The sequence below is a fragment of the Pustulibacterium marinum genome (assembly GCF_900116665.1).
GTDB classification, from domain to species: Bacteria; Bacteroidota; Bacteroidia; order Flavobacteriales; family Flavobacteriaceae; genus Pustulibacterium; species Pustulibacterium marinum.
Genome location: NZ_FPBK01000003.1, coordinates 1 through 88,280 on the forward strand (window position 1 = coordinate 1; position 88,280 = coordinate 88,280).

The 88,280-nt window shown below is 36.8% G+C and carries 76 protein-coding genes; 43 read left to right on the plus strand and 33 right to left on the minus strand.

Annotation, left to right across the window (positions count from 1 at the left end; genetic code table 11):
• The 7 genes from BM383_RS06035 to avs4 form a co-directional block, all read right to left on the minus strand.
• The coding region (locus tag BM383_RS06035) for a multicopper oxidase domain-containing protein (RefSeq protein WP_093024075.1) at nt 1–1,727 on the minus strand (1,727 nt) is incomplete at its 3' end.
• Between the two features lie 87 nt (nt 1,728–1,814).
• The gene (locus BM383_RS06040; RefSeq protein ID WP_093024077.1) at nt 1,815–2,249 is read right to left on the minus strand and encodes an HYC_CC_PP family protein; all 435 of its coding nucleotides are present in this window, start codon (nt 2,247–2,249) and stop codon (nt 1,815–1,817) included.
• 526 nt (nt 2,250–2,775) lie between these two features.
• Complete coding sequence (locus BM383_RS06050; protein ID WP_093024081.1) at nt 2,776–3,168, minus strand: hypothetical protein; 393 nt, start codon at nt 3,166–3,168, stop codon at nt 2,776–2,778.
• An 88-nt stretch (nt 3,169–3,256) separates the two neighbouring features.
• A complete protein-coding gene (locus BM383_RS06055) occupies nt 3,257–3,685 on the minus strand; it encodes a hypothetical protein (protein ID WP_093024083.1) in 429 nt (142 codons plus the stop codon).
• A 219-nt stretch (nt 3,686–3,904) separates the two neighbouring features.
• A complete protein-coding gene (locus tag BM383_RS06060; RefSeq protein WP_093024085.1) occupies nt 3,905–4,303 on the minus strand; it encodes a hypothetical protein in 399 nt (132 codons plus the stop codon).
• Entirely contained in the window at nt 4,258–4,479 is a 222-nt protein-coding gene (locus BM383_RS06065) for a hypothetical protein (RefSeq protein ID WP_093024087.1), read from the minus strand. Before BM383_RS06065 ends, BM383_RS06060 begins: the two co-directional genes overlap by 46 nt.
• Nucleotides 4,480–4,774: 295 nt before the next feature.
• Nucleotides 4,775–9,487 (minus strand): AVAST type 4 anti-phage nuclease Avs4, encoded by a 4,713-nt coding sequence (gene avs4 / locus BM383_RS06070; RefSeq protein ID WP_093024089.1) that lies wholly within the window; start codon nt 9,485–9,487, stop codon nt 4,775–4,777.
• Nucleotides 9,488–10,327: 840 nt separating this feature from the next.
• Between avs4 and BM383_RS06075 the strand changes: the two genes are divergently transcribed.
• Entirely contained in the window at nt 10,328–10,969 is a 642-nt protein-coding gene (locus BM383_RS06075) for a DUF6266 family protein (protein ID WP_093024091.1), read from the plus strand.
• 77 nt (nt 10,970–11,046) lie between these two features.
• On the opposite strand, the gene BM383_RS06080 is transcribed toward BM383_RS06075, so the two are convergent.
• A complete protein-coding gene (locus BM383_RS06080) occupies nt 11,047–11,322 on the minus strand; it encodes a helix-turn-helix domain-containing protein (RefSeq protein ID WP_093024093.1) in 276 nt (91 codons plus the stop codon).
• 349 nt (nt 11,323–11,671) lie between these two features.
• Here BM383_RS06080 and BM383_RS06085 point away from each other — a divergent pair, with 349 nt between their 5' ends.
• The 8 genes from BM383_RS06085 (at nt 11,672) to BM383_RS06120 (ending at nt 19,969) form a co-directional block, all read left to right on the plus strand.
• A complete protein-coding gene (locus BM383_RS06085; protein WP_093024095.1) occupies nt 11,672–12,103 on the plus strand; it encodes a lipocalin family protein in 432 nt (143 codons plus the stop codon).
• 79 nt (nt 12,104–12,182) lie between these two features.
• Nucleotides 12,183–13,439, plus strand: a complete 1,257-nt coding sequence (locus tag BM383_RS06090; protein ID WP_177229072.1) for a T9SS type A sorting domain-containing protein — start codon at nt 12,183–12,185, stop codon at nt 13,437–13,439.
• A 221-nt stretch (nt 13,440–13,660) separates the two neighbouring features.
• Nucleotides 13,661–15,097, plus strand: a complete 1,437-nt coding sequence (locus BM383_RS06095; protein WP_093024099.1) for an amidohydrolase family protein — start codon at nt 13,661–13,663, stop codon at nt 15,095–15,097.
• Nucleotides 15,098–15,423: 326 nt separating this feature from the next.
• On the plus strand, nt 15,424–16,941 hold the full coding sequence (locus BM383_RS06100) for a glycosyltransferase family 39 protein (RefSeq protein WP_093024101.1): 1,518 nt from the start codon (nt 15,424–15,426) through the stop codon (nt 16,939–16,941).
• 219 nt (nt 16,942–17,160) lie between these two features.
• Nucleotides 17,161–18,333, plus strand: a complete 1,173-nt coding sequence (locus BM383_RS06105) for a hypothetical protein (protein ID WP_093024103.1) — start codon at nt 17,161–17,163, stop codon at nt 18,331–18,333.
• Nucleotides 18,334–18,530: 197 nt separating this feature from the next.
• Entirely contained in the window at nt 18,531–18,911 is a 381-nt protein-coding gene (locus tag BM383_RS06110; protein WP_093024105.1) for a hypothetical protein, read from the plus strand.
• Nucleotides 18,912–18,920: 9 nt separating this feature from the next.
• Entirely contained in the window at nt 18,921–19,580 is a 660-nt protein-coding gene (locus tag BM383_RS06115; protein WP_143106348.1) for a hypothetical protein, read from the plus strand.
• Between the two features lie 176 nt (nt 19,581–19,756).
• A complete protein-coding gene (locus BM383_RS06120; RefSeq protein WP_093024109.1) occupies nt 19,757–19,969 on the plus strand; it encodes a hypothetical protein in 213 nt (70 codons plus the stop codon).
• On the opposite strand, the gene BM383_RS06125 is transcribed toward BM383_RS06120, so the two are convergent.
• Nucleotides 19,966–22,869, minus strand: a complete 2,904-nt coding sequence (locus tag BM383_RS06125; RefSeq protein WP_177229073.1) for a triple tyrosine motif-containing protein — start codon at nt 22,867–22,869, stop codon at nt 19,966–19,968. The two genes, BM383_RS06120 and BM383_RS06125, sit on opposite strands and share 4 nt — an antisense overlap.
• Before the next feature lie 358 nt (nt 22,870–23,227).
• Between BM383_RS06125 and BM383_RS06130 the strand changes: the two genes are divergently transcribed.
• The 13 genes from BM383_RS06130 to BM383_RS06190 all read left to right on the plus strand — a co-directional run bounded on the left by BM383_RS06130 (nt 23,228) and on the right by BM383_RS06190 (nt 38,855).
• Nucleotides 23,228–26,161, plus strand: coding sequence for a SusC/RagA family TonB-linked outer membrane protein (locus BM383_RS06130; protein ID WP_093024113.1), 2,934 nt, complete (start codon nt 23,228–23,230; stop codon nt 26,159–26,161).
• Between the two features lie 9 nt (nt 26,162–26,170).
• The gene (locus BM383_RS06135; RefSeq protein ID WP_093024115.1) at nt 26,171–27,661 is read left to right on the plus strand and encodes a RagB/SusD family nutrient uptake outer membrane protein; all 1,491 of its coding nucleotides are present in this window, start codon (nt 26,171–26,173) and stop codon (nt 27,659–27,661) included.
• An 18-nt stretch (nt 27,662–27,679) separates the two neighbouring features.
• A complete protein-coding gene (locus BM383_RS06140) occupies nt 27,680–29,143 on the plus strand; it encodes a glycoside hydrolase family 30 protein (RefSeq protein ID WP_093024117.1) in 1,464 nt (487 codons plus the stop codon).
• Between the two features lie 12 nt (nt 29,144–29,155).
• Nucleotides 29,156–30,880, plus strand: a complete 1,725-nt coding sequence (locus tag BM383_RS06145) for a SusE domain-containing protein (protein ID WP_093024119.1) — start codon at nt 29,156–29,158, stop codon at nt 30,878–30,880.
• Nucleotides 30,881–30,937: 57 nt separating this feature from the next.
• Nucleotides 30,938–32,362, plus strand: coding sequence for a glycoside hydrolase family 30 protein (locus tag BM383_RS06150; RefSeq protein ID WP_093024462.1), 1,425 nt, complete (start codon nt 30,938–30,940; stop codon nt 32,360–32,362).
• A 186-nt stretch (nt 32,363–32,548) separates the two neighbouring features.
• On the plus strand, nt 32,549–33,436 hold the full coding sequence (locus BM383_RS06155; RefSeq protein ID WP_177229074.1) for an RDD family protein: 888 nt from the start codon (nt 32,549–32,551) through the stop codon (nt 33,434–33,436).
• Nucleotides 33,437–34,057: 621 nt separating this feature from the next.
• A complete protein-coding gene (locus tag BM383_RS06160; protein WP_093024123.1) occupies nt 34,058–34,273 on the plus strand; it encodes a hypothetical protein in 216 nt (71 codons plus the stop codon).
• 146 nt (nt 34,274–34,419) lie between these two features.
• Nucleotides 34,420–35,046 carry a hypothetical protein gene (locus tag BM383_RS06165; protein ID WP_093024125.1) on the plus strand — a complete coding sequence of 209 codons (627 nt, stop codon included), beginning with the start codon at nt 34,420–34,422 and terminating at the stop codon, nt 35,044–35,046.
• Between the two features lie 115 nt (nt 35,047–35,161).
• Complete coding sequence (locus BM383_RS06170) at nt 35,162–35,440, plus strand: hypothetical protein (protein ID WP_093024127.1); 279 nt, start codon at nt 35,162–35,164, stop codon at nt 35,438–35,440.
• Nucleotides 35,441–35,584: 144 nt separating this feature from the next.
• Nucleotides 35,585–36,286 carry a DCL family protein gene (locus BM383_RS06175; RefSeq protein WP_093024129.1) on the plus strand — a complete coding sequence of 234 codons (702 nt, stop codon included), beginning with the start codon at nt 35,585–35,587 and terminating at the stop codon, nt 36,284–36,286.
• Between the two features lie 130 nt (nt 36,287–36,416).
• Entirely contained in the window at nt 36,417–37,361 is a 945-nt protein-coding gene (locus BM383_RS06180; RefSeq protein WP_093024131.1) for a hypothetical protein, read from the plus strand.
• 144 nt (nt 37,362–37,505) lie between these two features.
• Nucleotides 37,506–38,009 carry a hypothetical protein gene (locus BM383_RS06185; protein WP_093024133.1) on the plus strand — a complete coding sequence of 168 codons (504 nt, stop codon included), beginning with the start codon at nt 37,506–37,508 and terminating at the stop codon, nt 38,007–38,009.
• Nucleotides 38,010–38,174: 165 nt separating this feature from the next.
• Nucleotides 38,175–38,855 (plus strand): SIMPL domain-containing protein, encoded by a 681-nt coding sequence (locus BM383_RS06190; protein ID WP_177229075.1) that lies wholly within the window; start codon nt 38,175–38,177, stop codon nt 38,853–38,855.
• A gap of 216 nt (nt 38,856–39,071) precedes the next feature.
• Here the strand turns inward: BM383_RS06190 and BM383_RS06195 are convergent, their stop codons facing one another.
• Nucleotides 39,072–39,284, minus strand: coding sequence for a hypervirulence associated TUDOR domain-containing protein (locus BM383_RS06195; protein WP_093024137.1), 213 nt, complete (start codon nt 39,282–39,284; stop codon nt 39,072–39,074).
• Nucleotides 39,285–39,287: 3 nt separating this feature from the next.
• Nucleotides 39,288–40,100, minus strand: coding sequence for an SDR family NAD(P)-dependent oxidoreductase (locus BM383_RS06200; protein WP_093024139.1), 813 nt, complete (start codon nt 40,098–40,100; stop codon nt 39,288–39,290).
• Nucleotides 40,101–40,325: 225 nt separating this feature from the next.
• On the opposite strand from BM383_RS06200, the gene BM383_RS06205 reads away from it, so the two are divergent.
• From BM383_RS06205 to BM383_RS06260, 13 genes are all read left to right on the plus strand, one after another.
• Nucleotides 40,326–42,107 carry a metallophosphoesterase family protein gene (locus BM383_RS06205; RefSeq protein ID WP_093024141.1) on the plus strand — a complete coding sequence of 594 codons (1,782 nt, stop codon included), beginning with the start codon at nt 40,326–40,328 and terminating at the stop codon, nt 42,105–42,107.
• Between the two features lie 81 nt (nt 42,108–42,188).
• Complete coding sequence (locus BM383_RS06210; protein ID WP_218157914.1) at nt 42,189–44,153, plus strand: glycoside hydrolase family 97 protein; 1,965 nt, start codon at nt 42,189–42,191, stop codon at nt 44,151–44,153.
• Nucleotides 44,154–44,858: 705 nt separating this feature from the next.
• A complete protein-coding gene (locus tag BM383_RS06215; protein ID WP_093024143.1) occupies nt 44,859–46,772 on the plus strand; it encodes a hypothetical protein in 1,914 nt (637 codons plus the stop codon).
• Nucleotides 46,773–46,915: 143 nt separating this feature from the next.
• On the plus strand, nt 46,916–47,398 hold the full coding sequence (locus BM383_RS06220; protein ID WP_093024145.1) for a hypothetical protein: 483 nt from the start codon (nt 46,916–46,918) through the stop codon (nt 47,396–47,398).
• 3 nt (nt 47,399–47,401) lie between these two features.
• Entirely contained in the window at nt 47,402–48,016 is a 615-nt protein-coding gene (locus tag BM383_RS06225) for a hypothetical protein (RefSeq protein ID WP_093024147.1), read from the plus strand.
• 19 nt (nt 48,017–48,035) lie between these two features.
• On the plus strand, nt 48,036–48,974 hold the full coding sequence (locus BM383_RS06230) for a hypothetical protein (RefSeq protein ID WP_093024149.1): 939 nt from the start codon (nt 48,036–48,038) through the stop codon (nt 48,972–48,974).
• 166 nt (nt 48,975–49,140) lie between these two features.
• Entirely contained in the window at nt 49,141–49,566 is a 426-nt protein-coding gene (locus BM383_RS06235; RefSeq protein WP_093024151.1) for a DUF3276 family protein, read from the plus strand.
• Between the two features lie 117 nt (nt 49,567–49,683).
• Entirely contained in the window at nt 49,684–50,067 is a 384-nt protein-coding gene (locus tag BM383_RS06240; RefSeq protein WP_093024153.1) for a hypothetical protein, read from the plus strand.
• 76 nt (nt 50,068–50,143) lie between these two features.
• Nucleotides 50,144–50,665, plus strand: coding sequence for a hypothetical protein (locus BM383_RS06245; RefSeq protein ID WP_143106349.1), 522 nt, complete (start codon nt 50,144–50,146; stop codon nt 50,663–50,665).
• A 213-nt stretch (nt 50,666–50,878) separates the two neighbouring features.
• Nucleotides 50,879–51,442 carry a Crp/Fnr family transcriptional regulator gene (locus BM383_RS06250; RefSeq protein WP_093024157.1) on the plus strand — a complete coding sequence of 188 codons (564 nt, stop codon included), beginning with the start codon at nt 50,879–50,881 and terminating at the stop codon, nt 51,440–51,442.
• A 73-nt stretch (nt 51,443–51,515) separates the two neighbouring features.
• On the plus strand, nt 51,516–52,259 hold the full coding sequence (locus BM383_RS06255; RefSeq protein WP_093024159.1) for an SDR family oxidoreductase: 744 nt from the start codon (nt 51,516–51,518) through the stop codon (nt 52,257–52,259).
• A 4-nt stretch (nt 52,260–52,263) separates the two neighbouring features.
• On the plus strand, nt 52,264–52,389 hold the full coding sequence (locus tag BM383_RS19050) for a hypothetical protein (RefSeq protein WP_262501695.1): 126 nt from the start codon (nt 52,264–52,266) through the stop codon (nt 52,387–52,389).
• 105 nt (nt 52,390–52,494) lie between these two features.
• A complete protein-coding gene (locus BM383_RS06260; RefSeq protein WP_143106350.1) occupies nt 52,495–53,172 on the plus strand; it encodes a hypothetical protein in 678 nt (225 codons plus the stop codon).
• 90 nt (nt 53,173–53,262) lie between these two features.
• Here the strand turns inward: BM383_RS06260 and BM383_RS06265 are convergent, their stop codons facing one another.
• A complete protein-coding gene (locus BM383_RS06265) occupies nt 53,263–54,366 on the minus strand; it encodes a phosphatidylinositol-specific phospholipase C1-like protein (protein WP_093024464.1) in 1,104 nt (367 codons plus the stop codon).
• A gap of 453 nt (nt 54,367–54,819) precedes the next feature.
• Between BM383_RS06265 and BM383_RS06270 the strand changes: the two genes are divergently transcribed.
• Nucleotides 54,820–57,861, plus strand: coding sequence for a SusC/RagA family TonB-linked outer membrane protein (locus tag BM383_RS06270; RefSeq protein WP_093024162.1), 3,042 nt, complete (start codon nt 54,820–54,822; stop codon nt 57,859–57,861).
• Between the two features lie 7 nt (nt 57,862–57,868).
• Nucleotides 57,869–59,629 carry a RagB/SusD family nutrient uptake outer membrane protein gene (locus BM383_RS06275; protein WP_093024164.1) on the plus strand — a complete coding sequence of 587 codons (1,761 nt, stop codon included), beginning with the start codon at nt 57,869–57,871 and terminating at the stop codon, nt 59,627–59,629.
• A 57-nt stretch (nt 59,630–59,686) separates the two neighbouring features.
• On the opposite strand, the gene BM383_RS06280 is transcribed toward BM383_RS06275, so the two are convergent.
• The 17 genes from BM383_RS06280 to BM383_RS06365 all read right to left on the minus strand — a co-directional run bounded on the left by BM383_RS06280 (nt 59,687) and on the right by BM383_RS06365 (nt 76,234).
• Nucleotides 59,687–60,220 carry a YcxB family protein gene (locus tag BM383_RS06280; protein WP_093024166.1) on the minus strand — a complete coding sequence of 178 codons (534 nt, stop codon included), beginning with the start codon at nt 60,218–60,220 and terminating at the stop codon, nt 59,687–59,689.
• A 97-nt stretch (nt 60,221–60,317) separates the two neighbouring features.
• Nucleotides 60,318–61,142 carry an SH3 domain-containing protein gene (locus BM383_RS06285; protein WP_093024168.1) on the minus strand — a complete coding sequence of 275 codons (825 nt, stop codon included), beginning with the start codon at nt 61,140–61,142 and terminating at the stop codon, nt 60,318–60,320.
• Between the two features lie 3 nt (nt 61,143–61,145).
• Nucleotides 61,146–61,631 carry a hypothetical protein gene (locus tag BM383_RS06290; protein ID WP_093024170.1) on the minus strand — a complete coding sequence of 162 codons (486 nt, stop codon included), beginning with the start codon at nt 61,629–61,631 and terminating at the stop codon, nt 61,146–61,148.
• Between the two features lie 24 nt (nt 61,632–61,655).
• Complete coding sequence (locus BM383_RS06295; protein ID WP_143106351.1) at nt 61,656–62,333, minus strand: hypothetical protein; 678 nt, start codon at nt 62,331–62,333, stop codon at nt 61,656–61,658.
• A gap of 3 nt (nt 62,334–62,336) precedes the next feature.
• A complete protein-coding gene (locus tag BM383_RS06300) occupies nt 62,337–62,849 on the minus strand; it encodes a hypothetical protein (RefSeq protein WP_093024174.1) in 513 nt (170 codons plus the stop codon).
• A 75-nt stretch (nt 62,850–62,924) separates the two neighbouring features.
• Entirely contained in the window at nt 62,925–63,731 is an 807-nt protein-coding gene (locus BM383_RS06305) for a CPBP family intramembrane glutamic endopeptidase (RefSeq protein ID WP_093024176.1), read from the minus strand.
• Nucleotides 63,732–63,902: 171 nt separating this feature from the next.
• Entirely contained in the window at nt 63,903–64,295 is a 393-nt protein-coding gene (locus BM383_RS06310) for a hypothetical protein (protein ID WP_093024178.1), read from the minus strand.
• Nucleotides 64,296–64,331: 36 nt separating this feature from the next.
• Nucleotides 64,332–64,556, minus strand: a complete 225-nt coding sequence (locus BM383_RS06315) for a tautomerase family protein (RefSeq protein WP_093024180.1) — start codon at nt 64,554–64,556, stop codon at nt 64,332–64,334.
• Complete coding sequence (locus tag BM383_RS06320; protein WP_143106352.1) at nt 64,537–64,932, minus strand: hypothetical protein; 396 nt, start codon at nt 64,930–64,932, stop codon at nt 64,537–64,539. Before BM383_RS06320 ends, BM383_RS06315 begins: the two co-directional genes overlap by 20 nt.
• An 18-nt stretch (nt 64,933–64,950) precedes the next feature.
• Nucleotides 64,951–65,556, minus strand: coding sequence for a zinc ribbon domain-containing protein (locus BM383_RS06325; RefSeq protein ID WP_093024184.1), 606 nt, complete (start codon nt 65,554–65,556; stop codon nt 64,951–64,953).
• 377 nt (nt 65,557–65,933) lie between these two features.
• Nucleotides 65,934–66,221, minus strand: coding sequence for a hypothetical protein (locus BM383_RS06335; RefSeq protein WP_093024188.1), 288 nt, complete (start codon nt 66,219–66,221; stop codon nt 65,934–65,936).
• Nucleotides 66,222–66,434: 213 nt separating this feature from the next.
• A complete protein-coding gene (locus tag BM383_RS06340; protein ID WP_093024190.1) occupies nt 66,435–68,738 on the minus strand; it encodes a CAP domain-containing protein in 2,304 nt (767 codons plus the stop codon).
• A gap of 229 nt (nt 68,739–68,967) precedes the next feature.
• Nucleotides 68,968–69,657 (minus strand): hypothetical protein, encoded by a 690-nt coding sequence (locus BM383_RS06345; protein ID WP_093024192.1) that lies wholly within the window; start codon nt 69,655–69,657, stop codon nt 68,968–68,970.
• Nucleotides 69,658–69,839: 182 nt separating this feature from the next.
• On the minus strand, nt 69,840–70,706 hold the full coding sequence (locus BM383_RS06350; RefSeq protein WP_143106353.1) for a ComEC/Rec2 family competence protein: 867 nt from the start codon (nt 70,704–70,706) through the stop codon (nt 69,840–69,842).
• Between the two features lie 89 nt (nt 70,707–70,795).
• On the minus strand, nt 70,796–71,284 hold the full coding sequence (locus tag BM383_RS06355) for a hypothetical protein (RefSeq protein WP_093024196.1): 489 nt from the start codon (nt 71,282–71,284) through the stop codon (nt 70,796–70,798).
• 140 nt (nt 71,285–71,424) lie between these two features.
• Nucleotides 71,425–72,285, minus strand: coding sequence for a restriction endonuclease (locus BM383_RS06360; RefSeq protein WP_093024198.1), 861 nt, complete (start codon nt 72,283–72,285; stop codon nt 71,425–71,427).
• Nucleotides 72,286–74,725: 2,440 nt separating this feature from the next.
• Nucleotides 74,726–76,234: an NAD(P)H-hydrate dehydratase gene (locus tag BM383_RS06365; protein ID WP_093024200.1), complete on the minus strand. Its 1,509-nt coding sequence runs from the start codon at nt 76,232–76,234 to the stop codon at nt 74,726–74,728.
• Between the two features lie 334 nt (nt 76,235–76,568).
• On the opposite strand from BM383_RS06365, the gene thrA reads away from it, so the two are divergent.
• The 3 genes from thrA to thrC are packed head-to-tail and all read left to right on the plus strand — an operon-like array spanning nt 76,569 to nt 81,244.
• Nucleotides 76,569–79,019 (plus strand): bifunctional aspartate kinase/homoserine dehydrogenase I, encoded by a 2,451-nt coding sequence (gene thrA / locus BM383_RS06370; protein ID WP_093024202.1) that lies wholly within the window; start codon nt 76,569–76,571, stop codon nt 79,017–79,019.
• 3 nt (nt 79,020–79,022) lie between these two features.
• Nucleotides 79,023–79,943 carry a homoserine kinase gene (locus BM383_RS06375; RefSeq protein ID WP_093024205.1) on the plus strand — a complete coding sequence of 307 codons (921 nt, stop codon included), beginning with the start codon at nt 79,023–79,025 and terminating at the stop codon, nt 79,941–79,943.
• Nucleotides 79,944–79,945: 2 nt separating this feature from the next.
• Nucleotides 79,946–81,244 carry a threonine synthase gene (gene thrC, locus BM383_RS06380; RefSeq protein ID WP_093024207.1) on the plus strand — a complete coding sequence of 433 codons (1,299 nt, stop codon included), beginning with the start codon at nt 79,946–79,948 and terminating at the stop codon, nt 81,242–81,244.
• 34 nt (nt 81,245–81,278) lie between these two features.
• Here the strand turns inward: thrC and BM383_RS06385 are convergent, their stop codons facing one another.
• Nucleotides 81,279–81,659, minus strand: coding sequence for a hypothetical protein (locus tag BM383_RS06385; RefSeq protein ID WP_093024209.1), 381 nt, complete (start codon nt 81,657–81,659; stop codon nt 81,279–81,281).
• A 103-nt stretch (nt 81,660–81,762) separates the two neighbouring features.
• Between BM383_RS06385 and BM383_RS06390 the strand changes: the two genes are divergently transcribed.
• Genes BM383_RS06390 through BM383_RS06400 form a run of 3 tightly spaced genes read left to right on the plus strand, consistent with a single transcriptional unit; the run spans nt 81,763 to nt 83,416 of the window.
• Complete coding sequence (locus tag BM383_RS06390) at nt 81,763–82,329, plus strand: hypothetical protein (protein ID WP_093024211.1); 567 nt, start codon at nt 81,763–81,765, stop codon at nt 82,327–82,329.
• Nucleotides 82,326–82,724, plus strand: a complete 399-nt coding sequence (locus tag BM383_RS06395; RefSeq protein WP_093024213.1) for a hypothetical protein — start codon at nt 82,326–82,328, stop codon at nt 82,722–82,724. The genes BM383_RS06390 and BM383_RS06395 overlap by 4 nt, the downstream gene beginning before the upstream one ends.
• A gap of 35 nt (nt 82,725–82,759) precedes the next feature.
• Nucleotides 82,760–83,416: a peroxiredoxin-like family protein gene (locus BM383_RS06400; protein ID WP_093024215.1), complete on the plus strand. Its 657-nt coding sequence runs from the start codon at nt 82,760–82,762 to the stop codon at nt 83,414–83,416.
• Nucleotides 83,417–83,455: 39 nt separating this feature from the next.
• Here BM383_RS06400 and BM383_RS06405 read toward each other — a convergent pair whose 3' ends face one another.
• The 3 genes from BM383_RS06405 to BM383_RS06415 all read right to left on the minus strand — a co-directional run.
• Nucleotides 83,456–85,324 carry an OmpA family protein gene (locus tag BM383_RS06405; RefSeq protein WP_093024217.1) on the minus strand — a complete coding sequence of 623 codons (1,869 nt, stop codon included), beginning with the start codon at nt 85,322–85,324 and terminating at the stop codon, nt 83,456–83,458.
• Between the two features lie 12 nt (nt 85,325–85,336).
• Nucleotides 85,337–86,272, minus strand: a complete 936-nt coding sequence (locus BM383_RS06410; protein ID WP_093024219.1) for a PorP/SprF family type IX secretion system membrane protein — start codon at nt 86,270–86,272, stop codon at nt 85,337–85,339.
• A 12-nt stretch (nt 86,273–86,284) separates the two neighbouring features.
• Nucleotides 86,285–88,280 (minus strand): T9SS type B sorting domain-containing protein (locus BM383_RS06415; RefSeq protein ID WP_177229076.1); only part of this gene is annotated, 1,996 nt, incomplete at its 5' end.

An 88,280-nucleotide genomic window follows, 5' to 3' on the forward strand; every position in this document is an offset into this window, starting at 1 on the left:
AGAATATGGCAGTGGAAAAACCAATCACCCACTTCATTAGCATCAAACTCAATAACCACTTTTTGCATGGGAGCCACGTCTACGGTATGCTTTAAAGGAGAATATGCTCCATTCTTATTCAGTACTCTAAAAAAGTGACCATGCAAGTGCATAGGGTGATGCATCATGGTAAGGTTGTTTAAAGTTATGCGAACTACCTCCCCTTTTTCTATTTTTATTTTATCGGTTTCCGATAAGGGTACGCCATTGATACTCCACACATACCGATTCATATTTCCGGTAAGATTGAACAAGAGTTCTTTCACAGGCTTAGTACTGTCAAATTCAGTTTTCTTTGGAGCTTTTAAAAAGTTATAGTTAAACTGTGGATTACCAGCAGTTTTCATATGGCTACCCACTACTTTTTCAGCTGGTATCTTGTAGCCCATTTCCATACTGTGCTGGCTGTTCATACTATTGTTCTTCATAGAATCACTGGCCATCTGCATGGGTTTTTCATCAGAGAATTTCTTGTCTTTTTTCATAGCCATTTGCCCATCCATGTTCTTTTGCATATTGTCCATAGTCATGTTACCCATTTTCATTTGGTACTTCTTCATCACTTTAATGGAATCCTGATGATGTGGTCTGAATTTTGAAGCTGGCGCTCCCATTTTCATATCCATTTGCATCATCTTTTTCATCTTGGCAATCAAATCGGGTTTGGGTACTACAGGAGCTTCTTGCAATGGTCCTTCTCCCAGTGTTGCAGTAGCAAAACCAGAGCCATCTTGTGCCATGGCACGTACTTGCAGTTTTCCATTAGCTGGAATGGTCACTACAAAGTCATAGGTTTCTGCCACCCCAATAAGCGTTTTATTGTGGGCTACGGGTACCACGTTCTGCCCATCAGACGCAATGAGCATAGGGTCATTAGCGCCTCCAAAAGTTAGCCAGTAATACGATGCTGCTGAGGCATTAACAAATCGAACGCGTACTTTTTCTCCAGGTTGAAAACTTGGGTATTCCTGTTGATTTTTACCGTTGATCAAAAAGGTATCATAAAAATTATCACTAATAGCAAAGTCGGGCATGCGCTGCCACATCATTTTTAATTTGGCACCCACGGCTCCTTTTTTGATGATCTTATCCCAACTTTGCACTTGTTTCTTTTTGATCAAATACCATTCATTACCTCTTTTTAAATTCTTAAGTTGAGAGGCAGGGTTTTCATCCATCCAATCCGATAGTACCAATACCAGATCCTTATCGTAGGCTACCGGTTTCTCTTTGGGGTTTATCTGTATAGATCCGTACACACCGCGTTGCTCTTGCAGTCCTGTATGGGAATGATACCAGTAGGTTCCGGCTTGTTTCAATTCAAATTTATAGGTAAACGTTTCACCGGGCGCTATGGGCGGTGTGGTTAAATAAGGTACGCCATCATAGAAATTGGGCAATATCAGTCCGTGCCAGTGTACCGAAGTTTCATGATCTAAATTATTGGTTACGTGAATCACGGCAAACTCCCCTTCTATAAATTCTAGATTTGGACCGGGAATACCTCCATTAATGGTAATGGCATCAATATCCTTCCCTGTAAAGTTTACAGTTGTATGGTCTATGGTTAAATGGTATTCGTGCTCTGGAAGGTTATGAATATTTTCTTCGGAAAGATTGGCCGTTTGCGCCCATAAGGATGGCGATACACACAACAGACCAACAAAATAATATAGCTTTTTTAACATGTAACAATCTTTTTAAAATAGTAAATGATGAGCTAACTAATAAGAGGTATATACTTGCAGAAGTTTACACCCATGATTACATCATTCCTAGATTAAAAAAGATGCTAATAAAATATAAAGCGGTTCTTGACTTTTGGGTGGTCCTTTAGCAGGAATGCTAACTTCTTGCTCAAGAGTAGTGCATACCTGTAACTCGTCCCATCCTTCATTGATTTCGGGAATACTGCATACAATTGTAGCAACTGCTTCGGGAGCATCTTGCTGCACATCATGCTGACCTTTGACATAGATTTGTTGGTCGTGACAACAATGAGCCTGTTGATGTAATTGATGATCTTTATGAGTGCTTAGAACGGCCTCACAGCAATTGGTATGCGCTGACGGACGCAGGGATGTAGTCACCAACGTATCCGCGCAATAATGTTTATGTACCGTAAAAGACAGTGTAGACATCAGTGTAAGGCATGCTACAAGCATACAGCTTAACTGCTGAACATACAATCTTATCTTTTTTCCGGCCATGAATAATATTTTTAATATAACATCCCTAAAAATACTTAGTTCTCAGTGCATTTCATATTAAAAGGAATGTAAAGGAATCCTAAAGATTTGTAAAGAAGATGTTTTTGTATGGCAAAGAAATACCTGTATTCTAGATGATATCGCTAGTGCTTTGGCAGTCGTTTGTACCTCTTCACATACACCAACCCTAGCATAATACATATAGGCACTACAACACAGATCCATACAGAGGCTTGCACATAAGTGAGCCCCCAACGTTCAAACCAATTCAGAAAAGCTACAGCGCTATCAAACAGGCGGTCTGAAAATAGTTCAAAATCTGGTATCAACCATAATACCACGGCGAGCAATACGCAAAAACACGGAAATAGGTATTTCTTTTTTACAATGTTCCCAATCAAAAAGACAAAGCACATCGGTATGATGATGAAATACACAATGATGTTCACCTCACGATAGGTAAACCCCGTATGCAGTGCTATCCACTTGAGGAGATGATAAGTACCGTCAAAAACTTCTTTCATACCTATGCAGCCACCTTAGCAGGATTGTTTCTAAAAAGATACAAAAAAAGCATCGCAAAAATGCCGTATACTGCGGTAAGCACTATGATGAACGTGGAAGGCGCTTCACTTCGTATCGTCATTTTAAAAAGGACTACTGCCCCTACTCCAAAGTGCATCAAATTTCCCATGACAATAGGGCGGTTATAAATACCGCCGATAATACTTCCTTTGGCCATCCAATTCACTAGCCCAAATCCCATATACAAGGTGCTTAGCAATTGCAAACATAGTACAGTAACGCTAGTCACTTCCGTTTCTAGATAAGACGCTAGTTCATTGGGTAAAAAAGATAGTGAGATTCCTATGGCAGCCAAAAACAAGGCACTACTGGTCATAATGATCTTGGTATTCATGGGGTTGTTAGGTGGTTTTAGTATGTTAGTCGCTACTATTCCTAGTACGTTACGCTACAACCGTGAGCTTAACTTATACAATCATTTTTTAATATTCGTATAAAATGTTTTGTTCAGAATTTGTTATGTTCAGTAGCACTTCGTTTCCGTCTATTTGCAAGTTTGAAATATCAAATGTCAATTCTTTTGTGATATACGCTTCACATAATTCCTCATTCTTTAATGATAATCTCAAATTTCTTTGAGGCGGATCTGATTCCAGAATATCTTCCGAATCTATCAGTTTTAATTCCCAAGTATTTCCGTCACAACCACCCGAACTAAAATTAATTTTCAAACAGTCGCCATTTATTTCTAAACTGTTTATTTCTAATTGATCAAAAGTCCCATTTTGATATTGTTCGGCGCTAATTAATGTCTCAAAATCACAATTTGCTGAGCTTCCATTATTGTTATCATCATCTGTACAGGCTAAAATTGAAAGTCCGATAACTAAAGTAAATAATATTCTTTTCATTTGAGTTTCTTTTTTATCAGATTCGATTTTTTCAATTAGTTGCGTCTAAATTGTATTTAACCCATTGATACCCCCACCAAAATACAACTTTTACACACCAAACCCCAAACAATAAAAACAATTGGTGGCTGAGTGCTTTGTGGAATGCAATGGAGCAAAGTGTATCGAAGCCCTCTAAACTAAATGTTTTTTAACTCAGATCTTTGTTGTAACCAGTTTTTATTCAATTTCTGCTCTTAAATTTTCGATTTCGGTATCCCAAAAACTTGATTCAAGATAATAATTCGGATTCAACGTTTTAAATTTATTTTCTAATTCAGTCAGATGTTTTTCGGTAAACATTGATTCGAAAAATCCATCTTCTCCAAACTCGTTGTTTATTTTTTCAATGAAATCTCTGAAAAGAAGAAGGGAAGAAGCCAATTCCGAAATAATTTTGTTCATATTTTCCATAAACTCAAATCCTTGTTCGTGGTCAAGTAGAACTAATTTGTCATTGTCAGATGAATCAATGCAAATTGGATTTCCACTATTGTCAGAGCCGAAAATCCAATAATCTTTAGCTTTTTCATCTAAATCATCATATTCATAATAGCTTTGGATGTATTGAATTCCCAATCATAACTTCTTAATCCAAATCCTAAAAAGGGTGCTGCATCTTCGGGAAATCCGATTTTTAAAAATTCTTTTGTTTTTTCGTTTAGATTTGATTTTTCTACTTGGTCAATCGGAAATTCAACCCATCTTTCAGAGTCATTACTCATCCATATTGTTTTAAATTCAGTTGGATTCATTTCGTTTGGTCAAATTGGTTATAACGGCTCGAATATGCGTAGTGCGGGATTTCAAAGCGATTTCCTATCAAACCGTTGCGATGTTTATTAAATGTACTGCCCTTAAAATTAGCACTTTCCGCCGAATGTTTTATATACCGTGTTGTGTTTTCATGCTTTATCCTCCATAGTCTGCCTGTGTGTCGGGGCAGCCATACTCTTTGCCAAGTTTTGGTTTGTGCGTCGGCTTTTTTAAGCGACTTGGCGATGTGTATGGTTGCGAAGGGTTGGCTTTTATTTCTACGACTCAATTTATTTATAAGATTTCTTCTCTTAGCAAGTAAGCATTTACAGAACTTTTTTCTATTAAGAAATTAAGAATAACTAAAACTCGTTCCTTAAGGTTTTTGTTTCTCCTAACTTCTGTTCGATTAATAAATAAATATTTACGTATCAGTATTTCTAAATAATATACAGTATTTACACCTAGTTTATCAGTCCATAAATTCTTGTTGCTATTAAGCATATCACTTATCCAAAAAATTCCATCATTTATGAAGTTACTTCCAATTTGATTTAAAACTTGTGAAACTGAATCAAGAACAAAAACATTTTCGCCTAAATCAGCTACAATTCTTTTATAGAATCTCTTATCTCTGGATTTAAGAGAATGCCATTCTTTTGCATCTTTTCTCCACCAGGGCCATGCAAGTAAATAACTATGCACTAACTCTTTTGTATGATAACCTCCTTCTTTTGCAATTCTAACTATATGAGAGTAAAATGCTTCCCAAACAAGCCAGAATTGTTCATATCTATTAATTCTATCCTGTGTCGAAATAAATTCTTCGAGTAAATATTTGGTTTCTTCACTTGATGAAAGATGATTAACAATAGGAGAAATAAATGAACTTATTTCTTGAGAGTCTTTATTTAAGATGAATGGACAAATTTTTCTAAAAAAGCGGAACCTTAATTTAATTAGATTGGTTTCTCTTTTATACTTCAATAGATTCTCGAAAAGAATTGGTAATATTTTTAGAATAAAACTATTCAATAATTTATTTTGAGATTTAATCGGAACTAATTGAATTACAGTTTCTAAATCCTTTAACTCAAAGTCGTTTAAATTTAAATCATCAAAATTTATGTCACTAACATCAACTTGGAAAACATCTTCTATTTCATCTTCATTACTTTCTATAAATTCCCGAACTAATACAGCTTGTGGTTTTCTTGGACTGAACGGGTGTTTACTTTCCCCGTCAGCCACGTTCTTGAAATTGGAATATAATGGTTTAATTTTCAAGAAAGCGTAAATAATTATTAATGCATCTTCACTAGATATTTCCCATAATGAATTGACAATAGATTCTATTGAATAATCGCAAACACGTTTATATTCTCCAATAGAGTGTTCATCAAATAAGATTAGCAGTAAAAGATTATTGTAATCTTTCTTATTGTCAGGAAACAGCCTATACAAAAGAGGAATAGCATTTATTGCCACTTCAACACCATCAGATATTTGGTAGCCATAACCATCTCTTAGTGGTGCAATAGCAAAATCATGAATTATATCTCTACATAATTCAAGTTCTTCTTCGCTTAAACTCTCGGAGTATTCTTTAAGAAGTGCAAAACTAGCAAAAGCAGGAGTTGAAAAGTCGAAATGATTTGACTTTGCTATGTCTGGATTTATAAGCTCATTAATTTCCTTTATAACAAGATTTGGATTATTTTCATATTGAGCATATTGAGATGTATCTTGCTTTTGGTCAAACTTATTTCTACTCCATAAACTTAAAGCAGTATATTTCATAAAACTTGAGTACTCTTTTTCACCTTCCTCACTATATCTTTTCAATTCTGGTTCAATCTCTGGATTTAAGTCAACCAATATGCCATTATCTTTTTGCTCAATCTTAGGCTTCATTTTACGCCTATCAATTCTAGCAATGAGAAGTTTTTGAGTTTTAGTTAATTTTTTCTTTTTGTGCTCATCAATTATTGACCATATAGAATTCTGTCTTCTTTCAACTTCTTCATCTTTTGTTTCTTCCGACTTGAAAAACTGATAATTCAAGGCAATATGCTCAATAGTGACTTTTCTATGCTTGTCTTTTAGAGTTTTTATTCTTTCATCTTCGTGAACTTTATTCCTTTGATTCATTCCAGCCCCAATGCGGTATATTGTGGCCGCTGTATGTTCGGACGTGTATAAAGTAATATCATAAAGAAATAACTCAATAGACTTAAATAAAATCTCTGCAATCTCAAAGTATTTTTCAGGGTGAGCTTTTACGACACTTGCAACTACGGATGTAATAGATGCCGATTTTGATTTAGCAAGCAAATATTTTAACCATTGAGAAAGAATGTTAGTCTTATCAATTTTTGCCGTTTCCAATAAATATTTTTCAAGTGCCATGTGCATACACTGTAAAACATGTGGTGTAACTGGCGACCCCGTTCCTCTATGCATAGACCATAATGCATTACTTATATATTGCTTCTGAGTAATACCATCATCTATATGTATATCAACACATTCAACATCTTCCCCATACTTTGATTTGGAATAATATTCTACAGTTCGGTTTGTAAAATCTACAATAAAATCAAATGTTTCCTTAGGTGAAAATCGAAGTAGCCAATATATTGGGGTTTGTAAAGCACTTGATGGGAAATAATCAAAACCATTCTTATTTAGCGAATAGTATTGTTCCATATCAATTCCTCCATAACCAAACATATCATTATCCTCAGATTCTTGTTTAAACCAAAACAGGTCAGCAATTTTAATAATCTCAGATGGTAAGGCTTGAATAATCGGTATGTTTTCATGCGTTTTTGTTAGCACATATTTACACAACTTATTGTAAGGAGAATTGTGATTAGTCCATTTATTATCGATGACGTTTTTAAATATTTCTTGAAGCTCAGCAACTAATTCCCTCGCACCTTGTATTATTATTTTGACTAATCCTTTTAATATATCAGAGTACCTATAGGTTTCTTTTTGCGATATGATACACTCATAGAATTTAAGGGCAATTTTACTAGATTCTCTAGTAATAGTTCCAGTTTTGAATTCATCGTTCCATTCTTTTAAAAGAGGTATTAAAAATGAAGCATCTTCTATACTAAAGGATTCGAATTCATTAGATATAACATTTATGATTGCACCCCAACCAGAGCCCTTAGGTATTGTGAAAATATACTCAGGACTAATATCTTCATCATTAACTTTTAACATCTTCATTAAAGGCTCATTAACTTCCTTACATGCAGTTCTTAACAAGAAAATGATTCTTCTTAAGAGTTTGAACTCTTCTTTAAATAACAAATCTTTTCTTTCACAAAAGAAATTATTAGATATATCAGAAAGTAAAATAGATATTAGAATTTCATCTTGCCATGAAGTATCAATTGTTTCAGAGTAAATTACTTCCTCAATAATTTCTTCTATTTCATCAGGATTAAGAAAAATCTTATTAGAAATCCATAATCTAAATGCTCTTCTAATCGAAAGAGAAGTACCTAGTTCGGCAAAAAATGAATCTAAATCCCTTTTGTGCTCCTGAAAAGTTCTTTCAATTAATAAATCAAGAGCCCATTCTTCATAAATATCATGAGTAATGAAATATCCATTATTAGATGAGCTATATTCAATAATTTCTTCATTTTGCAGCAACGATAACGGCTCTTTTGAATACCCTTCAGCTTTAGAATAAAAGTTTCCACTTTTACTTCTATCTTTTGCCAAGGATAAAAAGCATTCCTCCCTTTCAATATGAATATTGTTCTTTGTATAGGTTGAGTTTTGAATTTTAGTTTTCCATAAGTTGGTTTTAAAATCGGAATAACTAGCCTTCTGACTATCCTCTGAATAGAATGTCAAATACTGGTTTAAATAGAAAGGATTTCTAATGAGATGTTGTAAACGTATTTCAGGTGGAATAATAAAACCATAGCTTTGAGCGAATTTATTTAACTCATCTTCGGTTATATTTTCTAAACTTATATTATTTGGAGATAATCTGTATACATGAATTAATTGAAAGCGTAAATCATCAAGATATATATTTCTTGTTGTAAAAATAATGCACCAATTATTTTCGATTAATGATGCAACAAACTCTTTAAAAGGCTCATTATTTTCAATTTCTGATAATCTTTCAGCAGAATCGATAATGATTACCTTGGATTTCTCGTTTTCATGACACTTTAAAAAATCACTAAAGGATATAGAGTAGGGGAAAAACAAATCATTGATATGCTTTATTAAGAATTCGTTGGCTTTAAAAACATAAAATGGCTTTGATTTATTTCTGTCATACAATTCTTTAACTAAAGCTGTTTTGCCAGTACCACCATTACCACTAATGATGATAGATTTGAATGTATTAGTTTGAGATTCAATTTCTAAGATTATGTCATTTCTATCTATTTTAATTTGATTCTCTTTATACTGAATATCACAATGAATTGGAGTTAGAATACTTTTTGTGTGTAAGTCAATTTCATTTAACGAGTCAACTTTCGATTTTTCATTACTAAAAAAGTATTCACCTAAATATGAGATATGAGGCTTTGCAAGTTGAATTTCGAAATTGCTTTGAACCTTCCATATTATCTCAATATTTATATTTTCAGCTTCTTTCTCTATTTCAACCTTATACTTGGGGTCTTTCTTATCTTTACTTGAACTTTCTGAAAATTCTTTATTTAGGTAAAATAGAATCTTATCTAAGTCTTTGTTTTTGGATTTGGCTTTTTTTATAGAATCAATAATATCTTCCTTGTTATCTGAAACTTTTGAATCATAATACTTCGCCTGAAAACCAATCAATTGGTTGTCCTTTTCAATAGGTTCTGTTTCTATTCCTGTTTGATTTTTAAACCTAAAAATTCCAGTGGGAACATTATATTCATCGCAAAATAGATGATAAGCTAGCAACTCGAACATCGAAGTCTCTTCTCCATCAAATTTTGCTCTAAAAATATTCCAATTAAGTTTTATCATATTTCTTTAACTCTATTCTTCTGCAGCTGCTCAAAGTGCGTCGGCAAAAATTTGGCTCTTTTGCAAGCTGAAGCATCAGCATGTGGGTTTGGGCTTGCAAATGTGCCAAATGTGCGTTGGCTTTGGTTGCATGGTCTGTCTTTGCATGAGACACAACTCGTTTATATCATGAACAAGATACAACTTTTTATGCGATTTTAAATTTTTATTCCAAAAAAATCTTACAAAAAGCCTTCTAAAGACCATAGGCATACACCTCCAAAAAGAGGAGTTTTGTATAAAAAGTATGAGTATGGTTTCATCGCTTAGCTAAGATCCAAAAGACTGTCGGGTTAGTTACCGATAGGCAGCACACATGCTAGGTGCTTATGGAAGCAAGTACATCGCTCTTAGAGCGAGGCTTCTTTGTTACTAATACAATAAAAACCAATAAAACAACTAAAATATAAAAAATGCAGCACTTGAAGATACTTTATAGTCGTTGCAATAGCCGTACGCTCACCTCCCAAGGGGTTTCCTCCCAGTTTTGTTGCAGTCTTCCTTGGTAAAATGGCGTTTTCGTAAAGGAAACTAGCCGTTTACTGCAACAACACTGCAACCAACACCCCGGGTTGTTTTACGAAAATGTAACATTTGGTCACTTTTGGTAACATTCGCCACAACCTGGTATCAATAGTACTCAAAACGTATGGTATGGTATACATATGCACAAATTTGCACAATGGTGCACAACATGGCACAAGTTGTCACAACGCCCTTGCAGGTGTTAATTTTCGGTGGTAGGTTTACCACAGTTAGCTAACGATCAGTCAATTATTAATTTTTTAAACACTCAAAAATATGGCAACATATTACAAAGGAATCCTGGGAGGATTCTCGGGCAAAGTAGGCCCAGTGGTTGGCGCAAGATGGCGCGGAAAAGATGTAATGCGTAGTGCACCTACGCCAACTGATAAACCGGCAACGGAGTCGCAAATAGAGCAGCGCGCTAAGTTTAAGTGTGTGGCACAGTTTTTAATGCCGTTGCGAGCGGTGATCAGTCTGTATTTTGGAGAACCGTATCAAGATAAAAGCCGCTACAACCTGGCGACTTCCTATCACATTACCGAGGCGGTAAACGTGGTAGACAACGAGGGCGTGATGAACTATACCAAGGTATTGATCTCCAAAGGAGACATCCCGGGCATGCAGGGGCCTACCCTTACGGCGGCGGCCAACCAGGAGCTGCAGCTTACCTGGATAGACAACAGCAACCAGCCTATGGCAGCGGGTACCGATGACCTGCTGGTGGTGTGCTACGCGCCGGCTCAAAACTGGTACGAGATTTTTACCCCTACCGATAACCGCGAAGATGCCGGGGCTACGCTTACGCTGCCCACCTACTTTCAAGGGATTGAGGTAGAAGTTTGGGGTACGTTTGTCAACGCTGCGGTATCCACGGCTGCCACCAGTACCTATTTGGGTACGGCTACCGTATTGTAACCCATGTATATACCCTATGAAAAAAACCTATACCGCAATGGTATAGGTTTTTATGGTTTGAAAGGAAAAAGTAGTACTTACTTCAAATAATTACGAATAATGGTATGAATGCATTCCAAATCTACCAGCGCAAGATCGGGGTAATAGATAGTACCGCCAATACGCTCAAAGGGTATTTTGTGTTGCTTTCGCCAGTTATACAAGGTGTTGCGAGATACGCCATACTTATGCATAGCTTGTGCCTCTGTACAGTAGGCTTTTTCGCTAAGTAGCTTGTATAAAACAGCTACCAATTCGGCATATACCGAAGCTTCCGGTTGCTCATTGATATGAGCCAATTTTTTCTTTTTCATGGCTTAAATATTTAACAATTAGATTCTTAAGATATAAAAAAGATGCATTCGGTGTAATTTACAACGTTGTATTTCTTACAAAAAAGCACTATTTTTCGTTATCATGTACGATATATCCGTTAAACGGTAGTTAAATTTTAATATTAATTATTGATTTATAGCGGGTTACAGTGATGAAATCACATACCTATAGGGTATAATACCTATCAAAAAAGCAAGCATCAAAGCCGACTACACGATAGCCTAACTAATCTGAAATGGTATGTACGAAATTTTATAATTTTAAGAGGTAGGCTTGTAATTTTTATACATGATTTATGTATCTTACCACTATTAAAAAACTCAACAGATGAAAAAAACCTTTGTAAGCTTGCTCACAGCAGGCCTGATTGCTATGACCATTTCGTGTAATTCCGATGATGATGCTACAACCAACGAACCTACTGCGGGCACGGTTACGGCTGAATTGATGGAAGGCAAATGGTATTTTGTAGATACCCAGATCAACGGCATCAGTATTCCGTATAACGATCATGAAGACTGTGGAAAAGACTATTTAGAATTCAAAGCAGATGGTACGCTATGGCAAATAGATGTTTGGGATTGTGAACTGGATTACGAACAAATAGGTACCTATGCCATTACCGATGGTGATTTGTACATGAATGGTGACTATGTAGACGTAACCACGCTTACCGCCAATGCCTTGTCCATTACCATTATGGAAGATGTGGATGAAGACGGAACACCGGAAGAGGTGATCTCTAATTTTGACCGATAAGCTACATATCTATTAGAGAAGTAGCTAAAAGCAAACCAACACCCATACACCTTAACAACTACGAAACACCCATATGTATATGAAAAAACTACTACTATCGCTTTGCGGGTTGGCTTGTGCCCCACTGATGCATGCACAAATAGCCAATCAGGGCTATGACTTGATGGCTTGTGACACCGCTCCAAATGATGGAATGGCTGTTTTTGATTTGAGTGAAAACTCGTTAACCATCTTAGGTACGCAAGCTCAGGAAGACTACGCTGTTACCTACTATACCACGCAAACCGAAGCAGATGCCGGGGTAAACAGTATTGTCAACCCTATGATGTATACCAATATGGTGAATCCACAGACCATCTATGCACGGGTTACCTCCTATGCCAATGGGGCGTATGCGACCAGTAGTTTTGATATTACGGTGTATGAGGTGCCTATCATCAACACACCTACGCCTTTGGAGGCGTGTGATGATGATTTGGATGGATTCGCTATGTTTAATCTGGAAGCTAAGATCCCGGAGATCGTTGTGATGCCTCCGGATGCTCAGGTACTCTTCTACTATTCAGAAGCAGATGCCATGGCCGAGATAAATACTTTAGTTCCTGCTACGGCCTTTTTGAACATGACACCCTATACACAAACGGTGTATGTGAATGTAAAAAATCCTATAAGTGGCTGTTACAGCATTACTACGCTAGACCTCATAGCCCTGGATTGTACCGATACCGATGCAGATGGTGTGCTAGATAGTGCCGAAGACCTCAATGGCAACGGCAATCTGGAAGATGATGATACCGATCTGGATAACATTCCTAATTATATGGATGCTGATGATGATGGCGATTGGGTACCTACGCTTGTGGAAGTAACCCTTACCACCGGGTTGGTACAAGACCTGCACCATACGGTGATAGATACGGATGGCGACCTCATTGAAAATTACCTGGATAATGATGATGACAACGATACCATACTAACCATCTATGAAGATTATAACGGAAACGGAGATCCTACCGATGATGACACCGATGAAAATGGCGTACCGGACTATTTGCAGTATGAAGTAGCTACCATGAACGTAGTGGCTGTTTCCAAAACATCGGTACGTATATATCCCAATCCGGCAACGGAAGTGCTTTATATAGAAAACCTAAGTGCACAGGCTACGATAACCGTGGTAGACTTGCAAGGAAGAACCATACATCTAAACGTTATGGGAGATGCCACCACAGGATATAGGCTGCCCATTGCAGTGCTAAACACAGGTGTTTATACGCTCTACATTCAGGATGAAGACCATACCAGCAGCATTCAGTTTGTAAAAACAAGTCATTAACATTGGCTACAAACCTGCGTTGCTAGCATACACACGATGCATCAAAATAAGGTCAGTTTTAACAATTCACACAGGGTATCGTACAGTTGGGTATACTTTTTTGGGTTCACAGCGCACAGCGCTGCACCTTTGTACCATAAAAATGAACTATCGGTTTCGTATAGGTTATTTTTATAGGTATCTTTAAGGAACAAAAAAACAACCATCTGATACAACCTGCTATGCTAAAAATTGTAAAAATACTAGGGAAGTTGATCGCAAGCCTGCTGCTCTTGTTGATTATTACAGTACTGGTAATCATAGGGATAGACAGCTACCGCACCGGGTATTTGAAAACCGATGCCATAGACCAGGCAGCGCACAACAGCTATGTGATCACCCACGTGAATGTGATTCCCATGCACAAAGATACCGTGTACCAAAATACGAGTGTGTATATCAAGAACGGCATCATTGCACACATTGCAGATACCATATCAGCACCCAATGTACCCACCATCAACGCCAACGGTAAATACCTGTGCCCGGGTTTGATAGACATGCATGTACATGTTTGGGATACGTACGAACTGGGGCTATACCTTGCCAACGGAGTCACCGCCGTGCGCAACGTGTGGGGTATGCCCATGCATCTGCGTATGAAAGAAGCCCTGCGCACGAACGAACTTATAGGTCCGGAGTTCTTTACCAGTGGTCCTAAAATCACGGGACCGGAATTTATTGGAGATGATAACTTACAGATCTTTTCACCGGAGGAGGCTACCGAAAAAGTAATTGATTTTAAAGCGAAGGGGTACGACTTTATCAAGGCTTATTATGGATTACCCAAAGATACGTACGATGCCGTGATAACACAGGCGGCCAAGGAAACTATGGACATCATAGCCCACCCGTCTCAAAAAGTACCCTACAGTTATCATTTTAATCCGCAGATACGCTCTATAGAACATGCGGAAGACATTGTACAACAACCGTTGGCATATACGCTGGATACCGTGGCACTGGCCAGGGTGGTGGACACCTTTGCACAGTCGACCCATACTGCCTTTTGCCCTACGCTGACGGTATACAACAATATTTATCAAATTTTACAGAACGATACCATACTCCAAATGCCAAAGCTGGGCTATATGAATCCACTCATCAAAAAAGTAGACAGCCAGGCATCCTTTGACCGATGGTACCAAACCAAACAAAAAGACACGGGCGTAGTAGTACGCATCAAAGCACAGCATGATTTTCATCTCAAAATAGTGAAAGAATTGCACGATGCAGGAGTGCCCATCATTTGTGGTACCGATGCCGGTATTGGAATTACCCTACCCGGGTTTTCGCTACACCGGGAATTGGCTTTTTATAAAGCCGCCGGACTCTCTAATTACGAGGTATTGAAAACAGCTACCATCAATGCTTCACAAACCCACAGCATCATGAATCATATGGGCAGTATTGAAGAAGGCAAAACAGCCAACATGCTGTTGCTGGAATCCAACCCGTTAACCGATATAACCACCTTGCAAAACCCCGCCATGGTTTTTAGCAAAGGACGACGTATCAACCGGGAAACCTTGGAAACATTTGAGACCAAAGCATACGATAGAAACAACCTTTGGGTATCGGCGCTTCGCTACGCAGAAAACCTGATCATAGAAAAATAAAACCATCCACATGAACAAACAATTCTTATATCTGGCAGCCATGGCTTTGTGTATCGCAGGCTGTACCATAGCCGGCCTTAGTCTGGGAATCTTATATTCGGAAGTATGGGTAGGCATTTTGCTGGGCTTGGGTATAGGCCTGCTGATAGCAGCCCTACTCCTACTGCGCAAAACAAAAGAGACCGCTATGTAAAGTGCTACGGCTAAGTACAGCATTTAGATACCAAACAGCATGAGTGCTTCATAAGCAACGGCAATGGCCGTATGCAACAAACAGCACCCTAGCTCTCTAAAAATACTGTATCTTCGTTGACCAACCGAATACCATGAACACCAAAGACACTAGTATACTCATTGCCTTTGTACTGCTAAAGTTTTGCCTGCAATACCTGTTATTAGATGCCGGCTATGACTTGCAACGAGATGAATATTTGCATTTAGATCAGGCAAATCATTTGGCTTGGGGCTATGCTTCGGTGCCTCCGGTGACTTCCTGGATCTCGTGGGTAATTAAGTTGCTGGGCAATGGAGTGTTTTGGGTAAAACTGTTTCCCGCCCTGTTTGGAGCATTGACCTTAGTGGTTGTTTGGAAAACCTGTGCGCTCCTGGGCGGTTCCCGCTATGCAAAAGTGCTAGGAGCTACCTGTGTACTCTTCTCATCACTGCTACGCCTAAATACCTTGTACCAACCCAACTCACTAGACGTGCTGTGCTGGACTGCAACGCTCTACCTGTTGATGCGATACCTAAAAACGGAACGCCCGAAGGTACTATACTACACTGCGGTGGTAGTAGCCATAGGTATTTTGAACAAATACAACATCGCGTTTTTACTATTGGCTATCATACCTGCTTTGCTGTTCACCCCGCAACGCAAAATCTTTAGGAAAAAAGAACTATACATCGCAGTGGCGATAGGGCTACTGCTCATTTCGCCAAACCTATGGTGGCAAGTGACCAACCATTTTCCTGTGCTACGCCACATGGAAGAATTGGCACGTACACAGTTGGTCAACGTAGCCAGGGCAGATTTCCTGAAAAATCAACTGTTCTTTTTTACGGGAGCGTTGTTCGTTATCCTTGCGGCATTGTATGGGTTGTTCTTTGCGACTGCACTACGCCCCTACCGTTTCCTTTTTTGGACATTCTTTGGAGTGTTGGCGCTCTTTACCTATTTCAAAGCGAAAGATTACTATGCTATAGGGCTGTACCCTATTTACATTGCCATAGGAGCAGTTTATAGTTCCAACATTGTACAACACAAAGTAGCCCTGGTGATAAAGCCACTGTTGTTGGCGCTGCCCGTATTGGTATTTGCACTCACCTATGAAGTAGCCTACCCCAACCAAACCCCGGAATACATCATAACACATCAGGAAAAATACCGGGCATTGGGGCTCTTGCATTGGGAAGACGGCAAAGACCATGACATTCCACAAGACTATGCAGATATGCTGGGATGGCGCGAACTGGCTGAAAAGGTAGATGCCGCATACCGAACTATAGAAGTACCGGAGCAAACCCTGATATTATGTGACAATTATGGACAAGCAGGTGCCATTAATTACTATACAAAAGAACCGCTAAAAGCAGTATCCTTCAACGCAGATTATATCCATTGGTTTGAACTCAGCAATCCGTATACCAACCTGATTAGAGTAAAGAATCGGGATGAACGCCACGAAGAATTTGAAAAAACACGTCCGTTTTTTGAATCAGGAAAGGTATACGATTCTATTACCAACGTATATGCACGTGAATACGGCACCGTTATTTTTGTATTTGAAAATGCTAAGATTGATGTAAATGCGCGTATTCAGGAAGAGTTACAATCGTATGAATAAAAGAAAAGTTCAAGATCATATCGTATTCATAAAATACAGCATCAAATTTTCTGCTCATCGGAATGCATGGTAAAAATCAGCCACACCATAGTCTACCGAATTACTGAACTTAGCAGTTGTTACCCTAAGCCACTACAGAAACGTTCGCAGTAGTTTTGACACTTTTACACTTTAAACGTATATTGTAGCTTTCAAACGAACAGCTAACATACTTCCGTAATGATGAAAAAGAGTATAGGACTTTGGCTATTGCTTTGCTTACCATTCTTATCCATTGCACAAGAAACCAATGTGCCTACCCTGGCGGCAGAACTATGCAATGATTTTAAAGATGTGGACACTACACAATCCATAGCAACTTTGAGCAATATACTACAGCAAAAAGCGGTAGCTTTTTACAACAGACACGAGACCGATCTTGCCGCGATGGAAAAGCAAACCAAGCAGGTATATGTAGAAAAATCGGATCTGGAGGTATATGAGATGGTTCGTAATTTCATTACAGCAGAGGCCATTACCAGCTGTCCTGTTTTTATGAAGGTATACCAAAAAGTTGCCAAACGCGGGTATGCTACAGACAAGCTATCCATTCAACACGTTTCCCAAAAGGTATGTGATCTAATGGCTGCCAACGCTTCCAAGGGCTATGTAGCCTTAAATGAATTGGTGAACAACAGCATCTATGATTTTGAGATGGAAGAAAAAAGGCTGATAGAAAAAGAATACGGCCAGTTTGGTAGCAGAGAGTACTTTGGAGATTTGCAGGCGTATATGATGTACAACTGTGATGAGTTCTTTAAAATGGCTATTTACATAGAAATGTATGGAACCGAAGCACCGCCGAAGATTGAAAAAGAAGAGTTTACTGCAGCGCAAAAGGAAATTGGATATACTCAAGATGAATTTAACGACATACTTGGAAAAGTAAAAACACTGGTTTCAGATATCATCTACGCAGATTATGACGCATTAACAAAGAAACTAAACATACCTACCAGCACACTCAAAACCAAGTTAGACACGTACTTGAACGGGAGTACCATTGATTTAAAAGACAGCTCGGACAGGACGTTTATTTCAGAATCTTTTACCAAAGGAAAAGCTAAAAAACAACTGGAGCTCACCATCATTGCCATGACTTTTTTAGACAAAAGAGCTCATGAAGAATTTACAAGAGGTGATTATCATTTTGTGATCCAAGCACAAGTTGGTTTATCCTCCGAAGAAGAACTGATCCTCACCGATGTGGTGATCATCACAGAAGATAAAGCTCTTGACGACTGGTGGCTGGGCCAATACAAAGACTACGTGTCCAAAACCATTGCTCTTGCCAACATCTATGAATTGGTTCCGGTACCACCTCCGTATCCACCAACAGATCATCTTAAATAAACGTACATAAAACAGGCTAGCAGTTTTTAGTCAAGATCAGACTGTTATAAAATAGCATGGCATCGGTACGAATAGTCCTCATAAAAAGGTCGCATTTCATCCTGAAATATCTTAACTAGAACGAGAAGCGAAATATATCATTTCGGTATTCATATGATTTTGTGTATCTTATAGAAGGAAACAAAAATTACAGACCTATGCCTATCATCAAAACGCAAACAGACTGTAGCCTTTCCCCCAAAGCGCTGTTTATTAAAGACTTTAATATAGCCATTGCTACGGATAATATCGACTTTTTAACCAACCACGTGACCGATTCCCTGGAATGGCATATTATTGGAGATAAAGTAATTCGCGGAAAAAAAGCATTTCAGAAGGAATTACAACATATGATATCTCATGAAATAGATGAATTAATCATTCAGCAAATCATCATCAACGAAAAAGAAGCTGCGGCAAACGGCACTATGACCATGAATAGCGGAACTACGTACGCGTTTTCAGATTTCTATACATTTCATTCCACTTCAGAAAAAGCGATTAGTGGTATTACATCGTACATCATTAAACTAGACTAAAACCTATTCATGAGATATTTGATTTCCATAATGGCTTTCGTGATGCTCATAACGACTTTGAGTTGTTCAGAAAATCAAATGAATCCACGAGAGCTTGAAGATTGGAATTTCGTAAAAAAATCAAATAATTATCTTGATTGTATCACCTTTATTCGGAAGTACCCTAACACCACTAAATTTGATTCTGTTTTACAACAGTACGAGCGTCAAAAAGAACTTTCAATGCCCACAATAGCTGATTGTTTCCAAAACTGTGCTTCCTTTACCATTGATAGTTCCGGGACTATTTTTTATGAAGATAAAGTCACCTCGCTAGATACTATTTTTCCTGTTCTGATGCATTTCATAATCAATAAAGAAAATGAACTCCATTTGCCTGACAAATTCACTACAATTGACTTGGAAAATGTAAAACGATCCTATTCCAAAGCAGCCTTCATCGTCTATTATCATAATAATCAAGGGAAGCAGTTGCAAAGAGTTACCCGAAGCATTTCTGGAGCGTTTAATTTTTACAGAAATTATCTAAGTAATTCCTGGTATGGAGAAGATTATGTAAATCTAGATAGTGAACATCGTTACTTTATGGATAAACTATTGCAGTATCGCATTCGTTTGGAGCGGCAAAATAAAATACCAGTACCTCCACCTCCACCACCTGAATTCTGAAAAAAATCCACAACACTGAACTAAAAAGTAGCAATTGGTAAAGTTCAATTTTAGATGCTCCGATGAAAACTTAAGTTTTTTCAGATTTCAAAAAAATAGGAAATCAATCCGGTAACATACTTTGTATAAGTATCGTCTATTAAATACCTTTGTGCCATCATTTCAATTTCTGACTCATGAAAAGAGACGTTAAAATTGCTATAGGGTCTGTTGTCTTTGGAGGACTTTCCTTTGCTGTAGTATTTGCATTGCTAAACCTCCTTACCAAAAGCACTCCATTTGATTGGAAAGAATTTCTTTTCAATTTCATTGGTTTCAGTATCGTTATGACCATTCTTAGTATTTTAAGAATTCGAAAAGAAAGAAGAAAAGAAAAAGAAAATCTTTAATCCTCCGGAGCCAATTCCTCTAGAAACTTAGACAAACTTTCCTCGGTAGGAAGCTCCAATTTTTTGCGTAATCGGTAGCGGGCAGTTTCTACCCCTCTAGTGGAAATATTTAATAACGGAGCTATTTCTTTATTGGTTAATCCCATTTTTATAAATGCACTCAAGCGTTTTTCCCTTTTTGTAAGCTCGGTACTTTGTTGTTTTAGAGCAGTAAAGAAATTTTCATGAATGTTTTCAAAATTATCTTCAAACACCTTCATGTATTCTTCATCTATCTTATGTTGATGCAGTTTATGGAAAATCTCGGTAAGCTTTTTATTGGACGTTTTTGTCTTTACAATGTTGCGAAGTTCTTTGAGTTCTTCTTGTAATTCATTGAAAAAATTCTTCTTACTTACTAGGAGCATCGTATAGTTTGCCAACTCTTTACTCTTTTTTAGTACATCTTCTTCCAAATGTCGCTTCGCCATTTCTATTCGTTCTTTATCACGCTCCAACTTAAGTTGTTTCACTTCCAATTGTAAAAGTCTGTTTGTTTCCTGCTCCCTTTCTTGTGCTTGTAAGTGTTGTTTTTCTATTTTTCGTTCTACTAATTTTACAGCAATAAATAAGGATAACAAACCAAATACCACGTAACATACCAGTGCGAAATTGGTTTGATACCATTTTGGCGCTATGCTAAATTTATAGGTGACAGGCGTGGTTTCTATGCCCAACGTATTTCTTGCTTTTACGTGAAATGTATACAATCCTGCCGGTAATAGGTTGTATTCTTTAAACGGCATTTTCTGCCAAGTACTCCAGGTTTTGTCTACATCTTCTAGCTTATAACTATATGTATTTAAAGCATTATTAGGAATTTTTGGAGCTGCAAAATTGAACCGGACAGAAGTAGCACTATTGGGTAACGTGATTAAACTATCTTGCACCAATGGCAATGAAAAAGCTTCCTCGTCTGCTGTATATTTTACTGAAACCAATTTGGTAGGAATGTTTTGTGCTCTATTCTGTGTATTGGTATGATACAGATATAAACCGGTATGGGTACCTACCAAAACATTTGCATCATTTATAGGAACGATGGTTTCCATGCCTCGGTTGAAAGTTCCTTTAGTTTCCAGAAAAATATCTTTTACAAATTCCGGATGCTCACTTTCATGATCAAAATACCCCAAAGCATCATCTACCACTGCCCATGTTTTACTGGAATCACTCACCAATTTTCGGGTATTCTTGTCTTTGTCCAAAATGGAATTCAATTCTTGGTAGGGTTCAAATTTATTCTCCTTTTTGTGATACTGATAAATCCCGTTATTGGTAGTAAATACAATATTCCCTTTCCAACGAAACACATTGATATTGTAAGGAGATTTTAATCCATTCTGATCTGTAAAATGATCAATGGCTACGACTCTATCGAGTGATTCATTTAATGTTAATTTATACACTCCTTTATATCCGTGACAAACCCAGTATGTATAGGGTTCGTCACCTGCTAAGATATCTCGACTCGATTCGTTAAAGCCCTTGATTTTCTCCTTCACTTCCCAGTTTCCATGATTTTCTGAAACCACAAATAACCCCGTATAGCTACATCCCAAAAACAAATTGGCTTTTCCCGGAATGGGTATCACTTTCCAAAAACTATTTTGATATCCTACTTTCGTTGCTTCCTTCTGTTCTATCTTAAAAATACCTTTATCATGCCCTGCCAGAATGGTGTTGTTTACCTTTTGAATGCTCCACGCTTGTCCTTGAGTATTGTTGATTAACTGAAAACTTTCAGGTCCTACACGGTTTTGGCTACTCAAATCGGCTACGTAAACACCTTGATTCGTTGCCACATATAAATGTGCTTTTTCTACCAAAACATCATAAACGGAAGCTTGATTGAAAATGGTAGTTTTCGGATTATTATAATCTATGTTGTCAATTCCATTATCCAATAATGCCCAGACATTTCCTTCCTTACTTTGCAACAATCCAAGTACTGTTTCATCTTGTAAATGAGCTGTTTTTTCTATCGTATACCCTTTGGAGTTCCATCTAAATGTGAGTAACCCCGAACGTAAAGTTCCTAATAAATAGGTATCAGGTTTCAATTGCAAAAAAGAAATGATACGATATTCTTTTTCTTTTGAACTAATATTGACTTGCTGTGAACTAATACCGGAATCTCTCTGTACTCTAAATACATGTCCATTATTCGCCAGTAATCCAAAATCTCCATTGCTAAAATTGGTGATTCCTATAATAAATTCATTATCATAAACCTCAGCATCAAATACCTTTTTTAGATAATGCTGATCCAAGTCTAGTTGAAAAATCCCTTCATTGGCGTCTTCCACATAGAATTCTTCATTGATCACATAGCTCTTTAAAAAACTGGTGGTCGCAGGAATCTGCGTTAGCCGTTTATTTTTATAAATGAAAAGTCGTTCAAATGTTCGAAAAACCATGTAATCTTTCACCTTACTAATCTGCCATACATTTTCAAAATTGACATTCTCCAATCCGGATTCTTTCACTAGTGAATGGTAGTGGTAGGCTCCAAACTCATCTACTGTCACCGTACCAAATTCATTATAACCACCTGCATAGATGGTCCCATCATCACCTATCATCAAACTACGAACAGAGGAATAGTTGGGAAGATTAATCATACTCCAGGTAGTTCCATTGTAAATCAAAATACCATCATTATTTCCAAAGAAAGTGGTTCCGTCCGAGTCTTCACAAGCTATCCAAAACTGTGAATCCGAATTAAAATCATCTCTTGTAAAATGTTTTACATTGGGTTGCTGTGATAACTTTTCAAGTACAGGTATATTTTCAGGATTTTCCTGACCAAAAGCCACACAGCTAAGTAATACGAAAAGGATTTCGAAGCACCTTTTCACATTATTGATATTAAAATATTGGGTGGTTTTATTTATCATAAATACAACAGAAGCTTTTCAGGTTGTGAATATATAAATATTTTAGTAGCCAATTTCAATATATTACTACTTCATACAGTTCAATTTAGATTATTTTATAAATCAATAAAACATTTATTTTCAATTATATAAATAAATAAACGTATTAAAAACGTATACTTTTTTTTAACTGACGTAATTGAAACGTATGACTTTATCATTCCGTTGAATACTTAAATAATAATTTCACCATCAGAAAATCAGTACTACTCTATAACGTTTTCGACGAACTTATGGAGACTTTAAAACAAACAAATTATTTAACCAATTTTTTCAATTTATGAGATTGCATAAAATTATTTTATGCTGTTTACTGCTAACAAGCCTTTTCTCCTTTGCACAGGAAAAAGAGATAACAGGAACAGTCACAGAAAGTGCTTCCGGCATGCCAATTCCCGGAGCTAATGTCACTGTAAAATACACCGCTAATGGTGTGGCTACAGATTTTGACGGAAAGTATTCCATCACTGCTTCACCAACCGATACTTTGGTGATATCTTATATTGGTTTTACTACTCAAGAATTTTTGGTTGGTAACAAAACAACCTTTAATGTAGCCTTGGCAGAAAATGCACAAGCATTATCAGAAGTCATCGTAGTGGGTTACGGTACCCAAAAAAGAGAAGACATTACCGGAGCCGTTGGTTTGGTAAAATCAGAAGCTTTTGACGAACGTCCTAATACAGATCTTGGTTCCTTGGTTCAAGGACAAGCTGCTGGTGTAAAGGTGATCAAAAGTTCTGGAAAACCATCTGCAGGATTTAATATTCGCGTGCGTGGTACCAGTTCTATTACAGGAAGTAGTGATCCATTGTATGTTATAGACGGGGTTCCTACTACAGATACTCGTTCTTTAAACCCTTCAGACATAGAGAGTATTTCTATTTTGAAAGATGCCTCTTCTGCAGCTATATATGGTGCAGGTGGTGCAAACGGGGTAGTTTTAATTACTACAAAGAAAGGATCGTCTGAAAAGCCGGTGTTTCAGTTTAGTAGCTATGTTGGAGTTTCTTCTGTATGGAAAACATTGGATGTATTAAATGCAGAACAATACCGTGATTTAATGACGGAAATGGGTAAAACTACCGATTGGAGTCAGTATACCAATAACACAGATTGGCAGAATGAGATTTTTCAAGATGCCATTTCTCAAAACTACCAATTATCGGTTTCCGGAAAACAAAACGGAACACAGTATTACATTTCCGGTGGTTATGTAAATCAAGAAGGTGCTGTACGCAGTGCAGAAATGGAGAAATACAATTTCAAAACGAACTTATCTAAAGAAGTAACCGATTGGTTAAAGATTGGAACCAACATCAACTATACTGTTTATGGTGATGTGGATGTGACCGATAATGCTGCCGTGAATCAAGGTGGTGTGTTACTGGGTGTTTTGGCTACGCCTCCAAACATTGGTATTTATAACGAAAATGGAACCTTTACAAGTAATCCTTTCCAAGATTGGGAAAATCCATATTCAAGTACAGATGGTTCCGACAGAGGTTACAAAAACCAACGTTTATTAGGGAATGTCTATACAGAATTTAGATTCGTAAAAGATTTGAAATTCAAGTCGAACTTTGGTATTGATTATAATGCAGATCGTTATGACTATTTCCTAGACCCATTCCGTACTAGTTATGGTAGAGCTACAAACGGTATTGGTAGATACAACACCAACATCAACAACTACTTTATTTGGGATAATACCTTAAGTTATAAAAAGCAATTTGGAGATCATAAAATAGAAGCACTTGCCGGAACGGTATATCAAAAATACCGTTGGGAATACAGTAGTATTGAACGCAGAAACTTTGCGAGCGCAGAAATCACCACTCCGGGTGCAGGTTCTGAAATCATTACAGCAAACGCTGGAAAAAGTGAAGCGGCTAACGCTTCTATCTTGGCACGTTTGGTTTATGATTACAAAAATAAATACTTACTTACAGCCAACTTCCGTAGAGATGGTTCTTCTAAATTCGGGCCTAATAAAAAGTGGGGTAACTTCCCTTCGGTTTCTGTGGGTTGGAGAATTTCTAATGAGTCATTCTTAGAAAATGTAGAAGAACTTACGGAATTAAAACTTAGAGCTGGTTATGGTGCGGTAGGGAACGATAATATTGCAACCTACGCATACCTTGCAAGAGTTGGTAGTGGCGGAAACTATCCTATCGGCGGTACTGCACAACCGGGAACATATCCTGCTACGATAGCTAATTACGATTTACAATGGGAAAGCTCAAATCAATTAAACGTGGGGTTAGATCTTCGTTTGTTTGATAGTAAGATCAGTTTTTCTGTGGACGGATATGTAAAAACAAATGACAATCTATTGTTAGATGCACCGCTACCAACCGGAACAGGATTCAGTAGTGCCATTCAAAACGTGGGACGCGTACAAAACAAAGGTTTAGAATTTCAATTAAACACTACTACGCTACAAAAAGGTGACTTTACCTGGGAAACATCAGCCAATATTTCGTTCAACAGAAATGAGGTTCAGGATTTAGTGGGTCAGGAATTGTATGATGGTAATGTTGCCGGTCGTGGAGAAGTCAGTTTAATCCGTGAAGGAGAAGCATTGGGAACTTTTTACGGTTATGTGTGGGGCGGTGTAGATCCGCAAACCGGAGATGTATACTACATTGATCAAAATGGGGAAAGCACTTTTAACCCAACGGCAGATGATCGCACCATTATAGGAAATGCAAATCCAGACTTTACCTATAGTCTTGGCAATACCCTAAGCTATAAGAACTTTGGTTTGAACATCTTTTTACAAGGTTCACAAGGAAATGATATTTTCAATGCTACCCGCGTGAACATGGAAGGAATGATCGATTCTAAAAACCAGTTCACATCTGTTTTGGATAGATGGCAAAATCCTGGTGATGTTACAGACATTCCAAGAGTGTTGGAAGGCGATATTAGAAACTCATTAGCTTCTGATCGTTATGTAGAAGATGGTTCATATTTACGTTTCAAAGCGGTGACTTTGAGTTACAATCTTCCTAAAACATTTTTAGAGAAAGTAAAGCTTACTACGTTCAAGCTTTATGTTACTGGTGAAAACTTGATCACCATCACAGATTACTCTGGTTTTGATCCGGAAGTAAATGCCTTTGGCGGTAGTAATACGGTACAAGGAGTAGACTTTGGAACTTATCCACAGACGAGAAATATCATTTTTGGTATGAACTTAACTTTTTAAAAACGCATTATGAAAAGATATCATTCTATAAAAACATATATGGCAGCGGCCTTGTTGCTAGCTGCTTCCGTAAGCTGTGAAGACGAGCTAGACCTGTACCCTATTTCGCAAGAAGTGGCAGACAATGCTTACAGTACCGGAACTCAAATTGAAGCTGCTTTAACCGGTGTATATGAGTCGTTTCAATCCTCTCAATACTACGCCTGGGATTTTGTCATGGCAGAAGATATTCGTAGTGATAATTACTATGCTGGTGGTGACAACCCAGAAATTTTTGCGTATGATCGTGTAGATCTTTCGCCTACCAACTCAAGAGTAAATGCTTTATGGGCTAGTGTATACAATGCTATTTCCAAAGCAAACTTGGTATTGGAAAAAACACCGGAAGTTACCGAGAACATTACCGAAGAGCGCAAGGATCAGATTTTGGGGGAAGCCTATTTTTTAAGAGCCTATCATTACTTTGTATTGGTTAAAAACTTTGGAGATGTTCCACTGTACATTAATTTTGTAAGCTCTGCAGACCCTGCTGACACACGTTTACCAAGAAGTTCAAAAGAAGAAGTATATGCACAAATTGTAAGTGATCTTAACAATGCTCTTACTCGTCTACCAGATACTTATGGTAGCGATGCCAGCGTAAACAAAGCCAGAGCTACCAAAGGAGCTGCCAATGCCTTGCTGGCAAAAGTATACGCGCAAATGCCTACACCAGATTATACGGCTGTTTTAGCACATGCCAATGCTGTGATCAATAGTCCTGCAGGCTATTCTTTACTTAGCAATTACGATGAACTGTTTGATGGAAACCATTATAACAATGCAGAGTCTATCATCGAAATTCAGTATTTGGGAGGAAACGAAGGAAACTGGGGACCACAAATGCACTTGCCTCCTTCTGTAAGTGGAGATAACTGGAGAAAATTTACCACACCATCTCATGATTTGGTAGATGCTTTTGACAGTGAAGGAGACAACATTCGTAAAAATGCAACCATCCTTTTTGAAAATGTTAGTTGGGTAGATGAATACTGGGGTAATGCCACAAACAGCAGTGTACCTTTTGCTTACAAGTGGAGAAATGCAGGTTCATGGGCAAGTTCAGATGATATTTATTTGTTGCGTTTAGCAGATATTATTTTGATGAAAGCTGAAGCTCAAAACGAACTTGGACAAACAGCAGATGCTGCCACCACTGTAAACTTGGTACGTAACCGCGCAGGTTTAGCAAATCTTAATAGTGATGCTACCGCTTCTCAAAGTGCTATGCGTATGGCTATTTTAAAAGAGCGCCGTTTAGAACTGGCACAAGAAGGACACCGTTGGAGTGATCTGGTACGTTTTGGTATGGCTCAAGAGGTTATGAATAGTGTAGATGATATTGACCTAAGTACAGGCCAATCCGTTAACTATGCTGTTGATGAACATGATCTTTTAATGCCGATTCCTCAAGCAGAAATCAACCGTAATCCTAATCTGGAGCAAAACCCGGGTTATTAATTTTGAAACGAAACATAGATGAAAAAACAATATATCACCATCAGTCTTTTGGCAATTGCCACACTTTTTACTGCATGTTCAGAAGATGAAAAACCCTACTACCCACCGCCAAGTACTGGTGGTGAAGGAACCGAGGTTGCTACTGCCCAAATGTGGGTGACCAGTGGAGACCAGAGTAGGTTACTAGCAGCGCAGGACAACCTTAGCATTGTAGATAATACTGAAACTACCTATCCTGCCATCACCATCAACAGTGGAGAACAATTACAAGAAATAGAGGGGTTTGGAGCTGCATTAACAGGTTCTTCAGCTTATTTGATCAAAAATAAGCTGAGTGCCGCGCAGCGCAATGCTTTACTGGCAGATCTTTTCAATGCAGAAAACGGTATTGGATTAAGCTACCTTCGTTTAACCGTAGGGGCTTCTGATTTTTCGTTGGAAGATTTCACCTATGACGATATGCCTTCCGGTATTACGGATGAGAATCTGGATAATTTCAGTATTGCGCATGACGAAACCAATGTCATTCCGGTATTGTCGGATATTCTGGCCATCAATCCAAACATTCAATTGATGGGAAGTCCGTGGAGTGCTCCAGCTTGGATGAAAACCAATCAAAGTTTGTATGGTGGTACATTGAGTACTTCATATTACAACACCTATGCAAACTATTTGGTGAAATATATTGAAGCATACGCTACTCATGGCATTACCATCAATGCAATTACGCCACAAAACGAACCATTACATACCTCTGGGTATCCTACCATGAAAATGGAAGCTACGGAACAAGCGGCATTCATCAAAAATGCATTGGGACCTGTTTTTGCAGCGAATGATATCGATACAAAGATCATTGCCTATGATCATAACTTTGATGAAACCAGTTATCCTTTAACTGTATTGGCTGACGAAGATGCTGCACAATATGTTTCCGGTAGTGCTTTTCACGCCTACGCAGGGGAAGTGAGTGCTATGGACAATGTACATGCTGCCTACCCGGATAAAGACTTGTACTTTACCGAGATCTCTGGTGGCGAATGGAGTACCGACTTTGGTTCGAACCTTAAATGGTACACGCGTAATATTTTGATAGGAACTACACGCAATTGGTCTAAAACTGCTTTGTTCTGGAACCTAGCATTGGATACCAATCACGGACCTACCAACAATGGCTGTAGTGATTGCCGTGGCGTAGTAACCATAGATGATGCTGGTGACGTGAGTGAAAATGTGGAGTACTATGCACTTGCACACTTTTCAAAATTTGTGCGTCCCGGTGCGCACCGCATCAGCAGTACTACGTTTGATGCCAGCACAGGCTTGTACAATGTAGCTTTTGAAAACACAGATGGTAGCATGGTATTGATCGTTCTAAATGAGAGTCCGTCTACCAAAAACTTTTCAGTGGTTTTAGGAGACCATCGCTTTGACGGATCCATACCACAATCAAGTGTTGCAACCATTACTTGGAATTATTAAAAACGAAACATCATGAAACATTTATATACCTACCTTATCGCTGCCTTTGCATTACTAGCAGCGGTGTCTTGTGAAAAAGACAATGTAGCGCCAGTGGGCAACTGGTCTTTAAGTGAACCAACACTTACGGCGCCAGACGATGGAAGCGCTTATATTTTGGACGAATCCGATCCTAACGAGCATTTTTATTTTGAATGGGAAGCTGCTGAGTCTACAGCCGGCTTTCAGGTACGTTACCAATTGGTACTAGATACTTTGGGAAGCGAAAATTATGATACACCCCTACTTTCGGTTGCTTCGGACAACAACGGAAAAGCCACTACCGGAAACCTAACCGCCGGTGATATTGACCTTGCGTTATCTTATGCAGGATTTCCTGCCGGGGAAGCTGCCGAAGTAGAATGGGCTGTGGTTGCTATTTGTCAGGATACCAAAACGGTGGCTGCGCGTAGTATTCACTTTACTCGTTTTGAAACCGAATATGTTCCGGTACAGTTATTTGTTTCCGGTGCCGCTACCGAAGCAGGTACAGATCTTTCCAATGCAGTGGCCATGCGTCACTTGTTAGATGGAGATCAAAACAACACCTTTGTTTTTGAAACCTATACTTCTCTGGAAGCAGGGATGCCATTCCAATTCTATAGCAAAAGAGAATTGCCGGCACACATCTATGGTGGTGGTGAAAATACCCTTATAAAAGGTGGTGATGCCCTTACGGTAGAAGAATCCGGAGTATATCGTATTACAGTAGATCTTATGAACAATACCTACAGCTTGTTGATGATCAACAATTGGAGTATTGTGGGAGAACCTATTCCAAATGGTTGGGGTGGTGATGCACCATTAACCTACATAGGTGGTGGTGTTTGGGAGTCTACCATGGTATTAACCAGTGGTGGGTTTGTTTTCCGTGCTAATGAAGACTGGGGTTATTTATTAAAACTAGTTTCAGGGACTACAGACGAAGTGTACATGGAAGCACAAGCAGGAGCTGCCGGAATTTCTATAGAAGACCTTAGTGTGGCCAACGCAGGAGAATATACCGTGACTTTAGACCTTTCTTCCGCTCCGTATACGTATCATATGGAATCTAATTTGAATCCACCATCAGAAACTCCGGATGCTTTGTATCTATTAGCCGATGGTGTTTCCGTAGCTACATTTGCTATGGATGGTGATGTTTTCAGTACCAATTATTTACCATTACAAGCAGGGGTTACCTACCAATGGAACAGTATGGAAGATGGTAGTGGAACAGCTTATTTTACTTCAGCAAGTATCGGAGCTTCAGACAATCCTGATGGAGATGCTGTAACGGGTGCTTTTGGTTTTGTAGAAGGCGAAGGTACTTTTAGCGTAGACCATGATCAGGCGTACAAATTGAGTCTAGACTTTGCTACCGGAAACGGAACGTGGAAGTACTACAACCTCAAAGTATTCCACTGGGATAATATCAATAATGGATGGGATGATCGCCAGGAAATACCTATGACCTATCAACATCCAAACACTTTTATATTAAGCACTAGCCTTACGGCCAATTACGATATCAAATTTATCTCTCCTTGGGATGTAGACTTGGGTACTGATACTCCAACAGCTATGAGCGGTAACTTGTACAATGGCGATGGTGGCGGTGTCAACTTAAATCCGATCACTACTACAGGAACCTACACTATGGAGGCTACCATAAACGATACCTATACAGGCGGAACCTACAGTATTACAGCAGAATAATTTCCCTAAACACATACCGGCAAATGCATGGCGTTTGCCGGTTTATATACCATCATTATGAAGTTATCTACCAAAAAACTAACCACCATGAGTCTTGGACTTTCCTTGCTCTGTGGTGTTGTGGCCTGTGATGAGCAGCCTGCAAAAGAAACCAACCTACCCAAAGGCAAGGTATATGTAACCAGTATGGATGAAACCCTGCTGCTTGCACCACAAGACCTGCCTACACATACCGAAGAAGAAATACATACAACCATCCAACTTGATACCGCCACTACCTACCAAACTATGGACGGTTTTGGCTATACCCTTACCGGCGGGAGCGCCATGCATTTACACAACATGAGTGCCCCTGCCCGCAAGGAACTTTTAGAAGAGTTGTTTGGTGACCACGAAACAAGTGTGCGTGTTAATTATCTGAGAATTAGTATAGGAGCTTCAGACCTAGACGAAGCTCCTTTCTCTTATGATGACCTACCGGAAGGTACTACCGATGTTCCTCTGGAGCATTTTACACTGGCACACGATACCTTGGATGTGGTACCGATGTTAAAAGAAATATTAGCTATCAATCCAAAAATTCAATTATTAGGTTCACCCTGGTCTCCACCGGTGTGGATGAAAGACAATCATGATACCCGTGGCGGTAGTCTATTACCGGAGTATTATGAAACCTATGCCCGCTACTTTGTAAAGTATATTCGTGCTATGGAAGCTGAAGGAATTACCATCAATGCGATGACCATTCAGAACGAACCCTTACACCCCGGTAACAATCCAAGCTTGTTAATGCTACCGGAACAGCAAAGTACTTTTATCAAGGAACATTTAGGACCACTTTTTAAGGAGGAAGGCATCAACACAAAGATCATTTTGTATGATCACAATGCAGACAGACCCGATTACCCTATCAGCATTCTTGATGATCCTGAAACAGCACAGTATGTAGACGGTGCAGCCTTTCACTTGTATGGTGGTGAAATAGATGCCGTAAGCAAAGTACACGAAGCACACCCCAACAAACATCTGTATTTTACAGAGCAATGGGTAGGTGCTCCCGGTGATTTTGCCAAAGAGATGAATTGGCATACCGAAAACCTCATCATTGGCGCACCGCGTAACTGGTGTAAAACAGTATTGGAATGGAACTTGGCGGCTGATGCCAACCAACAACCGCATACAGACCGTGGTGGGTGCGACCGTTGTTTGGGCGCTGTAACCATAACAGGTGATAACGTTACTCGTAACCCGGCATACTACATCATTGCACAAGCTGCTAAGTTTGTACGTGCAGGAGCAGTACGCATTGCCTCTACGATGGAAAAAGAACTACCAAACGTTGCCTACCAAAACCCTGATGGAAGTTTGGTAGTGATTGTTCAAAATAAATCAACTGAAAAACGAACATTTTATATAGATGCCAACGGTACGCGCCATTTGGCTGTGCTAGATGGTGAAACCGTAGGTACTTTTACCTTTTAATTTTCCTCTTGAAAATTTCCCCCTGGTACGTTGGGTACCACGTTTATAGCAATACTATAAACAAGTATGTATGTTCAGTATGCAGCTGCGTTTACCTCATGGTTTTCGCAGCTGTTTTTATTTTTACGTAAAGTTTGTTGTATCTTCGAACCATATTTATATGTTGATACCACTAGAAAACTAACCATGACTTCCACACAAAAACCAAAAATAATAACGCGTATAGGTGCAATGCTATTAGACCATGTTGCTATGACTTTTGTAGCGATCATCTTTATGATTCCTTTTATGATAGGGGTCTTTTCCAATGCGCTGCAAGTTTCTCACGAACCTTCCTCCTTTGCTTTTTCAAAAGTGTTGCTTTATATAGCACTACTAGGGTTTTCACTATATTTTTGTAAAGACAGTTTCCAAGGGCGTAGCTTGGGAAAAAGAGTTACTAAACTACAGGTACACAACTATAAAACAGGACAGATAGCCCATCCGATGCGCTGTTTCATTCGAAACATTTTTATCATCATTTGGCCATTGGAAGTCATCATGACACTCATTAATCCTAGTAGAAGACTTGGAGATTATGTTGCCGGAACTTGCGTAGTTACCTATGACGCAGCAACAGACCAACCCAAAACAAACTATGCACAAGTGGGGATGGCTATTGTAATAAGTTATGTGATATTACTACTCATAAGCCTACCCTATATTGGATCTTTCAACGGGCCTACAAGCAACAGTGTACACTATGTAGAAAGTTCACTCAACACTCCTGCAGCAGCCGAAACCACACAAATGTTTGCAGACAGTTTAGGAGAAGTTTTAACGGCCGATGTACGCGTTTACGATCATATTAAAGAAGATGAAAACCTCTCATATGTTTCCGTGATTGTACGACTAAATGAGAATTATTTAGCCAATGATGATGATTACGAATCGCTCAAATCTGCTATCTTACCATTACTTTACAGCAAATTCCCTCAGGGAACTTTTGTAGGGCGCATAAAATATGTATACCAACAAGGGGGAACAATAAAAATGCGATCTATGACCCTAGATTGGAGAGATGAAGAGAAATAGTATCTAAAAGTTTTAAAACAAAATACAAACTTTAACGGCAACGCTCCAAAAAAAGAAAATTCCATCGCGGGATTACTGAAATTATAAGTAGGTCTACAACGGCTTTTTTCATACCTCAAGATGTATAGTCATAGCATATCAAACACCGTTATACATACACCACTCTTTTACAGATAGATACATCATTATATATATTACATTCTTTACAATTTTTGTAGTACTAGCTATAGAACTAGCGCTTTTTACCACACTATAACGTTTTAATTTGAAGTACTATTTGCTTACATCAGTATTAAAAACCCTTATAAACACTAGCCTCACCCCTGTTTTTACATTTTTTTTAGCGTGTTGTATTTTGTATGAAATTTTTTTATATATTGAAAAAAGTAAATCATTAGATATCAAACATTTACTCCCATTCCCAAATTAAACCTACCCATAGCTATTGTTCCCCTAGCTATACTTTGGATGTCTCCCCTACGCAGTACGGCATCCCATGATACCTTTATTACAATTTCTTTGCTAAGAAATTGGTCTATATATAGTAGCGGCATACCCTAAAAAAGGTGTATGCAATGATCATGTGTATTTTATGATGTGCATTGTATTTGTAAGGGCTTCATGCATACTTGCGAAACGGCTTTGCATACTTGCGAAACGGCTTTGCATACTTGCGAAACGGCTTTACATACTTGCGAAATGGCTTTGCATACTTGCGAAACGGCTTTACATACTTGCGAAACGGCTTTGCATACTTGCGAAACGGCTTTGCATACTTGCGAAACGGCTTTGCATACTTGTTTGAGCAGTCCGTTTACCGCTGCAATGCATCTATGATAAGGCATGCATGCGATACACTTCCATACGCTACAAAGAGCAGCCACCAAACCTTGTTTGATCGTGGCAAAGGAGTGATTTGCCTACAGGCAAGAGGCACTCCAAAAAAATTAAAATTATTTATATAACCATTAAATTTTAAAATTATGAGAGTTTATAAAGTTCATACCAATTATTCAAAATTAGTTGATGCCGAATTAGGTCCGTTTTCCACACATGTGCATGAATGCCTCACAGGAAATACAAATTTTACACTAGCGGAAGGAGACCTTACCACCTTGAGCACCAACATTACTAACTATACCGAATTGTTCGACAAGTTGAACGCTAATGGTATGCGTACCAATACCATAGCTAAAAACGATGCGCGCCAAGTATTGATAGAAAATCTGCGGGTGTTGGCTACTACGGTAAACCTTCAAGCTTATAACCAAAATGAAAAACTGCAAAGCAGCGGGTTTACCCTTAACAAACAGCCGGAAACTATACAAGAGTACCCCGCACCTATAGGTATTAAGGTATGGCAAGGCAACAACAGCGGCACTATACATGCACAAGTACCCCCCAATTCGGCTTGCGAATTATATGTGTTTTACTATACCGATGATGCTACCATTACCGACCCCACGCAAATGAAACAGATAATTTCTAAAAAATCAAAGGTAGAGATCACCGGTTTAACCACTGGTACCACCTATACGATTACGGCCGCGTACCGTGGTAGTAGTCCCAAAGTGAATTATGCCAATTTTGTAACCATTATAGCGCCATAACCGGCACCCCACCCCTACCGCTGTTTACATTAGGTATGCAGCGGTTTTTTTTGTAATCGTATTAGTACACTTTTGGAATGAAAATTGTAATGCTTTTTTGTATAAACAAAAACGTATGAAAAAAATAACTATTCTTTTGGTTACCGCAGTGCTATGTACTTCGTGCATATTAACCAAAGCACCTATGGCCCAGGTTGGGATGACAGAAGAGGAATTTACTGAAAGTACCCATCGTGAAGAGCTTGTAGAACTAGAAGAAAACTGGGCAGTATACCGAGTTTTCTATGGTTACGAAAGTAGGTATGTAAAATACTATTATTTTAAAAACCATAAACTAGTGCGTATGGACACTAGCGAACGAAATATCCATTACCATGTGCGTAGAAGCCATTAGTAGGTATTTTTAGCACAGAAAGTGATCTGTAGTTTAAGTAGCTACGCTTTGGGGTAAAAGATGATATTTTTTATTTCAGTTCACCGTAAAAAAGGTGTATATTGGAGGGGGATGTGGAATATAATTTTAATCAATTAAAAGAAGTTGAGAACTCCGATAGAAATAGGTAAAAATAAATTTCATTCAAAAAAAGAAGCTCTAGAGTTTTATAAAAAAATTTTAGCTTCTTATGAAGTTGGTGAAATTTTAAATTCGACAGATTTTGACAATGTTTTTTGTTTGTTAGAAGTTCATCCTAATAAGAAAAAAAAAATTGGTTGTGGAATTTTACAATTCCGTATTGGGATTGCAAAATTTAATACCAAAAGTTTTGAATTAGTACGAAAGGACGGTACTAATGAATTTTTATCCTATACAAAAAGGATAAATAAACCTAAAAACGATTTCTCAAAGTTTGCAATGGCATGTCGACAGGCAATCCAAAAGGATTTAATTAATTTGAAGCAAAACTATTTCAAAGAAAATGCGAAAAACGGAAAGGTAAAATGTCAAGAAACAGGTGATTTTTTAACATACGAAGCATTGAATATTGATCACAGACAGCCAAATACTTTTTCAGTAATTGTTGATAGATTTTTAGAAATTAAAAATCTTAATCTTTCAAAGATTGAATATTTGCAAATAAATGGTGGTCCCAATGAGTTAGCGGACAAAATTTTAAAAACTGAATTTAGAAATTACCATAAAGAGAAGGCAATTTTACGATTAGTAAAAAAGGAATTGAATTTGAGTCGAGCGTATCAAGCTAAAATAGGAAAAACAAAAAAGGATTTAACAATAAAATAAAACACTCTATTTTACAAGATCTTAGTTAAAAAACAAAAAAACACAATTATCCACTAGCCTAGCTCTAGTACAATACTCTTGTTAACTGCAAAAAATAAACAAATTGGCAATCATTTAAAAACACCACACTATGAAGAACAAATATTTAAAATTAGAAACTCCTTGTCAAGAAAAGTGGGAACAGATGACACCCAATGAAAAAGGGAGTTATTGTGATTTGTGTTCAAAAAATGTTATCGATTTTACACAATTAAATGAAGTTGAGATTTCGGAGATCATGAAAAAGTCGGGAAATAAAATCTGTGCAAGAATAACACATTCTCAATTGAATTCGCCATTATTAAATTTAGAGACTCATTTTGATGTAAAGTTTCCAAAATCTAAAGTAGCAGCCGGGGTAATCCTTGCCACTTCGTTAACCATAGCACCAACCGTACATGCTGAACATGCCATGGTAAAAACAGAATTTGTTCAAAATTCAGACTCTCAATTGGATACAAAAGAAGCACCATCTACTACAAAACCAAATGATCCCAAAATAGACGATACCATTGTATTTCATGGGCAAATAACTTCTGAGGATTTAAATAAACCTGTTGAACATGCAAAAATAACCTTTGTGACTTCACAAAAAATATTCAAGGTGTATACGTCAAAAGACGGAACATTTTCCTTAGAAATACCTGCAAGCCTAATTGATAATGATAACGTAATAAGAGTGTCATATTATGAAATCAAGGAGGAAAGAAAAAACAAAGATTTTTTTGGATATAAAACAAGAGATTACATATTGACAAAAAAAGAATTACAAACTAACTATTCAATAAAAGCCGAACCTGAAGTATTAATACTTGGAGGAATTAGATCCTACTCTGAGACAGCAAAACCAATTGTTCTAAGTAATGGAGTGGAAATTAAATATAAGGAATTTGCTAAGGCATTAGCAGGGGAAAAAAGTAGCTGTAGTATTGAAAATAAAGAGTTTTTGTTTTTTGATTCAAAATTTGCAGTAGCCATTTATGGAAAAAGAGCAAAAGATGGCCTTTATATATTAACCAATAAAACAGAAAAGTAAAAACATTGAGAAAAACACTTTTAATACCATTCTTTACTTGTCTGCTTTTATGTGCTTGCAAGAAAAAAACAATCATTGACAAAGAACAATCATTGAAAAAGAACAAGAGGCCTAAAATTTATATCTTAGAATATTAAAATTGATATGCAACTAGGAAGAAAAATAGGATTTCTATTATGGCTGCTCATAGCTTTTATGACTGTGTTGCCTTGGTGTAGTTCGTTAGAATTTAATCAAGTTAGTATACAAATTCTCTTCTACTCTATAACCTCTTCAGGATTACCTCTTGTATTGTTTTTGACCACAAAGAATACTATAAGAAAACGCAAGCTACTCCTCTGGACATTCTTATTAATTGTTGGTACGGCTATTAGTTTAATAATAGTTGATCTTATTACGTTTGGTACATTACATTCAGAATACGCCACACAAGTTGTCAAGTATGTTCATAAAGAAGACGAACAAAAGCGCATTGAATTTCAAATGGAAGATATTGGCGCTTTCGGTTATAATCGAAGAACGGTTGAAGTAGTACCTTGCTGCTTTTTATTCAGTTGGGTAAAGGTTATAAATGAAAATGACATTGATCAATCTGAATGGCTCTATATTAATGAATATAAAAACGAACTTAAGTTAAAAGGTGGCTGAGTGGAAAGCAACACACAAAAGGGATGGCGCTCATCTACCCTATTTGCTATTATGATAGCACTCCCTAACCCAACAAACACTTTTACGCACCAAAACACCAGCTTGCCTCACTACGTATTCCATAGTATAAAAGAAAGCCTTAGCTTTATAGAAAAATTAGAAAGTATGAAAAATTTATGTTACCTACTGTTGTTGATCAGCAGCGTTACCTTTGCACAAGAGATAGACTTTAACAAGCGTCCGCATTTAGAAACAAAAGCTACTTACACCATGGAAGTAGCGCCCGATAAGATTACGCTGGGCATTACCTTGTCTGAAACCGACAGCAAAGGCAAAGTATCGTTAGAAACCTTGGAAAACAAACTGCAAAACGTATTGCGTAAGAATGATATTGACATCAAAACACAATTGGTGCTCGACGATGTTTCCAGCGATTACCAAAAATACCTTTTAAAGAAAACCGATGTTGAAAAAGAGAAAACCTATCAGCTTATTTTACACGATGCGGTAACTACCGGAGCTGTTTTAAAAGATCTGGAAGCAGAAGGCATAGCCAACATCCGTTTGTTAAAAACCGAATACGAAAAAGAAGAAGAACTAAAAATCACCCTTCGTGGTAAAGCTGTAGCAAAAGCCAAAAAACAAGCCGAAGCCATGGTAGGCGCTTTAGACCAAAAACTAGGAAAGGCGATTTATATTTCGGATACGTCCGTTAATATTGGCTATTATAGAACTAATTATGCTACCAATAGCGTACAATTAAATGAGAATACAAATGCCCCGGATGTAAATTTTGAAAGCATTGAAGTGCAAGCATCGGTAACGGTGTATTTTGAATTGGAGTAGTGTTTAGGAAGAAGTTGCTAAAAGAGTATAAGTTTTCATTCATAAAAGATACTCGACTGTCCTCGAATTGACTATAAGTGTCACCTTGAGCATTACCGAGAGGAAAATATTTTTTAACGAAGATTCTTTACGTAGTAAACAAAGTACTATTCTATACTATTTCACGCCATAAAACCAAAAAACCTCCCTGCTTTTGTAAAACAGGGAGGTTTTTAGTTATGATTGTAACTCACTTTCTAATTTTAGTACGGAAGCGCCGTCGTCTTGTTTTATATAATACGCCGGATTGTCTTTACTACCGTTTTTGGTAATCTCACTACCGTTGATCTTTCGGGTGGTCTTTTTTTCAAAGACAGATTGTACCTTTCCGGAAGCCTTGCCATTGCCCCACTTCCAGTGTACTTTTTCATCTTCGTTAAACTTCGCCATTTTTTATCCGAAAGCAGATTCTACAGCTCCACTATCTACGCGGTAGTTACTACCGTTAATGTAGCTGGCTTGTTCAGAACATAAGAAACTGATCACAGCTGCTACTTCTTCCGGTTTTCCTCTGCGTTTCGCTGTTAAGAAAGGTCTTTCATTGTCTAAGAAATATTCCACAGCTTCTTTCACAGATGTGTCTCTTTCTTCAGCTAAGTCTTCCATCATGGCATCGGTCATGGGGGTTTCAATAAAGGCTGGTGACACGGTGTTCACGGCAATACCTTCTTCTCCATAACGCCTGCTTAAACATTTTGATAAATTGATGATGGCTGCTTTACAAGCATTGTACGGACTTTCATCTACATACGGTTGGAATGCATTTTCCGAAGCAATCAAAATAATACGACCGGATTTCTGCGCTAACATTTGAGGGATGAAGGCTCTACACACTCGTACGGCTCCCATCAAATCAATATCAATGGTGTTTTGCCAATCTTCGTCTGTTAAGTCCAGAAATTCTCCGGCCGCTCCTCTTGCTCCGGCACTATTCACCAGAATATCAATGCCGCCTAATTCTTTTTTTGTCCATTCTGCAAATTGCACAACTGCTACATTATCGCTCAAGTCACACTCCCGTGCATACACCTTGGCGTCACTATTGTACGCTAGTAATTTTTCCTTGGCTTCTTCTACGTCCTTTTGTTTCAAATCTGATAAGATGATAGTGGCTCCTTCATCTATCAAAATTTTTGCTGTTTCATATCCTATTCCAGAATCTCCTCCGGTGATCAATACTTTTTTGTTGTGAACTCCTAAATTCATAATCTAATTTTTTATTTTCAATGTACTCAGGAAATACCCATCATAACAATGGATTAAGATTCTTTAACTCGCTGTGTTGAAGTAATGTTAAGCAATAGTCTTGAGAGTGAGTCTTTTTAAGATTTTATTGGCTTGCGTGTAGCTATGTATAATGATGGCATCCTTAATTTTAAAGTAACGTACAGGTTTTGTTGTTATCGTAGTTTTGAAATCTTAAATTTCAGTATGAAAAAAATAATAGTTCTTTTGACTCTCTATAGTTGCTTTTTAAGCAATACCCGTGCGCAGGAAACGCAAATTGCCTTTTTGGCCGATGTGCATTTGCAAGACTTGTATGGCGATTTATCCGATTCAGATTATCAAGGAGTGTTGAACCCAGCAACGGGAAAGTATACGTATTTGCGTACCATGGCGTCCCAATTGCATTCTACCCGTATTTTTAACGAAAACTACTTTGCTTTTTTAGCCGCCCTAGATGCTATTGCAGCTCGCAACATCAAACTCGTTGCCTTACCGGGAGATTATACCGATGATGGGCAGCCCCTGCATGTTCGTGGCTTGGCGCGCATTTTACATCAGTATGAAAAAGAATATGGCATGCAGTTTTTTATCACTACCGGAAATCACGATCCTGTAGGACCGTTTTTACAAGACTCCGGAAAGCGTGATTTTCTAGGTTCAGAAGGCAAGGCACAACCTATTTTTAGCAAAGCAGGCATGTATACTGCTTCGGAAGACGAACATGCTGTGGTACTTTCAAAAGACCTTGCTAAAATGGGCTATGACGGCATTCTCAACGAATTGAAGGACTTTGGATTTTTCCCAAAACGAAGCGATTTGTACTGGGCTACGCCTTTTAATACGTTTTCTTATGAATCCTACTCCTATAAAAAAGGAATGAAAGCCGCGCAACTGGCAAACCGCACTTATGAGGTGACCGAAGGTTTTACCGTACCCGACGTGAGTTATGTAGTAGAACCTGTGGAAGGACTTTGGCTCATGGCGATTGATGGCGATGTGTATTTGCCTAAAGACGCTAGCGGCAACCCTACAGATCCTACCAACTATCATGGGGCAAGTTTGGGCTATAACAATGTATTGAGGAACAAACAACATTTGATCACCTGGGCCAAACAGATTGCAGACGAAGCCAAGCAACGCCACAAAACATTGATTGCGTTTAGTCATTTCCCGATGGTTGATTTTAACGACGATGCCACGCCTATTCTGAAAGAATTATTAGGCACCAACAAATGGCAATTGCAACGCGTACCGGACGAAGCTGTAGCCAAAGCTTTTGCCGAAGCAGGTATTCAAATTCATGTAGCGGGACATATGCACATTAACGATACCGGAGTGCGCACTACCGAAAGCGGCGAAACCTTGGTGAATATTCAAACGCCTTCGTTGGCGGCCTATCGTCCGGGATTTAAAATTTTGACCATTAACAATTCCAATCAAGTACAAATAGAAACGGTGACCATAGATTCCGTTCCGCACTTCAAAGAGTTGTTTCCGCTATACGAAACCGAATACCAACATTTGCAAGCTACGAACCATCCGCATATTTGGAACAAAGAAGTATTGCAAGCCCAAACCTATCACGACTTTATGTTGTGGCATTTAAAAGAGTTGGTACGTTTGCGTTTTTTAAACGATTGGCCGGAACCTATCAAAAGCTTTTTACTAGAAAACTCACTACAACAACTAGCAGTACAAGCTGATGTACAGTTAAGTGACAACGCTGCAAACCATACCGGTTATGACGTGTTACTCGATTTCTACAAACTCCGTAATGCCGATGTATTGGCGTTGGATGATATAGATCCGCAAGCATTACAGTATTACAAACAGCTCATACAAGCTTACAAAATCCTAGCACCACAAACCGAACTGCAAACCCAATTACAACAGTTTTTTATAAGTCTGGATGCTTTTTTACAAGGCGCGCCCGCTAAGAATTTTACAGTGGACTTGGAAACAGGAAAAATATCAGGTAATGAGTAAATTTTATTGACAAAGTCTACTATTCAAAACAAAAGAGAATTGTAACTTTATACCTCAATTATAAACATTCACCTTTTTACCATGAAATTTTTCAATATCAAGAAACTGATGGGAATATATAGTATTTCCCTTCTGTTTTCGTTTGCAACAAACGCACAAGAATTCACTGTGAAAAGTCCGGACACAGCAACTTCGGTAACAATTTTTACAGAAAAAGGTAAGGCCTTCTATACGGTATCTTATCGCCAAACGCTCATGCTTGAAAAATCACCTCTTGGTTTTATAACCGATGTAAGTGATTTTAGTACCGATCTAACATTAGAAAAAACACAACAAGCCCATATTACTGATCAGTATACACTGGCTACCGTTAAAAAATCTACTATAGACTATGAAGCCAATGAAATGACCCTAACCTTTTCAAATGCTGATCGCTATCAATTTGAAGTAATCTTTAGGGTTTCTAATAATAATCTAGGTTTTAGATACCAATTGATGCCTCATGAAGAGCTTTCTAGATGTGTTATAGAAAAAGAAATCACCGGATTCAATTTACCCGAAAATACTACAACGTTTTTGTCACCTCAAGCAACGCCTGGTATTGGCTGGAAAGCTACCAAGCCTAGCTATGAAGAAGAATATGTACCCGATGAAAAACTAGCAACACCTTCTAAATATGGGCTGGGTTATACATTTCCTTCCCTATTCCACATCGGTGAAGAAAATTGGTTATTGGTTTCAGAAACTGGTGTAAACGGAGCATATTGCGCCTCTCATTTAAGCGATGCCACCCCAGAAGGTATCTATACCATTGCATTTCCGCATGAAAAAGAAAACAATGGTTTTGGCAGTTCTACAGCCGCTATAGCTCTTCCCGGCGTTACACCATGGAGAACCATTACCGTGGGAAACCAATTAAAACCCATAGTAGAAACAACCATTCCATTTGATCTTGTAAAGCCTTTGTACAAACCCACACAGACTTACACTTATGGACGTGGTACCTGGAGTTGGATTATGTGGCAAGATAGTAGTATGAACTATGAAGACCAAATAACTTATATAGACCTTGCTGCCACTTTAGGGTATGAATATATACTCATGGATGCTTTGTGGGATACCCAGGTAGGATACGATAAAATGCCCGATCTTATTGCCTATGCACAAGCTAAAGGAGTAGATGTTTTCTTATGGTATAATTCTAACGGAATATGGAACAATGCCCCACAGGGACCAAAACATAAAATGGACAATCCCATAGCTAGAAAAAAAGAAATGAAATGGCTACAATCTTTGGGCGTTAAAGGGTTAAAAGTAGATTTCTTTGGCGGTGATAAGCAAGAAACTATGCGTTTGTATGAGTCTATACTGTCCGATGCCAATGAGCATGGTTTAATGATTATTTTTCATGGTTGCACCCTTCCAAGAGGTTGGGAACGAATGTATCCTAACTATGTAGGTAGTGAAGCCGTACTTGCTTCTGAAAATTTAATATTTTCAGAACACGCCAACAAAATGGAAGCCTACAATGCCTGTTTACACCCTTTCATTCGTAATACAGTAGGAAGCATGGAATTTGGTCCCGTATTGCTTAACAAGTATCACAACCGTACAAATGATGGAGGTACCACTAGAATAACCTCCGATATTTTTCAGCTAGCAACCGCTATTCTTTATCAAAATCCGGTACAAATGTTTGGTATTGCACCCAACAACTTACAGGATGTACCCAACTTTGAAATAGATTTTATGAAGCAAGTACCTACCACCTGGGACGAAACCATTTTTATAGATGGTTATCCTGGAAAGTACTGTGTTTTGGCGCGCAGACATAAAGATACTTGGTACATTGTTGGGGTCAATGCCACACAGACTCCTAAAAACCTAAAAATAGAGATTCCTATGCTTGCAGGAAAAAAGGTTACTCTTTATCAAGATGATCAATTGTTACATCCAACTCAGGAAACAATAAAAATTTCCAAAAAGGGAACCACCAAGATAACCTTGCAACCAAATGGAGGAATGATAATAACAAATACTAAATAAAACACTCATTTTCAATAAAAAAACGTATCTTCACAAAGCCATAGGCTTCAATTTTATTGATTAATAACAAAAGGACGTCCGTTTTAGCTAAAACGGACGTCTGTTTTTTATAAAACACAGGTGCGTTTTCTCAGAAACACACGTGCGTTTTTGTGCAATCAAACGTTTCACCAAACTCGGTGGTACGTTTGATACCTTCATTTGCTATAGCGCATATGGTGCTCATCTCCTATTCCTAGCTGAACTTTGGTCCATCACAACGCAAACCATAAGGTTGACTTCCTGAAATATCTTGCGTGATTGCGGTAGGTTTCGCTAGGTATGAGTCCACACTGAGTCCACACCTAGTCCACACTGACTCCACACTTTTGCATGTTTTCTGTGGACTTGATATGGACTTGCCATGGAAAGAACCTAGTATCACCCCAACCCAATGAACCGTGAAAGCCACGTTATAGGGTTGGGTACTGGCTAGTGTATTTGGTTTGTATTGGTGTAATGGTATGTTGGGAAAGGTAATGTGTAAAATAATGTTGTGTATAAAAATGATTTATAGGCGAAATTGTTATATATTGGTAGATACGTAAAAAAACACCGTTTTTGTAAATGGATATTCAAAAATAAAAATTCCTGATATCTGGAGAATCGTATTAGTATGGTGTCTATTTATGTTGATATAATGAGTTGTAAGCAATTTGAAAAACTATGGAAATAAAATTGAAAACTAAAATAAAAAATGCTTTTGATTCAATTTTAAGAGCCGATTATCTCTCTTTAGATGATTTTGATGAACTAGAAAATTTGAGTAATTATTTTGTCGACTTTTTTAATTCCATTGGTAGTATTTTACAAAAACAAGACAATTATATATCAGGAAGAAGAGGTACTGGAAAAACGACAGCTTTGTTAAAAGGATATTTCGAATGTCTAAAAACAATAAAAGGTAAAGAAAAGTCGGAATATTTAAATAGAAAAGTGCTTCCCATTTACATAGATTTAAGCAATTGCGGAGATATTTTTGACAAAGACAATTTTGAGTTATTTGAAATACATTTTGTACGCCAAATTATTGATTCTCTTGGTAGACAATTAGAATCAATTTATGATGCAAAATCATATGGGATTTTTAGAAAAAATAATCCTGCAATTGATGATTTAGAATACATTGAAAAAATTTTGATTGAAGGTAAAACCGTTTTTCAATCAAAATCAACTGATATAACTGCCAAAAACGCTTCTAGGCTTGCTGATGAAGCTGGATTGAGTGTTTCGCCTGAGTCATTTAAACTTTCTATGCAAAGTAAGGATGAAGTTTCTAGTGAAAAGTCTAAAACTTATTCTCAAACTAAAGGTTTGAATGTTCAAGAGTTTTTAAATAAAATCAATGAAATTTTAAAAAAGGCAAAAATTGACTCGGTCTATCTTTTCCTCGATGAGTACTCAGATTTAAATCAAGAATATCAAGCAAAATTTTCTAAATTATTAAAAAGTTTTTTAGGCTCAAAAACTAATCTTTTTGTTAAAGTAGGTGTTATAACAGATAGATTTGATTTTGGTGATAAAATAATAATTGGACGAGATATTTTTCCAATTCCATTGGATTTAAATGAACACGTTGAAAGGCTTGGTGGATTATCCCCTACATTAAAAAAATTAGAAAATGCAATACCAGACTTAATTCAAAAGAGATTAGAAATTTATGCAGATAACATTGCCTTGACAAATTTATTGAAAGGTAATAAAACTGAATTTTTCACCAGAATAGCTAGGGAATCAATAGGAGTTACTAGGACGATTGGTTTAATTCTTCAAAATGCTTGGAAACAAGCAGAGGTGAATGACTATAAACTTGGTTTATCTGAATTAAATTATGGCATTAGGTCTGCACGCAAAACTTATGAAAAACAATACTCAGGAGCTTTAAAAAGAAAATTAATTCCTGGCTTTTACAATGATATATGGAATGCTATTATAACTAAAGCAGTTTCTGAGAAAAACAAACACCCAGATAGGCCTGCCAGTCATATATTGATTGACCCCAATAGAAGTAAATATTTCAATATTTTTAAAGAAAATTTTTTAATTCATCTTTTAGAAGAAGGAAGGGCATCAAAATATGGTGGTCATTATGATTTATATTCTATAGATTATGATATTTGTTTAGACCTCAATATTAAATATGCAGAAAACAAAGATGAATATACTGCTATTCGGTTTGTTTATGATACTGTATTATCAGAGTTTGATAGTTACTTCACCGACACAAAACTTAAAAGTTACAAATGTCCTGAATGTAATAGGATATATCAAGAAGATGAACTTCCACCTGCTAAAGTAAAGCGTTGTTTCGAAGATGACAGTAAATTAGAAGAAGTAATACATCAAGAATTTGAAGTTTACGGAGGTAATCTTGCTGAGGTAGAAGTAAAAATTCTAGGATTAATAGCAACCTTAGAAAAAGAAGATGCGATGTCAGCAGTTGAAGTTGCAAATGCAGTTGGTTGCACAAGACAAAAAGTTTCTGCTTGGTGTTCAAGAGTACTCGAACCTAAAGGAGAAATTGAGATAGACAAAAAAGAGAGTAGAAATTACTATTACGGAGAAAATAACGTTGCCTAAGAATGGTAGGCATTGCGCACCCTCTTGCTAAAAAATTGATTATCAATCAAAAGAATTACTTTCTTTTTATAATACATCCGTGTAGAAGACGAAAAATTGTATCTTGTTAAGAATCTAAATGAGTTACCATTAAAATAAAAACAATGAGAACAGAACATTTAATTGAATTAAAAAAGTTGAACATTATAAAGCATCTACTAATTCAAGAAGATGAAAGTACTTTATCCATATTTAAGGAACTATTTGAAATAGAAATTACTGAGAAAAATAATTTCATAAAAAATATAGAAAAACAGATTGAGTCTAACTCTTTTTTAAATGCTTTAAACGATATTAATATAATCATACGAGAAGTTAGTTCGAGTATATTTAAAAACCCTTGCCCTGAAATGGCATTAGAATTAATACCAACTGGCGAGGACAAAATAAGGTTCTGCAAGGTTTGTAAAAAAAATGTTTACATTGTAGAAAATGAAAAGGAATTAGAACAAAGAAAAAAATTAGGGCAATGTGTTAGAATTAACCTGTCGAAATTTATACCCAATAAAGAACATAAGAAAAACTTTAAGGCTTGCTATGATAACATTGAAGAAATTAATAATGATTATGATGGCTTACCAATGTAAAGAATGGAAACGTACGAGAATCAAAGACAATTATTGAAATCAATTCAGTCATATATTGAATTAGGTAAGACATCTAATTTAGAAGTTTTGACTTCTAAAATATTTGATTTAAATTTAGCTTATTACGTAAAGTATCAAATTGAGCAACTAAACTTTGGATTAGTTACTCGCAAAATTGATGATTATTTGTTTAAATCTTCAATGGACATATTTCTATATCAAAGAGATGATATTAAGAAATTCGATTTTGATAGTATCGAAAATAAAAATTTAAATTTCATAAAAACTCAAATAGGAATAAATCAATTATTTTTTTACAAAACATCCTTTGGAACTAAAGAAAACCTAAGACATTGGGATAACATCAATAGGTTTGAAGTATTGTGTAATAAAGAATTAGTTACAAGAATTAAAGAATATCCAAAACTTAACTTGTGTGTTTTTAAATCTAATGAAATAGGAGAGCAAGGCAATTACACCAGATTTGAAATTTTAACGCCAAGAGATTATATAAGAAAAACAACACATTATAAAACAGAAGGTTCTAGAGAAGATTACCATGATTGGTATATGGATGCTTATGAAAATGATGAGTCAAATTTTTGGAATAATGATTAATAAATTCTAATTCTCATGTATGTCTAGCCAAAAATTAATCATAAATGCAATAATCGATATGAATTTAGATATGATAGATTTATTATTAGCTAATTCTAACTCATACATGGAAGTTTCTAAGGATTTATTTATCAAAGAGTTATCAAAAAAATTTAAACGATTAAACAATCAAGGAGTTACAAAATTCAATAAAGTTTCAAAAGGAACTTGTCAAAAATGCTATGCTGGTTGTACTGGCTATACCTTTTTGACAAAAAACAATGATTATCTTGATTTATTAATTGAAGAAAAAAATAACACTATTACGGATATAACTCAATGCACGAATTTCAAAAATGAAGAAGAAATAATAAAAAAAAACAACATTTTTCTTTGCTTTAAAAAAGACCTAAAAACTTCATACATTCCTACCTCTTTACATTTATCTCAACAAAAGGGAATTGAACACGCAGAACTAGAATTTGAAAAATTCCAAAATCAAATAATAGATTTAGAAATAATTGAAATTTGGTTAAATAAATGGTCCCAGCTATTTAACTCTATAAAATATATGAATCTCGACTATAGTTTCGTTTCTTCTTTTCTATCGACTTATCATAGTACTAAAAATATTTCATCAATAAAAAAGGATAATTTTTTGGCAAAAAAAGCATTGGCTGAATTTAACAATTTTCAAATTTCAGATCACAAAAAACTAATAAACTGGTTATTGAAATATAAAAAAAATCAAGTTTATAATGCTTCATCGAATTATACAAAAACTGAAAATTGGAATAAAACTAATTTGATAATTTTTAAAAATAGAGAAGACATTTTTAACGATGGTCTAAAAGATTATAACAATATAATAATTGATATCAAAGGTTACTTAAACTCTATAAAATTTGGAGAAATTTATAGTCAGTATTATTATGAATTTTACAATGAAATTAAACAAAGACAAGAAATAGCCCAATAAAAACTGTAACTTACAAGGATAGTAACCATTACTCTACCCCTCACTAAAGCGTGGTCATCAGTCAAAAGAACGACCTTATTTTTACAGTACATCCGTGTAGAAGACCAAAAGTTGTATCTTGTTGATGGAAATAAACAACTAATTATCAATATAAAAGACAACCGTAATGAAAAACGAAGACATATTATCTACAAAATTTCAAGCGGGAAATAGGACTTATTTTTTTGACTTAAAAATTACCAAAGATGGAGACCGATATTTAAAAATCTCTGAAAGCAAGCGAACAGGTGAAACTGAATTTGAAAGACATCAAATAATTGTATTTGAGGAAGGAATTGACAAGCTCGCTGAGAAAATACAGGAAATAGCAAATAAAATTCACTCTGATGAAAAAAGTTACTCTGTGGATGAAAAGCGAAAAACACATCCGAATGCATATCGGCCTTGGACTCATGAAGATGACAACCGGCTTGAATTGCTTTACTGTGAAGGAAAGAGCACTATAGAACTTAGCCAACTTTTCGGGCGGAATAAAGGAGCTATTCGGTCGAGAATCAAAAAGCTTGAACTAAAAGAAAAATATGATACGTAGCAGTATTTGACAAACAACTCCTTACTAAAAAGTATCAACTGAATAAAAGAATCGCTTTGGTGTAATTTTGCTTTATGAGTATAGCTATAAAATCAAGAATCATAAGGGAGTAAAGACATGAAAATTAAAATTACCATATTGGTGCTTTTTCAATTATCTTTAGGAATCTCGTTAGGAATCATCGCTTTTCACAAGTGGAATGACCTAAGCATTTTAGACATTGTACTGATACATTTAAGTGCCGCTTTGGGAATTGCTCTTCCAGGCTATATATATTTGAAAAGTATCAACAACACCTATGCTTTTCTTCCTTCACTCGTATCTGCTATAGTTTGTACCTTTTTAGGAATTTTTGCATACATGCTCCTTGCATTCTTTATTTTGAGTAGTATTGAAATATTACATAATGAAGTCGTTGCTATTTTAGTCCCAGTGATTATAGGAACTTTAGGTTTCAATAAATTTGCTTTTAATATTAATAAAAGAAATAACATCATTTAAAGTAGATTTCAAAGTGCACATGCTGGAGTATAGTTGTATCTTGTTTCTACTATCAACATGTTGGTGCCAATTTAAAATGACGAAACTAAAAAGAATATTGCCAATCGTTTTCATTCTTCAGTCGGTTTATGGACTGGCTTGTGAATGTCCTCCCATAAAAGATCATGACCTGTACATTGAATCTAGTTTTCATTATTATAGCTACATTTTCATAGGTGAAATCGTAAAAAGAGATCACCAATTATGGATAGAAGTTCAGGAAGTTTTTAAAGGTAATGTAAAAGTAGGGCAGATTTTGAAAGCTGGACATACAGCAGATAGCTGCGCTTATTATTTTGACAGGGAGGGCATGGGTTTATTTTATGGATCAGTTGAAGAAAAAGAATTCTTTGCAACACTCTGTAGCCCCACACGAATGTTTGATAAACCATACTTATATGCGCCACCGCCACCTCCTATGCCAAATTCTCCAAACACCCCTGAACAGGAAAAAAAAGAAATGAAAGCATACGAAAATACCGAGAAAAAAAGACTTGAATACGAAATTGAAGCATTAAGAAAAAAAACAAAGCTCTTTGATGTAGACTCTAAAAAATAGTTAGAGAAATTACGCTACAACTACGTTTCAATTAAAGCTACACATAGTATACAGTTACCATTAAAAACGGATTCATCACAAATAATCTAACACTTTTAATCTTTGGAATTGGTTACGATTCAATAGTATAAACAATAGTGTATTGCTGCTTGCCATCTTCATTTTTTATCAAATGGTAAAAAATCAATTGCTAGTCTTTAGTACCTTTAAACCATGGAAGAATTTATAACCTATATTTTACAGTTTGGTGATTTAAACAAACAGCAAATAGCTTTGATTTTGAGTAGCATCTCAGAAATTGAAATTCATAAAGACGACTATCTGGTAGAAGCAGGGAAACCATTCAATGAAGTCGTTTTTATAAAAGAAGGCGTTTTGCGTATCTATTATTACAATAGAGATGGTGAAGAAATAACAAAATACTTTGCAGACGAAAATCACCTATTTAAAAATCCGTATGCAAACGAACCGTTAACAGAATATATTCAAGCAATTACGGATTGTAAACTCATTACAATTGCTCCAAAAGATTGGCAAGAACTTTCCAATACCATAATTTCTTGGGACGCTATTTTGAATAAGATATTCCAAAAAGGTTTAGTAGAGAAAATGGATAGAAGAAGTTCCTTGGTTTCGGAAAATGCCACTACACGATACCTCACTTTTTTAGAAAAATTTCCGAATTTAGTAAACCGGATTCCACTCTCCTATATAGCTTCGTATTTGGGAGTAACACAACAATCGCTCAGTAGAATACGAAAAAACATTTCGGAATAACTTTTTACCAAATGGTAAATGCTTCTAGTATTGAATAATACACCTTTGCTGTATTAATTTTAATGATAAAAATATGAAAACAGCATTCATTACAGGAGCTAATAAAGGCATTGGTTTTGAAGTAGCAAAACAACTAGCTGAAAAAGGGGTTTATGTGTTTCTTGGAAGTCGTGATTTAGAAAAGGGACAACAGGCTGTAGACAAACTAAAGCAAGAGGGAATCACCCAAATTGAGGTTGTGCAAATAGATGTAACGGATAATGCATCTATAACACAGGCTCAACAAACCATTAGTAACAAATGTAAAGCATTAGACATTCTCATCAACAATGCAGGCATTAGTGGAGGCCAACCGCAAACATCACTTTCGGCAACGATGCAACAATTTCACGATGCATACGAAACCAATGTTTTTGGAGTAGTAAGAGTTACCCAAGCATTTATAAGTTTAATGCAAAAATCTAGCGAACCAAGAATTGTGAATGTAAGCTCAAGTCAAGGTTCTATAACGCTGCATAGTAATTCATCTTATAATTACCAGTATTACGATTACAAAGGAGCTGTATATCTTTCTTCCAAAGCTGCCTTGAACATGTATACAGTAAATTTAGCCTACGATCTAAAAGATACTCCATTTAAGGTAAATGCTGTGAGCCCTGGTTTTACAAAAACAGATTTTAATGGTAATCGTGGAACCGGGACTGTAAAATCTGCAGGAAATCGCATCTTAAAATATGTATTTATCGACGCAAATGGCCCAAGCGGAAAATTTTTCTGCGAAGAAACCAATCCAGAAAGCGGAGAAATTCCTTGGTAAAGTTATGGAAGCCTTAGTACTGGCTAGTATTCCGTTACTTTTGTTAAAAATAGATCCTATCAACAAGTCGCTCATGAGCGACTTTGTTTTTGTAACAACAGGAAAATCCATCACAACTTATTCATTATAAAACATTAGAAACTATAGTGCGTTTTACTTTTTATAAACGATTCATCAAGTTGATAACAATGGTTTCTTAACTTGTACAGGATAATCAACTAAAGATTAAAAATCTATGCAAAGACAAAAAAGGCTATACTGCATCATTTTACTCTGCTCCTCATTCACCGTTGGATTGTATGCTCAATCGTCAGTAATGCAACCCAATACGAACAAAATTGAACGAAATACGGCTGTTACTACTCAGCTAAACACAACCGCTAGTACTACCAATAATATTCAGTTGAAGGTAGTAAGAGCAAACGATTCTTTGTATGCTATTCGGATTGTAAATAGCACGGCTAGTCCTATTCCCATTTCTTTACAAGACTGGCATTTGTTTTTAATTCAAGAAGCTAAAAACAAACAAGGTGAATGGAAACCTATTGAATATTGGGAATATAGTACTTGCGGAAATAGCTACTTGACAGAAACACTAAAACCAAATGGATTTCTAGAGACCAGGTCAATAGCCTATTCGGGAAACTATGAAACAGAAATCAGGTTTAAGTGGTTACACAACCATCAGGTATATTACACAAATCCCATAAAAGGAGCTGTACATACTTCACAATTTTTAATTCCGGAAGACCTTTTGAATCAACGTCTTTTTGCTAGGGTCTATCGTTTGGGAGGAACTGAATTATTAAACAAAGTGCTATTTCTTGAACCAGATGGTATGAAAGAATTTGAAACAAAACAAAAAGCTTTTGTAGCAAACATAGCAGAGCGTAATCAACAAAAGAAAGAATAACCAGTACTGAAACACAGCTAAACACACAAAAACAAAAAGTCCCTTTCGTTTGAAAAAGGGACTTTTTTATGGATACGTTTGTATAAAAGATTACTCTGCTCCTATGATTGGATTGGGTCTGCTAAACACACCTTCTCCAAAATTGATATGATAGGTAGACTCAAACAATTGAGACGGTTGGTAATAATCGGTAGTGATGATCTGTGCTCCTGATTGTTTCGCTGCTTCAAAATGGCTATAATCATTTGCACGAGCTTCTTTGGTATTGGCATCCGCGCGGGTTCTGATGATGTACCCGGCTTTTACATATTCGGGAATGCGCTCATCCTCCGGATTGTTCAAGATCATGGCTCCGGCTTCGGGAGTTCCCGCTTCGGCATTGATAAATAACACACGCCCTTTTAAAGACGGATGTCCTGCTGCATAGCGCTCTTCTTTTTCTCCTTTGGTGTCTAGGATAAACAAAAACTTGCCTTTTCCGGCTGTTACCGTTGGCCATTGACCAGCGCGTACTGCTTCGTTGAGCGTAGCATAGGTACCACGAACATCATCTGGAGTAAGAATATGCTCTTTCCCTAAATACTTGAGTAAGGTTTTGTCCAACTCATCAAAAACTGTACTTGTAAAAGCTTCTGGTGCTGTACCAAAACGATTGGCTTTACCGTCCTTGGGTTCTAGGGTCACAAAGATAGTTCCGTGATCAGGATGCGCTTCCGACCATTTTTTCAAATCTGATAAGCAATCCGCTAATAAATAATATTGTGTACGGTAATCAATATCCGTTACGTGAATCATTTTAAAACCCGGTTGTGCTAACTTCCCCTCAGGATCATACGCCGGTTGACCGGGAACCAGTTCCATCCCTTTTGGGTTGGCATACTTTCCACCTAAAGAATCTGCATAGGCATCTAGCTCTATATTGCGCAAGCCCATATCTAACTGTTTTAGTAACGGAATGTGCTCATATTGCAATCCGTAGATTCCGCCAGTGGAATCTTGTTCAGCTAAATAAGCAAAAAGCTCTGCATCAATAGCGTTCTTATAACTATTGTGTGAACCAATAACCTGAACCTGGTTGATCTTTGGGGTGTTAGCAGCTATTTCTTGTTCTTTTTTAGGAGTAGTTTCGCACGACTGAGAAAGTGCTGCTCCTAGTAAAACACCTATATATATAAAGGGTTTGGTTAGTTTCATAACGGATATATTTTGTGAAGCATTAAAAGTATATACTGCATGTAACTTTAATGCAAAGCTATTTAAAGCTTGTGTTATGTTATCTAAAAAACAACCAAACGAAAACGATATCAAAAAGTACAAAATGTTAATTTTTAGTTATTCGAAAATTGCTGAATCGTTAGGAAGTGAGATAATCGTTTTAGCAAAATTAATCATACGGTAACTTCAAAAAAATGGTTAAAAAATTAACATTTCATTATTTAGCAACCGAAATTTCAAGGGATTTCTAACATCCCTCACAAAAGCTAAACAACTAATAAAAAACGTATCATCATCTTAAAAAACCAACCCCTCTATGATTTATTAACCCCTTATAAAGTACTATTTGTACGAATTAAAAAAAAGAAACCGCAGTTGCGCCAACAACCACGGTCTTTCTTAAGCATTGTAAAACCAATAACTTAAAAATTAATGTATTCTAAAATTACTTTTTTTAAGCTAAAAAAACTACTCTTTTTAGCTTTAGTTATGCTGTGTATCCCCGCAGGATTTGCTAAAAGCGCTGCTGTGTACAGCATTAAAAAAACACAATCCGGTGCCTATCAACAAACTATTACAGGTACTATTGTAGACGAACTAGGAACTCCATTACCAGGAGCTACCGTAAGAGAAAAAGGAACTGATAACGGTGTGGTAACCGATTTTGATGGTAACTTTACCATTACCGTACCAGCCGGAGCCTTACTAGAAATCTCTTTTATAGGCTATAAAATGCAGGAAGTAACTGCTGAAGAAAATTTACAAATTACTATGGAACCAGATGCTGCCAAGCTAGACGAGGTAGTATTGGTAGGTTATGGTACACAAACCAAAAAAGATGTAACCGGAGCAGTTGCCCAACTTTCTACAGAAGACTTTAAAAAAGGGGTCAACGTTTCTCCAGATAACTTGATCCAGGGGAAAGTAGCCGGGGTACGTGTAGTACAATCCAGTGGTGAACCGGGAGCAGGTGTAAATGTTTCTATTCGTGGTATTGGTTCTATCCGTAGTGGTAGTACACCTTTATTCGTTGTAGATGGTATGCCATTGAGTAACGAGAGTGTAAGTGCTGCCAGCCCAAACTTCGGTTTAGGATCTTCAGCTCCTAAAAACCCATTAAACTTCTTAAACACCAGCGATATTGCTTCGATGACAGTTTTAAAAGATGCATCGGCTACAGCTATTTATGGTGCAAGAGGTTCAAACGGGGTTGTGATCATCACCACCAAACAAGGACAAAAAGGAAAAGCATCGTTCACGGTAGATTCTTATGCAAGTGTTGCGCAAGTAATTGACAAAATAGATGTGCTTTCTGCAGATGAATACAGAAATGCAATTACCGATCCTGCATACGATCATGGTGGTAATACAGATTGGCAAGATGAACTATTCCGTAATGCCATTACACAAAACCACAACTTCTCGTTCGCTAAAAGAACAGAAACCGGTAACTACTATGCGTCTTTATCGTATATGGATCAAGAAGGTATTGTAGAAACTAGTGATTTTGAGAGAACTACAGCTCGTTTGAATGCTGAAGAATCATTCTTAGACGAGAAGCGTTTAAAAGTAAAAATGAACCTTACTGCCAGCCAAATCAATGAATCGGGTATTCCTAACGGTGCTGATGCAGGATCGGACGGACAGTTGATTATGCATGCTTTGATGGCGAACCCAACACAGCCTGTGTTTGCTGATAATGGAGACTATACCAACTTCAACCTAAACCAGAACTACAACCCTATGTATCTGTTACACATCTATGATGACCAAACAGAAACCGTACGTGTTTTAGGAAACTTGGAAACTACGTTCCGTATTATTGATGGTTTAGAGTATAAATTCAACTTGGGTATTGATAAATCAGTTTCTGAAAGAAATTCAACCATCTACCCGAACGTTACAGATAGACAACAACAAGGGGCGTATGTTCAAAATAATCTGGACTCTCAAACAACATTGTTAGAGCATTACTTAACCTATAACTTCGATTTAGGAAAAAACAATTTTGAAGTATTAGGCGGATTGTCTTACCAGAAATATTATTTCTCAGGAACTTCTTTTTCTATCATCAATATTGATGAAATGGGTACAGGTGTTGCTCCTGCAAACAACCCAGGATATTCAGGAGAACAATCGGGTGTGAGTGGTTATGCTCAGGAAAACGAATTACAGTCTTACTTTGGTAGAGTTAACTATAACTTTGACAACAAATATTTGTTAACAGCATCGTTACGTGCAGATGGTTCTACACGTTTTGGAGATAATAACAAATATGGATATTTCCCTTCTTTCGCTGCCGGTTGGAATATAGACAGAGAAAGTTTCTTGGCAGATGTTTCAGAAATTAGTCAATTGAAACTACGTGCCAGCTGGGGACAAACAGGAAACCAGGAAGTTGCTAACAAAATTACGCAAGCAAGTTACTCTCAGTCACAAGCCGGTGGTTATTACTTGTATAACGATTATAGCCTAATTAACGGTATTGTAGTTAACCGTACTGCAAACCCAGATTTAAAATGGGAAGTGGTAACACAGTTTAACGTTGGTACCGATTTCAGTTTATGGGATAACAAATTATACGGTTCCTTAGACTACTACAACAAAACCACTACGGATGCTATTTTGAACATTCCTTCAGAACCATTAAGCCCTACATCATCTGTTTGGAGTAATATTGACGGAGAAATTGTGAACAAAGGTTTTGAATTTACCTTAGGTTCTCAGTTAGTAAGCACAGAAGATTTCAACTGGACACTTGATGTGAACGGTGCTACGTTGAACAACGAGATCAAAAATCTTCCGGTATCTGAACTGTATTCTGGTAGCGTTGCAGGACCTGGACTTTCTGGAGTTGCTGCAAACATTTACAAAAGCGGGTACGAAGCAGGGTCATTCTTTATGTTGAAACATTTAGGTTATGATGAAAACGGAACTGATATTTTTGAAGATATTAATAACGATGGTGTCATCAATGCAGATGACCGTCAAATCTTTGAAGGAGCGTTGCCTAACTTTACTTTTGGTATCAATACCAACTTAAGCTACAAACGTTGGGATCTAAGCCTTGCCTTTATAGGACAAACCGGTGGATACTTGGTAAACAACACCAACCTTGCATTGAACATTAACAACTTAGCTTCTGACAGAAACGTGTTGGCAGATTTCTATAACCAAGGTGCAAATTCTCAAAACACACCACAGTTGTCTACCCTTTACATGGAAAAATCAGATTTCATTCGTTTGAACAACGCTCGTTTAGGATATACAGTAAATGTAGAAAAGATCAACTGGTTACAAGGACTGAATATTTATGTAACAGGTTCTAACTTGTTTACCATAACCAACTATACAGGTTTTGATCCTTTAGTGAACAGTCCACGTTCTTCAGGAGGAAATCAATCCATCGGTATCGATTATACCACCTATCCATCTGCCAGATCATACATGATTGGTGCAACTATAAAACTATAATCTACACATGAAAATTTTAAATATCACATCTAAAATAGCTTTAACAGCAATCTTGGCTTCGTCTGTATTTAGTTGTACAGATTTAGAAGAACAGGTGATCGATGAAGTCATCGGAGGAGAAAGTCAAAACCCGGAAAGTGCCGTAGCTGCAGCCTATGCTCAAATGGCGGAAGGTACTTTTACAGATCACGGAAATGTTTGGGGATTACAAGAATACCCAACAGATGAATGTATGCTGCCAACACGTGGTAGTGACTGGGGAGACGGTGGAAAATGGAGAGCATTGACCGAGTTGACCTGGGGAACCAACAATGCGGCAGTTTCTAGTACTTGGAACGCTTTAACCAGTGGTATTACACGTTCTTTAACTGCTATTGAAGCCTTACAAGCAAATCCTGATTTCACGAATCAAGAATTGTTTATGGCAGAAACCAGAGGTTTACTAGCCTTGTACGTTTACAACACGCTTGATTTATTTGGACAAGCTCCTTACAGAGATTTGTTTGGCGATGATAATTCATTAGTAATTCTACAAGCGGATACCGAAATTGATAACTTGATCACAGAAGTAGAAAGTATCATTCCTCAGTTGGCTGAATTAGGAGAACAACAGACGTACAACGGTCGTTTTACCAAACAAGCAGCGTATGCATTGTTAGCCGATATGTATTTGAACAGAGCTGTACTAAAAGACAGGTACAATGCTTCTTCTAGCTTCAACTTTACGGAAACAGCAGTAGATGGTGACGGTACCGATATGGATAAAGTAATCTACTATACTTCTTTATTGATCAACGGAAACTTTCAGTTAGAAAGTAATTATTTTGACAATTTTGCTCTAGATAACGGAACCAGTACCGAAATGATCTTTGCGGTAGTTCAAGAAAATGACAACATTCGTAGAAGTGATAACGACTTTGCTTATATGTCTGCCGCTCGTGGTCAAAAACAAAGTCCGGATAATCGTGGTACCAACGCTTCTTGTGTAGAAACAGAATTCTACAATACTTGGGAAGGAAATCATGACGATCCACGTTTCCACAGATATTATCAATACGATGATGGAACTTGGTTTATGAACGACGGAACTACAGGAAGTGTACCTGTTCAAGATGCCAGACCAGATACTGGAAAACCTGTTTTCCACTTTAACAGAGGTTTATTAGCTGGGCAACAATATGGTCCGTTATTAGATGGTCAAGGTGGTTATGTAATGGATGGTAGCCGTATTGCAGTAAGCTTCTTATACATGGAGAAAAATGCTACAGTACCTATGGATTTCACACCGGAATTGAACTTCAACAATCCATTGGAAGCTGTATTTACACAAGATCAGATCAACCAGGGAGTGCGTAACTTCAAGTGGGAATTTGATCCTGAATACGGAAACGGAAGTAGCCAAGTAGACGTTCCTCTATACCGTTTAGGAGGTATCTACTGTATGCGTGCCGAAGCGTATTTTAGAAAAGGTGAAACAGGAAGTGCGTTAAGCGACATAAACATGCTAAGAACCAGCAGAACTCGTGAAGCATTATTTGACAATGCACCGGGTGTAGCTTTGGAATCTTTAAATGAAACTTCGCTATACAATGAAATAGGTTTTGAAATGTATTGGGAAGGATACCGAAGAAAGCAAATGATTCGTTTTGGAACGTATGACGAGGCATATACTGCCAAAGCAGCTACGGATCCTTATTTAAGAGTCTATGCAATTCCACAGGAAACCATTGACGTTGCAGATTACATAGCCCAAAATCAGGGTTACTAGATTGCGTTTATATAGTTGTGAAAACGCCGGCAGATGCCGGCGTTTTTTTATATGCTATTATTTCCATTTCCAATCAGAAAGATTCTTGAAAGGTACATTGGCTGCAGTAAAATATGCTTCAAAAGCGTCTTGATCCTTAACCGTATATTTTGGAACTACAATTCCTTGATTGGGCGCCAAATGAATGATATAATATTCCGGAATAGCCACAAAAGAATCCAATTCGGTCAATTTTACCGTTGCATTGCTACCTTCATCAGAGGTGAAAATAGCTTCTTTGGTAACCTCTACCGTAGCAGGTTTCCCAATTTTATTGGTATAATTTTCTTTTACATAGCGCTTGTAATAACGTGTATACAACCTTTTACTGTACAAAGGATAGATTAACAACCAAAGTAATCCTATCGTTGCCATAGAAATCCCCACAGTGATGTCACCGGATGCATAGGCATAAATTGCCATTCCCAAATACATAATAGGTAACATAAACTTTCTTCGCTGTCTTTTGCGCCTTTCTCGTTTAGATTGTGACGTTACATAAAATTGATACTGAATAAGGTCTTGTTCGTTTAACTGATATTGAAGTTTCATTAAGTATTGTTTAGGTTTCCCGAAGATACAATTTATCAGTAATGAAAAAAATTACTGGGTAAACCAAGTCTATTCTTTATTGAATAACAAGAAAAGATTAGTCGGTTTTTCGCTGAAACAAATTCAATTCTTTTACGGTTTCTAATCCTTCCCATTGAAAAGAACGTTGTATGATTACTGTTTTGGTCCAATTCAGGGAATCGTCTTCAAAAGTTATTCTTTCAAGTTTGTAACCAATAGCATTTGCTTCTCCCTCTTCATCTGTTGGAAAAATCAACTGTTCTTGAAATGAAAAAATACCTGCATCTGCTATTTGAGAAACATTTGCTAATAGCGTTAGAGCTTCTTGATTCCATATCAGATAGGTAAACCCTCCTTCTATACCACAAGCTTCCGATATGTAATCTATTTTGACGATATTATCAATTCCCTTTAGATGTTTTCCTGAATTAATTTCTACATCAAAATCGGAATTCCACAAATCAAAAATGGCTTCTTCATAGGTACTATTGTCTTGAGTTGTTCGCACTTTCAATTGTTCTTTGTCATTATCGCTTCTTGATACCTGAAAAAGAAAGTCAGTAAATGTTTTGCTGGAGCTCACTCTATCTAAAGCAATCAACGCTCCCAAAATATAACCTTCTTTACCATCTACCTCTACTCGATACCATGGCGATAAAACACCATCAAACTCCATAGCGTTTTCCGACTTTAAAATTATTTTGATCATCGTATTGATGGGTAAAATAGCCAGTACTTCACTATCCGTAGAAGCATTTTCTCTTAATTTCACTTGGTCTGCAAACAAATATTGATAGCTACCGGAATCAAAATCATGGTTATAAAGCGGACGTATTTCTGAATCTTGTGCAATCATTTGTAATTGCATCAACAAGGTTATCAACCAAATAATTTTTCGCATGAATTAGTGTTTATAAAGGGTAATAATTAGTTTTTCATCATCGTACATAGCTTCGGAACGTGTGTATTTTTTTAAGAACTTCTTTAGCTTCTTTTCTGATTTAAAATCTTCCTGATCTTTCCCCAATTTTATTTGAAACGGACTGGTTATTTCGTACATTTTTAAAGAATCTGCCCAAATTTTCAGCATGTAAAAACCATACCGTTGCTTTTCATTATCGGGTTCTATGGTAAAAATCAATTGGTCATTAATGGTATTGGTGTGGGCCTTGAATCCTTCTTTCAAACTATCGTTTACCAACATGGAAAGTTGGTATGTTTCCTTATCAAATGCTTTGATATGTACAATTTCAGATGTACTCTGAGCATTGTGCCAAGTACCCAAAAGCATTGGCAAAACTGGCTCTTTGCCAGACAAGGAATATTGAGACGATAACGTGCAAGCCACCATTAGTACCGCTAAAGCTAAAAGAAATCCGATTTTTTTCATACGATTGCAATCATTAAATTATGACTATTTTTCTATAATAATTTTCATTACCGCAGGTTCAAAAAGAGCATCGGGTATGGTCTTAGGCTCAATAGCTGTTACTTTTTGAGATGCTTCCATAAATCCCGGAATGGTTACGTGATTTTCAAGGCTTAATGCTCCGGATGCTGCTACGTATTTATTCCAAAAACCATCGGTATCTTGTTTATAAAACTCAGGATTTAATCGGTAATCCGGATGAAAATAATAGGTTCCCTTGTACTCCAATAATCCATTGGTCGCATCCTCTATTTGATAATGAATAGTGATCGATTCACACTCTTTACCTAAAATCTCTTTCTTTGGGTCTTTGTTTCGGGTAAATTCTAAAAGCGTATGCGCTTCGGTCCCTAATTTTTCTTTGTATATGGTATCGCTTTTTTGAAACTCTGTGTATTTATAACCTTCATCCAAACGAACCGTTACTTTTCGCCATCCTTTTTTACCTTTTGCGTTATTAATCATACTATACCTGTCTTCTTTGACCAAAGCTGTGATACGCGTGCCCACTTCTCGTTCTAAAACTTCTTCTGAAAGATCAGGATGTAAAGGACTATAGCTTACACTATATTTCACCACTCCTTCAAAATAATCTTGTGCTTGCAATGGTGCTATGGCCAGCATGCTCATGCATATACAAATCTTTACGAACAACTTCTTCATACCTCAACTTTTAAAAGATTTTTGTTTTAAATTTTCCAGATAGAATATGGCTACTGTCACCAGCATTAATGCCACGGAAAGCATACGGTATTCCATTACTAATACACGGTCTATCACCAAAGGTGTTAAAATACAGAATGTAACAACCCAAAGGAGTTTTAAAACATCCAATACTCTTTTGTAAGGTTTTTGATAAAAATGCAAAACATATAATATTCCTATGATAAAAAAACTAAGTCCCATTACATAAGAGGAAAAATTCCAATGCATTACTTTTAATAATGTACTAATGATGAAGAGTGATACACAAGCTTTGAGCAATTTAAAATTACGCGTTTTTTTAAAGCTTCCATTTTGAATCAATAATGCTGCACCACCAAATTCAATCATGGGAAGTCCCAACCGTTCTATACTCAAGATTGAAATGCTTTCACCGGTATAAAACTTATAGAAAGCGTACAAACTCAGTAGCATTCCTAAAACAATGATTCCTAAATAGTAGCCGTTCTTTACCATAACTGTTCAAAAAATATGTAATATTCTATAAAACTAATAAAAGTGAAGGTATGCCTAACATTTTATAATAAAAACTTATTCTAACTCTAGTTTATCCAATGTTGGCTGTGGTTTAATCCACAAGGTTTTTCTATTGATCGCCAATTTTTCGCCGCGGCTTAACTTACTTATAACGGTGTAGGCAATGGCCAAAGCTACGGTGATATATCTGAACAAATTGCCATAGCTATTACCTAAGGCGTTTTCAGAAACATCAAACAACATCCAGGAGAAGTTCATGAAAAAATGCATAAAGATGGCCACATATAAATTGTAGTTCCACTCCACATAGAGCCATGCAAAAAGTATAGCTCCCATAAACGTAGTGATAAAAATACCGAACAATACAGAAGGATCATGACTTTGCCACAAATGTCCGGATGCAAAAATAATGGCTCCCAATATCACAGAAGGAATAAACCCAAACCGTGTAAACCTAAATAGCTGCCCAAAAAGAAATCCTCTAAAATAGAGTTCTTCAAAGAAAGCAGCTGCCACGGCTCCTATTAAAAATTCATTAAGCGTAAGTGTTGCATTGATCTCAAAAAAGAAAGCAAACCCAACAAACATAGGAGTTGTAAAAAATAATGCAATGAAAACTCCTCTTACAAAATCTTTGTGCATTCCTAAAGACTCCCAGATACTTTTGAGTTCGTTGATACCAACAGCGCCCACAAAAACAGGAATTCCAACAAAAATATATGCTAAAATATGACTCACACCCCTTTGGTGAATCAGTTGATCAAATGTATCTCTAACTCTTGCAAACTGAAAATCCATCAGCAAGTAAAAGCATAAAAAACAAATGCCTGTTACTATGAGAACTTTTATGGTCTTACTCATAAGCGTACAATTCAAAAAAATAATATTCCCCTCTTCTTAACTAAAGATACTATTTTTTTGAAAATGAATGCTATATGTATTTTAGAATGGAGCTATTTTAAATAAGTCTTATAAAAAGTTGATCCATTAATGGTGAAATTGGAACTCATTTACATTTTTATCTCTGCTCGCTTAACTCAAGTACGTTAATAAAATAAATAACAACAGTCCACCAACTCTAATAGCCGTAACCCACATATAATTCTTTACAAAAAAATTGGGAAAAGCATGGTGCTTTAATTTGGAGATACTTCTATACGTTGAAAAAAGCATGAATACTACAGCAAGCGTAAAATACACAATCCAAACCAAGCTTGAAGCTACCAACTGATATTCCAAATTCAACATGATCAAAACAATACTTACGATTAAAAAACCATAAACCCAATAGGTAGCTGATCCTCTTGCAAACAATTCCACTAAAAGCGCCTTTTGGTCTGCTTCTAAAAGTAATAGTTTACTATTGTACAACTTTCTTGATAGCAACATGGCTCCAAAAATTGCTAAAAATGGTAATAATTCCATGATCTTGAATTTTTATAGTTGTGAAAAAAATATGCTTTATAATTTATATCCGGGCTTTTTGGTTAAGCTGGCTAATACAGGTTTTATTTCTGCATCATACTTGGCCTTCCAATCCTCTGGTTGTACGTCTTCAAAACCAACCGAAATAGAGCCTTCACTATTTCCCATAATCTCCATAACATTTTTTACAATAGCGTCTGTCAAGGCTTGCTTTTGAGCATCTGATTTCCCTGCGTATAAACTAACTTTTATATGTGGCATATTCTTGAAACATTTTATAAATACGTGGTGCAAAATAAATAACTCCTATCAAAAAAGGAAGCGATGATCCTAAAGTAAATAAAAATACTTCGGTAATACACATCAAGGTGATAACACAACCCAATCCACTTAAGAAACCCATCAATACAAATATTTGTTTACGTTGTTTTGCAACAAGCGCTACTAAAAAAGCACTCATACCGACTAAAAACAATAAAACCGGTATAAACCAAATGCTATCAGGAAGATGTTTTTCAAGAATTGCTATTACAGGAATGATACCAATAGGCGCTACTCCATGTCCACCTGCAACACTGCAAATAAGCAATGTAAACATCATACCTATAATTTCGCTTTTTCTAAAAATGGATTTCATTATCATTTCAGTGTAAGATCAATCTCTGTTTACACTATAAATATCTCCGGCTTCATACATATTGGCCAACTCTTCTTTTCCAAAAACATATTCTTCTGTTCCGTAGTTTTTCTTGATATCAATCTCATCAATTCCAGACATTCTATTGGTGGCATAATCATTAAAAACTACATAAACACTATCATTAAAAACATTCACTACTTTCATGGTACTGTAAGACGATGGATTGTCCTTGTACTCGTAAACATCGCCAATGATGGGAGTTTCTAAATATTCTTTATCCAACGCAGATGATCTTTTTGAACTAATGATTCCTACAATGATCAACACTACCAAAATTCCTAAGCCGGCAAATTGCCATTTAGGAGAAACACTTGCTTCTTTAATCTGCTTCATTTCTTTTTGCATGACCATCGGCATCTTTTGAAATCCCAACGTCTGCTTGCAATGATCACATTCTGAATAGGCTATTTTTTTATAAGGAAACATAGGAATCCAAAAGATATGAGCATATTTGCTAAATATATGAAATGTAATGCTTCCTTGTGTATCGCAATGAGGACAAATGGCAGTTTTTGATGTTCTTGTTGCCAACTTGGTACTGTTATGACCGTAAAAAATCATAGGTAAAAGTTTAGGTTGTTATCGTATCAAATATACACAACCTTTTTATTGTAAAAACAGATCTTACCCAAAATCTATAATAGATAAAAAAATGAACTCTAGATGTAAGCTTTTTCTAAGACTTTATGAATAGTATTGAAAATATAGACCAAGTAAGTTTACCAAACTAATGAATACAACGATACTAACAAAAAAGTGCCCAACACCATAAAAAAAGACTGAAAGCTTCCCCTTTACTTTAATCTTAGCAAACAATCCAAACCGCTTACAAAAAAAGTGTAATACCGCAACTACCAATGCAATGCAAGCTAGCAGGATAAGAAACAGTCTAAATATGGAGGAGTTACTTGGTGCATGTAAAAAAATCATATCATACATTAAAAAATATATCCTTCTGCCAAAGCACCCACTGCTCCCGTTACCCAAAGCATTAAAATAGCTAAAATGACACGTAAAAGTAACGGAATTCTAATATGGTAATGCTGATAAATTCTATCGGTAATTGGAGGTAAATAGATGGCCGATATGAGTACAAAAGAAAGTCCCAAACCAGGATCGTTACCAAAAAATAGATTCAAAAAACCATTGAGCAATACCAATGTACCAAATGTCCATAACAACATACGTCGTATTTTAATGCCAAATGGAGTATGTACTGCGGTCATGGTTGCTCAACTTTTAAACACTAGTAAAAGTACAAAAATTGTATCATTCACTTTATTAGAAAATAATTCATTTTACGATGTTCAAGAAAAATTAGGTATACGCTCCGCAACCTTTTTGAATAAGCTGCATCTATCCTATAAACATACATGTAATTTTTCCACTAAAACACACATGTGACAGACACAGCCTTTGAAGTGAGGGCTGTGTTTTTTTTATAAACTACAAGTTTCACAGTACAGTTGTTTTATGTTTTCGTTACGTAAAGTTTGAAAATCTTTCTGCAACCATTGACACCAGCGCTCTTTATTTTTTGAAATAGCTTTTTGGTGTACTTCATACATTGACAAATCTGGAATGCTTTCATTAGAGAAATTCAATGTTTGAATGAATATAAACAGTCCGTCTTCGTCTAACAGTTCTTTTTGGTACTTTTCTAAAAGATATGAATTAGTTGCATTATAGCTAGACCAATTATTGAAAAATAAAACCAATGCATTGTCATCTTCAGGTGCTAAGGTTCGCGCTTTAAAATAATTCACTATAAAATCAAAAGACTTGTTAATCCCCTCTCTATCATTTATTTGTCCATAATATTTTAAAAAGCTTAAATGTAAATTAAGCATTAGCTCATCTGAAATACCTTCATAGATCAAGGGTTCTATTTTACTGGGGTGAATCACTTTTGCTAGTCTTTCTGCAGCTACATCCCAATTGTTTAACAAACGATGACATACCAAACTATACAACTGTAATATATTGTGTTTTTGATCTGTAGTTAACGTTTCTGAAAAAGATAACCAATGATTCATGTATCTAATAATTTCATACTCATTCCAGGATTCCGTTAAATTGGCTGAAAAATTGGTTACTAACTCCTTATGCGCTTTTACAAACGGCATTACCTGGGGCTCAAACAATACATTTTTGTTGTAAAGTATAGAATCTGTATACATATGGTACAAAGTCTTGTTGGCCAAGGCTACATTTTGTGTTGCTACGGCAGTTCTGAAGTTTTGTGTTGCCAGGGTTTCGAAATTATAGGGATCAAACGTATCTAAATTTCCTTTGTAATGGACTACTGCTGTGGCTTTACGTTGCACAAACAACAAAGAATCCCACGGAAAGTTTTGGTCTCTATTGGCTAAAACTTGCTTTAAAGAATCGTGAGATACTTTTAAGAGTGATTGCCGATCAAAATAATTCAGTTGGAAATCCATTAAATCCCAATGTTCTTTTGCCTCTATATTGAAAGGCACATTTTTAAGGTCTAAGATTTTTTGAAGCTGTTTTTGAATATACGCCGCCCTTGCATTTTGCAATTGTATGTTATGAATGGAATCTCCTTCTACAGAACTATATGCCTGAATAGCTATCGAATGAATGGGTGTTACAACTTTCGCAATTTTAGGAATATGAATAGGCTTGGTTTGGTTTGCATTAAAATCGTAGTTTATTATTTGAGATTGAATAATTCCTTCTTTGCGTAATGCAACCGAAGGTTCATCTTTTGTAACTGCTACCACGGGTCTTAAAGAATACTCATCACTAGGAACTTCTGCCTGATAGATTTCACTACAAGCTTGTCCGTCTTTAATTAAGATTAATGCTGGCGTATAGTCGGCTACATTTAAATTTTCTGGAATAGTGCCCAGTTTTACAATCACCCGGTAATCACTTTCAGCTGTATTATGGGTCCACAATTCTTCTTTGTAAACAGGTGGCAGCAAAATACCATCATGAACAGGAGAAACATCTAACTGATTTTTAGCACCACAAGCAAATTGATCTCTTTTTAATAAATCTACTGCCAAACCATCTTGTGGATTTTTGATAATTTCTTTAAAATACTCCTTACTATGATAATACAATACCACATCTCTGCCCTCTATACGCAATGAATTCCCCATATTCAGGACTAGGTTACCTAGATTGCCAATAGCTTCTTTACAATCATCAGAAGCCTTTGTTAAACCAAAGTCATCGTCAGACAATTGTCCTGGGATAGTTACTCCTTTGGTTGCAAAAACTTGTGTTGCAAATAGTATCTTTTGTTTTAGGTTGTACTCAAAACCAAAATCACCAAACTCATATTCAGGATTTACCATGTTGGCATAATGTCCGGGAGAGTCTTTCCAATTTTCAAACATTTGTTTGGCTACAGCTTTCAGCTGTGCTTTCTTGTTATTTTTTGTTACTACAGTTATATACAGTACATTTTCACCAACACTAATAAAATCTTTGCCTTTAAAAGTATGTACCCTATCAAACGGTGTTTTGTAACCTACCTCACTTTCGGTATGTGTTAGGCTATTGGTACTGCTCATATACTTGCTATGATGCGCGGCAGCCTTTGCCAGTATGGGATGAAATGCTAAAGGAGTAGCTCCTTTCTCTTCACGAAGCTGATTCACCAGTTTTGCTAATTCAGCTTTGATAATAGCGGTTTCCTTTTGACAGTATTGTGCTTGAATACTGATTGTGAATACACCACAAAGTAGTAGTAATATTTTTTTCATACGATAATGGTTTACTTATATCTTCTATACAACCTTTATGCCATAAAAATAAATCTATAAATAAGTGAATCAGTATTTCAGTATTCAGTATTCAGTATTCAGTATTCAGTGTTCAGTATTCAGTGTTCAGTGTTCAGTATTCAATGTTCAGTGATCGGTGGTCAGACTTATAGCTTACGATATTCCTATCAAATTTTGTTTTAACTCAGATCTTTGTTGACTATAGTTTTTATTTCCAGTTTCTAAAATCAGTATATAAAAATCCGTTATCAGATAAAATCTGCTTATTATATTCGGTATTACTTCTTTTATCTAGAAAGGTCAAGTTAATATCTACCAAACAATTGTGTTTCCTTAAATCGGTTTTTAATGAACGTTCTAACTTTCCATTATTCTCAACAATTTCATAATATCCGACAGGTTTAATAAATTCTAGTGAATCAAAGCAGTAGTTTAATGTAATTATAAAATTTTCAGAATCAAACTCCCAATAATTACCGGCAGAAACATCTTTAGTTAAAACTGAATTACATATTTTGATATAAACGTTAGAAACTTGAACTGAGTCTGAAGCAGATTCTATTCGTACATTTTGAGTAAAACAAATGTCTTCATCATTGATATTCCATTCTTTAATTCCAGAATAGCCTCTTTTATCACTGAAGACAACATTATGAATCCAATCAGAAATTTCTTTTTCTTCTAAACGGCTAAATTCAATGGATTGACTTTTGCTATAACTCAAAATACGTTCCGATACATCACTTTCTTTAATTTTTTTGAATTTCACTATTGCATCAGTAGGACTGTTGCAATTGGTTGGTTTTATTCCAATTACTGTTTTCTCCTTATTAGAATTACATCCTAAAATCAGAAAAGGAATAACAAAAAATAATATCCTAAAAAAAGCTTTATTCATAGTTTGTTCTTAATTATGACCAACGCATTGATAGCTACACCAAAATACAACTTTTACCCACCAAACCCTAAACAATAAAAAAAATTGGTGGCTGAGTGCTTTGTGGAATGCAATGGAGCAAAGTGTATCGAAGCCCTCCAAACTAAATGTTTTTTAACTTAGATGTTTGTTGGCGGTAGTGCTTATGAATATTGATGTTCGAAATTACCAGTTCCGTCACTATTTATTTCAAATTTTATATTTCCTTTATATCTGGTTGACCAAACATTTCTTGAGTATTGTCTGTAACTATTCGAAGCGTCCGTAGAAGGTTTTTTTCCAACTGAAACTATGGTGAATTCAGGATTCATTAATTTAACTGCTGGTTGGTAATAACCACTTTTCCTTCCGTGATGTGATGCGTCTAATACTGTTACGTTTTTAATTTCATCTTCGTAATTCTCTACGATGTATTCCCAAGTTTCTTTTTCAGCGTCTCCACCAAATATGAATTTATGACCACCATATTTAATTAGAAGGACATAACTCATAATGTTTTTATTGTCTTTGTCTTGAGCAAGTTTTACTAATTCTGGTGTTGGTGACAATACTGTAATATTGTCCTCATTCAAATATTGTCTTTTGTCTCCAGCGAATGGTCTAATTACTGTAACATCATCAACAGGATTACTATTACTATCTCTAAATTTTTTCAGAAGTTTCCAATCAGCTTTCTGTTTTCTTGACAATTTGGATTCGTCTAATGTAAAATTGTTTTTAACACACCAAATATTAGCTACTGATTTTTGTTCAAATAGTTCATTCATTCCGGTAAAATGGTCAGCGTGTGGATGTGTTTGAACAAATCTAAATACTGAAGAATAACCTAAATCATTAATATATTGAATAGGGTCAGTAAGTGACTTTTTAATTCCTGCCTTTTCCAATAGGTTTTCTGCATCAAACATTCCTAAACTATATCTTAATTGGTCGATTGAGTCCAATCTTGATAAAGATTCGTTTATTAATTCTTGTTTTGTATCATTATCAAATTCGGAAGAACGGTTCATATCTATTACCATTAACCTTTTTGTATCTAAAAATTCAATCACGATTGTATCTCCGTGTCCAACATTTAAATGATGTACTTTAAGCATATTCAATCTTTATTAGCTTTAATTCTCTTATTTATATATTTCGTTTGCTTTTGGTATGACAACACATACAGGTATACTGTAAATATTAGTAGAATGAAAGTTGTGTATATTTCAGGTATTTCAATTGCTCTATCTAATTCGCTGTATAATTTGATAATTATTAAGCAAAAACCTAATGAGATAAGTGTTCTATAGGTATTATTTATCTCCAAAAAAAGATTAATTTTATCATCTTTTTTTGAACAAACAACAAAATCTTTGTAATCTGAAAATTTAACCACCTTACTCTTTTTTAAAATTTTCTCTATCCATAAAGAGCCTATTCTGCTAATGGTCATTCCAATGAAATAGTAAAGAAAAACACCTAAAACTATATTTTCTACTTGAAAGTCATAAATAGTCCATTTAGATGCGATAATAACAAAAAGAATTCCTGGAAATAGATAGTTAAAAAGATTATAGCTCGTAATCTTATTTATGATTTCTGTCATTTAGTTATTTAGTTTTTTCGCATTACAGGTAACGATTCGTATAACCGCCAGTTACGGGTTTTAAGTTAATGTTTATCTTAAGCACAGACGTTAGCAATTCCGAGTGGATACGGGCGTAGTCGAATCCGCCGTAATTGCGGTTATGCATCTTTGTTGCCACCAGTTTTTATTTCAATTCTCCTAGGTGTTATAGTGGTCAAAATATTTTCCATTTTCCTTATATTTTTGTTAGATAGTTCGACAGGTGAAAACATAACAATAAAAAATATGAAATCCTCAAATTCCACAAATCCAGTATATTCAGAAATTGGATGTTTCTTGTATTTGACCTTTCTTAAAACAACTTTAGAGTCTTTTCTTTTTATTGTATTTAAATATTCGATTTCAACCTCATAATTACCTTGTTCAAATTCGCCTTTTTGAATTTTTAATAAGTCGTCAACGGTGTCATCATTTTCTTTTCTGTTCCAAAAGTTTACATACATCCATTCGTCCATTTCAACATCAAACTCAGCACCTCTTTGATAAAGCGTAGCTAACCAATTTGGACAACTTCTAGCATCTATAATCCAACCGAATGGTGCAAATAGATCAACAGCATTATTTCCAGCAAAGGGCAGAGCATATTCTGTTTGAAATTCCTTTAACTGGTCAAAATTCAAAATATCAAGTTCTATATCAGTCGGGTCATAATAAGCTCGATTTAAAGCAGTCTGTGAATATCCAACATTCGTAATCAAAAGTCCTTTATGTGCTTCTATGTCATTTAACATAGAGATGTAGTTTTCAACGGTCTTTACATCTATTTTTTTATTAAAAAACTTTGCATCTATTGCAATTCGCAATCTATTTCCCGCAACATATTGTTCAATTAGAATATCAATTTGTCGGCTTCTTTTGGAATATCTGCCAATAATTTTCGCATCGAGAGTTATTTCGGCATCTGGATATTCATTTCTGAAAATTTCAAATATTTCCTTTTCGTATTTTTTCCAGTTCATTTTTCAAATTGGTGGCAACTCATTTATATCATGAACAAGATATAACTTTTTGTGCAATTTTAAATTTTTATACTCCTATTTTCCTACAACCCCCCACTTTTCCCGTTCATCGGCTTTCCTCCACCCAATCCACAGCTACCTCCCAAGGGGTTTTGTCCCAGTTTTGTTCCAGTCTTCCTTGGTAAAATGGCGTTTTCGTAAAGGAAACTCACCGTTTACTGCAACAACACTGCAACAAACACGCAGGGTTGCTTTACGAAAATGTAACAATTGGTCACGTTGGGTACATTTGAGTATCACTACGTACTAACGCCCATATAATGGTATCATACTCCACACATGGGTACAGATTGCCACAGATATGCACAAAATTGCACAAATTTGTAATGCTATTTCCAACAATTGTTACGAGGAACTGATATTTATCCCCTACCATAACACACTGGTTTTTAGATGAATTATATAGCACATTAACCAAGGCTAAACTCCGTAAAACATTAAAAACAAGCAATCTACAAAACCATATTGGACATTTGCATTACAGTTGTGGACACTTCGTTTTTGCTAAAACTTTGATATACTGCATAATACCAAAAATAAATCGGACACTTTAGTCACGTTCTGTTACCGTTCTGTTACCATCCTGTAAGCGTTCTGTAAGCAAACACTATGCTCCCACTGCTCATCCTGTTACCAACCTTGTACCAACCTTCTATATACCTTGTACCACTCTGTGCTCTTTTCTTTTGAGCTACTCTTACCATTTACTTTTTAGGGTATATACAAACTGTATATTGAACATTTCCCTTGAGTTACATCTCAAAGCATCTCCTATAAGTATTTTGTAGTTAAATACCTTCAATGAGCAACAAAATCATGATTAAGAACATGTACACTGGTTTACCCACTAGGTATGTTCTAATTATTTATAAGGAAGATTGAATGAAAACAAACGGTTCATTGGATGTTTTCAACCGTTTGATTGAAAAGAAACACACGGGTGTTTTGAACAAAACGCACGTGCGTTTATACAAAAACAGACGTCCGTTTTATGAAAAACGGACGTCTGTTTTTATTTTAAGGAACTTTGGAACTAACAGTAAATAAAAGGTTTATCAAAGCCGTACCTAAAAGTAATAAAAAATATTGGATACATCATCATGCTACACTGTAATCCTGATTTCAATACCCCAAGAAATTGAATATATAAGGGGCAGTATCTCAACAACAAATCTAAAAATCTAATATACTAACACTCTAAACTACTAGAAGAAACATTCAACATGTATAATTCAGCATTCAAAATAATAAAAAGCTTCGGTACACTTTGCTCCATTGCATTCCACAAACCACTCAGCCTCCGGAAAAGTAAACAGCTTTCAGTCATTAGCAGTCAGCCTTTAGCTGATAATTACTTCTCTAGTTATTGTAATAAAAATACATCTGAGTGAAGCTAAATTCCCTTTTTTCAGAATATATCCGAGCAAAGCTCCGAGATTCAGGAGCGGTTGAGCGACGCGGAGTTTGCCGGATGGTTTTTGATGCTGTGTTAGCAAGCAGCAAAAAATTCCTTAAAAAGGGTGTCGTTTTCTTTGATTCGTTTCTTTTGGACAAGCAAAAGAAATGAATAACCCTGAAAGGGTAAAACTTGGCGTTTCCATCAAAACATCATACACTCAAGACCAAAAGCACACGTTCAAGCATTCAGCTAAAAACAAAAAGATTCCGTGTCACAGCACGGAATCGCATAATGCCTAAGTTTCAATTTTTGAATACACCGTCATCCTGAACTTGTTTCAGGATCTCACCAACAAATTTAAAAATCTAATATACTAACACTCTAAACTACTAGAAGAAACATTCAAAATAATAAAAAGGCTTCGGTACACTTTGCTCCATTGCATTTCACAAAGCACTCAGCCACCGAGAGAGCAAAAAGATTCCGTGTCACAGCACAGAATGACGGTTATGTATAGACTCCTAAGAAGGTCACTGAGTGATTTTCAATACTACGAAGTAAAGGATTGAAAATAGTACCGAAGTGCCGGGGCTTCGGTACACTTTGTTCCATTGCATTCCACAAACCACTCAGCCACCGGAAAAGTAAACAGCTTTCAGCCGTTAGCAGACAGCCTTTAGCTGATAGCTGACAGATTCCGTGTCACAGCACGAAATGACAATCGCATAATGCCTAAATTTCAATTTTTGAATACACCGTCATCCTGAACTTGTTTCAGGATCTCACTAACAAATCTAAAAATCTAACATACTAACAGTCTAAACTACTAGAAGAAACATTCAAAGAAATAAAAGGCTTCGGTACACTTTGCTCCATTGCATTCCCCAAACCACTCAGCCACCGAGAAATCCGGCAGTTATCGTATTTACATTAAGTCATAGGCCTTAAGGCTTTTCACTTTCAACTTAGAACTCAAAAAAGCTACCCTTCAAACAAACTCAAATACGCATCGCCAATAAAGTCGATGATCTCTGTGGCAGTGAGCGCCTGGTAACTATTCTTTTCTACCGAAAGATCTCCGGCTTTTCCATGTAGGTATACGCCAAAGAGAGCAGCTTGCAACGGATCGTATTGCTGCGCTACAAGACCTGCTATGATGCCCGTCAACGTATCGCCACTTCCCGCGGTTGCCATTCCGGGGTTTCCGGTGGTGTTTACGTACAATTGCCCTTCGCATACGGTGATGGTATACGCATCTTTCAACACCAATACCAGATCGTATTGAGCGGCAAAGGCTTTGGCTTTGGCTAACTTATCAAAATCATCTTCCCATGCGCCTATCAGTCTTTTTAATTCTCCCGGATGAGGGGTTAAAATAGTTTTCGCTGGTAGTAAAGACAACAAACCTTGATGCTGCGCTAAAATATTTAATCCGTCAGCATCTACGACCAGCGTGAGTGTATTGCTTTCTAAAAAGGCGCGAAACGCTCTGATGGTGACCTCTTTGGTATTGGCACCGGGACCAAAAGCCACTACGGTAGGTTTCAGATCAAATTCTATTTCCGAGATATACTCTTCATGTCTGCTGGTAAGTACCATGACTTCGGGCAAAGCGGTTTGAAAGATTTGATAGCCACATTTTGGAATATACGCCGTTACCAGTCCGGCTCCGGCGTTCATGGCTGCTTCAGCCGAGAGCATGGGAGCGCCCATTTTACCATAACTTCCACCAATTACCAATACATGTCCGTAGGTATTCTTGTGCGAAAAGCGTTTGCGGGGTTTGTAAAACTGCAATACTTCCATAGCGCCTATCAAGTGCATATCGGTAGTTACTTCTTGCAGATACTGCGCATCCAACCCAATGTCTAGCAACTCCCAGGTATCGGTAAAAATGCCTGTTTGTGGTAAAAAGAACGGCAATTTAGCCACCTGAAAACTCAGCGTATGGTTGGCTTGTACCACAGCATCCTGCTCCTTCGGCACTTGGTCCAAATACATGCCGGATGGTACATCCACTGCCAAGGTAAATGCTTTACTAGCATTGATATGCTGAATAATGGCTGCAACCCAATCTTCGGCAGGGCGGTTCAATCCCTGACCAAAAATTGCATCTACGATAATATCTTGTGGCGGAAGCTCGGGCAAAGCATCATCCGCTTTAAGTAGCTCTGGCCAATGATTCAGTTCTTTCAACTTGTTATAGTTGATCAAAAAATCTGTACTGCGCTGTTCGCTAAAGTTTACCACATACACCTTTACTGGGTATTGCTGTTCCAATAAAAGCCGTGCAAGGGCAAGTCCGTCTCCACCATTATTTCCGGTTCCACAAAAAAGATGTATGGTCACCGGACTTTGTTGGAGTCGGTTATGCAACCATTCAAAAAGTTGCGTGGCGGCGCGTTCCATCAATTGCCAACTAGAGAGCTGTTGACGTTTTATAGTGTATTCATCAGCTTCTTTTAGCTGCTTCGCGTGTAATATCTTCATAGGTTAATAAAATAGCATTTTTAATGTTAAAATAATAAAAAATAAATATTTTGCTTGTTATCTAAAACAAAACGCCTACATTTGAAAATATAGACGAATTCACAGCAAAGTGTTAAACACATTCAACACATATAATTTTCAAGATACGGTAAATATTTTTCACCGTCATATCGGCTGTGGTATTATTGCTATTATTACTACTACAATTATTATTACCCCGTTCGGGGTTTAAATTTTTCATATCATCTTAGGGCCTTACGTTTGAAAATTTCAAACTACCTTTACTATACACTATTCTTAAGTACATCTTTTTTAGCGATTAAAATACAACATCATGAAAGTTTTAAAATTTGGCGGAACATCGGTAGCCAATGCAGAAAATATACAAAAAGTAAAAGCCATAGTAGCTTCTGAAAAAGAAGAAAAGAACATGGCGGTAGTGGTATCTGCCTTGGGTGGCGTTACCGATCTACTCTTAAAAACAGCTGCACAAGCAGTGGCGCAAGACGAAAACTACAAAGCAACGCTTGAACACATTGAAGACCGCCATTTAGAAACCATTCAGGAGCTTATTCCGGTAACTTCACAAAGTGGTGTCATCAGTCAGGTGAAACAAAAACTGAATCAATTAGAAACCCTGTACGAAGGTTTGTTCCTTTTGGGAGAGATCACACCAAGAACGTCCGACAAGATCGTGAGCTATGGTGAAGTGCTTTCTTCTTATATCATTGCTGAATTCTTTAAAGTAGCAGGATTGGATGCAACACTGAAGGATTCCAGAGATTTGATCAAGACCAACAAACACTTTGGAAAGGCATTGGTAGATTTTAAACTGACAAATACCAACTGTTATTTCTATTTCAGAAGTGCCAAGCAAAAAGTGACGGTATTACCGGGGTTTGTAGCCAGTACTAGCGAAGGTGAAACAACTACGCTGGGGCGCGGTGGTTCTGATTATACAGCAGCCATCATTGCCGGAGCTACAGATGCAAAAGTATTAGAAATTTGGACTGATGTAAGTGGAATGTTCACAGCCAACCCGAAGGTGGTAAAACAAGCCAAGGCGATTGCAAAGATCTCTTATGAAGAGGCGATGGAATTGTCACACTTTGGTGCGAAAGTATTGTATCCGCCAACAGTGCAACCCGTATTGCAAAAACAGATTCCTATTTTGATAAAAAATACCTTTGCTCCGGAAGAAGTGGGTACACTGATCATGAAAGACGATGCCGAAAACGGACAGCAACCGGTAAAGGGTATTTCCAATGTAGATAAGATTGCGTTGCTTACGCTAGAAGGTGTGGGAATGGTTGGTATCCCTGGAATCTCCAAACGTTTGTTTGAAGTGTTATCACAAGCAGAAATCAGTGTGATCATGATCACCCAGGCTTCTTCAGAACATTCTATCTGTTTAGGAATTAGTGCTGCCGATGCTGTGAAAGCTGAAGCTGCCATCAACACTGCTTTTGAATATGAGATTTCATTGAACAAAATCAAACCTGTAATCGTAGAAGCAGGCTTGTCCATCATTGCTTTAGTGGGCGATCATATGAAGAGTCACCAGGGATTGAGTGGTAAATTGTTTAGCACCCTTGGTAAAAACAACGTAAACATCCGCGCGATTGCTCAGGGAGCTTCGGAACGTAACATTTCTGCAGTAATCGATGAAAAGGATGTAAACAAAGCCTTGAACGTTTTGCACGAGCGTTTCTTTGAAGAACAAACCAAACAATTAAACTTGTTTGTGACGGGTGTTGGTAATGTAGGTGAAAAGTTCTTACAACAAATCCATCAGCAGAAGAAGTTCTTAAAAGAGCGTTTAAAACTGAATGTACGAGTAATTGCGTTGAGCAACTCTAGAAAAATGGTGTTTGACGAAGGCGGTATTTCGCTTAGCAATTGGAAAGAAGCCCTTGACAATGGCGAACAAGCTTCGTTAGACGGTTTCTTTAAAAAAGTAAAAAGCCTGAACCTGCGTAACAGCATTTTTGTAGACAACACGGCTACGGAATTGGTTGCTGAGACGTATGATAAATACTTAAAAAATAGCATCGCGGTAGTAACCTGTAACAAAATTGCAGCTGCTTCGGACTATAAAAACTATCAATATTTAAAGCGTTTATCGCATAACTACAATGCGCCTTTCTTGTTCGAAACTAATGTAGGTGCTGGTTTACCCATCATTGATACCTTAAAGAACTTGATTGCTTCGGGCGACCGTATTCATACCATCAAAGCCGTGCTTTCAGGTAGTTTGAACTTTGTATTCAATAATTTTGATACGGAGCATAACTTCCACGATGTGGTGCAACAAGCCAAGGAAGAAGGTTATACAGAACCTGATCCTAAAATAGATTTAAGTGGTGTAGATGTGGCACGTAAGATCTTGATCTTAGCACGTGAAAGTGGTTTTGAATTGGATATGGAAGCGATTAAAAACGATCCGTTCTTACCACAAGATAGTTTAGATGCTCCAACAGTTCCTGAGTTTTTCGAAACCTTGAAAACGCACGATGCGCATTTCAATGAATTGTATGCGAAGGCATCAGCCAAAGGAGCGCGTTTAAAATATGTAGCCTCTTTTGAAGACGGAAAAGCGAAGGTTGGTTTGGAGGAAATCCCAAGTGATCATCCGTTTTACAATTTAGAAGGAAAAGACAATATTGTATTATTCTATACCGATCGTTATCAGGAACAACCGTTATTGATTAAAGGTGCAGGTGCTGGTGCAGACGTTACCGCATCCGGAATCTTTGCCGATATTATACGCGTAGGAAGCAACTAACATATGGAAGCAGTAAAAATATTTTGTCCGGCCACCATTGCCAACGTTTCGTGTGGTTTTGATGTGCTAGGATTGTGTTTAGATTCGGTAGGTGATGAAATGGTGGTGCGCAAGTCGGATACTCCGGGAGTGCGTATTACCAAGATTGATGGAGCAGATTTACCGATGGAAACCGATAAAAACGTTTCGGGAGTAGCTGCAGTAGCCATGCTCGAAGCTTTGAAATCAAATCAAGGATTTGAAATCGAAATCTATAAAAAAATAAAAGCCGGAAGCGGTATAGGTAGCAGTGCTGCCAGTTCGGCCGGAGCGGTATTCGGTATCAACGAATTACTAGGCAAACCCTTTACGCCAGCGGAATTGGTACAATTTGCCATGCAAGGAGAAGCCTTAGCTAGCGGAACTGCGCATGCCGATAACGTAGCTCCTGCCCTTGTGGGTGGTTGTACGTTGGTACGCAGCTATACGCCTTTGGATGTGGTGGGCATTCCGGTTCCGTCCGAATTGTATGCTACCGTAGTGCATCCGCAGATAGAAGTGAAAACAGCGGATTCCAGAGCGGTACTAAAGAAAAACCTAACCTTAAGCAAAGCCATTCAGCAATGGGGCAATGTTGGCGGATTTGTAAGCGGCATGTTCTTAAACGATTATGAATTGATTGCACGCTCGTTGGAAGACGTGATTGTAGAACCGGTACGTTCGGTACTGATTCCGTTGTTTAAAGACGTAAAAGCTGCAGCTGCTTCAGCTGGAGCTTTAGGTAGTGGTATTTCGGGTTCAGGACCTTCTATTTTTGCGTTGAGCAAAGGAGCCGAAACCGCTACCAAAGTGGCCGAAGCCATGACAAAAGTATATCACAACTCTGGCATTGCCATAGAAGTACATGTTTCAAAAATCAATCCTGACGGATGTAAACTATTATAAAAATGAACTATTATAGTCTCCATAATAAAGCACAAAAAGTATCGTTTCAAGAAGCCGTAGTACAAGGAATTGCTCCCGATCGTGGGTTGTATTTCCCGGAAAGCATCACTGCATTGCCTTCGGAATTTATTCAGCATATAGAAAACTATTCCAATGAAGAAATTGCGTTTACCGTGATTTCACAATTTGTAGGAGATGAAATTGATGAAGCCTCTTTAAAAGAAATCATCAAAGAAACCTTGTGTTTTGACTTTCCTACCGTAAAAGTAGAAGACAATGTGTACAGTTTGGAGTTATTTCACGGACCAACCATGGCGTTTAAAGACGTTGGCGGTCGTTTTATGGCACGCTGTCTGGGGTATTTCAACAAAGATAAAACACAGGAACAAGTCACTGTTTTGGTAGCCACTTCTGGAGATACCGGTGGTGCTGTGGCAAGCGGTTTTTTAGGAGTTGATGGCGTAAATGTGGTGATCCTCTACCCTAGCGGAAAAGTGAGCGATATTCAGGAAAAACAATTGACTACTTTAGGACAAAACATTACTGCTTTGGAAGTGAACGGTGTTTTTGATGATTGCCAAGATATGGTGAAAAATGCCTTTTTAGATGCTGAATTGACTTCGCAAAACCTAACTTCGGCAAACTCTATCAATGTTGCGCGTTGGTTGCCGCAAATGTTCTATTTCTTCTTTGCGTACAAACAATTGAAACAACAAGGAAAAGAATTTGTGTTTGTAGTACCTAGCGGAAACTTTGGAAATATCTGTGCCGGAATGATGGCGAGCAAACTAGGTTTGCCAGTAAAACAATTTGTAGCCGCTACCAATGTAAACGATACCGTACCAAGATTTTTGGCCACCGGAACCTACGAACCAAAACCATCGAAACAAACCATTTCGAACGCTATGGATGTAGGGAACCCAAGTAATTTTGTGCGTATTCAGGAAATCTACGGTCAAGATACCGAAGCCTTGAAAAAGCACTTTTCTTCGTTTAGCTATACCGATGAAGATACTCGTAAAGCCATGAAAGCCATTTACGAAACCAGTGGTTATGTAGCCGATCCGCATGGAGCTGTGGGTTATTTGGGAGCTAAAAAGTATTTAGAAAATCATGATGATTTGTGTGTGTTTCTAGAAACGGCACACCCTGTGAAGTTTTTAGATACTGTTGTTGATACTTTGGGTGTTGAGGTTGCCATTCCACCACAAATTGAAGTGGTATTAGACAAAGAGAAAAAAAGTACTTTAATAGCTACGTATGAGGATTTAAAAGCGTTTTTAGTAGGAAGGAATTTATAAAACAACAAAGCCTCCAAATATGGAGGCTTTTGTTTTATGATTGCTTATCAAATACAAGTATTTTTCCGTTGTCCGCATACCGCATAGATAATATACCACTACCCTCTACGTTGGCTCCATATAGTTCATAAAAGTAGCTTGAACCCTCTTCATCTATCAATTTTAAATATAAGATATCCGTTTCGTTGCCTTCGTACGTATACGTTAATTCATACGTAAAAGTTTCTAACAACAAATCTTTGGAAAACTCCTTATAGTCAGAATCTGAAATAACAAGTTTATAATCCGGATCAACTTCACTAATCCACGTACCCTTAATTTCAGTTGCGATATCATCTTGTATTTTTTGTGCGTGTAATGCTACACAAGAAAAAAGCAATAAAATACCCAGGAAAAAGTAGTTTCGAATAGTCATAAGGATACAGGTTTACATTTACCTCATTAATTTAACAAAAAAATTCCATCATACATAATCGAAAAGAAATAAAAACGTTGTATGATAAACAAGTATTCAAACTATGAAATACATATACTTACTCCTCTGTTTGGTTTGTTTACAAGCAAATGCTTTTCATACAGACAAATTTGTACGAGAAACCTATCGTAATGTAAAAGTGTTGGCTAAAGTACCTTTTAACGAATGTGCGTTAGCAAGCAAATCTAAAGTAGTTGGACAGCTAGCAGCAAAACTATCTGAAAAACTAAAGTACAACGATACTATTTATCTCTACTTTAACTCAAGATATGACCGTGACCCATTGACTATTTTGAACAAAAATTATTATGACAAGCAACTCAATATTTTTGAACTTTACAGTTATCACTATGGCACATACAAGATAAATCATCCTCATATAGCACTTAAAAAAATCACCAACGATAGTAAAGTTACCGATATATTACAGCTACTTCACTATGCCATTACCAACAACCTAGCGAATGATACACAAACCTATGAACGACATTTACCTTATGATGATGACAAAGTATTACCAACAGAAAAAATAGCCTATGCCGGACTTTCAGCAGATGCCATTGATGCTATTTTAGCGAAACCCTTACCCAAACTGATAAAAAAGTATTGAAAGCAAAAGCAGTTTTTTTAGAAAAAGATGGTGTACAGTTATATTTTGAAAACAACGCCTATCACATCAGCAATGGGAAGGTAATTTTTAAAGCTGAAAACTTAGTGCAAACTTTAAAAGGAAGCCAAGGATTGTTTCTGTTTTACCAACCGGATGCATTTGTATATCTAAATTCCGAAACCACAGCAATACAACAACACACGTTTACAACACTTAAAAAGAATGTGACCGATGAAACGCTTAGATTTAATTACCCTTTTCTTTTTGAAGGTGGTTATAACTACTATACAAGAACCAAGAATCCTAAAGGAATAAGCTTCTACCCTATTTTTAGAAGAAAATATTGGTTTGAATTTTCAGAAGTAGAGAATCAAATAACTTCAGAATATAAATAGTATCTTTCCCGAAGCAATTCAATATAAAACTACAAATGAAAAAACTACTTATTGGCGTATTGGCCTTGACGCTTTGTTTCAGTTGTGAAACTTCCGAAAAAAAAGAAGAAAAATCAACTTCACCCAATACAGAAGATCTAACAGAATTTGGAATAAAACAAGGTGAAGACCCCAAAGGTTTACAAGTGGGTACAAAAGTTCCGGATATTGAAATTGAGGTAGAAGGAAGAGCTGTACCGTTAGCAAAACTCTATGCTGAAAAGCCTCTGGTTCTTTTCTTTTATCGTGGATCATGGTGTCCGCATTGTAATAAGTACTTATCCCAAATGGCAGAACAAGCATCTACAATTCAAGAAAACGCAACGCTTGTTGCCGTGACTCCAGAAACTAGAGACTATGCAGAAAAGATGAAAGGAGAAAAAAAAGCGCACTTTTTGGTAGCTTCTGATATTTCGGGAGAGGTCATGGATGCTTTTAATGTTGGATTTGGAGTTACCAATGCATATCAAGAAAATTTGACTAAAAATAAAATATCGCTAACGGATAGAAATGCGAGTCATCAATCGGTACTTCCAGTTCCGGCAACCTATATAATTAATACCCATGGAGAAATTGTATACCGTTTTGTAAACCCAGATTATACGAAACGGGCTCCAATTGAAGAAATCATAAAAGTTGTAGATCAACTATAAATTAAAAAAAGCTCCTGTTTAGGAGCTTTTTTTATTCTTTTAATTTCTTACAATAAATTCACATCTACGGTTGATAGCATGTTCCACTTGGGTACAATTTTCACCACAAGCTACCAATGGTTTCCTTTCGCCATAACCTTCAGAAGTTAGTCTTCGACGCTCAATTCCCTGCGATACCAAATAATCTACAGCAGACGCTGCTCTGTTTTTAGACAGTTTGATATTGTATGCATCGGTACCTTGAGAATCTGTATGTGCATCAATCTCTACTTCCATAGTTGGGTATTTCTTCATCAAATCTACCAATACATTTAATATTCTTGCTGCTTGTGGTTTGATGTCCCATTTATCTAAATCGAAGTAAATATTTTCCAATTCAATATACATTAATCCATCTTCGCGTACTACTACAATATCTTCTGCATCATCAAAAGACTCCAGGGATAATCCTATAGAATAATAAAACACACCCTCCTCACCTGTTGTAAATTCATTGGTATAAGGAACATATAAACTTTTCTGAGCTTCAATTGTATACGTAGTAAATGGTTTTGTCTTGAATTTGTAGTGAGCATCAGCCCCAACTACAGTCTCTCCTACAACTTCTCCGTTTTCGTCATACAATCTAACAGTGGTTCCCGGTAGTGGTTCGTGAGAGTGCTTGTCTGTTACATCACCTTCTACCACAAAACTATTCAGATTATCTTCTCTATCAAAAGCATAGATTTTGTCTCCACCACTTCTATTAGATGAAAAATATCCGGTATTTTTTTCAGTATTTACTACAAAAGCAAAATCGTCTAATTCGCTATTTAATGTAGCTCCCAAATTCATAGGTTTTGTAAAAGTAGAATCTGTGGGCGAAGTCATGTAAATATCTAATCCGCCCATACCTTTTAAACCATTCGAAGCGAAATAGAGAATTCCATCTTCTGCAATAAACGGAAACTGTTCACGCTCCTTTGTATTAATTCCGCTTCCTAAGTTCTTTGGATATGAATAAATTCCATCTTCCTTAATATCTACATAGAATAAGTCGTATGATCCATCTTTATCACTAGAAAAATACAAGCGTTTGTCATCATTAGAAAGTGCCGGATGCATGGTGTTGTATGTTTCAGAAGAAAAAGGCAACTCGGTTATATTTTGCCACGAACCATCTATAAATTCTGCTTTAAACATACGAACAGTAGCTACTTTCTCGTCATTGATCTTGTTACGCTTTCTACTGGTTCTATTAAAATACATAGTCTTTCCATCCTTGGTGAACACTGCAGAACTTTCATGGGAAGTTGTATTGATATCTTCTGAAAAAGATTGGATGTTCTCAAGTGTTTTATCTTCACTTACAGTGGCGGTGTACAAATCTAAATAGGGTGTACAATCCCAGCTAAACGTAGGATTCTCTTTATTTCTGGTAGCTGCAAAAATGACACTATCTTGTTTGAAGTAGGCCAAACCAAAATCACCAGAAACACTTTTTTGCAATGGTTTTGAAAAGTAGTTATAGGGTACTTTTTCTTGAATATCTTGTATAAATTGTTGAGTAGCATATGGTTTTCCGGTATATACACCTAGAATGGAATCAGCCTCATCATATGATTTTATTCCTTTCAAAGCATGAGCATAGCGAAATAAATATTCTTTTGGAACAGAATCCTTATACGTTGTAAATAGCTTTTGATATGCTCCGGAAGCTTTCTCCATTTGAGAAATATAGAAATAACTATCTGCCAAGTTTTGCAGTACTTGTTGAGACGGGTTGTCTAGTTTCAAATACAACTGCGTTGCCGCTTCATAAGCCCTATCTGCAAAGGCATTGTTAGCGCGTTTCTCATCTGATGACTGAGCGAAACTATGAAGCTGAAAGAACAGCGTACTTATAAATACTATATATTTTATTTTCATACGGCAGTTGTTTTAGAAAAATCGGGGTGAAACATCGTACCCTTTTGGTTTTCCTATTTTACTTATATCAAACAAAACCATGACCTCGTGTGAACCAGATGCATATTTACTAAGATTAGTTAACGTATAATCATATGCATACCCAACTCTTACAGTGGGCGAAATTCTAAAATTGAATAATCCACTTACTGCATCGTCCCATCTATAACCAACTCCTACTTCAAAAACATCATGAAAAAGTACGTTGGAAGTAATATCTAGAGAAACTGGAGCATCGTAAGCTGCTTTAAGCATAAAGGCTGGTTTAAGTTTCACATCCTCATTGAGCTGAAACACGTATCCACCGGTTGCAAAATAATGAATGTCTTCTACCGCTTGATAAGCAATTCCGTCTTGATTCTCGATATGATGTGATTTGAGCAAATTAGGCGCCGATAATCCGAAGTAGAAATTTTCACCAAACAAGAAAAAACCAGTTCCCACATTTGGCATGGTTCTACTAATGTTTTCAGCAAATGCATTATCTGGTGCATCATCTGAAAATTGGAACCCTGTAAAATTGGCATCATAAAATGTGGCTCCTGCTTTTAATCCTAAAGATAATTTCAGTTTTTCTGAAAAACGTAATACATAGGCAAAGTCTGCATACACATTGGTTTCACTTACCACGTTTCCTATATCATCATTCACAATAGAAAGCCCCATTTCTACATTGTTTGGAAATGTATTATGGATAAAAAAGCTTTGAGTAGTTGGAGCTCCTTCAAATCCTACCCATTGTGCACGGTAAAGGCCTCCAAGTTTTATAACATCGGGGTCATCTGTTGCATACGCCGGGTTTACAACACTCATGTTGTACATATACTGAGTATACTGCGGATCTTGCTGTGCTTTCACGGTGAAACCAAACAGCAAACACATACAACATATATATAATTTAATATTCATTTTTAATTTCTTCTACCTATTTAAATATAATCTTCCTTGAATAGCGTCTCTTCCTTCAATATGCAATTGTAGCACAAAGAAATAAACTCCTGTTGGCACACCATTGCTACCAATAGTTACAGCTCCTGTATTGGTTTTACCATCCCAATCTGGAGTGTCAAAGTTTCCTTTGTAAACTACATTCCCATATCTATTGAAAATCTCTATTTCGAAATTTGGATAATATTCTCGTAAATTATGAATGGTAAAGGTTTCGTTTACTCCATCATTATTTGGTGAAAAACCGTCTGGTATAATTACATCACAATATGTAATATCTACCGTAACCGCTAATCGTTCTGTATTTGGGCAATCGGCATAATCTGCATACACTCCGTAATACGTTACGCCTGGTTCAAGCATATCGGTATTCTCATACATATTACCACCTACAGCAGCATCATACCAAGCAACTTCACCATCCGGGTTAATTAAATTTTCAGTTAATGATTCAAACGTTGGCATATCCTGCTCACAAAATATATTGCCTTCTTCCTCCATTTCAATCATGTCTCCATTATAAATTTCAAAAGTTGCCGAAGCTATATCCGTGAAATAGATAGGACATTCTACTGCTCCATCACTTAAGTTTACTAGTAATACAGAAACAGTACCTTCTGTGGCTAATACTTCTCCAGGAATGGTAAATACGGCCTCCCCATCTATTAATGTTACGATTAAATCACTTTCTGAATAATTGACAACCCCAGAAACTTCATACTCTATGATGTAATCACCATCTGGTATGGATGGATTAGAAATAATTACATCATTGGCAACACCAAGACATACATTTTGAGTAAATAATTTGGTTTGATCCACATCTATATCTGGAACATCTGTGACCTCAAAAGTGATAAAAGCATCGGTATTTAAATTTGCACAACCTGTATCTAAATTCACTACTGAAGTAATGGTCAATAAATAAGCATCTGTTAGCGAAATCTGATCTACAGGTATATTGAAAACAGCGTCTCCGTTCGCAAAAGAAATTGTTTCACTTGTGTATGAATTACTTCCTGATGTAGTTTCAAGACTATAGGTTAATTGATAATCTCCATCGGAAAGATTCGTATTTGTTATGGTTAGTATTCCTTCATTCCCTAAACATACATTATCAATACTTAAAGCAGAAGTTGCTATACTTGGTCCTTCAACTACCTCAAAAGAAGCGGTGATAGTCGCAGAACTGGTGTTACAAGAATTTGTTTCTTGTGGTAATATTTCGGTTACAGAAATTGTAGTTACCCCAACATTACTCAATAAACTTTCATCTACTACAAATGATCCTGTTCCTGCATTCACAGCAATATTCGCGTTTTGATCTCCAACGGTATTACTTCCAGAAAGGGAATACGTAATTGTATACACTCCATCTGGTATATTTTGTAAGGCGACTAAAGCCTGTGTACCATAACAAATTTCGGTATCTACTGAAAGAGTCACTGCATCCATATCGATAGATTCCAAAATTTCAATTTGAACGGTTTCACTATCGGATACGCAACTACCACTAACAGTATAAGTAAATGTATTTGTACCCGTATTATAATCGGCAGGAGTAATTATGCTACTTACGATCTCATTATTAGAATTTGTCCAAACTCCGCCTTCATCTTGAGTACCATCTAAAAGCGTGTACAAATCAAAAGTTGCATCTAGATTACATACTTCAATCAGCCCAGTAAAGTTTCCTGCATTTGCAACTGATGTATCTATCACAAACGATATTTCTGTGGCATTGTCCCCACAACTCGCGCTGCTTACTGTATAGGTGTAATTGTAGGTTCCTGCTGTCAATGAAGTGATGTCGATTTCATTAGACACTGTATTATTGGATGCATCGGTCCAAATTCCTCCAGTATCTTCGTTAACTAATAAATCAAACAAATCGATGGTTCCTTCGCTAGTGCAGTAGGTTGTTAATCCTACAAAATCACCGGATGATAAGCTTTGTTCTACCGTAACT

Bases quoted from the DNA above. Each gene is read 5' to 3' on its own strand.
- BM383_RS06040 (WP_093024077.1), bottom strand. From the start codon at position 2,249: ATGGCCGGAAAAAAGATAAGATTGTATGTTCAGCAGTTAAGCTGTATG.
- BM383_RS06050 (WP_093024081.1), bottom strand. From the start codon at position 3,168: ATGAATACCAAGATCATTATGACCAGTAGTGCCTTGTTTTTGGCTGCC.
- BM383_RS06055 (WP_093024083.1), bottom strand. From the start codon at position 3,685: ATGAAAAGAATATTATTTACTTTAGTTATCGGACTTTCAATTTTAGCC.
- BM383_RS06065 (WP_093024087.1), bottom strand. From the start codon at position 4,479: ATGAATCCAACTGAATTTAAAACAATATGGATGAGTAATGACTCTGAA.
- avs4 (WP_093024089.1), bottom strand. From the start codon at position 9,487: ATGATAAAACTTAATTGGAATATTTTTAGAGCAAAATTTGATGGAGAA.
- BM383_RS06075 (WP_093024091.1), top strand. From the start codon at position 10,328: ATGGCAACATATTACAAAGGAATCCTGGGAGGATTCTCGGGCAAAGTA.
- BM383_RS06080 (WP_093024093.1), bottom strand. From the start codon at position 11,322: ATGAAAAAGAAAAAATTGGCTCATATCAATGAGCAACCGGAAGCTTCG.
- BM383_RS06085 (WP_093024095.1), top strand. From the start codon at position 11,672: ATGAAAAAAACCTTTGTAAGCTTGCTCACAGCAGGCCTGATTGCTATG.
- BM383_RS06090 (WP_177229072.1), top strand. From the start codon at position 12,183: ATGAAAAAACTACTACTATCGCTTTGCGGGTTGGCTTGTGCCCCACTG.
- BM383_RS06095 (WP_093024099.1), top strand. From the start codon at position 13,661: ATGCTAAAAATTGTAAAAATACTAGGGAAGTTGATCGCAAGCCTGCTG.
- BM383_RS06100 (WP_093024101.1), top strand. From the start codon at position 15,424: ATGAACACCAAAGACACTAGTATACTCATTGCCTTTGTACTGCTAAAG.
- BM383_RS06105 (WP_093024103.1), top strand. From the start codon at position 17,161: ATGATGAAAAAGAGTATAGGACTTTGGCTATTGCTTTGCTTACCATTC.
- BM383_RS06110 (WP_093024105.1), top strand. From the start codon at position 18,531: ATGCCTATCATCAAAACGCAAACAGACTGTAGCCTTTCCCCCAAAGCG.
- BM383_RS06115 (WP_143106348.1), top strand. From the start codon at position 18,921: ATGAGATATTTGATTTCCATAATGGCTTTCGTGATGCTCATAACGACT.
- BM383_RS06120 (WP_093024109.1), top strand. From the start codon at position 19,757: ATGAAAAGAGACGTTAAAATTGCTATAGGGTCTGTTGTCTTTGGAGGA.
- BM383_RS06130 (WP_093024113.1), top strand. From the start codon at position 23,228: ATGAGATTGCATAAAATTATTTTATGCTGTTTACTGCTAACAAGCCTT.
- BM383_RS06135 (WP_093024115.1), top strand. From the start codon at position 26,171: ATGAAAAGATATCATTCTATAAAAACATATATGGCAGCGGCCTTGTTG.
- BM383_RS06140 (WP_093024117.1), top strand. From the start codon at position 27,680: ATGAAAAAACAATATATCACCATCAGTCTTTTGGCAATTGCCACACTT.
- BM383_RS06145 (WP_093024119.1), top strand. From the start codon at position 29,156: ATGAAACATTTATATACCTACCTTATCGCTGCCTTTGCATTACTAGCA.
- BM383_RS06150 (WP_093024462.1), top strand. From the start codon at position 30,938: ATGAAGTTATCTACCAAAAAACTAACCACCATGAGTCTTGGACTTTCC.
- BM383_RS06155 (WP_177229074.1), top strand. From the start codon at position 32,549: ATGACTTCCACACAAAAACCAAAAATAATAACGCGTATAGGTGCAATG.
- BM383_RS06160 (WP_093024123.1), top strand. From the start codon at position 34,058: ATGCATACTTGCGAAACGGCTTTGCATACTTGCGAAACGGCTTTGCAT.
- BM383_RS06165 (WP_093024125.1), top strand. From the start codon at position 34,420: ATGAGAGTTTATAAAGTTCATACCAATTATTCAAAATTAGTTGATGCC.
- BM383_RS06170 (WP_093024127.1), top strand. From the start codon at position 35,162: ATGAAAAAAATAACTATTCTTTTGGTTACCGCAGTGCTATGTACTTCG.
- BM383_RS06180 (WP_093024131.1), top strand. From the start codon at position 36,417: ATGAAGAACAAATATTTAAAATTAGAAACTCCTTGTCAAGAAAAGTGG.
- BM383_RS06185 (WP_093024133.1), top strand. From the start codon at position 37,506: ATGCAACTAGGAAGAAAAATAGGATTTCTATTATGGCTGCTCATAGCT.
- BM383_RS06190 (WP_177229075.1), top strand. From the start codon at position 38,175: ATGAAAAATTTATGTTACCTACTGTTGTTGATCAGCAGCGTTACCTTT.
- BM383_RS06195 (WP_093024137.1), bottom strand. From the start codon at position 39,284: ATGGCGAAGTTTAACGAAGATGAAAAAGTACACTGGAAGTGGGGCAAT.
- BM383_RS06200 (WP_093024139.1), bottom strand. From the start codon at position 40,100: ATGAATTTAGGAGTTCACAACAAAAAAGTATTGATCACCGGAGGAGAT.
- BM383_RS06205 (WP_093024141.1), top strand. From the start codon at position 40,326: ATGAAAAAAATAATAGTTCTTTTGACTCTCTATAGTTGCTTTTTAAGC.
- BM383_RS06210 (WP_218157914.1), top strand. From the start codon at position 42,189: ATGAAATTTTTCAATATCAAGAAACTGATGGGAATATATAGTATTTCC.
- BM383_RS06215 (WP_093024143.1), top strand. From the start codon at position 44,859: ATGGAAATAAAATTGAAAACTAAAATAAAAAATGCTTTTGATTCAATT.
- BM383_RS06220 (WP_093024145.1), top strand. From the start codon at position 46,916: ATGAGAACAGAACATTTAATTGAATTAAAAAAGTTGAACATTATAAAG.
- BM383_RS06225 (WP_093024147.1), top strand. From the start codon at position 47,402: ATGGAAACGTACGAGAATCAAAGACAATTATTGAAATCAATTCAGTCA.
- BM383_RS06230 (WP_093024149.1), top strand. From the start codon at position 48,036: ATGTCTAGCCAAAAATTAATCATAAATGCAATAATCGATATGAATTTA.
- BM383_RS06235 (WP_093024151.1), top strand. From the start codon at position 49,141: ATGAAAAACGAAGACATATTATCTACAAAATTTCAAGCGGGAAATAGG.
- BM383_RS06240 (WP_093024153.1), top strand. From the start codon at position 49,684: ATGAAAATTAAAATTACCATATTGGTGCTTTTTCAATTATCTTTAGGA.
- BM383_RS06245 (WP_143106349.1), top strand. From the start codon at position 50,144: ATGACGAAACTAAAAAGAATATTGCCAATCGTTTTCATTCTTCAGTCG.
- BM383_RS06250 (WP_093024157.1), top strand. From the start codon at position 50,879: ATGGAAGAATTTATAACCTATATTTTACAGTTTGGTGATTTAAACAAA.
- BM383_RS06255 (WP_093024159.1), top strand. From the start codon at position 51,516: ATGAAAACAGCATTCATTACAGGAGCTAATAAAGGCATTGGTTTTGAA.
- BM383_RS19050 (WP_262501695.1), top strand. From the start codon at position 52,264: ATGGAAGCCTTAGTACTGGCTAGTATTCCGTTACTTTTGTTAAAAATA.
- BM383_RS06260 (WP_143106350.1), top strand. From the start codon at position 52,495: ATGCAAAGACAAAAAAGGCTATACTGCATCATTTTACTCTGCTCCTCA.
- BM383_RS06265 (WP_093024464.1), bottom strand. From the start codon at position 54,366: ATGAAACTAACCAAACCCTTTATATATATAGGTGTTTTACTAGGAGCA.
- BM383_RS06270 (WP_093024162.1), top strand. From the start codon at position 54,820: ATGTATTCTAAAATTACTTTTTTTAAGCTAAAAAAACTACTCTTTTTA.
- BM383_RS06275 (WP_093024164.1), top strand. From the start codon at position 57,869: ATGAAAATTTTAAATATCACATCTAAAATAGCTTTAACAGCAATCTTG.
- BM383_RS06280 (WP_093024166.1), bottom strand. From the start codon at position 60,220: ATGAAACTTCAATATCAGTTAAACGAACAAGACCTTATTCAGTATCAA.
- BM383_RS06285 (WP_093024168.1), bottom strand. From the start codon at position 61,142: ATGCGAAAAATTATTTGGTTGATAACCTTGTTGATGCAATTACAAATG.
- BM383_RS06290 (WP_093024170.1), bottom strand. From the start codon at position 61,631: ATGAAAAAAATCGGATTTCTTTTAGCTTTAGCGGTACTAATGGTGGCT.
- BM383_RS06295 (WP_143106351.1), bottom strand. From the start codon at position 62,333: ATGAAGAAGTTGTTCGTAAAGATTTGTATATGCATGAGCATGCTGGCC.
- BM383_RS06300 (WP_093024174.1), bottom strand. From the start codon at position 62,849: ATGGTAAAGAACGGCTACTATTTAGGAATCATTGTTTTAGGAATGCTA.
- BM383_RS06305 (WP_093024176.1), bottom strand. From the start codon at position 63,731: ATGAGTAAGACCATAAAAGTTCTCATAGTAACAGGCATTTGTTTTTTA.
- BM383_RS06310 (WP_093024178.1), bottom strand. From the start codon at position 64,295: ATGGAATTATTACCATTTTTAGCAATTTTTGGAGCCATGTTGCTATCA.
- BM383_RS06315 (WP_093024180.1), bottom strand. From the start codon at position 64,556: ATGCCACATATAAAAGTTAGTTTATACGCAGGGAAATCAGATGCTCAA.
- BM383_RS06320 (WP_143106352.1), bottom strand. From the start codon at position 64,932: ATGAAATCCATTTTTAGAAAAAGCGAAATTATAGGTATGATGTTTACA.
- BM383_RS06325 (WP_093024184.1), bottom strand. From the start codon at position 65,556: ATGATTTTTTACGGTCATAACAGTACCAAGTTGGCAACAAGAACATCA.
- BM383_RS06335 (WP_093024188.1), bottom strand. From the start codon at position 66,221: ATGACCGCAGTACATACTCCATTTGGCATTAAAATACGACGTATGTTG.
- BM383_RS06340 (WP_093024190.1), bottom strand. From the start codon at position 68,738: ATGAAAAAAATATTACTACTACTTTGTGGTGTATTCACAATCAGTATT.
- BM383_RS06345 (WP_093024192.1), bottom strand. From the start codon at position 69,657: ATGAATAAAGCTTTTTTTAGGATATTATTTTTTGTTATTCCTTTTCTG.
- BM383_RS06350 (WP_143106353.1), bottom strand. From the start codon at position 70,706: ATGAACCGTTCTTCCGAATTTGATAATGATACAAAACAAGAATTAATA.
- BM383_RS06355 (WP_093024196.1), bottom strand. From the start codon at position 71,284: ATGACAGAAATCATAAATAAGATTACGAGCTATAATCTTTTTAACTAT.
- BM383_RS06360 (WP_093024198.1), bottom strand. From the start codon at position 72,285: ATGAACTGGAAAAAATACGAAAAGGAAATATTTGAAATTTTCAGAAAT.
- BM383_RS06365 (WP_093024200.1), bottom strand. From the start codon at position 76,234: ATGAAGATATTACACGCGAAGCAGCTAAAAGAAGCTGATGAATACACT.
- thrA (WP_093024202.1), top strand. From the start codon at position 76,569: ATGAAAGTTTTAAAATTTGGCGGAACATCGGTAGCCAATGCAGAAAAT.
- BM383_RS06375 (WP_093024205.1), top strand. From the start codon at position 79,023: ATGGAAGCAGTAAAAATATTTTGTCCGGCCACCATTGCCAACGTTTCG.
- thrC (WP_093024207.1), top strand. From the start codon at position 79,946: ATGAACTATTATAGTCTCCATAATAAAGCACAAAAAGTATCGTTTCAA.
- BM383_RS06385 (WP_093024209.1), bottom strand. From the start codon at position 81,659: ATGACTATTCGAAACTACTTTTTCCTGGGTATTTTATTGCTTTTTTCT.
- BM383_RS06390 (WP_093024211.1), top strand. From the start codon at position 81,763: ATGAAATACATATACTTACTCCTCTGTTTGGTTTGTTTACAAGCAAAT.
- BM383_RS06400 (WP_093024215.1), top strand. From the start codon at position 82,760: ATGAAAAAACTACTTATTGGCGTATTGGCCTTGACGCTTTGTTTCAGT.
- BM383_RS06405 (WP_093024217.1), bottom strand. From the start codon at position 85,324: ATGAAAATAAAATATATAGTATTTATAAGTACGCTGTTCTTTCAGCTT.
- BM383_RS06410 (WP_093024219.1), bottom strand. From the start codon at position 86,272: ATGAATATTAAATTATATATATGTTGTATGTGTTTGCTGTTTGGTTTC.